This window comes from Pseudomonas sp. GW460-12-10-14-TSB1 (assembly GCF_017349775.1).
GTDB classification, from domain to species: Bacteria; Pseudomonadota; Gammaproteobacteria; order Pseudomonadales; family Pseudomonadaceae; genus Aquipseudomonas; species Aquipseudomonas piscium.
The window spans coordinates 1-93253 of record NZ_JACNAC010000020.1 but is presented as its reverse complement, the minus strand read 5'-3'; the positions used below and the strand labels follow the sequence as shown (position 1 = coordinate 93253).

Here is a 93253-nt window from a genome sequence, read left to right as displayed (position 1 = left end):
TCCGGCGGGAAGGGCGGGAAGGGTTTGTCCAGCAGCTCGGTCTCGAACTCGGCGATCGGCAGGAACAGCGGCTCCGGCGGGCGGATCTCGGTGTCCTGGACGTCGCAATGGCGCTGGGTAACGATTTGCGTCAGCAGGTCGCTGCCGCCATGGGGTTCGGTCGGGCCGTTCACGGCCACCAGAGAGCTGTCGTCAGTGACCTTCGTGCCATCGCCGCGCTGCTCGGCCAGCGCCTGGGCAAAAAAATCCTGCCACAGATGGCTGACGCCGCTCAGTGCCTGGGAATTTTTGAGGCCGTAATCGCCGTGGGGCGATATGACGCCAATGGATAGGCTTCGAATGTCTGACATTTCTCTCGGGTCGACGCTCAGCTCTGGCAAAATGCCGGATAGTTCTTTTATCGGCAGTTTTTGCCGATCATTAATTTTTTGAGCGTGTTTTCAGATGAGTGAGCAACCAGCGGCCTGCCGCATCAAAGTCGAGGCCTTGGCCGATGCATTCCAGCCGCAGGCGGCGCACTGGGCCGAGCGACTGGGGCTACCGTTGCAGATCGACGAGGCGGAGTTCGCCCTGCAGGTCGGCGAGCAGGGCTTGCAGTTGCAGCAGCTCGGGGCCGATGCGCCAGGACCGGTGCGGGTGGACTTTGTCGAGGGCGGCGCGGCGCACCGGCGGCTATACGGCGGCGGTAGCGGGCAGATGATCGCCAAGGCGGTGGGTATCGCCCAGGGCGTGCGTCCGCGGATTCTGGATGCCACGGCGGGGCTGGGCAAGGATGCGTTCGTCCTGGCCAGCCTGGGCTGCGAGATGAGCCTGATCGAGCGCCAGCCATTGATCGGCGCCTTGCTGGAAGACGGCCTGGCCCGGGCTGGCGAGGATTTCGAGGTGGCGCCGATCGTGGCGCGCATGCGTCTGCTCAAGGGCAACTCGATCGAGGTGATGCGCAACTGGGAGGGCGAGCCGCCCCAGGTGATCTACCTGGACCCGATGTTCCCGCATCGGGAAAAGACCGCGCTGGTGAAAAAGGAAATGCGCCTGTTTCGCCCGCTGGTCGGGGACGACCCGGATGCTCCGGCGCTGCTGGAGGCCGCCCTGGCCCTGGCCAGCCACCGGGTGGTGGTCAAGCGCCCGCGCAAGGCGCCGTGCATCGCAGGCCCCAAGCCGAGCCATGCGCTGGACGGCAAATCCAGCCGCTACGATATCTATCCGAAGAAGGCGCTCAAGGCCTGAACTTCATCGGTTTTTTCGCGAGCAAACTCGCTCCTACAGAGACTTGACCTGTAGGAGCGAGCTTGCTCGCGATAGGGCTTTCAGGCTCGATACGCCCGCATGAACAACCCCACCACCTCCCGCACATGCTCCTCGGCGGCTTCGTCGCTCAACGGCGCGCCGCAGCCGTAGAGCAGGCGAAAGTTCGCCGCGCCCTTGAGCAGGCAGAAGAAATGCTCGGCGGCGTTGCGCGGTTTGTCGATGCTCAGGGCGCCGCTCTGGTCGATCCTGGTCAACAGCCGTTCCATGCCTTGCAGCATGCGCTGCGGTCCGGCCTCGAAGAAGATCTGCGAGAGCTTCGGGTCCTGGCTGCCCAGGGCCATGATCAGGCGATGCAGGTTCAAGGATTCTTCGCTGTTGATCAGCAGGTGAAAGCCCCGGGCGATATTCAGCAGCACGTTTTCGATCGGCATGCCGGCAGGCAATTCGAAGAACAGCGTTGGCAACTGCTCCTCGCACTTGGCCATCACCGCGGCGGAGAACAGGGTCTCCTTGTCGTTGAAATGGCTGTACACCGTCAGTTTGGAAACACCCGCTTCGCCAGCCACCGCGTCCATGCTGGTATTGGCGTAGCCATTGCTGATGAACAGCGTTTTCGCGGCTTCGAGAATGGCCTGGCGTTTTGCCGGGTCCTTGGGGCGGCCGGGGCCGTTTGAGGTAGAAAGATTGTCGGACATTCTTCGCTTTAATACTGGACTGGTGAGTTTGCTATTAATAACATACCCGCCAGTATAATTATTCGAAGCACCCTTAGCGAAAGGTCCCTCACCATGTTCCGCTATGCCTTACCCCTCGCGTTGCCAGTCAGCCTGGCCGTTCTGCTGTCCGCGTGCGGCCATGAAGAAACGGCGCAGACCACCGTTCGCCCGGCCATGGTGGTGCAGCCAGAGCCCGCGGCGCAGGCAATGGACAGCTACCCTGGCGAGGTCCGCGCGCGTTACGAACCGGACTTGGCGTTCCGGATCGGGGGCAAGGTCAGCCGACGACTGGTCGATGAGGGGCAGCGGGTAAAGGCCGATCAGCCATTGGCCGAGCTCGATCCGCAGGACGTGCGGCTGCAACTGGAAGCCACCCGGGCCCAGGTGGCGGCGGCCGAAGCCAACTTGAACCTGGTGCGCTCCGAGCGTGATCGCTACAAGACCCTGATGGATCGGCAACTGGTCAGCCGTTCCCAGTACGACAACGCCGAGAATCTGTATCGCTCGGGCCTGGCCCGGCTCAAGCAGATCAAGGCCGAGTTCGACGTGGCCAGCAACCAGGCCGGCTACGCTGTGCTGCGCGCGCCCCAGGATGGTGTCGTGGCCCGGCGCACGGTCGAGGTCGGCCAGGTGGTTGCCGCCGGCCAGACCGTCTTCACCCTGGCCACCGACGGCGAGCGAGAAGTGCTGATCAGCCTGCCGGAGCAGGGTTTTGGCCGCTTCCGCATCGGCCAGCCGGTGTCGGTGGAGCTGTGGAGCCAGCCCGACCAACGTTTCGCCGGGCAGATCCGTGAGCTGTCGCCGGCCGCCGACCCACGCTCCCGCACCTTTGCCGCCCGCATTGCCTTTACCGCCGGCAAGGTCCCGGCCGAACTGGGGCAGAGTGCCCGAGTGTTCATTCAGACAGCGGGCAGTGTGCCGCTGTCGGTACCGCTGTCGGCGGTGACCGCGGAAAACGGTGCCGCCTATGTCTGGCGGGTAGACGCCAACAACACCCTGAAAAAGACCCCGGTGCGTCTCGGCGCCTTTGGCGAGAAGAGCGTACCGGTACTCGAAGGCCTCGGAGTCAGCGACTGGGTGGTGGCGGCGGGTGTGCATGTGCTCCATGAGGGGCAGCAGGTGCGCCCGGTGGATCGCTCCAACCGCGTAGTCAATCTGGCGGCCAAGGAGTAATCCCCGATGGGTTTCAATCTTTCCGAATGGGCGTTGCGCAACCGCCAGATCGTGCTGTTCCTGATGCTGTTGCTGGCCATAGTCGGGGCGTTGTCCTACACCAAGCTGGGCCAGAGCGAAGATCCGCCCTTCACCTTCAAGGCCATGGTGATCCGCACCAGCTGGCCGGGCGCCACGGCCCAGGAGGTTTCCCGGCAGGTCACCGAACGCATTGAAAAGAAGCTGATGGAAACCGGCGAGTACGAGCGCATCGTCTCGTTTTCCCGCCCGGGCGAGTCCCAGGTGACCTTCATGGCGCGCGACTCGATGCACTCGGCGCAGATCCCCGAGCTCTGGTATCAGGTGCGCAAGAAGATCAGCGATATCCGGTACACCTTGCCGCCAGGTATCCAGGGCCCGTTCTTCAACGACGAGTTTGGTGACACCTTCGGCAATATCTATGCACTGACCGGCGACGGTTTCGACTACGCAGTGCTCAAGGATTACTCCGACCGCATCCAGATCCAGCTGCAGCGGGTCAAGGACGTGGGCAAGGTCGAGCTGCTGGGCTTGCAGGACGAGAAGGTCTGGATCGAGTTGTCGAACGTCAAGCTGGCGACCCTGGGTTTGCCCCTGGCGGCGGTGCAGCAGGCCCTGGAAGAACAGAACGCGATGTCCACCGCCGGTTTCTTCGAGACCAGCAGCGAGCGCCTGCAATTGCGGGTGTCCGGTAATTTCCAGAGCGTCGAGCAGATCAGCAGTTTCCCGATCCGGGTGGCCGACCGCACCTTCCGCATCGGCGATGTGGCGGATGTGCGTCGTGGGTTCAACGATCCACCGGCGCCGCGCATGCGCTTCATGGGCCAGGACGCGATCGGCCTGGCGGTGGCGATGAAGGATGGCGGCGACATTCTGGTGCTGGGCAAGGCGCTGGAAGAGGAGTTCGCCCGGATCCAGAAAAACCTCCCCGCCGGCATGGAGCTGCGCAAGGTTTCCGACCAGCCGGCCGCGGTGAAGACCGGCGTCGGTGAATTCGTCCGGGTGTTGGTGGAGGCCCTGGCGATCGTGCTGCTGGTGAGCTTCTTTTCCCTGGGCGTGCGCACCGGCATGGTGGTGGCCCTGTCGATCCCGCTGGTACTGGCGATGACCTTCGCCACCATGTATTACCTGGGGATCGGCCTGCACAAGATCTCCCTCGGCGCGTTGGTGCTGGCCCTGGGCCTGCTGGTGGACGACGCGATCATCGCGGTGGAGATGATGGCGATCAAGATGGAGCAGGGCTATGACCGGCTCAAGGCTGCCAGCTACGCCTGGACCAGTACCGCGTTCCCGATGCTCACCGGTACCCTGATCACCGCCGCCGGCTTCCTGCCGATCGCCACGGCGCAGTCCGGCACTGGCGAATACACCCGCTCCATCTTCCAGGTGGTGACCATCGCCCTGCTGGCTTCGTGGATCGCCGCAGTGGTATTCGTGCCCTATCTGGGCGAGAAGCTGCTGCCGGACCTGGCCAAGCTGCACGCGGCCAAGCACGGTACCGCCGACGGCCAGCCCGATCCGTATGGCACGCCGTTCTATCAGCGGGTGCGGCGGATGGTGGAGTGGTGCGTGCGCCGGCGCAAAACCGTGATCGCCCTGACCGTGCTGTTGTTCATCGCCTCGGTGATGCTGTTCCGCTTCGTGCCGCAGCAGTTCTTCCCGGCTTCCGGGCGACTGGAGCTGATGGTCGACCTGAAACTGGCCGAGGGCGCGTCCCTGAGCAACACCGCCGATCAGGTCAAGCGCCTGGAGGCCATGCTCAAGGATCATGCCGGCATCGATAACTACGTGGCCTACGTCGGTATCGGTTCGCCGCGTTTCTACCTGCCCCTGGACCAGCAACTGCCGGCGGCGAGTTTTGCCCAGTTCGTGGTGCTGGCCAAGACCATCGAGGAGCGGGAAAGCCTGCGCAGCTGGCTGATCGAAACCCTCGACGAACAGTTCCCGGCCCTGCGTTCGCGGGTTACCCGCCTGGAAAACGGCCCGCCCGTGGGCTACCCGGTGCAGTTCCGCGTCACCGGCGAACACATCGAAGAAGTGCGGGCCCTGGCGCGCAAGGTGGCGGCCAAGGTGCGCGAGAACCCCCATGTGACCAACGTGCACCTGGATTGGGAAGAACCGAGCAAGGTGGTCTACCTCAATATCGATCAGGACCGTGCGCGGGCCCTGGGCGTGAGCACGGCCAACCTGGCGAAGTTCCTGCAAAGCTCGCTGACCGGCTCCAGCGTCAGCCAGTACCGCGAAGACAACGAGTTGATCGAGATCCTGCTGCGCGGGACCTTGCATGAACGCACCGAGTTGTCGCTGCTGTCGAGCCTGGCGGTGCCCACCGACAACGGCAAGAGCGTGGCGCTGTCGCAGGTCGCGACCCTGGAGTACGGCTTCGAGGAAGGCATCATCTGGCACCGCAACCGCCTGCCGAACGTCACCGTGCGGGCCGACATCTATGGCAAGGAACAACCGGCGACCCTGGTGCAGCAGATTCTGCCGACCCTGGAACCGATCCGCGCCGAACTGCCGGACGGTTACTTGCTGGACGTCGGCGGCACCGTGGAAGACTCGGCGCGCGGGCAGAACTCGGTGAAGGCCGGCGTACCGCTGTTCATCGTAGTGGTGCTGACCCTGCTGATGCTGCAACTGCGCAGCTTCTCGCGCACGGCGATGGTGTTCCTCACCGCGCCGTTGGGGCTGATTGGCGTGACCCTGTTCCTGATGGTGTTCCGCCAGCCGTTCGGCTTCGTGGCGATGCTCGGCACCATCGCGCTGTCGGGGATGATCATGCGCAACTCGGTGATCCTGGTGGATCAGATCGAGCAGGACATTGCTGCCGGGCTCAAGCCGTGGCAGGCGATCATCGAGGCGACGGTAAGGCGCTTCCGGCCGATCGTGCTGACCGCGCTGGCAGCGGTGCTGGCGATGATCCCGCTGTCACGCAGCGTGTTCTTCGGGCCGATGGCGGTGGCGATCATGGGCGGGCTGATTGTGGCGACGGCGCTGACCCTGCTGTTCTTGCCAGCGTTGTATGCGGCCTGGTTCCGGGTCAAGAAAACCTGATGCGTTTGTAGGAGCGAAGCTTGCTCGCGATTTAGACGCCGCGGTGTGTCAGGCACACCGCAGCGAGGCCATCGCGGGCAATCGAGCGTCGACCGGCCGCTCCTACAGGTAGGGGTTACAGGCTACCGAACACCTTCTTCGCCAGGCTGGTGGCCGCTGCCGCCGGGTTCTCGCGAATGGTCGCTTCCTGCTTGCCGATCATCTCGAACAGGCCGTTGAGCGCCTGTTCGGTCACGTAGCCTTCGATATTCGCGTTCTTCGCGTCCAGTACGCCCAGGGTGGCGGCCTGGCCGGCGAAGGCGTTGTACTGCTTGGCCAGGCCCACCTGGTCGGTGGCCTGCTTGACGATCGGCAGGAACTTCACGCGGATCTGCTCGCGGCTGGTCTTGCTCAGGTACTGGGTGGCGGAGTCCTTGCCACCGCTGAGAATGCCCTTGGCGTCTTCCACACTCATCTTCTTCACGGCATCCACCAGCAGCGCCTGGGCCTGCGGCACAGCGGCCTCTGCGGCCTTGTTCATGCTGGTCTCGAGTTCATCGACCTGGGCGCCCATGCCGAACTGCTTCATTTTCTTCGCCACTTTGCCGAGGTTGCCCGGCAGTTCGATGCGCACGTCCGGGTTGTTGCTGAAGCCGCCGGCGGTGCCCAACTGTTTGACCGCGACCTGGGCACCCTGGGTCAGGGCATCCTTGAGGCCGCCAGTGGCGTCTTGTTGCGACAGGTCGCCGAGGGACAGCGCCAGGGCGCTGGCGGAGATCAGCAGGCCGGCGCACAGGCTGGTGAAGCGAAGGGAAGAACGGAGCATGACAGCTTCCTTGTTCGAGAAAAGGGATTAACGAACCGCGTCGACGCGGATTTTCAGCGGTTGCGGATCGCTGCCGTCGAGTTTCACCCCGTTGTGCTCGGTGGTGATGAACAGCAGTTTGCCGGCCACTTCGATCCGCGCGCTGACCGAATAACGGTGCCCGGGTTTGACCTGGGCCGGGTCGTAGCTGAGGTGGAAGGGCAGCGGCACCTGGCCTTTGACCGGGCCTTTCTGTTCGGCCAGCAGTACCGCGGGGGCGTCGGCCAGCGACACGTCCTGCAGGCTGACGCTCAGGGTGGCGGCCGGCGGCAGGGCGATGCGTTGCAGGTAGAAGACTTCGCCATCGAGGCTGGCTTTGCTGGCAGGTTGCATGCTGTTACAGGCCCCGAGCAGGGTGGTAAGGGCGAGCAGGGTGGTAAGGGCGAGCAGGCTGAGCTTTTTCATGACGGATCTCCGTATCGGGGGGCGCCAGAAACCGCCTGGCGCCGATAAGAATCTAGTCGTTTTGCTGCGGAGCGGCGACCTGTTCGGCGGCATCTTCGCTGCGATGCAGGGCCACCTGGCGGATCGACAGGCGAATCTCCGCCGGCAGCACGCGCTTGGCCGCGCCTTCGGCCAGTTCGCCGAGCAGTTCGTGGTAGCTCAGCTTGCCGGCCTCGTCGCGGCGCAGCACGTCCTGCTCCAGCAAGGTCTGGATGAAATGGCGGAACAGGCTCTTGTCGAAGAACTCCGGGGCATTCAGGCCGTGCAGGATCGACAGGCGCTGGGCCATGACCGTGCACAGGTCCTCCAGCTCTTCGGCGCTGATGCTGCGCTGGCCGCTGTTGAGCAGCAGCGAGATGGCCATGTAGAAGCGTTGCAGGGTCTGGGCGATGCTCTTGGACAGCAAGGTCAGCAGCACGAAGTGCCGCGAACTCGGCGCCGGACGCAGGTACAGGTCCTTCTCGAAGCGCAGCAGGCCTTGCTCGACGAAGGCCTCCAGCCACTGGTCGATCACCCCGTCCAACTCGTCCAGGGACCAGCGGATGAACAGCTCCGACTGCAGGTAGGGGTAGAGCGCGCGGGTGTAGCGCAGGATCTGTTCGCGGCTCATGCGCGACGAGCTCTGGAAGAAGCTCGCCAGCAACGCCGGCAGGGCGAAGATGTGCAGCACGTTGTTGCGGTAGTAGGTCATCAGGACGGCGTTCTGCTCGTCCAGGTAGAGGATCTTGCCCAGGGCATCGCTCTGCTCGGACAGCAGGTCCATGTCCTTCACATGCTCGATCAAGGCCCGGCCATCGCCTTCCGGCAGGGTGGTGTGGGGCGAGTAGGGGACTTTGCGCAGCAGCGCCAGGTACAGGTCCAGGACCCGGGCCATGGCACGGTCGTCGAGGGCCAGGCGGCTGGTGGACAGCAGCGCCAGGGCCACCAGGTTGACCGGGTTGATCGCCGCCGCTTCGTTCAGGTGCTGGGCGACTTTTTCACCCAGGCGGTTGGTGGTTTCGTTGAGCCACGCCGGCTTGAACTGCGGGCCCAGCTCCTGGGCGCGCCAGCCCGGTTGTTCCTGATCGAGAAACTCGGCCAGCTTGATCGGCTCGCCGAAGTTCACCGCCACCTGGCCGAAGCGCTGCTTGAGGGCGCCGATGACCTTGAAGATGTCGAAGATCGACTCTTTCTTCTTGCTCGCGCCACGCAGTTCGCCCAGGTAGGTGCGGCCTTCCAGCACGCGCTCGTAGCCGATGTACACCGGCACGAAGACGATCGGCATGCGCGAGGAGCGCAGGAAGCTGCGCAGGGTGATGGCCAGCATCCCGGTTTTCGGTTGCAGCATGCGTCCGGTGCGCGAGCGCCCGCCTTCGACGAAGTATTCCACCGGGAAGCCCTTGGTGAACAGGGTGTGCAGGTATTCGTTGAACACCGAGGTGTAGAGCGGGTTGCCCTTGAAGGTGCGGCGCATGAAGAAGGCTCCACCCCTTCGCAGCAGGCTGCCGATCACTGGCATGTTCAGGTTGATCCCGGCGGCGATATGCGGCGGGGTCAGGCCGTTGCGGAACAGCAGGTAGGACAGCAGCAGGTAGTCGATGTGGCTGCGGTGGCAGGGCACGTAGATCACTTCGTGGCCCGGGGCGACTTTCTGCACGCTTTCGATGTGGTTGACCTTGATCCCGTCGTAGATCTTGTTCCAGAACCAGCTCAGTACCACTTCGAGGAAGCGGATCGCGGTGAAGGTGTAGTCCGAGGCGATCTCGTTGCCATAACGCAGGGCCACGGCCTTGGCTTTTTCCGGGGAGATCTTTTCCCGTTCGGCTTCGTCGAGGATCGCCTGCTTGACCAGCGGCTGGTTCAGCAGGCCCTTGACCAGGTTGCGCCGGTGGGAAATGTCCGGGCCGATCACCGCGGCCTTCAGGTTGCGAAAATGCACCCGCAGGATGCGCTGGGCCATGCGCACGGTGCGTTCGTGGCCCTTGTTGTGCTCGATCAGTTCGCGCAGGTGGATTGGCGCGGAGAATTGCACCCGGGTCTTGCGGCCCAGGATCATGATGCTCAGCAGCCGGCGCAGGCGCCCGGTGACTGCCCAGCTGTCGGCGAACAGCAGTTTCCACGGGCTCGATTCGCTGTCTGGCGACTGGCCCCAGAATACGCTGACCGGAATGATCTGCGCGTCTTCGGCGGCATTCTGGCTCAGGGCGCTGACCAGGCGGGTCAGGGGCGGTGGCGCGCCGCGCTTGTCCTGGCGACCGAGCCAGTCCGGGGCCGGGGTCAGGTAGAAGAACGCGGCGGGTTCCAGCAGGTTGCCCACGGAGACCGGCAGCACCGGGCGCGGCAACCCGGCCTTGGTGCACTCGGTATCGACCACGGCGAGGTCGGTGAGCGAAGGGTTTTGCAGGACGTAGAACACCGGACGACTGCGGTCGAGGTTGAGGGTGAAGGACGACTGGTTGATCGTCTCCGAGCGAACCCAGAGGTACAACAGTCGGCGCAAGGTGCCAAACACAAGACGGCGGAACGGGGAGCGGGTCATACGGCTTCTGCTTTAGTGGAAAAAACCGAGCAGTTGCTCGGGGCGGCTAGTGTGCCGGATTCACCGAAAATCGGCAAAAAAGCGGCAAACAAGATTGAGTTGAGAGTTTTTGTGCCTGTCATATACTCGCCCGACTGACGCCTGGGCATGTGGGGCCCATCAATAGAAACCCAGGTCCAGGCGAAAGTTCTCACGGCTTCGTTTCAGTAAGCCGACTGATAATAAAAAGACGGAGGATGGATTGATGGCAACTCGCGAGACCGGCAGCGTGAAGTGGTTCAACGACGCCAAGGGCTACGGCTTCATTCAGCGTGAAGGTGGTGCCGATGTATTTGTCCACTACCGTGCTATTCGTGGTGAAGGCCACCGCTCGCTGACCGAAGGGCAGCAGGTTGAATACGCCGTGGTAGAGGGGCAGAAGGGTTTGCAGGCTGAGGATGTAGTGGGCTTGTAAGCGCTGTGGCTTGTAGGAGCGAGGCTTGCCCGCGATAGCGTTGTGTCAGGTAAAACGCTATCGCGAGCAAGCTTCGCTCCTACAGTAAGCAGATTCAGGCGGTACGCCAGGTAATCTCTTCTTCCCCGTCGGCGCTGATGCGAATCCAGCGGTCGGCCGATTCCTCACCTTCTTCTTCGACCCAACTGCCTGGTGCGCAGCGCACTTCGACGTTCAGCGCGGCGAAGGCGGCGCGGGCGCAGGCGATGTCGTCGTCCCACGGCGTCTGGTCGCTTTCCAGGTACAGGCTGTTCCACTTGCCCACGGCTTTCGGCAGCCAGGTCACCGGCACGCTGCCGGCCTTGCATTTGTAGGTCTGGCCTTTCTGTACCCAGTCGCTGCACGGGCCCAGGGCCGCGCCGAGCCAGGCGGCGATGGCCTTGTGGTCGACGTCGGCGTCTTTCAGGTAAATCTCGATATCCGGTTGGCGCATGGATGTCCTCACTGCGGGTCTGAAAAATCCATTCGCGGATTTATTCGACCCCGAGTCGCTGCTCGAGGCCGTGGATTAATGGGTTACTGCAGAACGAAGTAATCGTAGCGCATCGACACGCTGACCTCGAAGGGCTCGGCCTGCTCGATCACACTGGCCCGGCGTTCGGCACTGGCGCGCCAGCCGTGGGGCGTCATGGCCAGCAGGTTGGCGCGATCCTGTGGATTGCTCAACGTCAGCTTGAAGTCCAGGGTTTCACTGTGTTGCAGCGCCATGCCCGCGGGCACCAGCGCCAGGTGTTTGTCGTCGGTGTATTCGCGGACCTCGTCGTACAGGCGCTCGCGCAATTCCATCAGGTGACCGCTGGTCGGCCCGACCTTCATCAGGCCGCCGCCAGGGCTGAGCAGGCGCTTGGCTTCCTGCCAGTCGAGCGGGCTGAAGACGCTGGCGAGGAACTGGCAGCTGGCGTCGGCCAGGGGCACCCGGGCCATGCTGGCGATCAACCAGGTCAGCTGCGGGGCACGGCGGCAGGCGCGCTTGACCGCTTCCCGGGAGATGTCCAGGGCATAACCGTCCGCCTGGGGCAGGGCTTGGGCGATCTGTGCGGTGTAGTAACCCTCGCCGCAACCGATATCGACCCAGCGCTGCGGGGCGCGCTCGGCGGCCAGTTCGGCCAGGCGCCTGGCCACTGGTGCGTAGTGGCCGGCATTGAGAAAGTCGCGGCGGGCTTCGACCATGGCCTGGTTGTCGCCCGGGTCGCGGCTGTTCTTGTGCTGCACCGGCAACAGGTTCAGGTAACCCTGGCGGGCGCGGTCGAAGCGGTGCCCGGCCGGGCACACGACACCGTTGTCGACGGCGCTCAGGGGCGCCGCGCAGATAGGGCAGGCAAGCATCAGGCGAGCAACTTGATCAGGGTCTGGTAGTAGATTTCGGTCAGCACGTCGAGGTCGCTGGCCAGCACCCGCTCGTTGACCTGGTGGATGGTGGCGTTGACCGGGCCCAGCTCGACCACCTGGGTGCCGAGGGTGGCGATGAAGCGCCCGTCGGAGGTGCCGCCGCTGGTGGAAGCTTTGGTCTCGCGGCCGGTGACGTCCTTGATGCTGGCCGACACCGCGTCGAGCAGGGCGCCCGGCTCGGTGAGGAACGGCAGGCCCGACAACGCCCACTCCACATGCCAGTCCAGGCCGTGCTTGTCGAGGATGGTGGCGACGCGCTGTTGCAGGCCTTCAACCGTGGATTCGGTGGAGAAGCGGAAGTTGAACACCGCCACCAGCTCGCCGGGGATCACGTTGGTCGCGCCGGTGCCGGAATTCAGGTTGGAAATCTGGAAGCTGGTCGGCGGGAAGAAGGCATTGCCGTCGTCCCAATGTTCCGCGGCCAGTTCGGCCAGGGCCGGGGCGGCCAGGTGGATCGGGTTCTTGGCCAGGTGCGGGTAGGCCACGTGGCCCTGTACGCCGCGCACCGTGAGCTTGGCGCCGAGGGAGCCGCGACGGCCGTTCTTGACCACGTCACCGACCAGGCTGGTGCTCGACGGCTCGCCGACGATGCACCAGTCCAGGCGCTCCTTGCGCGCCGCCAGGCGTTCGACCACGGCCTTGGTGCCGTGGTGGGCCGGGCCTTCTTCGTCGCTGGTGATCAGGAAGGCCACCGAGCCTTTGTGGTCCGGGTAGTCGGCGACGAAACGCTCGGCCGCTACCAGCATCGCCGCCAGGCTGCCTTTCATGTCCGCCGCGCCGCGCCCGCAGAGCATGCCGTGCTCGTCGATCAGCGCGTCGAACGGGTCGTTCTGCCAGGCCTGGACCGGGCCGGTCGGCACCACGTCGGTATGGCCGGCGAAACACAGCACCGGGCCTTCGTGCTTGCCGTGGGTGGCCCAGAAGTTATCCACATCCTCGATGCGCATCGGCTCCAGCTTGAAGCCGGCATCGCCCAGGCGCTGCATCATCAGCTTCTGGCAGTCGGCGTCGACCGGCGTCACCGACGGGCGGCGGATCAGGTCACAGGCGAGTTGCAGGGTCGGCGAAAGGTCGGCGTGGGCCGTCATGGGGAAACTCCGGTGCAAGGCGTTATGTGTGGGAGCGAGGCTTGTCGCGATGACCGCGACGCGGTTTGCTGAGGCACCGCAGGGTTCTCATCGCGGGCAAGCCTCGCTCCTACGGTAATGGGGCAAGGCGCGCAAAATGGCGGATATCTTAAAGCAAAACGGCGGCCAGAGGCCGCCGTTTAGTGCTTTGCCGCGATTTATGCAGCCGCCACCGGTTCGCTTTCGGCAAGCGGTTTTGGCAGCGACGACAGGAAGGCCATGACCAGCGCCGCCACATATGGCAGCGACTGCACCAGGAGCATGGTCACCCAGAAGCGCATGTCGTTGCTCGGCAGGCCGCCCTGCACCAGATAGATGCCCAGCGCTGCGCCCCACAACAGCAGCATGATGAACAGCTCTTCCCGGGCTTCCGAGATCGCCACCCAGAAGCCGTGGTTGTCGGCATTCTTCGGCGTGCGGAAGAACGGAATGCTGCTGGTGAAGAAACCGTACAGCACCGCCTTGGCGATGGTGTGGGACAACGCCAGGCCCGCCACGGCCGCGCAGAACGCATCCTTGAGGTTGACCCCGACCGCCCGGCGGTAGAGGAAGATGATCTTGCCGACCTTGAACACGAACAGCGCCAGGGGCGGGATCGCGAAGATCAGCAACGGCGGATCGACGCGCTGCGGCACGATGATCATCGCCGCCGACCAGAGCAGGGCGCCGAGGGTGAAGAAGATGTTCATGCCGTCCGCCACCCACGGCAGCCAGCCCGCGAGGAAGTGGTAGCGCTGGCCACGGGTCAGCTCGGTGTCCTTGCCGCGCAGCAGGCTGGCGGTGTGGCGCTTGATGATCTGGATCGCCCCATAGGCCCAGCGGAAACGCTGTTTCTTGAAGTCGATGAAGGTATCCGGCATCAGGCCCTTGCCGTAGCTGGTGTGGTAGTACGCCGCCGACAGGCCTTTCTCGAACACCCGCAGGCCCAGCTCGGCGTCTTCGCAGATGCACCAGTCGGCCCAGCCCAGTTCTTCCAGGACCGAACGCCGGGTCATGGTCATGGTGCCGTGCTGGATGATCGCGTCACGGTCGTTGCGGGTGACCATGCCGATATGGAAGAAGCCTTTGTATTCCGCGTAGCAGAGCTTCTTGAAGGTGCTTTCGTTCTGGTCGCGGTAATCCTGCGGCGATTGCACCACGGCGATTTTCGGGTCGGCGAAGTGCGGCACCATGTGCTTGAGCCAGTTGCGGTCGACGCAGTAGTCCGAGTCGATCACCGCGATCACTTCGGCGTCCTTGGCGGTGTGCGGGATCAGGTAGTTCAGCGCGCCGCCCTTGAAACCGGCCAGGGGCGCGACGTGGAAGAACTTGAAGCGCGGGCCGAGGGTTTCGCAATAGGCCTGCACCGGTTCCCAGACCGCCGGGTCCTTGGTGTTGTTGTCGATGATCAGGACTTCGAAGTCCGGATAGTCGAGGTTGGCCAGGGCATTGAGGGTCTGTTTGACCATCTCCGGCGGCTCGTTGTAGCACGGCACGTGGATCGAGACTTTCGGCCGGTAACTGGAGTCGCCTTCGACCGGCAGGAACTCGCGCCGGCGCTTGTGCACCCAGACTGCCTCGGCCAGTTCATGGGCCTCGGTGAGCAACACGATGAACACCCCGAGCGCGCCCAGGGCGAGTAGGAAGCCCACCGTCAGGCTGAACCAGGTGCTGTATTGCTGGCTGTAGTCGTAGCCGATCCACACCAGCACCGAGCCGCAGAGGAAGGCGATGAAGGTCAGGAAGGTCCGGCCGCGCTGGCGCAGGGCCGAGCCGTCGATCATCAGCAGGGTCAGGGACAGCAGCGCCAGGACCACCGAACCGATGGCCAGCACGCGCCATTGCGGGATCGCCACCACCGGGCCTTCGAAGTTGAATTTCTGCTGGCGCGCGGCGTTGAACACGCCCCAGTAGGCGCCCACCGAGCCTTCGTCGCTGGCCTTCCACGGCTGGTCGAAGGCTTCGATCACGAAGTAGTTGTAGCCCTGGCGGTTGAGCTTGTTGACCAGGTTACGCAGGTAGATCGCCTGATCCGCCGGGCTGGCGTCGGCGCCGCCACGCATGCGGCCGTTGCTCGGCCAGCCCACCTCGGACAGCAGCAGCGGTTTTTTCGGGAACATCTTCTTCAGGTCGCGGGCACGGTCGAGGACGAACTGCCCGGCCTTGTCCATCGGGATGAATTCCCAGTAAGGCAGGACGTGGGCGGCGATCAAGTCGACGTGCTGGGCCAGTTCCGGGTGTTCTTCCCAGACGTGCCACTGCTCGGAGGTAGTGACCGGTACCTTGACCGCGGCGCGCACGCGATCGAGCAGCACGCTCAACTGGTCGGCGGTGATTTCCTTGCGGAAGATCGCTTCGTTACCGACCACCACGCGCACCACACTGCGCGAGTTGTTGGCGATGTCGATGGCGCGGGTGATTTCACGCTCGTTGCGCTCCAGGTCCGGGCTGATCCAGATCCCCAGGGTCACGCGCAGGCCGAACTCTTCCGCCAGCTTGGGGATGTTCTCCAGCGTGCCGTCGACCGAGTAGGTCCGAATGTTGTCGGTCAGCTTGCTCATGATCTCCAGGTCGCGACGCATTTCATCGTCGGTCGGGAACTGGTCTTTCTGCGGGAACTGGCCCAGCTGGAAAGGCGAGTAGGAAAAGCCGGAGATTTGGGCAGGCCAATTGGGGGCGGAGACCGGGCGGTTGACCAGTGCCCAGAAGCCGGTGAACAGGGCGGCGATTGCCAGAACCACCACCAGGTTGAGTCCAAATTTACGCGATGACATAGCTATTTCGGGTTCCAAAGGGTGTGGAACGGGGGGACGGTCGGCATGCGCCAAGCGGCGCGCATCCTACACTGGCCTTCGACTGAGCGTACAGCGCACAGGGGAAAGCCGCAGGTTGGGCAATCCAACTCGATTTAAGTTCTCGGCGACGGAATTTTCAGATTGTTCCACTTATTAAAGCAGCCCCGGCTGCCATTCATAGGGCAAAGATGCTCTTGGCGGGCATCGGCCCTATAATGCGCGCCGGTTTTTGGGGTAATGGTCATGAGTACAGAAGATCCGCGGTTTGCTGGCGTCGCCCGTTTGTATGGCATCGAGGGGCTGGAACGCTTGCGCGCCGCCCATGTGGCGATCGTCGGTGTCGGCGGTGTCGGCTCCTGGGCGGCGGAAGCCATTGCCCGTTGCGGCGTGGGCGAGATCTCGCTGTTCGACCTGGACGACGTCTGCGTCAGCAACAGCAATCGGCAGCTGCACGCCCTCGACAGTACGGTCGGCAAGGCCAAGGTCGAGGTCATGGCCGAGCGCCTGCACGGGATCAATCCGGCTTGCACCGTGCATGCGGTGGCGGACTTCGTCACCCGCGAGACCATGGCCGAGTACATCACGCCGAACATCGACTGCGTGATCGACTGCATTGACAGCGTCAACGCCAAGGCGGCGCTGATCGCTTGGTGCAAGCGACGCAAGATCCAGATCATCACCACCGGCGGCGCGGGCGGGCAGATCGACCCGACGCTGATCCAGGTCTGTGACCTGAACCGGACCTTCAACGACCCGCTGGCCTCGAAAGTGCGCTCGACCCTGCGTCGCGACTACGGTTTTTCCCGCACCGTGACCCGTCACTACAGCGTGCCTTGCGTGTTTTCCACCGAGCAACTGCGCTACCCGAAACCGGACGGCAGCATCTGCCTGCAGAAGAGCTTTGTCGGCGATGGCGTGAAACTCGACTGCGCCGGCGGTTTTGGCGCGGTGATGATGGTGACCGCGACCTTCGGCATGGTTGCGGCGACCAAGGCGGTGGACAAGCTGGTGGCTGGCGTGCGGCGCCCGGCGGATCGGGTCAAGCCCGCAGCCGTTTGACTCTGTAGGAGCGGCCGGTCGACGCTCGATTGCCCGCGAAATGCGGTGTGTCAGATAGACCGCTATCGCGGGCAAGCCTCGCTCCTACAGGGATGGGCGTCAGGCTGAGAGTTCGCGCATCCGCTGCAATACCGCATTCAGCCCATTGCTGCGCGACGGTGACAGCTGGCGCGACAGGCCCAGCTGATTGAACCAGTCCGGCAAATCCACCCGTTGCAGCTCCTCGGCGGACAAACCGTTGACCCGCGCCAGCAGCAGGGCCACCAGGCCGCGGATCAGGCGCGCATCGCTGCTGGCGGCGAACTGCCAGTGACCGTTCTGCAAGGTGCCTACCAGCCAGACCTGGCTTTCACAGCCATGCACCCGATTGGCCTCGACCTTGTCGGCTTCAGCCAGCGGCGCCAGGCGTTCGCCCCATTGCATCAGCAAGCGGGCGCGCTGTTCCCAGCCGGGGGCGCCCTGGAAACTGTCGAGGGCGGCCAGGGCTTCGGCGGGCAGGCTCATCGCAACAGCTCCAGGGCCTGATCGAGGGCCTCGAAGAAGCGCTCCAGGTCCTCGGAGTCGTTGTACAGCGCCAAGGACACGCGGATTGCCCCGGCCAGGCCGAAGCTTTTCAGCAGCGGCATGGCGCAGTGATGCCCGGCGCGCACGGCGATGCCCTGTTCGGTCAGCAGGTGAGCCAGGTCGGCGTTGTGCACACCATCGACCACGAAGCTGACCAGCGCCAGCTGCGGCTTGCCCAGCAGGCGCAGACCTTTGCGGGCCAGCAGGCCGTGCAACAGGTAGTCGTGCAGCGCGGCTTCATGGGCACTGACGGCGTCCTGATCCAGGCCGCTGAGGTAGTCCAGGGTTGCGCCGAGGCCGATCACGCTGGCGATCGGCGGCGTACCGGCTTCGAAACCCAGTGGGGCGGGGCGGAAGCTGGCGTGCTGGTATTCGGCCTGCTGGACCATCTCGCCACCAAACTGCCAGTGGCGCAGGCCTTTTAGCGCCTCGTTGCGCCCGTAGAGCACGCCGACGCCGTCCGGGCCGTAGAGCTTGTGGCTGGAGAACACATAAAAATCGCAGCCCAGCGCCTGCACATCGTGGCGGCCATGGACCACGCCCTGGGCGCCGTCGACCACGGTCAGGGCATTGTTTGCCTTGGCCAGGGCCAGCAGCTGCGGCAGGGGTTGCCAGGCACCGAGCACATTGGACAGCTGGCTGACGGCCAGCAGCCGGGTGCGCGGGCCGATCAGGCGGGCCGCGGCGTCGAGATCGATCAGGCCGTCGTCGTCCAGTGGCAGGACCACCAGGTCGAGGCCGCGACGGTGTGCCAGTTGCTGCCAGGGCAGCAGGTTGGCGTGATGCTCCAGGGCGCTGATGACGATTTCATCGCCCGGGTTGAATTGGTGTTCCAGGCCATAGGCCAGGAGGTTCAGCGCGGAGGTCGCGCCGTGGGTAAAGATGATCTGCCCGCTGTCACCGGCATTCAGCCACTGCGCCACCTTGTGCCGGCTGTTCTCGAACGCCTGGGTGGCATGAGCGCCGGGCAGGTGCTGCGCGCGATGCACGTTGGCCGCGCCATTGGCGTAGTAGTGTGCCAGGGCGTCCAGCAGGGCTTGGGGTTTTTGCGTGGTGGCGGCGTTGTCCAGGTAGGTCTGGTCCTGCCGTTGCAGGGCGGCGATGGCCGGGAAGTCGGCGCGCCAGGGGGAGGCTACAAGCATGGTGGCAGAACTCGTTTGAACGGGCCGGGCGCCGATGATAAGCGCCCGGCCGGTCGCAGTGGAACCGAATCGCTGCTTAGTTGTGAGCGTGCAGCGCTTCGTTCAGCTCGATGGCCGATTTGTGGGTCTTGCACTCCACGGCACCGGTCTCCGAATTGCGGCGGAACAGCAGGTCCGGCTGGCCGGCCAGTTCGCGGGCCTTGAGCACCTTGACCAGTTGGTTGTTCTCGTCCAGCAGCGCCACCTTGGTCCCGGCGGTCACGTACAGGCCCGATTCCACGGTGTTGCGGTCGCCCAGCGGGATACCGATACCGGCGTTGGCGCCGATCAGGCAGCCTTCGCCGACCTTGATCACGATGTTGCCGCCGCCCGACAGGGTGCCCATGGTCGAGCAGCCGCCGCCCAGGTCGGAACCCTTGCCGACGAATACGCCCGCGGAAACCCGGCCTTCGATCATGCCCGGGCCTTCGGTGCCGGCGTTGAAGTTGACGAAACCTTCGTGCATCACCGTGGTGCCTTCGCCGATGTAGGCGCCCAGGCGAATACGCGCGCTGTCAGCGATACGCACGCCGCTCGGTACCACGTAGTCGGTCATTTTCGGGAACTTGTCCACCGAGAACACTTCCAGCAGCTCGCCGCGCAGGCGGGCTTCCAGTTGACGCTCGGCCAGCTCGCCGAGGTCGACCGCGCCCTGGTTGGTCCAGGCCACGTTCGGCAGCAGCGGGAAGATCCCGGCCAGGTTCAGGCCGTGGGGCTTGACCAGGCGGTGGGACAGCAGGTGCAGCTTCAGGTAGGCCTCCGGGGTGGAGGTCAGCTGGGCGTCTTCGGCCAGCAGGGTGGCGACCAGCGGCTTGTGGCTCTCGGCCAGGCGGGTCAGCAGCGCGGCCTGGGTGGCGTCGATGCTTTTCAGCGCCTCGGCCAGTTGCGCGGCCTGGGCGGTGGTGAAGGTGATGGCCTGGTTGCCTTCGCTGTAGCCCAGTACCGGGGCGATGGCGGCAACGATTTCCGCGGATGGCTTGACCAGGGGCGCGGCGTAGAACACTTCCAGCCACGCGCCTTGACGGTTTTGAGTGCCGACACCAAAGGCCAGGCTGAACAGGGTAGTGGACATGCTGTTACCTCTTACAAAATTGAACGGGCAGGCGTTATTTGATTTCTGCCGCGTAGATATCGGGCTTGAAGCCAATCAGGGTTCGGTCACCGAGATCGAGCACCGGGCGCTTGATCATCGAGGGTTGTGCGAGCATCAGTTCGATCGCTTTCGCCTGGTCGAGATCGGCTTTGCGTTCGTCGTCGAGTTTGCGAAAGGTCGTGCCCGCACGGTTCAGCACCACCTGCCAGCCGTGCTCGTTGCACCACTGGGTCAGGTGTTCACGGTCGATTCCGACCGCTTTGTAGTCATGGAAGTCATAGCTGGCAGCGTGTTCATCGAGCCAGGTGCGCGCCTTTTTCATGGTGTCGCAGGCTTTGATGCCGAAAAGGTGCAACGTTTTGCTTGAAGCGGTCAAGGAATTGCCCCCTTTTGAGATGCTGGAGTTAAAGGTCACGGATTATGCCATGCCCGCGCCGGTTCGGCGTCGGCGAAGGCCCGGCTTTGTAGCTTTGTGTGACAGCAGCATGGACCGCTTGCGACTTTTGTGCAGCGGCGAGGCCCGAGCTTAAGCGGCTAATATGGCACTTCGACGGTAACCTGTTGCCTGAAGTCTGCTGCTGATCGATTGGGAAACCGCTTTATGCAAACCGCTTATACCGTCCTTATCCTGCTGATGCTGGTGAGCCTCTCGCGGCTGGTCGGACGGGTGATTCCGTTGCCGTTGCCGCTGGTGCAGATCGCCGCCGGGGCCTTGCTGGCCTGGCCCACCCTGGGGCTGCACGTGGCCCTGGACCCTGAATTGTTTCTATTCCTGTTCTTGCCGCCGCTGCTGTTTTCCGATGGCTGGCGCATGCCCAAACGTGACCTGTGGCGCCTGCGCGGGCCGATCCTGACCTTGGCCGTGGGCCTGGTGCTGTTCACAGTGGTGGGCGCCGGTTATTTCATTCACTGGTTGCTGCCGACCATCCCCTTGCCGGTGGCCTTTGCCCTGGCGGCTGTCTTGTCGCCCACCGACGCGGTGGCGGTGTCGGCGATTTCCCAGAATCGCCTGCCGACGCCCTTGATGCACATGCTCCAGGGCGAGGCGCTGATGAACGATGCTTCCGGCCTGGTGACCTTCAAGTTCGCCCTGGCCGCGGCCGTGACCGGGGTGTTTTCCCTGGCCAATGCCAGCCTGACCTTTGTCCTGGTGGCAGTGGGTGGCCTGGCAGTCGGCGTGGCCCTGAGCTGGCTGGTGGGGCGCTTGCGTGCCTGGATGATCGCCCGCGGCTGGGATGACCCGGCGACCCACGTGGTGTTCATGCTGTTGCTGCCGTTCGCCGCCTACGTGCTGGCCGAGCGCCTGGGGGCCTCGGGCATCCTCTCGGCGGTGGCGGCGGGAATGATGCAGAGCTGGCTCGATCTGTTGCCACGGCAGACCAGCACGCGCTTGCTCAACCGCAGTGTCTGGTCGTTGCTGGAGTTCGCCTTCAATGGCCTGATCTTTCTACTGTTGGGCCTGCAACTGCCCGACATCATCAAGGCCGTGGTCAGCCACGAAACCACCTTGTGGCCGACCCTGTTCTATCGCTGCCTGGATGTCGGGGCGATCTTCCTGGTGCTGCTGGTGCTGCGGTTTATCTGGGTGCAAAGCATCTGGCGGCTGTCCGGCCTATTGCGCCGCTGGCGTGGCAAGGGAGAGTTGACGCTGGTGCCGACCGCGCGTTCCTGCTGGTTGCTGACGCTGGGCGGGGTGCGCGGGGCGGTGACCCTGGCGGGCGTCATGTCGGTGCCGCTGTTGCTGGGGGCGGGCGAAGCCTTTCCCGAGCGTGACCTGCTGATCTTCATTGCCGCGGGGGTGATCCTGTTGTCGCTGGTGGCCGCCTGTATCGCCTTGCCGCTGTTGCTGCGGGGCATCCAGAAGAGCCCCGACGAGAAGCGTCATGCCGAAGTGCGTGACGCCTGGCGCAAAACCGCCGAGGCGGCGATCCATGCCCTGGAGGCCGAGGAAGTGGCTGACGCAGCGAATTCGCCGGATGCGGCCCAGTCGGCGCTGGCCACCGAGCTCAAGGGGCGGATGATGTCGGAGTATCGCCATCAACTGGAGGTGTTCAACGATTCCGCCGAAGCCCAGGCGCTGGCGTTTCAGATGGACTTGCTGGAGCGCAAGTTGCGCTTGAAGGCGCTGCGGGCGCAGCGGCTGGAGTTGTATCGGTTGAGCCGCCAGCACCAGATCGGCGACGACGTGTTGCGCGAGGTCTTGGGCGAACTGGACCTCAGCGAGGCCAATCTGGGGCAGGTGAAATAACGCCTCTGTTCCTGTAGGAGCGAAGCTTGCTCGCGATGAAGGATAACGCGGTGTATCAGGTGTACGGCGTCGTCTCTATCGCGGGCAAGCCTCGCTCCTACAGGGGCGTGAGTTATTTACGGCGCTGAACGAAATCCCGGATCCGCTCGGCCGCTTCCACGCATTCGGCCAATGGCGCCACCAGGGCCATGCGCACCCGACCGGCTCCCGGGTTACTGCCGTCGACGTCGCGCGAAAGATAAGAGCCCGGCACCACGGTCACGTGCTCCTGTTCGAACAGATCGCGGCAGAACGCCGTATCGTCGCCTGCCACGTTCGGCCACAGGTAGAAGCTGCCGTCCGGGCGCTGCACGTCGAGCACCGGCGCCAGAATCTCCAGCACCGCATCGAACTTCTCGCGATACAGCGCGCGGTTGGCGCGCACATGCACTTCGTCGTTCCAGGCGGCAATGCTGGCCAGCTGGGTCTGAACCGGCATGGCGCAGCCATGGTAGGTGCGGTACAGCAGGAAGCCCTTGAGGATATCCGCGTCGCCCGCGACGAAACCGGAGCGCAGGCCCGGCAGGTTGGAGCGCTTGGACAGGCTGTGGAACACCACGCAACGCTTGAAGTCCTGGCGTCCCAGCTCGGCACAGGCACTGAGCAGGCCGGGGGGCGGGGTCTGCTCGTCGAAGTACAGCTCGCTGTAGCACTCGTCGGCGGCGATCACGAAGTCGTACTGGTCGGCCAGGGCAATGAGTTTCTTCAGGGTGTCGATCGGGATCAGCGCGCCGGTCGGGTTGCCTGGCGAGCACAGGAACAGGATCTGGCATCGCTGCCAGATCTCGGCCGGTACCGCGTCGAAGTCCGGGTTGAAGCCGTTTTCATCCAGGCATGGCAGGTAGTGCGGCTTGGCCCCGGCGAGAAAGGCCGCGCCTTCGTAGATCTGATAGAAGGGGTTCGGGCTGACCACCAGCGCGTCGTCGCCACGGTTGACCACGGTCTGGGTGAAGGCGAACAGCGCCTCGCGGGTGCCGTTGACCGGCAGCACATTGCGCGCCGGGTCGATCCAGCCGCCAGGCACGCCAAAGCGCCGTTCACACCAGCTGGCGATGGCTTCGCGCAGGGCCGGAAGGCCCAGGGTCGTCGGATACACCGCCATCTGGTCGAGGTTGTTGGCCAGGGCTTCGGCGACAAAGCTCGGCGAGCGGTGCTTGGGCTCGCCGATGGACAGCGCGATAGGGCGCTTGGCCGGGTTGGGCTGGACGCCGCCGAGCAGGGCGCGGAGTTTCTCGAACGGGTAGGGCTGCAGCTGGTTCAGAGCGTTGTTCATCGGTGCGGTGTCTCACTCAAAGCGGGTCGTGGCGCGTGGTCAGATGCTCAGGCGCGTCAAGGCGGTAGACGGTTCGTGGCTGACGCTCAGCTGTTCGACGATGGCGTCCTGCAGTCGGCTGCACAGCTGGGGATCGGACAGTTGCTGGTTGTGCGCGTCGGTAATGAAGAATACGTCTTCCACGCGCTCGCCCAGGGTGGCGATCTTGGCGTTTTGCAGCGACAGGTCGAACTCCAGGAAGATCTTGCCGATGCGCGCCAGCAGGCCGGGGCGATCGGGAGCGCTCAGTTCGAGCACGGTGACCGGGCGCTGGGCGTCGTTGTGGATAGTCACTTGCGGCGGGAAGGCGAAGTGCTTGAGCTGACGCGGTACCCGACGCTGGATGATGGTCGGGTAGTCGTCAGGGTTGCGCAGGGCCTCGGTAAGGCCGTCGCGGATCTGTTTGACGCGTTGCGGGTTGTTGCCGATCGAGCCGCCGTCGTTGTCGAGCACGATATAGGTGTCGAGGGTGAACTGGCTGCTCGAGGTGATGATCCGGGCGTCGTGGATGTTCAGGTTCAACTGGTCCATCGCGGCCACGGTCACGGCGAAGAAGTCGTGCTGGTCCGGGGCGTAGATGAAGATCTGCGTGCCACCCTCGAATTCGCGCTGGGTGGTTTCCTTGATCAGCACCAGCGGGCCGCCGTCGGCCGGCTGCTGGAGGATCGCGTCGCTGTGCCAGGCCACGTCGCCGGCGGTATGGCGCAGGAAGTAGTCGTCCCCCAGTTGCGCCCAGAGCTGCTCGACGTCGTCCGGATCGGTGCCAGCGCGGACCAGGATGTCCAGGGCCGCGCTTTGCGTCTGGCGGATCTGCTCTTCGCGGTCCACCGGGTTTTCCAGGCCGCGGCGCAGGGCGCGCTTGGTCTCGGTGTATAGCTGGCGCAACAGGCTGGCGCGCCAGGAGTTCCACAACGTCGGGTTGGTCGCGTTGATATCGGAAACCGTCAGCACGTAGAGATAGTCCAGGCGGGTCTGGTCGACCACGACCTGGGCGAAGTCATGGATGACTTGCGGGTCGGACAGGTCCTTGCGCTGGGCGGTGGTGGACATCACCAGGTGGTTCTGCACCAGCCAGACGATCAGGCGGGTGTCCCACAGCGGCAACTGGTGGCGGATGCAGAAGGCTTCCGCGTCCACGGCGCCGATTTCCGAGTGGTCGCCGTGCCGGCCCTTGCCGATGTCATGGTAGAGCCCGGCCAGGTAGATCAACTCGGGCTTGGGCAGCTTGGCCATGAGCTTGCTGGCCAGCGGGAATTTCTCCGAAACCTGGGTGTACTGCAGTTTGCGCAGGTGCTTGATCAGGTTCAGGGTGTGGGCGTCGACCGTATAGATGTGGAACAGGTCGTGCTGCATCTGCCCGACGATATGGCCGAACTCCGGCAGGTAACGCCCGAGAATGCCGTAACGATTCATCCGCCGCAGGTTGCGGTGAATGCCGATCTCGCACTTGAACAGCTCGATGAACAGGCTGGTATTGCGGATGTCATGGCGGAAATCGTCGTCGATCAGGTGGCGATTCTCGCGCAACAGGCGAATAGTGTCGGCGCGTACGCCCTTGATCTCCGGGTGCTGGGCCATGAGCACGAAGATTTCCAGCATGGCGAACGGCGTGCGGTGGAACACGTTGGCGTTGATCGCCTCGATGTAGCCATCGTGCAGCTGGAAACGCGAGTTGATCGGCTGCGGCGGCGCTTCGTCTTCCGGGGCGAGGATGACTTCCTCGAAGTGCTGGATGATCAGATCGCTGAGCTGGGCAATGCTCATCACCACCCGGTAGTACTGCTGCATGAAGCTTTCGATGGCCTGCTTGGCATCGTTGCCTTCGAATCCCAGCAGCTTGGCGATCGAGCGCTGGTGATCGAACAACAGGCGGTCTTCGGCGCGCCCGGCGAGCATGTGCAGGGCGTAGCGGACTTTCCACAGGAACTCCTGGGACGAGGCCAGCAGCGCGTTCTCGCTTTCCACCAGGAAACCTTCGCCGGCCAGGGCCCGCAGATTCAGCGTGCCGTACTGGCGACGGGCGACCCAGAGGATGGTCTGGATATCCCGCAGGCCGCCGGGCGAGCCTTTGACGTTGGGTTCCAGGTTGTATTCGGTGTCGTTGTACTTGTGGTGCCGCGCCTTCTGCTCGGCGCGCTTGGCCAGGAAGAAATCCTTGCTCGGCCACATGTGCGCGGTGCTGGTGACGTCGAGCATGCGCTGGCGTAGGCGCTCGGGGCCGCAGATGGTGCGGCTTTCCATCAGGTTGGTAACCACCGTCAGGTCGGCGCGGGCCTCTTCGGCGCATTCCTCCACCGAGCGCACGCTTTGCCCGACTTCCAGGCCGATGTCCCAGAGCAGGGTCAGGAAGCGTTCGATGGAGTCGCGGAAAATCTCGTGGTCGGCGCTGTCCAGCAGGATCAGCAGGTCGATGTCCGAGTAGGGGTGCAGCTCGCCGCGACCGTAGCCGCCGACCGCCACCAGGGCGATGTCAGCGTCTTCGCTCCAGTCGAACTGGTCCCAGGCCTTTTGCAGGATGTTATCGACGAACCAGGCGCGATCCTCGATGAGCCGGCGGATATCCCGTCCGCTGCGAAAGCGCTCGTCGAGCACTTCGCGTGCCTGACGAATGGCTTTCTTGAAGGCGGCGATAGGGCTTGCCTTCAGGGCCAGTTCCGCCTGGAACTGGCCGCGGTCGAACAATTCGGGATCCACCTGCGGCATCGATTGGCTTTCCTTTCTATCTAATAGGTAGGGCGCATTTGCGTGGATCAGGCCGAGACGCGGGGGATGGTGTCATCGCTGCGCAGGGTGAAGATCTCGTAGCCGGTCTCGGTCACCAGCAGGGTGTGTTCCCACTGTGCGGAGAGCTTGCGGTCCTTGGTGATCGCGGTCCAGCCGTCGCCCAGCACCTTGGTGTCGGCCTTGCCCTGGTTGATCATCGGCTCGATGGTGAAGGTCATGCCGGCTTTCAGTTCCATACCGGTGCCGGCACGGCCGTAATGCAGGATCTGCGGCTCTTCGTGGAATACCTTGCCGATGCCGTGGCCGCAGAACTCGCGAACCACTGAGAAGCCATTCTTCTCGGCGTGCTTCTGGATGACTTCGCCGATATCGCCCAGGCGGCAGCCCGGCTTGACCAGTTCGATGGCCTTGTACATGCATTCCTGGGTGATCTGCGACAGGCGCTCGGCCCAGACCGGCACGGTGCCGACGTGGAACATGCGGCTGGTGTCGCCGTGGTAACCGTCCTTGATGACGGTGACGTCGATGTTCAGGGTGTCGCCATCCTTCAGCGGCTTCTCGTTCGGGATGCCGTGGCACACCACGTGGTTGATCGAGGTGCAGATGGACTTGGGGAAACCCTTGTAATTCAATGGCGCGGGAATCGCCTGCTGCACATTGACGATGTAGTCGTGGCAGATGCGGTCCAGCTCTTCGGTGGTCACACCGGGTTTGACATGCTCGGCAATCATTTCCAGCACTTCGGCGGCCAGTTTGCCGGCGACACGCATTTTTGCGATGTCCTCGGGAGTTTTGAGGGTGACGGTCATACAGGCTCTCTTGACGCTCAGTGGCGCGGATAAATACGGAATGGCTTGAAAACGGTGTATCGAAGGCTGAACCCGCTGTGGGGTCGCCGCGCTTTCAAAAGCCTCAAAGGTGCGATTCTAACAGAGCCCCGGGGCAAATCTGAGGCTCTGTGCGTCGCTTCTTTCTATAACAGTGGAGCATTCTGGCCCGATTCCAAGGGGGGAGCAAAAAAGCGCTCTGAGGGAAATGAGAATCCGGGTTCCGTTTTTACCCTTCTTGTGGTATAAAATGCGCCGCTTTCCGGGGATGCCCCGAAAAGCCTAAACCCACACACGTGTCGACACGATGACCTGGGTGCCCTCAGCAAAAGCTGTTGGTTGGTCATTGGGATACGTGGAGGCCTAACCCGACTTATTAAGGAACTATCATGTCCCAAGTCAACATGCGCGATATGCTGAAGGCCGGTGTGCACTTCGGTCACCAAACCCGTTACTGGAATCCGAAAATGGGCAAGTACATTTTCGGCGCGCGTAACAAGATTCACATCATCAACCTTGAAAAAACCCTGCCAATGTTCAACGAAGCTCTGACTTTCGTAGAGCGTCTGGCCCAGGGCAAAAACAAGATTCTGTTCGTCGGCACCAAGCGTTCCGCTGGCAAGATCGTTGCTGAAGAAGCAGCACGTTGCGGTTCGCCGTACGTCGATCACCGCTGGTTGGGCGGCATGCTGACCAACTACAAAACCATCCGTGCTTCCATCAAGCGTCTGCGTGACCTGGAAGTTCAGTCGGAAGACGGCACCTTCGCCAAGCTGACCAAGAAAGAGGCGCTGATGCGCACTCGCGATCTGGAAAAGCTGGATCGTAGCCTGGGTGGTATCAAGGACATGGGCGGTCTGCCTGACGCACTGTTCGTGATCGACGTTGACCACGAGCGCATCGCGATCACCGAAGCCAACAAACTGGGCATCCCGGTCATCGGCGTTGTCGATACCAACAGCAGCCCGGAAGGCGTTGACTACATCATCCCAGGCAACGATGACGCCATTCGCGCCATCCAGCTGTACATGGGTTCGATGGCTGACGCCGTGATCCGTGGCCGCAACAACGTTGCTGGCGGCACCGAAGTATTCGCTGAAGACGCTCCAGCGCCGGCAGCTGAAGCCTGAGTAACTGACGCTTAGCGTTTACTCAGTACGCAAAAAGGGGGCTAGGCCCCCTTTTTGCCACCTCGAAAATCATTTACCGATGGCGCCCCTGCAGTTCTTGTCATGTGTGGCGGCTATCAAGGGTTTTCGAGAGCGCAGCTCAAGAATTGATCGCCCGTTGAGTCGGGTGGAATGGTTGAAAACCTATCCAAGAGGAATTTGAAAATGGCAGAGATTACTGCAGCGTTGGTTAAAGAACTGCGCGAGCGTACCGGCGAAGGCATGATGGACTGCAAGAAAGCCTTGACCAAGGCTGGCGGCGACATCGAGAAAGCCATTGATGACATGCGTGCTTCGGGCGCCATCAAGGCTGCCAAGAAAGCAGGCAACATCGCTGCTGAAGGCGCCATCGCCATCAAGGACGACGGTAAAGCCGCCGTTCTGCTGGAAGTCAACTCGCAGACCGACTTCCTGGCTCTGCAGGACGATTTCAAGGCATTCGTTGCTGCCAGCGTAGAAAAAGCTTTCGCTGACAAGCTGACCGACGCCGCTCCGCTGATCGAAGCTCAAGAAGCTGATCGTCTGGTTCTGGTTGGTAAAACTGGCGAGAACGTCAACATCCGTCGTCTGGCTCGCGTTGAAGGTGACGTGGTCGGTACTTACCTGCACGGTAACAAGATTGGTGTTGCGGTTGTCCTGAAAGGCGGTTCCGTAGAACTGGCCAAGGACATCGCCATGCACGTGGCTGCAAGCAACCCTGAGTTCCTGCTGCCATCGCAAGTTTCCGCTGAAGCCATCGAGCGCGAGAAAGCCGTGTTCCTGCAGCTGAACGAAGACAAGATGAAAGGCAAGCCAGCCGAAATCGTTGAAAAAATGATCGCTGGCCGTATCAGCAAGTTCCTGGCCGAAGCCAGCCTGGTTGAGCAAGCTTTCGTCAAGGATCCAGAAGTCACCGTAGGTGCCCTGGCCAAGAAAGGCGGCGCTGAAATCGTTTCGTTCACCCGCTTCGCGGTAGGTGAAGGCATCGAGAAGAAAGAAGACAACTTCGCTGAAGAAGTTGCCGCACAACTGGCTGCTGCCAAGCAACAGTAAGACGGTTTTTCAACTGTCGCCCGAAAGAGGCTGCCCGCTCACGCGCGCAGCCTCTTTTCAAATGCGGTAACCAATTTAATTGGTTGCCTTCGGAACCGGCTTACAAAGTCGTGTTCTGATGGCGCTGTGACAGCGTCAAGCTAGAGTGAACGCAGGCTGCAAACAGCTTGCAGAGAATTTTTAAAATACGCCGCAGGAGAGATTCGCAATGGCTCAGCAGGGCAGTGGTTATCAAGCTCGCTATAAACGCATTCTACTCAAGCTTAGCGGCGAGGCCCTGATGGGCTCGGAAGAGTTCGGGATCGACCCTAAGGTGCTGGATCGCATGGCGCTGGAAGTCGGCCAGCTGGTTGGCATCGGTGTTCAGGTCGGCCTGGTCATCGGCGGTGGCAACCTGTTCCGCGGTGCGGCGCTCAGCGCGGCCGGCATGGATCGGGTGACAGGCGACCACATGGGCATGCTGGCCACTGTGATGAACGGCCTGGCCATGCGTGACGCGCTGGAACGTGCGAATATCTCGGCTATCGTCATGTCGGCCATTTCCATGGTGGGCGTGACCGATCACTATGACCGTCGCAAGGCGATGCGTCATCTGAACTCCAAGGAAGTGGTGATCTTCGCTGCCGGTACTGGCAACCCGTTCTTCACCACCGACTCCGCAGCATGCTTGCGGGCGATCGAGATCGATGCCGACGTAGTGCTCAAGGCAACCAAGGTTGACGGTGTGTACACCGCAGACCCATTCAAAGACCCGCATGCCGAGAAGTTCGATCATCTGACCTACGATGAAGTGCTGGATCGCAAGCTGGGTGTCATGGATCTGACGGCGATCTGCCTGTGCCGCGACCATAAGATGCCGTTGCGCGTATTCAATATGAACAAGCCCGGCGCCCTGCTGAACATCGTGCACGGCGGCGCTGAAGGAACCCTGATCGAGGAAGGCGAACAATGATCAACGAAATCAAGAAAGACGCTCAAGAGCGCATGAAGAAGTCCCTGGAATCGCTGGTTCATGCGTTCGGCCAGATCCGTACCGGCAAGGCGCACCCAAGCATCCTGGGCAGTGTGATGGTGCCTTACTACGGCTCCGACACTCCGTTGAGCGGTGTCGCCAACGTGACTGTAAAAGACTCCCAGACCCTGCAAGTCGTGCCGTTCGAGCGCAACATGCTGGCGGCAATCGACAAGGCCATTGGCAGTGCCGGCTTGAACCTCAATCCGACCAACCTGGGCGAGCTGCTGCTGATCAAAATGGCGCCGCTGACTGAAGAGACCCGCAAAGGCTTCACCAAGCAGGCGCGTGCAGCTGCTGAAGATGCCCGCGTTGCGGTGCGCAATATTCGTCGCGATGCTTTGGGTGATCTGAAGAAACTGTCCAAGGATAAGGAAATCAGTGAAGACGAAGAGCGTCGTGCCGGTGCCGAGATCGAAAAGCTGATCAAAGAGTTCGAGGCTCAGATTGCCAAGGCAACTGAAGAAAAAGAAAAGGACCTGATGGCCGTATAAGGGTCAGGACGTTTTCATGGACAAGACCAAGCAGCCTGTACCGTCTTCGGTGCCGCGCCATGTCGCGATCATCATGGATGGCAACAATCGCTGGGCAAAAAAACGCTTTATGCCAGGTGTCGCCGGGCATAAAGCGGGTGTCGATGCTGTTCGTGCGGTGATCGAGGTGTGCGCCGAGGCCAAGGTCGAGGTGCTGACGCTGTTCGCCTTCTCCAGTGAAAACTGGCAGCGGCCGGCCGATGAAGTCAGTGCCTTGATGGATCTGTTCTTCAAGGCGTTGCGCCGCGAGGCCAAGCGCCTCAACGAAAACAACATCAGCCTGCGCATCATCGGCGATCGCTCGCGCTTCCATCCCGAGTTGCAGGCGGCGATGCGCGAGGCGGAAGCGATGACCGCGGGTAGCGACCGCTTCATTCTGCAGATCGCCGCCAACTATGGCGGTCAGTGGGATATCGCCCAGGCCGCTCAGCGCCTGGCGCGGGAAGTTCAGGCAGGGCACCTGCGTCCTGACGACATTACCCCCGAGTTGTTGCAAACCTGCCTGGCAACTGGCGACCTGCCATTGCCGGACCTGTGCATCCGTACGGGTGGCGAGCACCGCATCAGCAATTTCCTGCTCTGGCAGCTGGCTTATGCCGAGCTGTACTTCTCCGACCTGTTCTGGCCGGACTTCAAACACGATGCCATGCGCGCTGCGCTGGCCGATTACGCTTCTCGCCAGCGCCGCTTCGGTAAAACGAGCGAGCAGGTCGAGGCTGGAGCCCGGGTTTAATGCTCAAACAACGAATCATCACTGCGCTGATCCTGCTGCCGATCGCCTTGTGCGGTTTTTTCCTGCTTGAAGGTTCCGCCTTCGCCCTGTTTATCGGGCTGGTGGTGACCCTCGGGGCCTGGGAGTGGGCGCGCCTGGCGGGTTTCGAGGCTCAGCCGACCCGTATTGCCTATGCAGTAGTGGTCGCTGGGCTGTTGTTCCTGATGCAGCTGTTGCCAGGTATCGCGCCTTGGGTGCTCGGTGCAGCGGTGCTCTGGTGGGGGCTGGCGACTTTCCTGGTGCTCACCTATCCGCGTACCAGCGAGCATTGGGCCGGCGCCGCGGCCAAGCTGGTGATCGGTCTGCTGATTCTGCTGCCGGCCTGGCAAGGCCTGGTTTTCATCAAGCAGCAGCCTTTGGGTAACTGGTTGATCATGGCGGTGATGGTGCTGGTCTGGGGTGCTGATATCGGCGCCTACTTCTCCGGCAAGGCATTTGGCAAGCGCAAGCTGGCGCCTCAGGTCAGCCCGGGCAAGAGCTGGGAAGGGGTGTATGGCGGGCTGCTGCTGAGCCTGGTGATCGCTGCGGTGGTGGGTCTGGTTGCAGGCTGGTCCATCGGGCAGATCATCCTTGGCTTGCTGGGCGCGGCTGTCGTGGTGTTCATCTCGGTGGTCGGCGACCTGACCGAAAGCATGTTCAAGCGCCAGGCCGGGATCAAGGACAGCAGTAACCTGCTGCCGGGTCATGGTGGCGTGCTCGACCGTATCGACAGCCTGACTGCGGCCATTCCGGTATTCGCGGTGCTGTTGTGGATGGCTGCATTGTGAGTCGCCCACAGCAGATTACGGTTCTCGGGGCCACCGGCTCTATCGGCCTCAGCACCCTGGACGTCATTGCCCGTCATCCCGAGCGTTATCAGGTCTTCGCCCTGAGCGGCTTCAGTCGTCTGGCTGAGTTACTGGCGTTGTGCATCCGTCACGCCCCGCGTTTTGCTGTCGTCCCGCATATCGCTGCTGCGCGCAGCCTTCAGGAAGATTTGCGCAATGCCGGCTCGCGCACCCGTGTGCTGGTGGGCGAGGAGGGCTTGTGTGAAGTGGCGTCCGACCCTGAAGTTGATGCGGTCATGGCGGCTATCGTCGGTGCCGCGGGCTTGCGTCCGACCCTGGCTGCCGTCGAGGCCGGCAAGAAAATCCTCCTGGCTAATAAAGAAGCACTGGTCATGTCCGGCGCGCTGTTCATGCAGGCGGTGGGCAAGAGCGGTTCGGTGCTGCTGCCCATCGACAGTGAGCACAACGCCATCTTCCAGTGCATGCCCGCGGACTTTTCCCGCGGGTTGAGCAATGTGGGGGTGCGACGCATTTTGCTGACCGCCTCCGGTGGTCCGTTTCGGCAAACTCCGCTGTCCGAGTTGGAGCAGGTAACGCCCGAGCAGGCGTGTGCCCACCCCAACTGGTCCATGGGGCGCAAGATTTCCGTCGATTCGGCCAGCATGATGAATAAAGGCCTCGAGTTGATCGAGGCGTGTTGGCTGTTCGATGCCAAGCCTGCCCAGGTCGAGGTGGTGATTCATCCGCAAAGCGTGATTCATTCGCTGGTCGACTATGTGGATGGCTCGGTGCTGGCCCAGTTGGGCAACCCGGATATGCGCACGCCGATCGCCAATGCCCTGGCTTGGCCGGAGCGGATCGACTCCGGCGTGCCGCCGCTGGATCTGTTCGCCGTGGCGCGCCTGGATTTCCAGGCGCCTGATGAAGAGCGTTTCCCGTGCTTGCGCCTGGCGCGCCAGGCCGCCGAGGCTGGCAACAGCGCGCCGGCCATGCTGAACGCCGCCAACGAGGTGGCTGTTGCCGCGTTTCTCGAACGGCGCATCCGCTACCCCGAGATCGCGAGTATCATCGAGGAAGTATTAAGCCTTGAACCGGTTGTTGCAGTCGATGAGCTGAGCGCCGTGTTCGCGGCGGACGCCAAAGCCCGTGCCCTGGCTGAGCAGTGGCTGGGTCGCAACGGCCGGTAAGGTTGCGACAAGCCCGAGCGTATCGGTACTGGATAGGATTGCGGAGAAAGTAGATGAGCGCGCTCTATATGATTGTCGGCACCCTGATTGCCCTGGGTGTGCTGGTCACCTTCCATGAATTCGGTCACTTCTGGGTGGCGCGTCGTTGCGGCGTCAAGGTTCTGCGTTTCTCCGTGGGCTTCGGTATGCCGCTGCTGCGTTGGTATGACCGGCAAGGTACCGAATTCGTGATTGCCGCCATTCCGCTGGGCGGCTACGTGAAGATGCTCGACGAGCGCGAAGGCGAAGTACCTGTCGACCAGCTCGATCAGTCGTTCAATCGCAAGTCGGTGCGCCAGCGTATCGCCATCGTTGCGGCCGGTCCTGTCGCCAACTTCCTGCTGGCGCTGGTGTTCTTCTGGGGGCTGGCGATGCTCGGTACCGAGCAGGTGCGCCCGGTCATCGGCAGTGTCGAGGTTGGAAGCATTGCCGCCAAGGCGGGCCTGAGTTCCGGCCAGGAAATCGTTGCAATCGATGGCGAGCCCACCGTGGGCTGGTCGGCGGTCAACCTGCAGCTGATTCGGCGTCTGGGCGAAAGCGGTACCTTGCAGTTGCTGGTGCGTGAGCAGGGTTCGACCGCCGATTCGCCACGCGAGCTGGTACTCGATAACTGGCTCAAGGGGACCGATGAGCCTGATCCTATTCGTTCCCTGGGCATTCGCCCCTGGCGCCCGGCGCTTGCCCCCGTTCTGGCCGAGCTTGACCCGAAAGGCCCGGCCCAGGCGGCTGGTCTGAAAACCGGCGATCGCTTGCTGGCTCTGGATGGTCAGGCGCTGACCGATTGGCAGCAGGTCGTCGACTGGGTGCGTGTACGTCCTGATACCAAAATTGTGCTGCGCGTCGAGCGTGATGGTGCTCAAATCGACGTCCCGGTGACCCTGGCCGCGCGTGGTAAAGAGAAGGTTGCCAGTGGTTATCTGGGGGCTGGGGTGAAGGCGGTCGATTGGCCGCCGGAAATGCTTCGCGAGGTCAGTTATGGTCCGCTGGCCGCCATTGGCGAAGGTGCCCGGCGTACTTGGACCATGAGCGTGCTGACCCTCGATTCACTGAAGAAAATGTTGTTCGGCGAGCTCTCGGTAAAAAACTTGAGTGGACCGATAACCATTGCTAAAGTGGCGGGCGCTTCTGCCCAGTCGGGCGTTGCTGATTTCTTGAATTTCCTTGCTTATCTGAGTATTAGCCTAGGGGTTCTGAACTTGCTGCCCATTCCTGTACTGGATGGGGGGCATCTGTTGTTTTATCTGATCGAGTGGGCGCGTGGTCGTCCCTTGTCGGATCGGGTGCAAGGTTGGGGGATACAGATCGGTATCAGCTTGGTGGTCGGGGTGATGTTGCTTGCCCTGGTCAACGATCTGGGTCGTCTGTAACGCTTCGCTGAATTGCGAATCTGCCGCATTTTGCGGCAGTTTCTTTATTGCCAGTTGGAATAAGAAAGGACTTCATGAAACGTCTGCTGCTAACTGCGGTTCTCTCCGTATTGATGATCGCCGAAGTTCACGCCGAGTCCTTCACTATCTCCGATATCCGCGTCAATGGCCTCCAGCGGGTCTCCGCGGGTAGCGTCTTTGGTGCCTTGCCGTTGAACGTCGGTGAGCAGGCGGATGATCGTCGCCTGGTGGAATCCACTCGTGCGCTGTTCAAAACCGGCTTCTTTCAAGATATCCAGCTGGGCCGCGATGGCAATGTCCTGGTCATCACGGTAGTCGAGCGTCCATCCGTCGCCAGTATCGAAATCGAAGGCAACAAGGCGATTTCCACTGAAGACCTGATGAAAGGCCTCAAGCAATCCGGTCTCGCAGAAGGCGAAATCTTCCAGCGTGCGACCCTTGAAGGTGTTCGTAACGAACTGCAGCGCCAATATGTCGCTCAGGGCCGCTACTCGGCCACCGTCGATACCGAAGTGGTTCCGCAGCCGCGCAACCGTGTGGCGTTGAAGGTCAATATCAACGAAGGCACCGTAGCTGCCATCCAGCACATCAACGTCGTGGGCAACACCGTATTCCCGGACGAAGACCTGGTCGAACTGTTCGAACTCAAAACCACCAACTGGCTGTCGTTCTTCAAGAACGACGACAAGTATGCCCGTGAGAAACTCTCCGGTGACTTGGAGCGCCTGCGTTCTTACTACCTGGACCGTGGCTATATCAACATGGATATCGCTTCGACCCAGGTTTCGATCACCCCGGACAAGAAACACGTCTACATCACTGTGAACGTCAACGAAGGCGAGAAGTACAGCGTTCGTGACGTGAAGCTCAGCGGTGACCTGAAAGTGCCTGAAGACCAGGTCAAGTCGCTGCTGCTGGTCGAGAAGGGCCAGGTGTTCTCGCGTAAATTGATGACCACCACTTCCGAGTTGATCACCCGCCGCCTGGGCAACGAGGGTTATACCTTCGCCAACGTCAACGGCGTTCCGCAGCCCCACGACGAAGATCACACGGTCGATATCACTTTCGTGGTCGATCCCGGCAAGCGTGCCTATGTGAACCGCATCAACTTCCGCGGCAACACCAAGTCCGAAGACGAAGTGCTGCGTCGCGAAATGCGTCAGATGGAAGGTGGCTGGGCTTCGACCTACCTGATCGACCAGTCCAAGACCCGTCTGGAGCGTCTGGGTTTCTTCAAGGAAGTCAACGTCGAAACCCCGGCCGTGCCAGGTGTCGACGACCAGGTAGACGTCAACTACGCGGTTGAAGAGCAGGCTTCCGGTTCGATTACCGCCAGCGTCGGTTTCGCCCAGAGCGCCGGCCTGATCCTCGGTGGTTCGATCACCCAGAACAACTTCCTGGGTACCGGTAACAAGGTCAGCATCGGCCTGACCCGCAGCGAATACCAAAGCCGTTACAACTTCGGTTATGTCGACCCCTACTGGACTGCCGATGGCGTGAGCCTGGGTTACAACGCGTTCTATCGCACCACTGACTACGACGACCTCGATGTCGACGTGGCGAGCTATGCGGTAGACAGCCTGGGTGCTGGCGTCAGCGTTGGCTACCCGATCAGCGAGACTTCGCGTCTGACCTTCGGCCTGACCGCGCAACAAGACAAGATCAAGACCGGTCGTTATACCGTCGACGAGATCTTCGACTTCGTTAACCGCGAAGGCGACAACTACCTGAACTTCAAGGCTTCGGCCGGCTGGTCCGAGTCCACCCTGAACAAAGGTGTCCTGGCGACCCGTGGTCACTCCCAAAGCCTGGTCCTGGAAGCCACTACTCCAGGTAGTGACCTGTCGTTCTTCAAGCTCGACTACCGTGGCCAGTTGTTCCAGCCGCTGACCGACACCTACACCATGCGCCTGCACACCGAGCTGGGTTATGGCGACGGTTATGGTTCGACCGACGGCTTGCCGTTCTATGAAAACTACTATGCTGGTGGTTTCAACTCGGTTCGTGGTTTCAAGGACAGCACCTTGGGCCCTCGCAGTACTCCGAGCCGTGGTGTAGGTGTGACGGGCAACGCCGGTACCTCGCTTGACCCTGACCAGGATGCCTTGCCATTCGGTGGCAACGTGCTGATCCAGGGTGGTGTCGAGGTGTTGTTCCCGATGCCGTTCGTCAAGGATCAACGTTCGCTGCGGACTTCCGTGTTCTGGGACGTGGGTAACGTATTCGACTCCAAGTGCGAGAAGACCACCAACACCAACGGCACGTCGTCCAATACACAATGTAACGACATCAGCCTGAGCAATCTGGCCAGTTCCGTGGGTGTCGGCGTGACATGGGTAACCGCTCTGGGCCCGCTGAGCTTTGCTCTGGCGATGCCGATCAAGAAACCTGACGACGCTGAAACCCAGGTGTTCCAATTCTCCCTCGGTCAGACTTTCTAAGAGCTTGACCCAAGATAACGACAATGGATTTTGTAGGAGTGCATCGTGCGTAAGTTGACTCAATTGGTTCTCCTGGCGACTGTCCTGGTAGCAGGCCCGGCCTTCGCCGACATGAAAATCGCCGTACTGAACTATCAGATGGCTCTGCTGGAATCCGATGCTGCGAAGAAGTACGCAGTGGATGCCGAGAAGAAGTTCGGCCCGCAGTTGAACAAGCTGAAAACCCTGGAAAGCAGCGCCAAGGGTATCCAGGATCGCCTGGTTGCCGGTGGCGACAAGATGCAGCAAGGCGAGCGTGAGCGCCTGGAGCTCGAATTCAAGCAGAAAGCCCGCGACTTCCAGTTCCAGTCCAAGGAACTGAACGAAGCCAAGGCCGTTGCCGATCGTGAAATGCTCAAGCAGCTGAAACCGAAACTCGACAGCGCCGTGGAAGAAGTCATCAAGAAAGGTGGTTTTGACCTGGTGTTCGAGCGTGGTGCAGTGATTGATGTCAAACCTCAGTACGACATCACTCGCCAGGTTATCGAGCGCATGAATCAGCTGAAGTAACCCATGACAGCGACTATAAAGCTCGGCCAGCTGGCCGAGTTCCTCGGAGCCACCTTGCGTGGCTCCGCAGAGAAAGAAATCACTGGGCTAGCCACCTTGCAGGAGGCTGGCCCAGCTCAGTTGAGCTTTTTGGCAAATCCCCAATACCGTAAGTATCTGGCTGACAGTCAGGCAGGAGCCGTGCTGCTGAAGGCGGCGGATGCCGAAGGTTATGCCGGTGATGCCTTGGTAGTGGCTGATCCCTACCTGTCGTACGCACGGATTTCCCACCTGTTCGATCCCAAGCCCAAGGCGCCAGCCGGTATTCATCCGACTGCGGTCATTGCCGAGGATGCTGTGGTCGACGCGGCTGCCTGTATTGGCGCGTTTGCGGTCATCGAGAGCGGTGCGCAAATCGCCGCGGGTGTCACGATCGGAGCCCATTGTTTTATCGGTGCTCGTTGCCAGATTGGCGAGGGCGGCTGGTTGGCTCCACGCGTGACGCTTTACCACGATGTGCGTATCGGCAAGCGCGTGGTCATTCAGTCCGGTGCGGTGCTCGGCGGCGAAGGTTTCGGTTTCGCCAACGAGAAAGGCATCTGGCAGAAGATCGCGCAGATTGGTGGCGTCACCATTGGCGATGATGTCGAGATCGGCGTGAATACCGCTATCGATCGCGGTGCGCTGGCCGATACCGTCATTGGCAATGGCGTGAAGCTGGATAACCAGATTCAGATCGCTCACAACGTCCAGGTCGGTGATCACACCGCCATGGCGGCCTGTGTCGGTATTTCCGGCAGCACCCGGATCGGCAAGCATTGCATGCTCGCCGGCGGTGTCGGGCTGGTCGGCCACATCGATATTTGCGACAACGTTTTCCTGACCGGGATGACCATGGTGACTCACTCGATTACCGAGCCGGGCTCCTACTCTTCCGGTACAGCCATGCAGCCTGCTGCCGAGTGGCGCAAAAGCGCGGCACGCATCCGTCAGCTCGATGATCTCGCGCGACGCTTGCGACAACTGGAAAAGCGCGTAGGGGACGTGACCCCCGACGGTAAAGCTTCATCAGATGGCTGATACCATTTCCATATCAAGTGTGCACAGCCGTTAGACTGCCTCCTTGATTTGCTAGAGGAGTGTGCGTTAGTCGCGCGCTCCCAATCTTTACTACAGGCTTCCCCCCGAAATGATGGACATCAACGAGATTCGCGAATACCTGCCTCACCGTTACCCGTTCCTGTTGGTGGACCGGGTGGTGGACCTGGATGTTGAAGGCAAGTGCATTCGTGCCTACAAGAATGTCAGCATCAACGAACCCTTCTTCAATGGTCACTTCCCCGCGCATCCAATCATGCCGGGCGTGCTGATCATCGAAGCTATGGCTCAGGCTGCGGGCATCCTTGGTTTCAAGATGCTGGACGTGAAGCCGGCCGATGGCACCCTCTATTACTTCGTCGGTTCCGACAAGCTGCGCTTCCGCCAGCCGGTACTGCCGGGCGACCAGTTGATCCTGGAAGCCAAGTTCATCAGCTGCAAGCGCCAGATCTGGAAATTCGAATGCCAGGCCTCGGTCGACGGCAAACCAGTCTGCTCCGCTGAAATCATCTGTGCGGAACGCAAACTATGAGTTTGATTGACCCTCGCGCAATCATCGATCCGACGGCCATTCTGGCCGACGACGTTGAGGTTGGCCCGTGGTCGATCGTTGGCGCCGGTGTGGAAATCGGCGAGGGTACGGTGATCGGGCCGCATGTGGTGCTCAAAGGCCCGACCCGGATCGGTAAGCACAATCGTATCTACCAGTTCTCCTCGGTAGGCGAAGACACTCCCGATCTTAAGTACAAGGGCGAGGAAACCCGCCTGGTAATTGGTGACCACAACGTCATTCGAGAAGGCGTGACCATTCACCGTGGCACTGTCCAGGATCGTTCCGAGACCACCCTCGGCGATCACAACCTGGTCATGGCGTACGCCCATATCGGTCACGACAGCGTGATCGGCAACCATTGCATCCTGGTCAACAACACAGCGTTGGCCGGCCATGTGCATGTGGACGACTGGGCCATCCTGTCCGGCTTCACCCTGGTTCACCAGTATTGCCATATCGGCGCCCACAGCTTTTCCGGCATGGGGACGGCGATCGGCAAGGATGTTCCGGCCTTTGTCACAGTATTTGGCAACCCGGCCGAGGCCCGCAGCATGAACTTCGAGGGCATGCGCCGTCGTGGTTTCAGCGAAGACGCGATTCACGCCCTGCGTCGAGCCTATAAGGTGGTTTATCGCCAGGGTTTGACTGTCGATCAGGCGCTCGCCGAGCTGGCAGAGGCCGCTGCACAATTTCCCGAAGTCGCGGTATTTCGTGACTCGATCCAGTCTTCGACTCGCGGCATCACCCGTTAATCATGAGCAAACTGCGTATTGCGCTGGTGGCTGGCGAAGCTTCCGGCGACATTCTTGGCGCCGGTTTGATGCGCGCGCTCAAGGCCCGGCATCCCACCGTTGAATTTATCGGTGTCGGTGGCCCGCTGATGCAGGCCGAAGGGCTGACTTCCTATTTCCCGATGGAGCGCCTAGCGGTCATGGGGCTGGTGGAAGTCCTGGGGCGCTTGCGCGAACTGCTGGCCCGGCGCAAGAAGCTGGTTCAGACCCTGATCGCCGAGAAACCGGACGTGTTCATCGGCATCGACGCCCCCGATTTCAACCTGAATATCGAACTCCAGTTGCGTCAGGCCGGCATCAAGACCGTGCACTACGTCAGCCCTTCGGTCTGGGCCTGGCGGCAAAAGCGCGTGCTGAAGATCCGCGAAGGTTGCGACCTGATGCTGACGCTGTTCCCGTTCGAAGCCAAATTCTATGAAGAGAAGGGCGTGCCGGTGCGATTCGTCGGGCACTCCCTGGCTGACGCCATTCCGCTGGAGGCTGACCGGGCCGCGGCTCGCGCTGAACTGGGCTTGCCCGAGGGGCCACTGGTGGCCCTGATGCCGGGCAGCCGTGGCGGCGAAGTCGGGCGCCTCGGGGCTTTGTTCCTCGACGCAGCACAACGCCTGCGTGCCTTGCGTCCAGGCGTGCGTTTCGTCATGCCCTGTGCAAGTCCCGAGCGACGCGTTCAGCTGGAAGAGCTTTTGGCCGGTCGCGACCTGCCGTTGACCCTGCTCAACGGCCAGTCGCATCAGGCGCTGGCGGCTTGCGACGCGGTATTGATCGCCTCCGGCACCGCGACCCTTGAGGCGCTGCTGTACAAGCGCCCGATGGTCGTCGCCTACCGCCTGGCGCCGCTGACCTTCTGGATTCTCAAGCGCATGGTCAAGAGTCCATATATTTCCCTGCCGAACCTGCTGGCCCAGCGCCTGCTGGTTCCCGAGTTGCTGCAGGACGACGCCACTGCAGAGGCCCTGGCCCAGACCCTGTCGCCCTTGATCGAAGACGGCCAGGAGCAGACCCGCGGGTTTGACGAGATCCATCGCACCCTGCGCCGGGATGCCTCGAACCAGGCGGCTGAAGCGGTGTTGAACCTGATTGGCAAACCGGCATGAGTAACGAAAAGATGCAGATGGGACTGGATTTCTCGCTGGTGGCCGATGCTGAAGACCTGGTGGCCGGTGTTGACGAAGTAGGGCGTGGCCCCTTGTGCGGCGCGGTGGTCACGGCTGCGGTCATTCTCGATCCGAACCGGCCGATTCTCGGCCTGAACGACTCGAAGAAGCTCACCGAGGCCCGTCGCGAAAAGCTCTACGACGAGATTTGTGAGAAAGCCCTGAGCTGGTGCATTGCCCGCGCCGAAGTCGAGGAAATCGACGAGCTGAATATCCTGCATGCCACCATGCTGGCCATGCAGCGCGCGGTAGAAGGGCTGAGCGTGACCCCGAAACTGGCGATGATCGACGGTAATCGTTGCCCGAAACTGTCGATGCCTGCCGAAGCCGTGGTCCAGGGCGATAGCAAGGTGCCGGCGATCGCCGCGGCGTCGATTCTGGCCAAGGTCAGCCGGGATCGCGAGATGGCGGCGTTCGAGCTGATTTACCCCGGTTATGGCATCGGCGGGCACAAGGGCTATCCGACGCCCGTTCATCTGGAAGCGCTGGCCCGCCTGGGGCCGACGCCGATTCACCGGCGCTCGTTCGCACCGGTGCGCCAAGCCTATGAAGCCCGTGAGAACGCGGGCGAGATTCAGTCCTGAGGCTGATGTTTTAGCCAAGGCCCGGTACAATCCGGGCCTTGTTGTTTTTGCGCTCATTACAGGATCACTATGCCGGCTTCATTCGTTCATCTACGCCTGCACACTGAATATTCCCTGGTTGACGGTCTGGTGCGGATCAAACCGCTGGTCAAGACGTTGGCCGGCATGGGCATGCCCGCGGTGGCGGTTACCGACCAGAACAACATGTGTTCCCTGGTCAAGTTCTACAAGGCATCCATGGGCACCGGGATCAAGCCGATCTGTGGCGCCGACCTGTGGCTGTCGAACAAGGACCCCGAGAATCCACTGAGCCGCATCAGCCTGCTGGTGATGAATGCCATGGGCTATCGCAATCTGACCGAGCTGATTTCCCGCGGCTTCATCGACGGCCAGCGTAACGGCCAGATCATCATCGAGCGCGAGTGGGTGGCCGAGGCCGCCGAAGGCCTGATCATGCTCTCGGCCGCGAAAGAGGGCGAGATCGGTATCGCCTTGCTCTCTGGCGACCTGCAAGAAGCGGAAACCCTGGCCCGCGAGTGGATGGCGGTGTTCCCGGACCGTTTCTATCTGGAAGTGCAGCGTACCAACCGTCCCAACGACGAAGAGCAGCTGCACGCAGCCGTGGCCCTGGCGGACAAGATCGGCGCGCCGCTGGTGGCGACCAACGATGTGCGCTTCATCAAGCGCGAAGACTTCGAGGCCCATGAAACCCGGGTCTGCATCGGTGAAGGCCGCGCCCTCGACGACCCGCGCCGCTCGAAGAACTACAGCGATCAGCAGTACCTGAAAAGCGCCGAGGAAATGGCCGAGCTGTTCAGCGACCTGCCCGAGGCGCTGGAAAACACGGTCGAGATCGCCAAGCGCTGCAATATCGAAGTGAAGCTGGGCAAGCACTTCTTGCCTGACTATCCGATTCCCGATGGCATGACCATCGATGAATATTTCCGCAAGGTTTCCTTCGATGGGCTGGACGAGCGCCTCAGCGTGCTGCTGCCCAGGGACACCACCGAGGACTATGAAGCCAAGCGCCAGGTGTATGTCGACCGGCTGAATTTCGAGCTGGATATCATCATCCAGATGGGATTCCCCGGTTACTTCCTGATCGTTATGGACTTTATCCAGTGGGCCAAGAGCAACGGGGTGCCGGTAGGGCCTGGCCGGGGGTCGGGTGCCGGCTCCCTGGTGGCCTACGTGCAGAAGATCACCGACCTCGACCCGCTGGCCTACGACCTGCTGTTCGAACGTTTCCTCAACCCGGAACGGGTTTCCATGCCCGACTTCGACGTCGACTTCTGCATGGACGGTCGTGACCGGGTTATCGACTATGTGGCCGAGAAATATGGCCGTAACGCGGTAAGCCAGATCATCACCTTCGGTTCCATGGCCGCGAAGGCTGTGGTGCGTGACGTGGCGCGGGTTCAGGGCAAGTCTTACGGCCTGGCTGACCGTTTGTCGAAGATGATTCCCTTCGAAGTCGGCATGACCCTGGAAAAAGCCTACGAGCAGGAAGAAATCCTGCGCGACTTCATCAAGGTCGATGAAGAAGCGGCGGAAATCTGGGAGATGGCGCGCAAGCTCGAGGGCGTGGTGCGTAACGTCGGCAAGCACGCCGGTGGCGTGGTTATCGCCCCGACCAAGCTGACCGACTTCTCGCCGATCTACTGCGACGAAGCCGGCGACGGCCTGGTAACCCAGTTCGACAAGGACGACGTCGAGGCCGCCGGCCTGGTGAAGTTCGACTTCCTCGGCCTGCGGACCCTGACCATCATCAAGTGGGCGATGGAGACCATCAACCGCGAGCAGGTGAAAAAGAACCTGCCCGACGTCAACATCGACTTCATCCCGCTGGACGACAAGAAGACGTACGAGCTGCTGCAGAAGGCCGAGACCACCGCAGTGTTCCAGCTCGAATCCCGAGGCATGAAGGAGCTGATCAAGAAGCTCAAGCCTGACTGCCTGGAAGATCTGATCGCACTGGTAGCGTTGTTCCGTCCCGGTCCGTTGCAATCGGGCATGGTGGACGACTTCATCAACCGTAAGCACGGTCGCGCCGAACTGGCCTATCCGCATCCGGACTACCAGTACGAGGGCTTGCGGCCGGTACTGGCGCCGACCTACGGCATCATCCTGTATCAGGAACAGGTGATGCAGATTGCCCAGGTGATGGCTGGCTATACCCTTGGCGGGGCCGACATGCTGCGTCGTGCCATGGGTAAGAAGAAACCCGAGGAGATGGCCAAGCAGCGCGGCGGCTTCATCGAAGGTTGCGCCAACAACAGTATCGATGCCGACCTGGCGGGCAACATCTTCGACCTGGTGGAAAAATTCGCCGGCTACGGTTTCAACAAGTCCCACTCGGCCGCCTACGGGCTGGTGTCCTACCAGACTGCATGGCTCAAGACGCATCACCCGGCGCCTTTCATGGCGGCGGTACTGTCCGCGGATATGCACAACACCGACAAGGTGGTGGTGCTGATCGAAGAAGTGCGCAGCATGAAGCTGCGCCTCGATGCGCCGGATGTGAACAGTTCCGACTTCAAGTTCACCGTCAACAACGACGGCCGCATCGTCTATGGCCTGGGAGCGATCAAGGGCGTGGGCGAGGGGCCGGTTGAGGCGATCGTCGAGGCCCGTGCCGAAGGTGGTCCGTTCAAGGACCTGTTCGACTTCTGCAGCCGGGTCGATCTCAAGCGCATCAACAAGCGTACCCTCGATGCGTTGATCCGCAGTGGTGCCCTGGACCGCCTGGGGCCGCACTTCCACGATGAAATCAAAGCCTACCAAGCCAATATCGACCGCAACCGCGCGGTGCTGTTGTCGGCCCTGGAGGAAGCGGTCAAGGCGGCCGAGCAGACCGCGCGAACCGCCGACAGTGGCCACGCCGACCTGTTCGGCGGGGTCTTCGTCGAAGAGGACGCGGATGTCTACGCCAATCATCGCAAGGCCAAGGAACTGACCCTCAAGGAACGCCTGAAAGGGGAGAAAGATACCCTCGGGCTGTACCTGACCGGACACCCGATCGACGAATACGAAGGTGAGATCCGGCGTTTCGCCCGCCAGCGCATCGTCGACCTGAAGCCGGCGCGCGATACCCAGACCGTCGCGGGCATGATCATTGCCCTGCGGGTCATGAAGAACAAAAAGGGCGACAAGATGGGGTTCATCACCCTTGACGATCGTTCCGGGCGGATCGAGGCTTCGCTGTTCGCCGATGCCTTCCATTCGGCCCAGTCCCTGCTTCAGACCGACGCAATGGTGGTGGTCGAGGGCGAGGTCAGCAACGACGACTTCTCCGGCGGCCTGCGCCTGCGGGTCAAACGGGTGATGAGCATGGAAGATGCCCGCACCAACCTGGCGGAAAGCCTGCGCCTGAAGGTGCATACCGAAGCCCTCAAGGGCGATCAGCTACGCTGGCTGGGGGAACTGTGCAAACGCCATCGCGGCGCTTGCCCGATCTCCATGGAGTACACCAAGGAGGACGCCAAGGCCTTGCTGCAGTTCGGCGAAGCCTGGCGGATCGATCCGGCGGATGCCTTGATTCAAGCCCTGCGTGACCAGTTCGGGCGAGACAACGTCTTCCTCCAATACCGTTGACGGTCAGGCGCCATAAAAGTGCGCCGATCTCGACCCGAATTTTTAATCTCGACCTGAACGCGCCTCTCCCTTAAGGTAGGGCGCGAATAGACAACCGGCCGGCCCAAGCTCTCTTGGACGTCGACCCAAGACGGACGCCTATGAACCCGAATTTTCTTGATTTCGAACAGCCGATCGCCGACCTGCAAGCCAAGATCGAAGAGTTGCGCTTGGTCGGTAATGACAATTCGCTGAATATCGGCGATGAGATCTCCCGCCTGCAAGACAAGAGCAGCACCCTGACCGAAGACATCTTCGGCAAGCTGACCAGCTGGCAGATCGCACGCCTGGCGCGTCACCCGCGTCGTCCGTACACCCTGGACTACATCGAGCACATCTTCACCGAGTTCGACGAACTGCATGGCGACCGTCACTTCTCCGACGACGCCGCAATCGTCGGCGGTGTTGCCCGTCTGGACGACCAGCCGGTAATGATCATCGGTCACCAGAAAGGCCGTGAAGTGCGCGAGAAAGTCCGTCGCAACTTCGGCATGCCGCGTCCTGAAGGCTATCGCAAGGCCTGCCGCCTGATGGAAATGGCCGAGCGCTTCAAGATGCCGATCCTGACCTTCATCGACACCCCGGGCGCCTACCCGGGCATCGACGCCGAAGAGCGCAACCAGAGCGAGGCTATCGCCTGGAACCTACGGGTCATGGCGCGCCTGAAAACCCCGATCATCGCCACCGTGATTGGTGAAGGTGGTTCCGGCGGTGCGCTGGCCATTGGTGTCTGCGATCAACTGAACATGCTGCAGTACTCCACTTATGCGGTGATCTCGCCGGAAGGCTGCGCCTCGATCCTGTGGAAAACCGCCGAGAAAGCGCCGGATGCCGCCGAAGCCATGGGCATCACCGCCGAGCGCCTGAAAGGCCTGGGCATTGTCGACAAGGTCATCAGCGAGCCGCTGGGTGGCGCGCACCGTGATCCGGCTGCCGCTGCCGCACTGATCCGCGCCGAGCTGACTTCCCAGCTGGCGATGCTCAAGAAGATGGATAACGACACCCTGCTGGCGCGTCGTTACGATCGCCTGATGAGCTACGGTCTCTGACAGATCGACGCTCCTTGTAGGGGCGGGCTTGCTCGCGAAATGGGCGCCTCGGCCATTCAGGTCGAGGCTTTTCAGGTACTGCGAGCAAGCTCGGTCTCTACTCAGGATCCGGTCCATTCATGAGCCCATTCGATACAGTCCTTACGCAAAAACTGCTGCAGCGCCTCCTGCCTTGGCTGGATCGATCGGTCTGGCGCATCGCGTTCTCTGGTGGCCTCGACTCCACCGTCCTGCTTCACCTGCTTGCCGAACTCAGGCAGCGACACACACTTCCCCCTTTGACCGCCATACACGTGCATCACGGCCTTCAGGCTGCGGCTGACGCCTGGCCGGAGCATTGTCGAGCCCAGTGCGAGGCTCTGGGGGTGTCGTTGCAAATAGTGGCGGTACAGGTACAACCGGGGGCCAGTCTCGAACGCGCGGCGCGGGAAGCGCGTTATGCCGCGTTCGAAGAGGTCATCGGCGGTAATGAGCTGTTGCTGACCGCCCAGCACCGTGACGATCAGGCGGAAACCCTGTTGTTTCGTCTGCTGCGCGGGGCCGGGGTCAGGGGGCTGTCCGCCATGCCGGCGTCGCGTGTGCTGGGGCAGGGGCACTTGCTGCGGCCCTTGCTCGATGTCTCCCGCGACGAGCTGGAGCGTTACGCTCGTGATCACCAGCTGCGCTGGATCGACGATCCCTCCAACCAGGATTGGCAGTTCTCCCGCAACTACCTGCGCCATCAGGTGTTCCCATTGCTGACCGCTCGCTGGCCACAGGCTGCCAGCAGCATGGCACGCAGCGCGGCGCATTTGCGCGAGGCCCGGGAGTTACTGGATGAGCTGGCGATCATTGATCTGCAAGAGGCGGCTTTGGGCGCTGAATTCGAGTGGCTGGGGTTACCGTCCCTGGCGCTGGCGCCTTTGGTCGGTTTGTCGGAGGCGCGCCAGCGCAATGCCCTGAGCCACTGGTTGAGTCGGTTCACGTCGTTGCCGGACAGTGACCACTGGGCAGGCTGGCAGACGCTGCGCGATGCCGCAGGCGACAGCCGTCCGGTATGGCGGCTGGGGCGGGGCGAGTTGCAGCGGGCGGCAGGGCGCGTCTGGTGGTTGTCGGATAGCTGGTTGCAACCCGTGCTGTCTGCACCGAGTTGGGTCGATACCGCTGCGCCTCTGCCGTTGCCGGGTAATGGTCAATTGCAGTTCACCGGGGGAGCGCCGCAAGGGCCCTTGCAGGTGCGTTACCGTCAAGGGGGCGAGGTGATGCAACTGTCCGGGCGCGGCCACCGCGACCTCAAGCGCCTGCTCAACGAGGCGGGTCTGCCAGCCTTCGCCCGTGGCAGATTGCCGCTGCTGTATCGAGGCGAAGAATTACTCGCGGTGGCGAACCTGCCAGGTCTTGACGCAAATGCCCATGAAGGCTGGCAATTGCATTGGCAGCCGCCTTCGAGCGATCAAGGTTTGAGCTGAAAGTCCCTTTCCGGTAGACTACGCTCCCTTCTTGATACAACTTCTGTGGATTCGCCTGAATTGCAGGAGTTGCCGATTACCAAGCAGTCTTTGCTGGGCGATTCCAAAAAATGTGTAGCGAGCAACGTACCGGTGTTTTCTCTTCCGGTCTGTCCCAACGCGGCGGTTTTTTTGAAAGGTGCACTGTGATTAATGCAGGTGATCGGGGGCTTCGGCCTTCCTTCGCTTTCCCCGGCGGCTCGGACCGCTTTAACGCAGACTTCTAGGGTTTTTCATGACGCGCTACATATTCGTCACGGGCGGTGTTGTTTCTTCATTGGGGAAAGGCATTGCCTCGGCTTCATTGGCGGCCATCCTGGAGGCGCGGGGACTTAAGGTCACCATGCTGAAGCTGGACCCGTACATCAACGTCGACCCGGGCACCATGAGCCCGTTCCAGCACGGTGAAGTGTTCGTCACCCACGACGGCGCCGAGACCGACCTGGACCTGGGCCACTACGAGCGGTTCATCCGCACGACCATGACCCAGAACAACAACTTCACCACCGGTCGTGTCTACGAGCACGTGCTGCGCAAAGAGCGCCGTGGTGATTACCTGGGCGCCACCATCCAGGTGATTCCGCACATCACCGACGAGATCAAGCGTCGCATCATCAAGGGCGCCGGCGATGCCGACGTGGCCCTGGTGGAGATCGGCGGCACCGTGGGTGACATCGAGTCGCAACCCTTCCTCGAGGCTATCCGCCAGCTGCGCGTCGAAGTCGGTTCCAAGCGCGCGATGCTGATGCACCTGACCCTGGTTCCGTACATCGCCACTGCTGGCGAGACCAAGACCAAGCCGACCCAGCACTCGGTGAAAGAACTGCGCTCCATCGGCCTGCAGCCTGACGTGCTGATCTGCCGCTCCGACCACCCGGTGGACGTGTCCTCGCGTCGCAAGATCGCGTTGTTCACCAACGTTGAAGAGCGTGCGGTGATTTCCCTGGAAGACGTCGACACCATCTACAAGATCCCGGCAGTGCTGCACGCCCAGGGTCTGGACGATTTCGTCGTCGAGCGTTTCGGCCTGCAATGCAACGGTGCCGATCTGTCCGAGTGGGAAAAAGTGGTCGACGCCAAGCTCAACCCCGAGCACGAAGTCACCATCGCCATGGTCGGCAAGTACATGGAGCTGCTGGACGCCTACAAGTCGCTGATTGAAGCGATGAGTCACGCCGGCATCACCAACCGCACCAAGGTCAACCTGCGTTACATCGACTCCGAAGACATCGAGAACCAGGGCACCGCGCTGCTCGAAGGCGTCGATGCAATCCTGGTTCCAGGCGGTTTCGGCCTGCGTGGCGTGGAAGGCAAGATCACCGCCGTCCAGTACGCTCGCGAAAACAAGGTGCCTTACCTGGGTATCTGCCTGGGCATGCAAGTGGCCGTGATCGAGTTCGCTCGTAACGTCATGGGCTGGAAAGACGCCAACTCCACCGAGTTCGATCGCGCCAGCGGTCACCCGGTCGTCGGCCTGATCACCGAGTGGGCTGATGCCACCGGTGCCGTCGAAACCCGTACCGAAGCTTCCGACCTGGGCGGCACCATGCGTCTCGGCGCTCAGGAATGCCTGCTCGAAGCCGGCTCCAAGGTGCACGATTGCTACGCCAAGGACGTGATCGTCGAGCGTCACCGTCACCGTTACGAAGTGAACAACAACCTGTTGCCACAGCTGATCGACGCCGGCCTGAAGATTTCCGGTCGTTCCGGCGATGGCGCGCTGGTTGAAGTGGTCGAGGCGCAGGACCATCCATGGTTCGTCGCCTGCCAGTTCCACCCTGAGTTCACCTCGACTCCACGTGACGGCCATCCGCTGTTCAGTGGCTTCGTCAAGGCGGCTTTGGCTCAACACCAGAAGAAGGCGTAACCCCGATGGCACAGAAGATCATCCGCGTCGGCGACATCGAGATTGCCAACGACAAGCCCATGGTGCTGTTCGGCGGCATGAACGTGCTGGAAAGCCGTGACATGGCCATGCAGGTCTGCGAAGAGTACGTGAAGGTCACCGAAAAGCTCGGTATCCCTTACGTGTTCAAGGCCAGTTTCGACAAGGCCAACCGGTCTTCTGTGACCTCTTATCGTGGTCCTGGCCTGGAAGAGGGCATGCGCATCTTCCAGGACATCAAGCAAGCCTTCGGCGTGCCGATCATCACCGACGTCCACGAGCCGCATCAGGCTGCGGTCGTCGCTGAGGTCTGCGACATCATTCAACTGCCGGCCTTCCTGTCGCGCCAGACCGACCTGGTGGTCGCGATGGCCAAGACCGGTGCGGTGATCAACATCAAGAAAGCCCAGTTCCTCGCGCCCCAGGAAATGAAACACATCCTGAGCAAATGCGAAGAAGCGGGTAACGATCAGTTGATCCTCTGCGAGCGTGGTTCGAGCTTCGGTTACAACAACCTGGTCGTGGACATGCTCGGCTTCGGCATCATGAAGCAGTTCGAATACCCGGTGTTCTTCGACGTGACCCACGCGCTGCAAATGCCCGGCGGTCGTGCCGACTCGGCCGGCGGTCGCCGCGCCCAGGTCACCGACCTGGCCAAGGCCGGCATGAGCCAGTCCCTGGCTGGCCTGTTCCTGGAAGCCCATCCGGATCCGGACAACGCCAAATGCGACGGTCCATGCGCCCTGCGTCTGGACAAGCTCGAACCTTTCCTGGCCCAGCTCAAGGCCCTGGACGAACTGGTTAAGAGTTTTCCGACGGTAGAGACCGCGTAAAGCCGATTTCTCCGGTAAAGTACCGCACGATTAATTGCTCAGGCCCTCTGGCCTGAGCCTTATCGTCCGCAAGTCTGCCCCTTGTTCCCTGCTTGCCGGCGGTAAAGAGATTCCCTTCAGCTGCGTCGTTTTCGTCAACTTTGGAGTGTTTACAACAATGGCAAAAATCGTCGACATCAAAGGTCGTGAAGTTCTCGACTCCCGTGGCAACCCCACCGTCGAAGCGGACGTGCTTCTCGATAACGGCATCATCGGCAGCGCCTGCGCGCCGTCCGGTGCTTCCACCGGCTCGCGTGAAGCACTGGAGCTGCGTGATGGCGACAAGAGCCGTTACCTGGGCAAGGGCGTACTGAAGGCCGTAGCCAACATCAACGGTCCGATCCGTGACCTGCTGCTGGGTAAAGACCCAAGCGACCAGAAGGCCCTCGATCAGGCGATGATCAAGCTGGACGGTACTGAAAACAAGGCAACCCTGGGCGCCAACGCGATCCTCGCCGTTTCCCTGGCCGCGGCCAAGGCAGCAGCACAGGACCAGGACCTGCCGCTGTACGCGCACATCGCCAACCTGAACGGTACTCCGGGCGTCTACTCGATGCCGGTGCCGATGATGAACATCATCAACGGTGGCGAGCACGCCGATAACAACGTCGACATCCAGGAATTCATGGTGCAGCCGGTTGGCGCCAAGTCCTTCTCCGAAGGCCTGCGCATGGGCACCGAGATTTTCCATCACCTCAAAGCCGTGCTGAAGGCCCGTGGCCTGAGCACCGCCGTGGGTGACGAAGGTGGTTTCGCGCCGAACCTGGCTTCCAACGAAGACGCCCTGAAAGTGATCTCCGAAGCCGTGGCCAACGCCGGTTACAAGCTGGGCACCGACGTGACCCTGGCTCTGGACTGCGCGGCCAGCGAGTTCTTCGAAGACGGCAAGTACAACCTGTCCGGCGAAGGCCAGGTGTTCACCGCTGAAGGTTTCGCCGACTACCTCAAAGGCCTGACCGAGCGTTACCCGATCATCTCCATCGAAGACGGTCTGGACGAGTCCGACTGGGCTGGCTGGAAGATCCTCACCGACAAGATCGGCGAGAAGACCCAACTGGTAGGCGACGACCTGTTCGTGACCAACACCAAGATCCTGAAAGAAGGCATCGACAAGAAGATCGCCAACTCGATCCTGATCAAGTTCAACCAGATCGGCACCCTGACCGAAACCCTGGAAGCCATCCAGATGGCCAAGGCTGCCGGTTACACCGCAGTGATTTCGCACCGTTCCGGCGAAACCGAAGATTCGACCATTGCCGACCTGGCCGTTGGCACCTCGGCTGGCCAGATCAAGACCGGTTCGCTGTGCCGTTCCGACCGCGTGTCCAAGTACAACCAATTGCTGCGTATCGAAGAGCAATTGAATGGCAAGGCCAAGTACAACGGCCGCAGCGAGTTTCGCGGTTAAGCGGTAGATGGTACAAAGACACCGGATTGGGTCAGAAAAATCGCATCAGCGAGGTTTTTGCCACTAATCTGATGCCTTAAGAGCACAAGCCTGGTTCTTCCAGGCTTCGTGCTGTCAGTAGGTTCGAAGTTGTTGGCATGGCTGTCTTTTTTCACTGGATACCCGATATTCGATGCGCAGTCCCAATTGGTTGTTCCTCGTCTTGCTCTTGCTGCTGGCTGGCCTGCAGTACCGCCTGTGGGTGGGGAATGGCAGCTTGGCGCAGGTAACCGACCTGACTCAGCAAATTGCCGATCAGCGCGCTGAAAACGAGCGCCTGCTGGAGCGCAATCGTGTACTCGACGCGGAAGTCATGGAATTGAAGAAAGGCATGGAGACCGTGGAAGAGCGGGCTCGTCATGAACTGGGCATGGTCAAGGAGGGCGAAACCCTCTACCAGTTGGCCCAATGATCCAGTCGTTACCGGCCTTCTGGGCCGTGATTCCTGCCGCGGGCGTCGGTGCCCGTATGGCCGCGGACCGTCCCAAGCAATACTTGCAGCTGGGCGGGCGCACTATTCTCGAACACAGCCTCGGCTGTTTCCTCGATCATCCTTCCCTGAAGGGGCTGGTGGTCAGCCTGGCGCTTGACGATCCTTACTGGCCGACCCTGGCTTGTGCCCACGACCCGCGGATCCAGCGGGTCGAAGGTGGCGCGGAGCGTTCCGGATCGGTCCTCAATGCCTTGCTCCATCTGCACGCCCAGGGCGCTGCGGATGAAGACTGGGTGCTGGTCCACGATGCCGCACGGCCGAACCTGTCCCGGGATGACCTGGACAAGTTGCTGAGCGAGCTGGCGGATGACCCTGTGGGTGGTCTGCTCGCGGTGCCGGCCCGTGACACCCTGAAGCGCATCGACAAGCACGGCCGAGTGCTGGAAACCGTGGATCGCAGCCTGATCTGGCAAGCCTATACGCCACAGATGTTCCGCCTTGGCGCCTTGCATCGCGCCTTGGCCGACAGCCTGGTGGCGGATGTGGCGATTACCGATGAGGCGTCGGCGATGGAGTGGGCCGGCCAGGCGCCGCGGCTGATCGAAGGACGTTCGGACAACCTCAAGGTAACCCGCCCGGAAGACCTGGAGTGGTTGCGCCAGCGTTGGGCCAATCGCCGCTGAGCGTAGCTTTTCGCGGCCCCTGTAGCCGCTGTCGCAGGCTGCGAACGGCCCGGAACGGGACGCGCTTTTTTGCAGTCGTCTGTACTTCAAGCCGATCGACCGCGTTGTCCGCTACGACGGCTACTGCGTAGCCGATCGCAGCCTGCGGCAGCGGCTACGGATCAATCCTTGTACTCCGGCCGCTTGGCCAATCCTTCCTTGAGATAATCCACCAGCTTGCGCACCTTGGGCGACAGATGCCGTTGTTGCGGGTACAGCGCCCACACCGCGGTATTTGGCGGCTGATGGGCTTCGAGCAGGGAAATCAGGCTGCCCTGATGCAGATGCTCCAGCACGTAATAGTCCGGTAGCTGACAGAGGCCAACCCCCTGTAGCGCCGCATCCAGCACGGCTTGTCCGCTGTTGCAGCGCCAGTTGCCTTGCACCCGCTGGGAAAACTCGCGGCCGTCCTGCTCCAGTTGCCAGATGTCCGAGCTGCCGATCAGGCAGTTGTGGCGGCTCAGTTCCGAAAGGCTGTGAGGGCGACCGTAACGCTCCAGGTAGGACGGCGAGGCGCAGAGGTACATGCGGCGTGGCGCCAGGCGGGTCGCCACCAGCCGTGAATCCTGCAGGCGGCCGAGGCGGATCGCCAGGTCCAGGCCTTCATGCACCAGGTCCAGGGGGCGGTTGCTCAGTTCGATATCCACCCGCAGTTGCGGATAAAGCCCCATGAAACTGGTGACCAGCGGCACGATAAACCGCTCGCCGTAGGCCACCGCGCAGGTCATGCGCAGCATGCCCTTGGGCTCGCTGGTCAGGTCGCCGACGGCGCGCAAGGCCTCTTCGCGCCCGTCCTGCAGACGCTGGCAATGCTGCAAGAAAGTCTGCCCGGCTTCGGTCAGGGTCACCCGGCGGGTACTGCGATACAGCAGGCGGGTCTGCAGCCGTTCTTCCAGGCGGACGATCTGCCGGCTGATATGGGAAGACGACACCCCAAGGCGTTCCGCGGCGGCGGTGAACTGGCTGCACTCGGCCACGGCGACAAACTCATCGATGCCTTCCCAGCGGTTCTCGTTCATGGTGATTATCCCTGTACAGCAATAATGTTTTGCTTTTGTCCGGATTATTCATCGCCAGGCGCTGTTTTACACTCCCTGTCTCGTTTTTATTCGCTGGAGACCCAGGATGATCAAGTCGCGCGCTGCCGTTGCCTTCGAGGCCAAGAAACCCCTTGAGATCGTTGAAGTCGATGTCGCCATGCCCAAGGCCGGCGAAGTGTTATTGCGGGTTGTCGCTTCCGGCGTTTGCCACACCGACGCCTACACCCTGTCCGGCGCCGACCCGGAAGGCATCTTCCCGTCGATCCTCGGTCATGAAGGCGGTGCCGTGGTCGAGGCCATCGGCGAGGGCGTGACCTCGGTGGCCGTGGGCGATCATGTGATCCCGCTGTACACCCCGGAATGCGGCAAGTGCAAATTCTGCCTGTCGGGCAAGACCAACCTGTGCCAGGCGATTCGCGCCACCCAGGGCAAGGGCCTGATGCCGGACGGCACCACCCGTTTCTCCTATAAAGGCCAGCCGATTTTCCACTACATGGGCACCTCGACCTTTTCCGAGTACACCGTGTTGCCGGAAATCTCGGTGGCCAAGATTCCTAAAGAAGCGCCTCTGGAAAAAGTCTGCCTGCTGGGTTGCGGCGTCACCACCGGGATCGGCGCGGTGATCAACACCGCCAAGGTCAAGGCTGGCGACACCGTGGCGATCTTCGGCCTGGGCGGCATCGGCCTGTCGGCGGTGATCGGCGCCGTGAAAGCCAAGGCGGGCCGGATCATCGCCATCGACATCAACCCGGCCAAGTTCGAAATCGCCAAGCAGCTGGGGGCCACAGATTGCGTGAACCCGAAAGACTTCGACCGGCCGATCCAGGAGGTCATCGTCGACATGACCGACGGCGGCGTGGATTTCTCCTTCGAATGCATCGGCAACGTGCAGCTGATGCGTGCCGCGCTGGAGTGCTGCCACAAGGGCTGGGGCGAGTCGGTGATCATCGGCGTGGCCGGTGCCGGCCAGGAAATCTCCACCCGTCCGTTCCAGCTGGTGACCGGTCGCGTCTGGCGCGGTTCGGCATTCGGCGGCGTGCGTGGTCGTTCCGAGTTGCCAAGCTATGTGGAAATGGCCCAGACCGGCGAAATCCCCCTGGACACCTTCATCACCCACACCATGGGGCTGGAGGACATCAACAAGGCCTTCGACCTGATGCACGAAGGCAAGAGCATCCGTACCGTCATTCATTTCTAAGGAGCAGTGGCAAGCTGCAAGCCAGAAGCTGCAAGAGCGATTACCGCCAACTTGCAGCTTGAAGCTTGAAGCGTGCGGCTGAAATGCCCATGAGTCTGGAAAACCTGTCCTGCCAGAAAAGCTTCGGCGGCTGGCACAAACGCTACAAGCATCATTCCGAGGTGCTGGGCTGCGACATGGTGTTTGCCGTATACCTGCCACCGCAGGCGGAGCAGGGCGGCAAGCTGCCGGTGCTGTACTGGTTGTCCGGCCTGACCTGCACCGACGAAAACTTCATGCAAAAGGCCGGCGCCCAGCGCCTGGCCGCCGAGCTGGGGTTGATCATCGTCGCGCCGGATACCAGCCCGCGCGGCCCTGGTGTGCCGGGCGATCCGGATGGCGCCTGGGACTTCGGCCTGGGCGCCGGCTTCTACCTGAATGCCACCCAGCAGCCCTGGGCCGAGCATTACCGCATGCATGACTATGTGGTGCAGGAGCTGCCGGCATTGGTCGAGGCGCATTTCCCGGCCTCGGACAAGCGCGGCATCAGCGGGCACTCCATGGGCGGCCACGGTGCTCTGGTCTGCGCGTTGCGCAACCCGGGGCGCTACCAGTCGGTATCGGCCTTCGCACCGATCAGCAACCCGATGGATTGCCCGTGGGGGCAGAAAGCCTTTTCCCGCTACCTGGGCGAAGAGCGTTCCCGTTGGCGCGAATGGGATGCCAGCGTGCTGATCCAGGAGGCCAGCGAAAAGCTGCCGTTGCTGGTGGATCAGGGCGATCGTGACGATTTCCTGGCCAATCAGCTCAAGCCCGAAGTGCTACAACAGGCGGCGAAAGCCGCGGGTCATCCGCTGACATTGCGCCTGCAACCCGGCTACGACCACAGCTATTTCTTCATCGCCAGCTTCATTGGCGACCACCTGCAGCATCATGCGCGCGTGCTGAGCGCCTAATGTCCGCCAAAGCAGGTAGAATCACGCCCTGACTCAATCAGGGCGTTTTTTTATGCGTATTGGCCACGGCTACGATGTGCACCGTTTCGCTGAAGGCGATTTCATCACTCTGGGCGGTGTGCGGATTGCACACAGCTTCGGGCTGCTCGCCCACTCCGACGGCGACGTGCTGTTGCATGCTCTGAGCGATGCCTTGCTGGGTGCGGCCGCGCTGGGCGACATCGGCAAACATTTTCCGGACACCGATCCGCAGTTCAAGGGCGCCGACAGTCGTGTGCTGTTGCGTCATGTCGTCGCACTGATCCATGCCAAGGGCTGGAAGGTCGGCAACGTCGATAACACCATCGTGGCCCAGGCGCCGAAGATGGCTCCCCATATTGAGACGATGCGCGCGCTGATCGCCGCGGATCTGCAAGTCGAGTTGGATCAAGTGAACGTCAAGGCCACCACCACCGAAAAGCTCGGCTTCGTCGGGCGCGAAGAAGGCATCGCCGTACATTCCGTTGCCTTGTTGCTGCGCGCATGAACGAACTGCAACTGTTGGGCCCGCGGGCCTATGGCGAAGCCCTGGGCAGCGCGGTACTGAAGGCCAGCGCCGAAGACTTCCAGGTCGACGAAGTCCTCGACATTCCACTGACCGGCGAAGGCGAACACCTGTGGTTGTGGGTGGAAAAGCGCGGCCTGAACACCGAAGAAGCAGCACGGCGGATTGCCAAGGCCGCGGGTGTGCCGTTGCGCACTGTCAGCTATGCCGGCTTGAAGGATCGCCAGGCGCTGACCCGGCAGTGGTTCAGCGTGCAGTTACCCGGCAAGGCCGACCCCGATCTGTCGGCCGCTGAAAACGCCACGCTGAAGATCCTCAAGCTGACCCGCCACAAGCGCAAGCTGCAACGCGGCGCCCACGCGGCCAACGGTTTTACCTTGCGCCTGACCGAATTGAAGGCAGACAAGGCGGGGATCGAAGAGCGCCTGCAATCGATCGCCAAACAGGGCATTCCCAACTACTTCGGCGCCCAGCGTTTTGGCCATAACGGCGGCAACCTGGTCGATGCCCGCGATTGGGCCGCCCGCAAGGCCTTGCCGGAACAGCGCAACGTGCGTTCGCGACTGCTTTCCACCGCGCGCAGTTACCTGTTCAACCGGGTGCTGGCGGCGCGAGTGGCCGATGGCAGCTGGCAGCGGGCCCAGGTCGGCGACCTGCTGGCCTTCACCGACAGCCGCAGCTTTTTCCCGGCCGGCGAAGCCGAATGCAGCGATCCGCGCCTGGCTATCCTCGACTTGCACCCGACCGGCCCGCAGTGGGGCGAAGGCGAGTCGCCTGCCGCCGGGGCGACTCATCTGCTGGAACAGCAGGTGGCTGGCGACGAAGCGGATCTGCGCGATTGGTTGATTAAAGCCGGAATGAGCCACGAACGTCGCATCCTGCGGCTGCCCATTGGCGGGTTGACGTGGCATTATCCCGAGCCTGACATTCTGCAACTGGAATTCGTCCTGCCGGCCGGATGCTTCGCCACCGTATTGGTGCGTGAACTCGTCGATCTGGTGCCGGTGGGGCAGACGGACAGCCCATGCGTATTCTGATTTCTAACGACGATGGTGTAACAGCACCCGGTCTCGCCGCGCTTCATGCTGCGCTGGCGGATTACGCCGAGTGTGTGGTGATCGCCCCGGACCAGGACAAAAGCGGCGCCAGCAGCTCGCTGACGCTCGACCGGCCGTTGCACCCGCACACCTTGAGCAACGGTTTCATCAGTATCAATGGCACCCCCACCGACTGCGTGCACCTGGGCCTCAACGGGCTGCTGGAGCGCGATCCGGACATGGTCGTGTCCGGAATCAACCTCGGGGCGAACCTGGGTGACGACGTGCTGTATTCCGGCACTGTCGCCGCGGCCCTGGAAGGGCGTTTTCTGGGGCTTCCAGCATTTGCCTTTTCGTTTGTCTCGCGTCAGGTGGATAATCTGCCGACGGCTGCCTATTTCGCTCGCAAACTGGTCGAGGCCCATGGGCAGCTGGATCTTCCACCACGTACCGTACTGAACGTGAACATTCCCAATCTGCCCCTCGATCACATTCGCGGCATTCAGCTGACCCGCCTGGGTCACCGCGCCCGGGCGGCGGCGCCGATGAAGACGGTCGACCCGCGCGGCAAGGCCGGTTATTGGATCGCCGCGGCGGGGGACGCCGAGGACGGCGGCCCGGGGACTGACTTCCACGCCATCATGCAGGGCTATGTCTCGGTCACGCCGTTGCAGCTCGATCGCACCTTCAATGATGCTTTCAGAAGTCTTGATAGCTGGCTGGAGGGGCTGCGCTGATGGCTCGCGAACAGGACGATTTGCTGCGTCGCGGTATCGGGATGACTTCCCAGCGTACCCGCGAACGCTTGATCCAGCGTCTTTACGATGAGGGCCTGTCCAACACCCAGGTGCTGGAAGTCATTCGGCGTACGCCGCGGCATCTGTTCGTCGACGAGGCCCTGGCCCATCGGGCCTATGAAGACACGGCCTTGCCGATCGGACACAACCAGACGATCTCGCAGCCTTATATGGTGGCGCGCATGAGCGAGCTGCTGCTGGCGGCCGGCCCGTTGGACAAGGTGCTGGAGATCGGCACCGGCTCGGGTTACCAGACGGCGGTGTTGTCGCAGCTGGTGGAGCGGGTGTTCTCGGTCGAGCGCATCAAGGTGTTGCAGGACCGGGCCAAGGAACGTCTGGTCGAGCTGAACCTGCGCAACGTGGTATTCCGCTGGGGCGACGGCTGGGAAGGCTGGCCGGCGCTGGCGCCGTACAACGGGATCATCGTGACGGCGGTCGCCACCGACATCCCTCAGGCCCTGCTGGACCAATTGGCGCCGGGTGGCCGGATGGTGATTCCGGTCGGTGCCGGCGAAGTGCAGCAACTGATGCTGGTCATTCGTGAAGAGCAGGGGTTTTCGCGGCAGGTTCTCGGCGCGGTTCGCTTCGTTCCCTTGCTCAACGGGCCGTTGGCCTGAGCATTTGTTTGGAACGGGTGAATTCTGTTTGATCGGCTTGGTCTTACAGCTTGATCAATCGGTTAAGTAACGCTGAACCCTGATCGATAAGCCGGTACCTGCCGATTTCGCTTTGCCGGGAGTAAAGCGTGGATGGCCGGTTATACTTGCGACATTTTATGCCTTAGCCAGGCACTATTTATCTTCAACCACCACAAAGGGAGCGGCGGGTGAGTCTCACAGTCATTGCGCAGCGTATGGGTACAACAAGCTTTCAGCGACTGGTGATTGGCCTTGTCTTGAGTTCTCTGTTGGTCGGGTGTTCGAGCAATAAGTCGAGCAGCGCCCGGGTCGTCGATCGCACCAGTGCGGTACCGCAGCGCCCGACGGTGACCACCGGGCAATACACGGTTCGTCGCGGCGACACCCTGTTCTCGATCGCCTTCCGTTATGGCTGGGACTACAAGGCCCTGGCCGCGCGCAACAATATTGCCGAGCCGTACACCATTCACCCGGGGCAGACTATCCGCTTCGACGGTCGCTCGGGTTCGGCACCGACAGCGGTGGTTACAAAGTCGGCTTCCAGTGCATCTTCTTCAAGTAAAACCACGGTAATTCGTCGTCCGGCAGGGGCCGCGCCAACGATTGCGAGCCAGCCCGCGCCGGCTCCATTACCGCCTGCAGGCCCCGCGCCAAAGGGCTGGGGCTGGCCTGCGAACGGTATTCTGATTGGAAAATTCTCTTCAAACGGTAGTTTGAATAAAGGCATTGATATCGCCGGGGATTTGGGACAGCCTGTTTTAGCTGCGTCTGATGGGACGGTGGTTTACGCCGGGAGTGGCTTAAGGGGCTACGGCGAACTGGTCATCATCAAACACAGCGATACCTACGTCAGTGCTTACGGCCACAACCGTAGGCTGTTGGTTCGGGAGGGGCAGCAGGTCAAAGTCGGACAGACAATTGCCGAAATGGGATCAACTGGTACAGACCGGGTGAAACTGCACTTTGAGATTCGCCGACAAGGTAAACCTGTGGATCCGCTGCAATTCCTGCCACGTCGTTGATCCGTTACCAAGCCTGTTCCGTCACGTAGAGGGAACAGGTTCCAGCGTTGCCAAGGATAAAGGCGTCGCTTGAGCCTGAGGTCGAACTCACCAAAGGACTATAACAATGGCTCTCAGTAAAGAAGTGCCGGAGTTTGACATCGACGATGAAGTTCTCCTTATGGAGACGGATATCGCCACTGATTCGATGTCGAATGAGGGATCTGCTGTACCTTCAGTTCGTGCCAAATCCAAACACTCCGCTTCACTGAAACAACACAAATACATTGATTACACGCGAGCGCTCGACGCAACGCAGCTGTACCTCAATGAAATCGGCTTTTCCCCATTGCTCTCTCCGGAAGAAGAAGTTCATTTTGCGCGCCTGTCGCAAAGTGGTGATCCGGCCGGGCGCAAGCGCATGATTGAAAGCAACCTGCGTCTGGTGGTGAAAATCGCCCGACGTTATGTCAATCGTGGGCTTTCGCTGCTGGACCTGATCGAAGAGGGCAACCTCGGTTTGATCCGGGCGGTGGAGAAGTTCGATCCGGAGCGCGGTTTCCGCTTCTCGACCTATGCCACCTGGTGGATCCGTCAAACCATCGAACGGGCAATCATGAACCAGACCCGGACTATCCGGCTGCCGATTCATGTGGTCAAAGAGCTCAACGTCTACCTGCGGGCAGCACGGGAGCTGACACAGAAACTCGACCATGAACCCTCCCCTGAAGAGATCGCCAACCTGCTGGAGAAACCGGTAGGTGAGGTCAAGCGCATGCTGGGCTTGAACGAGCGGGTTTCTTCAGTCGACGTCTCGCTGGGTCCGGATTCGGATAAAACCCTGCTGGACACCCTCACCGACGATCGTCCTACCGATCCGTGCGAGCTGCTGCAGGATGACGACCTGTCGCAAAGCATCGATCAGTGGCTTTCCGAATTGACCGACAAGCAGCGTGAGGTGGTAGTTCGCCGCTTCGGCTTGCGCGGCCACGAGAGCAGCACCCTGGAAGATGTGGGCCTGGAGATCGGGCTTACCCGAGAGCGGGTACGCCAGATCCAGGTCGAAGGTCTCAAGCGTCTGCGTGAGATCCTCGAGAAGAATGGCCTGTCCAGCGAGTCGCTGTTCCAGTAACGGTACGAGCAATCCTGCCGTGAAAAGCCCCGACAGGTTCGGGGCTTTTTATTGGGGGATCGATAGGCATCAGATGAAATTCGCAGGCGGGCGTTCAATAGCTGAAAGAGCATGTAAGCAAAGGCTTACTCTTTCGTAAGTGTTCGGTTTTTATGCGGTATGAAAGTTGTCTGTTTAGCCTGAGGTTTTTAGTTATCTAATTGATTAATAAGAACTTATTCTAGTTTTTAGAGCTGTGTTCGACACTTTTTCTGCCTGTCAGTGCCATTGCTCTGTCATGGAAACTCTCTAATATCAGCCCTGTGTCGACGGATAGACACAGCCATCAAGGATGATGGTCAGGACATCGCAGGACGCGATTCATCAGGACGATGAAAAGGAACACAGGGACTAGGGAAAAAAGGTGGGCGGGTCATACCGCCCCTTTTTTTTGCCTGCTTAAAAGTGAATCCGGAACAGCAAAAAGGCCCACAAGGGGCCTTTTTGGGGAACGCGAGGTAATCAGCGTTCGAGATCTTTGATCTTGCCTTTGACGCCATCCCACTCTTCGGCATCGGGCAGGGAATCTTTCTTTTCAGTGATATTGGGCCAGATCTCGGCCAGCTCAACGTTCAACTGAATGAATTCCTGCATCTCTTCCGGAACTTCGTCCTCGGAGAAGATCGCTACAGCGGGGCATTCAGGCTCGCACAGCGCGCAGTCAATGCACTCATCCGGGTGAATCACCAGGAAGTTCGGGCCTTCGTAAAAGCAGTCCACCGGACAGACTTCTACGCAGTCGGTGTACTTGCACTTGATGCAGTTGTCGGTGACGACGAAGGTCATTTCTAATTCTCTCCTCAGGCGGCGGCAGCGGAGCCCCTTCAGGACGGGGTCGCCAGGTTCGGGAGCGATAGTCTGCGGACCAGGCTAATAGTCCGCAGCATCCCAAACCGCGCGAGATTCTAACAGCTTGAAAGCATCAGCGTTAGATGCGTGTCTTCAATGTATAGAGCATTTCCAGTGCCTTGCGCGGGGTCATGTCATCCAGATCGAGCTTGGCCAGGTCATCGAGGACCGGGTGCGGCAGGCTGGCGAACATGTCGCTTTGCTGCGGGACCGAAGCCTTGCCCGGTACCGGAGACGGCGCTTCATGGGGCAGGCTGGTGGTCTCCAGGCGACTCAGGTGCTCGCGGGCACGGACGATCACATCGCTCGGAACCCCTGCTAGCTGGGCCACGGCCAGGCCATAGCTCTGGCTGGCAGGGCCTGGCAGAACATGGTGCAGGAACACGATGCGCTCGTTGTGCTCGGTGGCATTGAGGTGCACGTTGGCGACCAGAGGTTCGCTTTCCGGCAGGACAGTGAGTTCGAAGTAGTGGGTGGCGAACAGGGTGTACGCCCGCAGCTGGGCGAGACGTTCTGCCGCAGCCCAGGCCAGGGACAGGCCATCGAAGGTACTGGTGCCGCGGCCCACTTCGTCCATCAGCACCAGGCTGCGTTCGGTAGCGTTGTGCAGGATGTTGGCGGTTTCGCTCATTTCTACCATGAAGGTGGAACGACCACCGGCCAGGTCATCGCTGGAGCCGATCCGGGTGAAGATCCGGTCCACCAGCGACAGCTCGCAGCTCGCCGCCGGCACGAAGCTGCCGATATGGGCCAGCAGCACGATCAGCGCGGTTTGCCGCATATAAGTGGATTTACCACCCATGTTCGGACCAGTGATCACCAGCATCCGGGTCTGATCGTCCAGGCTCAGGTCGTTGGCCACGAACGGCGTGGTCAGGACCTGCTCGACCACCGGGTGGCGACCCTGGGTGATGCGCATGCAGGGCTCGCTGACGAAACGCGGGCAATTGAGGTCGAGATTCAGCGCTCGCTCGGCCAGGTTGCTCAGCACGTCCAGCTCGGCCAGGGCACCGGCAGTGTCCTGTAGGGGCGGCAGGTGACCGATCAGGGTTTCCAGCAAGGCTTCGTAGAGCATCTTCTCGCGAGCCAGTGCGCGGCTCTTGGCGGATAGCGCCTTATCCTCGAAAGCCTTGAGCTCCGGGGTGATGAAGCGTTCGGCGCCCTTGAGGGTCTGACGACGGATGTAGTCCGCCGGAGCCTGTTCCGCCTGTTTGCTCGGCAACTCGATGAAGTAGCCGTGAATCCGGTTGTAGCCGACTTTCAGGTTGGCCAGGCCGGTGCGGGCCTTTTCCCGGGCTTCCAGGTCGATAAGGAACTGGCCGGCGTTTTCGCTCAGCGATTGCAGCTCGTCCAGCTCGGCGTCGTAACCGGTCTTCAACACGCCGCCATCGCGGATCACCGCTGGCGGGTTGTCGATGATGGCTTTCTCCAGTAGCGCCGCCAGTTCCGGGTAGGTGCTGGTGGTCACGGCCAGTTGGCTCAGGTGCTCGGCTTCCAGCTCAGTCATCGCCACTTGCAGTTCCGGCAGCGCCGCCAGGGCATCGCGCAGGCGCGCCAGGTCGCGGGGACGGGCGTTGCGCAGGCCGATACGGGCGAGGATCCGCTCGATGTCGCCGATCTCCTTGAGCTGCGGTTGCAGCCTTTCGAAGCGGTAACCATCCAGCAGGCAGCCGATCGAGGTCTGCCGCGCCTGCAGGACTTTCAAGTCACGCAGCGGGCGGTTCAGCCAGCGGGTCAGCAGGCGGCTGCCCATGGCGGTCTGGCAACGGTCGACCACCGATTGCAGGGTGTTGTCGCGGCCACCGGCGAGGTTGGTGTCCAGCTCCAGGTTGCGCCGGCTGGCGCCGTCGAGCACCACGGTGTCGTCCAGGCGTTCGTGGCGCAGGCTGCGCAGGTGGGGCAGGGCGGTGCGCTGGGTTTCCTTGGCATAGCTCAGCAGGCAGCCCGCGGCGCCGATGGCCAGGGTCAGGTTCTCGCAGCCGAAGCCCTTGAGGTCCTGGGTGGAGAACTGCTGGCACAGGCTCTTGTGGGCCGAGTCGCGCTCGAAGTCCCAGGGCGCGCGACGGCGCACGCCACGGCGTTTTTCCGCCGGCAGGCCTTGCGGCCAATCGTCCGGGATCAGCAGTTCCACCGGGTTGATGCGTTCCAGTTCGGCCAGCAGGTTTTCCCAGCCCTTGATTTCCAGGACCGTGAAGTTGCCGCTGGTGATGTCCAGCACTGCGAGGCCGAACAGGCGCTCGTCGCCCAGCACCGCCGCGATCAGGTTATCCCGGCGCTCGTCGAGCAGGGCCTCGTCGCTGACGGTCCCCGGGGTGATGATGCGCACCACCTGGCGCTCCACCGGGCCCTTGCTGGTGGCCGGATCGCCGACCTGCTCACAGATCACCACCGACTCGCCCAGCTTCACCAGCTTGGCCAGGTAACCTTCGGCGGCGTGATAAGGAATCCCGCACATCGGAATCGCCTGGCCAGCCGACTGCCCGCGCGCGGTCAGGGTGATGTCCAGCAACTTGGCGGCCTTCTTTGCGTCTTCATAGAAGATTTCGTAGAAGTCGCCCATGCGATAGAACATCAGCTGATCGGGGTGCTGGTTCTTGAGGCGCCAGTACTGCTGCATCATCGGCGTGTGGGAGGACAGATCGGTGAGCGCTTTATTCATCGGGTCGTCAGGTTGATTCGTTGAAAGGGTGGGCAAAAGCAGAGGGCATGGGCCCGGCTTTTTCGCGATGGGCGCAAGGTTACCATGGGCGGTCCGACCTTCGCAGGGATGAACCCGGCTGGATTTCGGGTGTTTTATGCATGAATATGCATTTTAGCATTTGTCATCGGCGAAAATAACCCGCAATATGCGCGTTATGCAAAAGCGCAACGTTTCTACCGTCTTAAGAGAGCTGCTCGATCGCGATGGCATTTCCCCCACGGAACTCCATCGGCGTACCGGCGTGCCTCAATCCACCCTTTCGCGGATCCTCAGCGGCAAGATTGTCGATCCTTCGGACAAACACATCTCGCGGATCGCCGAGTACTTCCAGGTGAGCACCGATCAACTGCGCGGGCGCGCGGCTGTCGCCTCTGCCCGGTCGGCCGATCCGCATTCGGAACTCAAGGACATAAGTCTGTGGGACGACGATACCCCCGTCGATGACGACGAGGTGTCGGTCCCCTTTCTTCGCGAGGTTGAATTGGCTGCGGGATCAGGAAGATTCGTCATCGAGGAAAGCGAGCGCTCCAGTCTGCGCTTCGGCAAGCGCAGCCTGCGGCACAATGGCGTGCAGTTCGATCAGGCCAAGTGCGTGACGGTACGCGGCAACAGCATGTTGCCGGTGCTGCGCGACGGCGCCACGGTGGGGGTCAATGCCGGCAAGTGCGGTATCGGCGACATCATCGATGGCGACCTGTATGCCATCAACCACAATGGCCAACTGCGAGTGAAGCAGCTCTATCGCCTGCCTTCCGGTATTCGCCTGCGTAGCTTCAACCGCGACGAACACCCGGATGAGGACTACAGCTTCCAGGAAATGCAGGAAGAGCAGATCGTCATCCTCGGTCACGTCTTCTGGTGGGGCATGTACGCCCGTTAACCGCAGCCCATAACGCCAAAGCCCGCCATCGAGCGGGCTTTTTTTGTGCCCGCGGAAAACCCTCCACGCCTTTATTTATGCGGCTTTCATGCGTGCATGCATTTATTGTGCATAAATAAATGCATTTGTGCATTGACTGTATATGCATCCATGCATATTATTCGTTCCAAGCCGCCCGACAGCGGCGAGCAACACCGCTCTTTAGTGGCAAAAGCAAAGGCAGCGATGAACCGGCCTCGACGGTTCAGAGGGTTGGCAACTGACCCGGGTGTGCAGCGTAAAGCACCAAGAGCAGTTATCCGGCGGGCAGGGACCGCGGTCGGAAAAACAATTTGAATAGACTCGTACCGCGCCAGTAGCGCCGAAAAGTCAGCTTCCTTTTGTTCACAGGATGAAAGGAAGGCGAAGGATCGCATTACTGAAAAGCCCGGCGGATTGCCGGGCTTTTTGGAATGCCTACCTGAAGCGTACAGGCATATCAGGCTTCATCTCTGGATGGCCAATGCACAAGGAAGGATCCGATGAACATCACAAGGCACTGCAGATGTTGAAAGATTGCCGATGTGGACATTGCAAAAGACTGCTCGCCCGGATCGGCGAGTATGCAGAGCTCCAGATCAAATGTTCCCGATGCGGAACGCTGAATCATGTGAGGGCCGCGAGCCCCGAGCGATCGCCTGTGAGCGACATGAGTGCTGCTTCGGCAGCACGACCCAATCAATCACAGCCATAGGTGAACACATGAAAGTCTTGAAAAAATACGTTGCTCCCATTCTGGCCGCCGCTGTGCTGCTGGGCTCCGCAGCCAATGCTGTTGCGGCCAACCTGCTGGTCAACGGCAGCTTCGAACAGCCCGGTTGCGGTAGTAACTGTGTTCTGGATACCCCGGCAAAAACCAACTTCATTACCGGTTGGACGACATTCCTGTCCGGTGCCGAGTACTTCAACGTGCCGGCTTCGATTGGCGGCTCCGTAGCCGCGGACGGTCTGGTGATTGTTGACCTGGCGAACTATGTCTATGGCAACGGCGGGGGCATTCAACAGAACTTTGCCACTGTCGTTGGCGCCAAATACCGACTGACGTTCAGCGCCGGCAATTCGAAGTTCGCCGGTCGTTCGGGCGACGGTGTGGTACAGGTCAAAGTGGCTGGCCAAACCGCCACTTTCAATACGCCGACCGCCAAAGGCGTTGCGATCGAGTGGAGCACCCTGACCTACGACTTCACCGCCACTACCACGCAAACGACTCTGGCGTTCTCCAACGAGCAGAATCCGTACGCCAACTTTGCCTTTATCGACAACGTCATTGTTGAACGCCTGTAACTCCCGTTCAGCGGACTTTTCCAGGGTTGAAGACAGTGCCGGTGACCCGGTGCTGTCTTGCACTCAATCCCTGCACTCATCAACGCTCCCAGGAGGCGTGACATGACAAACGAGCAACAAGCGTTGCTGGACATGCCGATCTGGCTTGTCATCGTCCTCGCCCTGGTGGGCGGGGTGTCCGGCGAAATGTGGCGCGCCGACAAAGAGGGCGCTCGCGGCTGGTTGCTGCTGCGGCGCCTGGCCTTGCGCTCCGGGGCCTGCGTGATCTGCGGGGTCTCGACCATCATGCTGCTGTACGCCGCCGGCGTATCGATCTGGACCGCTGGCGCCTTCGGGTGCCTGACCGCCATGGCGGGCGCCGACGTGGCCATCGGGCTCTACGAGCGCTGGGCGGCCAAGCGGCTGGGGGTGTGCGAAGTGCCGCCCAAGGATTCCCGCTCGGACTCCTGAATAACGACCAAAACAGATCGTCGATTCATTGAGTCGACGCTGCCGTGATACCCGCCTGACGCAGGACGCGTACTCGTCTTGAACGAGCTCAATCAGCCCTCCCGGCAGGGAGGCGCCAGGTACGGCCCAGCGCCGTCCGTCCATCCGTTTCAAACAGAGGCAAACCATGATCCCAATCGACTACAACAGCTATCGCACCCTCGCGCCCTACAACAAGCGGGTTCGTTTCCTGGTGCTGCATTACACAGCCCTGAACTTCGAGACGTCGGTCAAGGCCCTGACCACAGGCGCGGCGAGCGCTCATTACCTGATTCCGGCGGTGCAGGATCCGACGTATCAGGCCGCGGGCTTCCAGGAGCAAAGGATTTTCAACCTGGTGGCCGAAGAAGACCGCGCCTGGCATGCCGGTGTCAGTGACTGGGCCGGTCGCAGCGGCTTGAACGACACCTCCATCGGCATCGAGATCGTTAACGAGGCCACCGACGTCAATGGCGTCTTCACCTTCCCGGATTACGAAGGCTCCCAGGTCGAGGCGCTCAAGCAGCTGGCCCTGAACATTCTCCAGCGTTATCCGGACATGTCGCCGAAAAACGTGGTGGGCCACTCCGATATCGCAGTGGGCCGCAAATCCGATCCGGGCCCCAAGCTGCCCTGGAAAGAACTCTACAAAGCCGGGATTGGCGCCTGGTACGACGAGCCGACCAAGAAGAAATACGTCCAGCAATTCCGCTCTGCTGGGTTGCCCGAGCGTGCCGAAGTGCTCAAGGCCTTCGCCACCTACGGCTATGGCGTGCCGGCGCAGGCGACGGATGACTTCTTCCAGTCGCTGGTGCGGGCATTCCAGATGCACTTCAGGCCGAAGAACTACGCCGGGAAACTGGATGTGGAAACCTGCGCGATTCTTTATGCGCTGAACGAGAAGTACGCCTGAGTTTTTATAGCTCGGTGTTCAGCTGTTACAGCGCGACACCAGACGAAAAGCCCGGCCACCGGGTCGGGCTTTTTGTGCCTGCAAGAATGCAAAAAGCCCCGACAAGTTCGAGGCTTTCGTTAGCGCGGGAAAGTAGAGAGGGCGACTCAATAGGGTATGAACACCCAAAGGAGACGCCATATCGCAGAGATAGCCTGCAAGCCTGGCAAGGTCCTCACTGCTCGCACGAGCGGGGTGGAACCTGGCAACAAATCAAATGGACTTGCAGATGTTAAAAGAATGCAGATGCGGTTATTGCAAACGACTTCTCGCCCGCGTGGGTGAGTTTACCGAGCTCCAGATCAAATGTTCCCGATGCGGGACGTTGAATCATGAGAAGGCCACGAGCCTCGAGCGATCGCCTTTGAGCGGCCTGTCTGCGGTTAACACTGCAGATCCCCTTTCGGCATAGGGCTGACTGGGACAACTCTAAGGAGATACACATGGATCGTTTCCCCAGCACCGTTAAGAACATCTTGGAAGGTTTCCGCACTGTCGCGCCAATCGGCGGTGTCGACGCGCTCGCGGTTTTCAAGAACAAATTTGGTCGCAACGGCAATGAAAGCGAGTACGCGCACCTGAAGCTGCTGCTTGATGCCGGCTATATCACGTACACCGGGTTTGGCGTCGATGGTGTGCAGCTTTATCAGCTGACCTGGTCGGGCTACGCCCTTTCGGATTCGTTGCGATAAGCGTCTAGCCCTCGAATCTCAGAGCCGAGAACTCAACTCCATCGCCTGTGAGCGACATGAGAGCGGAGTTCTCCGCAACCAATCATGCGATTCAGTAGGTGAATCAATATGAAGAAAATTGTCAGTGCCTCACTGCTCGGCTTGCTGGTGCTTTTGGGTACCGCCATGAACGCTTCGGCAGACACCGTCATGTCCTGGAACCTGGCAAGGGATGTAATCCTGGCGAAGGAGAGCTCTCCTCCAAACTCTACCTGGTCGTTCATGCAGAATTCTTCCGGGGTGAACAAGGCTGAAAACTACACCGCGCTACCCTACTTCAAGGCCGATACGTGCAGCGGCTTGCCTGCGACGTGCTGGCAAGATCCGGTATCTGGGGCTCATGTGTCGGTTCATTTCAAACCCTATACCTACACCGCGAACGGCATTTTTTCGATCGCGCCCGGTAACGTTGCTTTTCACCCTGGCCAGAACAGCCAGACAGTCATCCGCTGGGCGAGCCCCGTGGCTGGAGAGATAAACATCCTCGGGCGCGTCAACAGCATCCACGATTCCTGCGGTGATGGCGTGGCCTGGTCCCTGAATCTGGGCGACACAGTTCTTCAGTCTGGAAGCTTGGTCAGAGGCACCGGTGCTGTTTTTTCGGCGAGTAAAGTGCCTGTCACCCAGTCGTCTGCCATTTATTTGGTACTCGACAAGAAGGCTAACTACGTCTGCGATTCCAGCACCATCGACCTGCTTATCACCCACTGATCAAGGTCATGTTCCGTCGCATCAGGATGTAGTGCGCTCCAGGTGAAAGAGGGTGCGCCTGTCCATGCGGCTGAGAACGACGCTGTTTGAGCCCCCAGCGTAAGTCGCGGCACGTTTCTCGAGTCAATCAAGTCGTGTCGCGACACGCAGCAAACCGACGTTCGTCGCTCCTCCATATCACGCCACATTCGCAGCACCCCCACGCAATCTCAAACCCTGATATCTGAACAGGAAGCCCCCTATGCCCGCTGTCATCGACAAGCCGTCGCAGCTGTTTTTCGCCATTGCCGAGACCCTGCGAGGGGCGGGCCTTGGCCTCAAGGTTGGCAGTCACCAGGACTTCGATGCCGTGCTCGACCAGGCCTGGGTGCTGATTGCGATCGAACGCGATGCCCCGGGCATGCGCAGCCAGGAGGGGCGTATCGCTCATGCCCTGACGATCTCGCTGCAAGCCGTGGCAGCTGTAGGGGGCGAGCGGTCCGGGTTCGAGGCCTGCGATTTGGCCTGCGCGCTGAAGGGCATGGCCACGGATAACCGTTGGGGATTGTCGGCAGCGCAGTGCGACCTGCCCATGAACCTCGAGGGCCTGCCCTCGACACTGATTCGCGGCGAGCAGCAATACGCCGCCTGGACGCTGTCGTTCACCCAGACGCTGTACCTCGGGCAGCCATTGCTGGACGACCCGACCGGCATACCGAAGTTCGCCCACACCTGGGAAGTCTCGAATATCGATGACCCCGACCAATACCAAGCACTTGAGGGCTGAGCCATGTTTGACGAGCTGCTGCGCATGCAGCTGGGCCCGATCATCGAGCGACTGGCCGAAATGGAAACCGAACTCGATGACTTGCACCGGCGCGCGGAAAACCATTGCCGTATCGGTGTCTGCGAGTCGGTCGATGCGGCCAGCAACACCTGCCGGGTCAGCCATGGAGAGCTGCTGACGCCGGCGATCAGGTTCTTCAACCCCAGCGCCGGCGCGCAAAGCGAATCGCGCATTCCTTCGGTGGGCGAGCAGTGCCTGCTGCTCAACTACGGTGGCGGCGACGGCGGGGCTCAGTCGGTGGCGCTGTTCGGCCTCAACTGCGACCGCTTTCCACCGGTGTCGACCCAGGCCGAGCTGACCCGCCGCCAATATACCGATGGCACCCAAAGCAGTTATGACGATGCCGGCCATGTCTTGAGCTGGAGCAACGGCCCGACCGCGCTCACCGCCTCCCGCGAGGCGGTCGAGTTGAGCATCGGTCCCGCCCGGCTGGCGATGAGGCCCGAGGCCATCGAGCTGCAGCTGGGCGCGGTGGGCATCTTGCTCGACAGCGCCGGCATTCACTTCAGCGGCCCCCTGGTGGAACACCAGGGCCGCGTCATCAGCCCTTGATAAGAGGCTTCCCATGATTGGAGTCGATAGAAACACCGGCGCCGCGGTCGATGACTGGCTGCAGTTCGTGCAGCGCGCGACCCGTGCCCTGACCACGCCGTTGGGCACCCGGCAGAAGCGTCCTTTGTACGGTTCGCTGATTCCCGACCTGCTGGGCCAGAACCTCGGCGATGACTTGCTGATCCTGGCCCAGAGCTATGCCGCACAGGCGTTCTACAACGAACAGAACGGCATCGGCGATTTCGAGCCGCAGGTCATAGTCGCCAGCCGGCGCGGCGCCGGGCTGCTGTTGCGTTTCGCCGGCACCTGGAAAAACCGCCAACAGACGTTCGAGGTCGTGACATGAGCATGCTGATACCGGGGCAAAACCAGCTGGCCGAGCCGGCGATCGTCACTGTCGAGGCCTTCGAGGACCTGCTCGCGGAGTTCAAGAGTTTCGTCGTCGAATACGTCAGCGCCCGCTCGCCCGAAAGCGCGTCCAAGCTGAAGGTCAGCCTCGAGAATGAAAGCGAGTTGCTGAGCATGGCCCTCGAGGCGTTCTGCCTGCGCCTGCAAACCCATGAGCGCAAGTACAACGCCCGTATCAAACAGATGCTCGCCTGGTGGGCCACCGGCAGCAACCTCGATGCGCGCCTGGCGGACATGGGCCTGGAGCGGCAGTTGCTCGACCCGGGCGATCCGGCGGCCTTTCCGCCGGTCCCTGCGGTCTACGAAAGCGACGAAGATGCCCGACTGCGCTACTACCTGGCGCCCCACGCACCGGCCGCCGGTTCGCGGATGCAGTACCGGCGCGAGGTGTTCACCCTTGGCGAGCGACCGACAGTGAAGGTGGACTCCACCGATGCGGGCGTGGTGACCGTCACCTACACCTTCGATCCGGACGGCTTCGCCGCTCAGGTCAAGGATGGCAACGGCCGCCGTACCGCACCGGGAGAAGTGCAGGTCACCGTGCTCTCGCGGGAAGGCGACGGCACGCCGTCCGAGGAGCTGCTTGAAGGCGTGCGCCGACACTTTGCGCGACCGGACGTGAAGCCGGAAACGGATCGGGTGACGGTGCAGGCGGCACAAATCAAACCCTACAAGATCCGCGTGGTGGCCAAGATCAACCCGGGCCCCGATTCCGGGCTGACCCAGGTCGCCACGCAGCGGCAACTGCAGGCCTACGCGGACAGCTGTCATCGCCTGGAAGGGCGGGTGGATCCGAGCTGGATCGATTACACCCTGCATACGGCGGGTGCGGTGCAACTGGAGATTGTCGAGCCGTTGCAACCGATCGTGACCACGGCTTTCCAGGCCCCGTATTGCACGGGGGTTGAAGTGGAGGTGCGCATCTTATGAGTGACGACACTGCTCGCTTGAGCCTGCTGCCGGCCAACAGCTCGGCTCTGGAGAAGGCCCTCGATCTCGGTTTCGCCCGCTTGCTCGAACGTGTGGACCCACCCTTTCCCGAACTGATGAGTCCTACCCAGACCCCTGTGGACTTCTTGCCTTATCTGGCGGCAGATCGCGGGGTCAATGAGTGGGATGCGGGGGCCAGCGAAACCGAAAAACGCCTGACCGTCGCGCTGTCCTGGCAGATCCAGCGCCAGGCCGGGACCAACAAGGCCCTGAGCCACGCCGTCGAGTCCCTGGGTTTCATGCCCAACATCGCCGCCTGGTATGAGCAGCGACCGCAGGGCCATCCCTACACCTTCGATGTGCAGGCAATCATCGTCCGGGACTGGTCCAGCGGTGATCACAATCGCCTGATACGGCGTATCGACGCCGCTAAGAGCGAGCGCGACGACGGCACCATCACCATCGTCCACCAGACCACGGGTGGACTGCGACTGGCAGTAGGGGCCGATCCTGGCCTGAGCATTGGCGATGACAGCCAGCCTGGGGCCTTGCCCGAGGCCAAGCTGCGCGGATTGCTGACCGTGAACGGCGGCGCGACTACACCGCTGAGCGATGGCGAACTCTGTCTCGATGGAGCGCTGCCTGAATTCGGACCCAGCGCCCGGCTTAACAACGCTGGGGTTTCCCAGCACTACACCATCAACGACTACGACCTCAGGACGCAGCTATGACAGAAGACATTACGCGCTTGGTTCGCTTCACTTCCGCCGGTCTGGATGAAGTGTTGACGGCAAAGAACCAAGGCTTGAAAGGACAGATCACCCACATCGGCGCCGGTACCGGCCGCTACAACCCGGACGGCTCGGAAACCGCCCTGCGCAACGAGCGGCAGCGGGTGGCGATCGTGGATTACGAGGACCTGGGCGACCGGCAACTCAGAATGGCCGCGTTGTTTGATGGCGAGGATGAGTATGAAATTGGCGAGTTCGGCTTTTATCTCGCCAGTGGGACCTTGTTGGCAGTGTATTCCTCTGCCGGAAAGTTGCTGACTTACAAAGCGGCGGCGGCGCGGGTGCTGCAGAAGTTCACGCTGGATATTTCGCCGTTGCCGGCGGATAGCGTGACGATTGTTGTAGGTAATGAAAACCTCAACGTATTGTTGGCTGAAGAGATCGCCCTCTTGGCGGCAGCCTCCATCGACAATATGTCACGTCATGTGGATTTGATGTGGCGTGTGAGGTCTTTGGAAGCCAAATAACAATGACATGTTCAGTGTTCTTCGGTATTGCCAGGTCACCAATATCTTATCTGGTGTGTGTTTCATAAGTGCGCAGCGTGTTTTTGCGTGGGCGTTCTGAGTATAAATTAGGTTAATGGGGGATGTATGGGAATCGAAACAACTATCACGAAAGTAGTGGATGCATGCAACAAACTGACAGAAACGGTCACTAATCAAATCGGTAAGATTGATGTGCGCGTGGATACTGCATTAAATCAGTTCACCAGTTGGCGTAATAGTGTCCAGGCAAAGGATATCAATGGTCGGGCATCTTATACGCAAGTTATTGATCTGACGGGGCTGTCGACAAATATCTTTTATCCTGTCTGGTGGCGGATGCCGGGCAACGAGGAGGGGATATCCGAGATTGTGATTTCTCGTAACTACAGTCGAGACACCGAGAAAAACCCATTCAATAACAACTTCGAGTCTCATGTGGCGGGTTTGAACCTGCAAATGGAAGGATGTGGTATTCCTTGGAACGGTGATGCAAATTTCTTGACTATGAAGCGTATCTCGCAAACTTATCGAGAGACTGTTCGCCGTGTGGAGTTTGGCATGCTGAGTATCGCCAGACCCGTTACCGGGGTTAAGCCTATGTGGAACGGCATTGTCTCCGGGACCTTGACCAATTCTCCACAGGAGTCCGGATGCTATTTGCGTGGGGGGCTTTCTTATGCCATCACCAAGAGCTTTGCAAATCCTGTGAATCATAGCCGTGTTGAAACTGAAGTGAAGATCAGTGAGGCAGTCTTTCCAGAGCAGGAAATTTCCTGGTATGTAAAACCGTACGCAATCGGTGCTAAAGAGCTGAATGAAACCTACCCGGAAAACAGAATGGCTTACACCCTCGACAACGATAAACGTTACGCAGCCAAGAGCGCCTAAATATGACTGGTTATATCAATAAACTCGTAACCGTTTCGGGTGAAACACTGATCAATGTGCCGGCAGACCGGCCTACACTGGTTGCGCTTGGATTCAGTGATCTGCGTGCAGACGAAATCTGCCTGGAGGTGGAGCGCGCAACAATCCTGGAAAATGTGCTTGCTGCCCGACGCACCCTGTATATCACTGAAGCGGACCCGCTGTTCCTCGAGTGGCAATACGACGAAACCCCTGAAAAGGAAAAGGCCTGGCGCGACAAGGTTGCTCAAATCAAGGCGCTCTATCCACTGCCTGATCGTACTTAACCCCCCCACCGCGCAAGCGGTTTTTTTCTACCTGCGAAAGCCCCTTCAATGGGGCTTCGGCATTTTTGCGTCTGGAGAAATTCGTACATGTCCATCCGCCAGCAATACACCGTCCTGGTGCCGTTCCCCATCGGCGGCGGCCACTGGTCGAGCGTCGGCCAGCAACTGGAACTGCTCGATGTCGAGGCCAGTGCCTTGCGTGCCGCCGGCCGCCTGGAACTGACCCGCGTTCTTGAAACGCGCCAACAGGCCGAACCGGCCACCCCATCCACTGCGGCCAAAAAGGCCGCTGCCAAGAAGGCTGAATAACCATGGCTGAGGTTCTGAACTTCGAGCACAACGGCATTACCGTCAATGCCACCGAATCCCCCGAGGCCATGGGTGGCCTGGGTGACAACGTCATCGGTCTGGTCGGCACCGCGCCGAAGGCCGACCCGCTGATTCCGCGCAATGCGCCGTTCCGCATCAACAGCTTCACCACCCAGGCCCTGCTGGACCCGACCGGCGCCGAGGAAGGCACCCTGTATCACGCGGTGTACCAGATCCTCAAAGTGGTCAAGGTGCCGGTCTATGTGGTGATCGTCGAAGAGGGCGCGACCCCGGCCGACACCGTTAACAATGTGATCGGCGGCGTTGATGCCACCACTGGCCGCAAGCTCGGCCTGGCTGCCCTGGGCAGCGTCCCGGAAGACCTGACCATCATCGGCGCGCCGGGCTTCACCGGCACCAAGGCCGTGGCCGGCGAGTTCGCTTCCTTCGGCAAGCGCATCAAGGCCCGTGTGGTGCTGGACGGCAAGGACGCCTCGGTCGCCGACCAGGTGACTTACAGCAAGGAGCTGGGCGGCGCGGACCTGGGTTTCGACCGCTGCCTGGTGGTGCACAACATGCCGGCCGTGTACTCCAAGGCGGCGAAGAAGAACGTGTTCCTGGCGCCGTCGAGCCTGGCCATCGCCGCACTGGCCAAGGTCAAGCAGTGGGAAAGCCCGGGCAATCAGGTGACCTACGCCGAAGACGTGTCGCGCACCGTGGAATACAACATCCTCGACACCTCGACCGAAGGCGATCTGCTCAACCGCTACGGCGTCAGTTACTACGCCCGCACCGTGCTCGGCGGCTTCTCGCTGCTGGGTAACCGCTCCATCACCGGCAAGTTCATCAGCTATGTCGGCCTGGAGGATGCCATCAGCCGCAAGCTGGTCAAGGCCGGGCAGAAAGCCATGGCCAAGAACCTGACCAAGTCCTTCATGGACCAGGAGGTCAAGCGCATCAACGACTGGCTGCAGACCCTGGTCGCCGACGAAACCATCCCGGGCGGCAGCGTGTACCTGCACCCCGAGCTGAACAGCGTCGAGAAGTACAAAAACGGTACCTGGTACGTGGTCATCGACTACGGCCGCTACGCGCCGAACGAGCACATGGTGTATCAGCTCAACGCCCGCGATGAAATCATCGAGCAGTTCCTGGAGGATGTTCTCTAATGTTTACCAACCGCGTAAGACAGGCCATCGCGGCCACCCTGCAAGGCCTGCCGTTGTCGGCGACCGTGGAAGAGTTCACCCCGCCGAAGATCGAATTCGAAATGGAGGCGATGACCGGTGGACGCTTCATCGCCGAAGAAATGGCCAAGAGCGGCAAGGCGCTGACGGCCACCCTCAAGCTGCAGGGGCTGGGGCCGGAAATCATGCTGGCGCTGGGCGTGAAGCTGGGTGACGACATCCTGCTCAATGTCCGCGAGGCGGGCCAGGACCAGGATGGCAAAACCTGGTTCACCTACCACACCGTGGGCGGCAAGCTGAAATCCCTGGCCGAAACGGCCATGAAGATGAATGAAAAACCCACCACCACCCTGGAACTCTCCTGCCGTACCTACAACCGCATCGAGAACGGCGTGCCGGTGATCGACATCGACGTGCGCACCCAGAAGTTCGTGCTCAGCGGCGTCGACATTCTCGGCGACGCCCGTCGCGCCGTACTGATGCCGTAACCCGCGACACTTCCCTTCTGTAGGCGCGAGCGGCTCGCGATGACGGCCCGACAGCCCGCATCGCAAGCGCTGTTCATCTCCTATCGCGAGCCTGCTCGCTCCTACCTTTTACATAGGAATTCATTCATGTCCTGGACGCCTCCGATCCATGCTCTGCTGTGCCCGATCACTGCCGACGACGAGTCGCAGATCGCGCAGATTCAGCTCAAGCCATTGTTCTACGCCGCGCAGAAAGAAGCGCTGGCCCGCGCCGGCGACGATGAGGACGATCAGTTCTTCGAGCTGGCGAAACTGGCGACCGGTCTGTCGGCCAATGAGCTCGATCAGCTCAAGCGCCCGGACTACGTGAGCATCGCTCAATACGTCCATGACATGTCGACGCGCCCGGCTGCTTACTTTCTCCAGCAGGGCGTCGAGTCTGAAACGGCCAGCGATACCCTCGACGATGGGCCGGCGCAGGATGACCTGGACCAGGTGAACCTGCTGTTGCCACTCGATGTGGCGGGCCAGCGCCTGACTTCCCTGACCCTGGAAATGCCCGCGCTGCGAGCGACCAAGGTGATGAAGAAGCTCAAGACCACCAAGGAGCGCGCTGAATTCATCACCGCGCATTGCACCGGCCTGATGTTGCCCGACCTGGCGTTGCTCAGCGTGCCTGACTGGACGCAGTTGCAAGAGCGCATCGACGATTTTTTAAACAAACCGGCGGCCTTCTTTCGGAGCGCGACATCGAAGTGATTCTCGATGTGGTGCCGCTCATTTACTCGGTAAGTGAGGCGGAAATCCTGGAGTGGGACGCTGGCAAGGCCTTGCGCCGCTACGACATCGCGATTACTCGCCTTGGCGTGAAAGAGGAGTAGAGCGGGATGGCGAACAATCAGTTTTCGCTCAAGAACGCCAGCATGGAGCCGTCCTGGCTGGCGCCTGTCGGTACCGGCCAGCCAGATGACCGGAGCACAGCCGTGGCGGGCCAGGGAAATGCCGGCCTGTCATCCATCAGTTTCATCCTGGCCCTGAATACCGCCAGCGTGGACATTCGTCTGCTGACTAAGGCCATCGACTCGTTGAAATTGACGCTGTCGTCGCAACGCCCGTTGCAGCTGGCATCCTCCGGTAGCGCCAAGACCGAGGCGAGCGGCGCCAAAGCCACGGACAAGGCCGCCGGTGGGCTTCAAGCGCCTGACCTGTTCAAGCCGGCGATGGCGATGAATGCGGCGCTGGCCGATCTGGGGAGAGTGGTTTCTCTCCCCGGCAATGAACGCGAGGAACTCGCGAAAGACAACTACCGCATGGCCAGTTATCCAGGCATCGCCGCGGGTGGAACCACGGCGGTCGATCTGGCGAAGCTTGAATACGCCGCTGCCAAGGCCGGGATCGAGAACGATAAAGGCGTGTCTCGACGACAGACCCTGACGGCATTCGGCGGTGACGCCGCGCTCATGGCAACCGCGTTCAAGATGCCGGGCAAGGATGCCGGGGACATGCTGGCCGGTTGGCGCACCTCGATGAAGCTGGACCGCAACCAGGCCCTCGACCTGGCAGACGCGACCAACCACCTCGGCAAGCTTCCGGGCGATGCCGAGGCGGCCGACATCGGGGTGATCCTGCAACGGCATGGCGCTGCCGCCACGGCGGCGGGGCTGGCCCCGGAGCAGGCGGCGGCGCTGACGGCGGCATTGCTCAACACCGGCACGCAAAAGGCCGATGCCGGGGCCGCGCTGAAAGGCATCGCTGCCGTGCTGGGCAAGGGCGAACCCAAGTCCGAGGCGCAGCAAGTGGCCTTGCAACGGTTGCACATCGACCCGCTGAAGCTGGATGGGGCAGGTGGTCTGACCAAGGTGCTGGAGGCGCTGCAAGCGCCCGACGTGTCGAGCCGGGAGCGCTCCGCGTTGGCCGCTACCCTGTTCGGCAGCGCGAATGAAGCTGCGTTGCGCCTGGCACAACAACTGCCTGAAGTTCAAAAGGCCTTGGCGCAGGTCTCCGACAAGAAGCAGTACGCCACCTCCAAGCTGGGCGACCAGGGCTCGGTACGCCAGTCCGCATGGGCTCAGGCGAATACCTTCGACGCCCGCTTGAACCGGATGAATACCGCGTTCGGTTCCGCCCTCGCGCCAGTAGCGGAAGGGGCGATGGTGCCCATTGGTGGGGTGGTCGATGGCTTGGCCAGCCTGGCGACGGAGTTTCCGAAGATCGCTGCTGGCCTGGCCCTGGCCGGGGCCGCCATTGCACCGGTGGTGGGACGGCTGCTCAAGTCGGTGCTGGACGAAGTCTTTACCCAGGTGGCGAAGAAGCTCTTGAGTCTCGCGGCTCCGCGCCTGCCGTCGAGTATTGGCAAGCTGTTCAGCGAAGGCGGGGGCTGCTGTGGCGGTCCTCCGGGCGGTGGTGAAACCCGCGGCCCTAACAGACAAGAGCGAAGGCGGCGGGACAAGCTAGAAAGGAAAGAGAGGCAAAAGAATCAAGCCAATGCGGCAAAACCCGCCCCCAAAAACACCCCTGCCACTGCGCCACGCGCCGGGCTGATGTCGCGCATTGGCCGTGGGCTGCGTGGCAGTTTCGCCGGCCTGCGGGCAGTGACCGGTCGGGTGGCCAGTAAGCCGCTCAACCTGCTCAGGGCCGGTCTGAATGTGTTCAAGGGTGTGCGAAACCGCGACCCCAGGGCCATTGGTTCCGGCCTGGGGACCCTGGGTGGCGCCTGGGCCGGCAGCACATCCGGTGCCGCGCTCGGAGCGGCCCTGGGCAGCGTCGTGCCGATCCTCGGTACGGCTGTCGGCGGGCTGGTCGGCGGTGCTATCGGCGGCTGGCTTGGCAGCGAGGCGTTCAGTCGGCTGGGGGGCGAGGTTGGAGACCGCTTGAAGTCGCCGGATGAAGTGAGCAAGAACCTCGCAGCCAGCTCGACTTCCTGCCAGCAGGTTACCTTCGCCCCGGTCATCAATATCTACGGCCAGGATCAGGCCACCTCCAGGCAACTGGTGGACATGGTGATCCAGCAAATGCAGATGCAGGTCATGCCTCTGATGATGACCAACCCGCTCGCGGTACGGCGCGATGTGGCCCTGACCGATGGAGTGATGTGATGCGACAGCAGATGGCGTTGGGCAATTTCATTTTCGGCTTGTCCACCGGCTTCGCCTACGACCGGCTTGAACGCAAGACGGACGGTGGCTGGGCCAGTATCGACATCATCACCAGCAAGCCGAAATCGCAGCAGGCCGGGCAGAAGCTGGAAACGCTGCAGATCAGTGGCAAGTCGATGTACGCCACGGGCATGGCGCGCCTGGACCAGCTGCGCGAGTTGCAGGCCGCCCGTGTGCCCTTGCCGCTGGTGGATGGCATCGGCCGCAACTGGGGGCGCTGGCGCGTCAACCTGGTGACGGAGGTGCAGACCTCCATCATCGATGACGGCACGGCGCTAGTGATCAACTGGACCATCAACCTCGAGGAATTCGTCAATGCGTAGGGTTCGAAGTATTGCCGGCGATTCGGTCAACCTGCTGCTCTACCGCGAGGTGGGACGTTGCGACGATGCGGTCGAGGAGGCGCTCTGGCGCCTCAATCCACTGCTGGCCGAGAAGGGCCCGGTGCTGCCGGCGGGTGTCTGGGTGATAGTGCCCGAGATCGAGTCCCGGCCGGTTGCCGCGACCCCGGTCTCAGCCTGGGACTAAGGAGGGCATATGACCCTGGGATTCACCCCGAGCATTGAGCTCTACGGCGCCAATGCCGCGCGCCTCAACCAACGGCTGATCAGCTGGACGCACATCGATGCGGCGGGTATCGAGTCCGACCAGCTCACGCTGACCCTCGATATCGAAGGCCTGGAAGGGCTCCCCGAGCTGGGTGGGAAAGTCGGGCTGCGGGTGGGTTATCTGGAGTCGGGACTGGTGGATCGTGGCGAGTTCATCATCACCCGGCGCACGCCCAACCTGTTTCCGCCGCGCCTGACCCTGGTGGCCACGGCTGCCCCCTTCAAGGTGGCGGACGCGACCGGCTTCAAGCAGCGCCGCTCCGCCAGCCATGGCCCCACGACCCTCGGCGCGCTGTTTCGCCAGCTGACCTCCCGGCACGGTTTTTCCCCCCGGGTGGCGCCCGAACTGGACTCGATACCTGTCCCGCATGTCGATCAGTCCAACGAGACCGACATGAGTTTCTTGACGCGCATTGCGCGGCCGCACGATGCCGTCACCAAGCCGCTCAACGAGATGTATGTGCTGGCGCTGCGAGGGCAGGCGAAGTCGCTCTCGGGGAAAATCCTTTCACCGGTGCGCTTGAGCGTCACCCGGGATAACCGCCCGGGGGATCCGGCGTTCATCTCCGCCAGCATCGATGAGAACGGCCGGGCCAAGCACAAGGGCTGCCAGGCCACCTGGTGGGATTCGGCGGCCGGCAAGGAGCGTGTGGTCAAGTTGGGGCAGGCCCCCTTCCAGACCCTGCGCCAGCGTTACCCGGGGGAGGGCGAGGCCCGCAGCGCAGCCCAAGGGGCGATGCGCCGGATTGAGCGCGAAGCGATCAAGCTCAAGCTCGACTGTCCCGGCGACCCGTCCCTGTCGGCCGAGGGGTTGGTGTTGCTGGACAACAGCTGGCCAGCATTCATGCAGGGCACCTGGTCGATCGACAAGGTGACTGCCAGCGGCAGTCGCGAGAAAAACTATCGCTGCATGATCGAGGCAACCTGCCTGGAGCAGCAGCCTTAATTGTCGGGCCTTGCCCTGCATCCTGTCCTCCCGCGTCCTTCTTCTCTACGGCTCCATCCTGTTGCCCGGGCACCCGCTGCCTGGGCGATCCGTTGTGGCCGCGCCTGATGGTTTCCCATTCACTCAGTTTTGGAGCTTCTTCATGAAGATCACTCCGATCCTCACGCAACTGCGCGATCACTGCCCCGGCCTGGCCAATCAGGTGGCCGTCGGCGTCGATCTCGCGCTGCTGCAAAGCAATACCGCGTTGCCCACCCCCAGTGCCCACGTGACGCCGCTCGCCGATCTGGCCAGCCCGAGCACCGGGCAGAACGCTACCCGCCAGGCCATCCGTGACCGCTTTGTGATCACCCTGGTACTGGACGCCAGCGACGGCCGGCAGGCCCTGGAGCAACTCGAAAGCCTGCGTGCCGAGTTGTGGCGGGCGCTGGTGGGGTTCAAGCCGGGCGCGGACTACAACCCGATCGAATACGACGGTGGCGAGCTGGTTTCGCTCAGCGCCACGCGGTTGTTCTATCAACTGCGCTTTTTCGCCGAGTTCCAGCTGGGACGCAACCTGGCCAGCCAGCCGGCGGAAACCTGGCGTGAGCGTGAACTGGATGGCTTGCCGTCCTTTACCGGGGTCACGGTGCGGGTCGATGCCATCGATCCGGCGGACCCCAACCTGAAACACCCGGGGCCCGACGGGCGCCTGGAACTGACTTTCTCTGGAGACGTAACGCAATGAGCAACCGCATCACTGTGCTGCCGGCCGCGGGCCGCGCCGTGCCGGACCCCGAAGCCGGCGACCTGCTGCCCCTCGAAGGCCGTGAAGTCGACGACAACGCCTGGTGGCGCCGGCGTCTGGCCGATGGCGATATCACCCTCAAGGCTGCGAAGGCGGCCAAACCACAAGGAGCCAAATAATGGCGATCGGATTCAGCAATATTCCGGCGGACATTCGTGTGCCGCTGTTCTACGCCGAGATGGACAATTCGGCGGCCAATAGCGCTTCTTCGGCCATGCGCCGACTGATCGTGGCCCAGGTCAACGACAACATCGCGCCTGCCGAAACCGGCAAGCTGGTGCTGGTGTCCAGCGTCGCGCTGGCCAAGAGCATCGGCGGTCAGGGCTCGATGCTCGCCTCCATGTACGAGACCTGGCGCAAGACCGACCCGATCGGTGAGATCTGGTGCCTGCCGCTGCACAACGTCGAAGGCAGCGTGGCCAAGGCCGAGCTGAAGTTCACCGGTGCCGCCAGCGAAAGCGGCGTGCTCAACCTGTATATCGGTGGTGTGCGGGTTCAGGCCGCCATCGTCAATGCCGCCACCGCGGCTCAGGCAGCCAGCGCGCTGGCGCTGAAAATCAATGCCGCCGCCGACCTGCCGGTGAGCGCCGCCGCGGTCGAAGGCACCCTGACCCTGACCGCCAAATGGACCGGCGACAGCGCTAACGATATCAGCCTGCAGCTCAACCGCCTGGGCAAGAGCAACGGCGAAGAAACCCCGGCTGGCCTGAGCGTGACTGTCGGCAAAATGGCCGGCGGCGCTGGCGTGCCGGATCAGGTCGCGGCCCTGGCGGCCCTGGGCGATGAACCTTTCGAGTTCATCTGCATGCCGTGGACCGACACCGCGACCCTCAACGCCTGGCAAGCCGTCATGGACGACAGCACCGGTCGCTGGTCCTGGGCCAAGCAACTGTTCGGTCACGTCTACAGCGCCAAGCGCGGCACCGTCGGCACCCTGGTGGCGGCCGGCCAGGCACGCAACGACCAGCACATCACCATCCAGGCCCTGGAGCCCGGCGTACCGCAACCGTTCTGGGTGCAGGCCGCCGCGCTGGCCGCGCGCACCTCGGTGTTCATCTCCGCCGATGCCAGCCGTCCGACCCAGAGCGGCAGCCTGCCGGGTGTCGATCCGGCGCCGGCCAGCGAGCGTTTCACCCTGACCGAGCGTCAGTCGCTGCTCAGCTACGGCATCGCCACCGCCTACTACGAAGGCGGTTACGTGCGCATCCAGCGTTCGATCACCACCTACCAGAAGAACGCCTACGGCCAGGCCGACAACTCCTACCTGGACAGCGAAACCATGCACCAGTCGGCCTTTATCGTGCGCCGCCTGCAAAGCGTGATCACCAGCAAGTACGGGCGCCACAAACTGGCCGCCGACGGTACCCGTTTCGGTGCCGGCCAGCCGATCGTGACTCCGAGCACCATCCGCGGCGAGCTGATCGCCCAGTACGCCAAGCTGGAACTGGAAGGCCACGTGGAGAACGCCGAGCTGTTCGCCGAGCACCTGATCGTCGAGCGCGACAGCCAGGACCCGAGCCGGGTCAACGTGCTGTTCCCGCCGGACTACATCAACGGCCTGCGAGTGTTCGCGCTGCTCAACCAATTCCGTCTGCAGTACGACGCGGCGGCCTAAGCCGAGCCTCTTTCACTGCGCTTTTCCAGCCCGCCTCGTGCGGGCTCATTTTTTGGGAGAAACACCATGGGTCAACTGATTGCGGGCACCTGCTACGTCAAAGTGGACGGCGCTCAACTGACCATCAACGGCGGCTGCGAAGCACCGCTGATGTCCGTGAAACGGGAAACCATCGTGCCGGGTTTCTACAAGGAAACCGACATTGCCCCGTCCTTCAAGGTCACGGCGCTGCACACCCCGGACTTCCCGCTCAAGCAGCTGGTGGCCGGTTCCGACATGACCGTCACCTGCGAGTTCAGCAACGGCAAGGTCTACGTCCTGGCCGGCGCCTATCTGGTGGAAGAGCCGGTTTCCAAGGGTGACGACGCGAGCATCGAACTGAAGTTCGAAGGCATCAAGGGGACCTGGCAATGAGCGATAGCGTAAAGCTGCGTGTGGCCATCGAAGCCCACGGCGAACCGCTGACCGAACTGACCCTGCGCCGCCCGACGGTGCAGGAAGTGCGGGCGATCAAGGCGCTGCCGTACAAGATCGACAAGAGCGAAGAAGTCAGCCTCGACATGGACGTCGCGGCCAAGTACATCGCGGTCTGTGCCGGCATTCCTCCGTCCTCGGTCAACCAGCTGGACCTGGCTGACCTCAACGCCCTGAGCTGGGCGGTCGCGAGTTTTTTCATGAGTGCGGCATCGGAGCCATCAGCGACCTGATCGCGGTTGCCTATGACCTGGCCTGGTTCTGGAAGGTTGACCCCGAACAGATGATGGCCAGGCCACTGGATGTGCTCCGGGAGTCCCTGGAGCACGCGCAACGGATCAATGCGATGCAGCAGGTGCAGTGATGGCGAACATCAATCAAAGCTTGAATCAGACGAGCATCAAACAGCGCCTGAGTGTGACCAATGTGCAGACCACGGTGAACATGCTGGTGGTCATGCAAGGCATGCAGAAGCTGGACGCTGAGCTGGGCGAGGTTCGTTCGAAAGTCAGCAACTTCAAGAAAAGCATCGAAGACAGCGGCCTGGGCGGGCTGGATTTTTCCGGCCTGATCAAGGGCGGTGGCCTGGCCGCGCCCTTCGTGGCGGGGGTCAATTCCGCCATCGAATTCGAGAACCAGGCGGCGCGGGCCAAGCTGGTGGCGCAGGGCATCGAACCGCCCAAGGATGTGCTGGGCGAGACGGGCACCAACCTGAAGGCGTTCAGCGACAGCGTCGACGATATTTCGCAGAAGTTCGGCAGCGCGCTGCTGCCGGCGGTCAACTCGGTAGTGACCGCCGTGCAGCCGCTGCTGGGCTTTGTGGCGAAGGTCATTGAAAGCAACCCGCAACTGGTCCAGGGCCTCGCCGCCGGCGCCTTGGCCTTTACCGCGATCCGCGGCGCCATGACCCTGGCCTCGTCCGCCGTGACCCTGTTCAGCAGCGGCCTGCTGGCCTCGCCCATCGGCTTGATCGCCCTGGGGATCGCGGTGGCGGCGGGCCTGATCGTGACCAACTGGGAGCCGCTGTCGGCGTTTTTTGTCACCCTCTGGGCGGGCATCAAGGACGCCGCCACGCAACTGATGGCGGGGTTGAAGACGGTCTTCGGCTGGACCCCGCTGGGAATGGTGATCGCCAATTGGGGATCGATCACCGGCTTTTTTGCCGGTCTCTGGGAACAGCTCAAGACGATGGCCGCGTCAGTGGTCGACTTCTTCAAGCAAGTGTTTTCCTGGACACCGCTGGGGCTGGTGATTGAAAACTGGATACCCCTGACCGGGCTGTTTTCGGCGCTGTGGGAGTTGCTCAAGGCGTTGTCCGTTCCGGCTATGGATTTCCTCAAGGGCCTGTTCGACTGGACGCCGCTGGGGCTGGTGATCAACAACTGGGGAGCGATCAGCGGTTTCTTCGCCTCGCTCTGGGCTGATCTGCAAGGTCCGGCGCAACGGCTCAAGGCCTTCTTCATCGGGCTGTTCGACAGCTCGCCGCTGGGGATGGTGATCAATAACTGGGGCGCGATCAGCGCGTATTTCGCCTCGCTCTGGGCCGGCCTGCAAGGTCCGGCGCAACGGGTCAAGGCCTTCTTCATCGGGCTGTTCGACAGCTCGCCGCTGGGGATGGTGATCAACAACTGGGGCGCGATCAGCGCCTACTTCGCTTCGTTCTGGGCCGACCTGCAAGGTCCGGCGCAACAGGTGAAGGACTTCTTCGTCAGGTTGTTCGATACCTCGCCACTGGGGCTGGTGATCAACAACTGGGGCGCGATCGGCACCTACTTCGACTCCATCTGGGCCACCCTGAAAAGCGCGGCGCAGGTCATCAAGGACTTTTTTGTCACTCTGTTCGAGTGGTCGCCCGTGGGGCAGGTCATCGCCAACTGGCAGCCCATCAGCGATGTGTTCGCGGCCCTCTGGGAGGTGTTGAAAGCCCTGGCGGCGCCGGCCATCGAGTTTATGCGCGGCCTGTTCGAGTGGTCGCCCCTGGGGCAGATCATCAAGAACTGGGAGCCGATCACCGAGTGGTTCAGTGGACTGTGGCAACGGCTGCAGGCGGTGATCGCACCGATCAGGGAACTGTTCGACGGTGGTTTCGCCGGCTTCGTCGCCCGCGTCACCGGCAAGGTCGAAAACCTGACCGAGGCGCAGCGGCAAACCAATGCTGAAGGCAAGGGCGCGCTGGCGCCGGCGTTTTTCGGTGGCGGCCAGCCGGCGCCGGGTTCTTCGGCGCTTTCCGGCAGCCTGCCGCAAAGCTCCACCTCGCTGCTGCAACAGAGCGCGGCCAACAACCGCACGCAATTGCAGGGCGGGCTGACGGTGAGCTTCGAAAACGCCCCGGCGGGCCTGCGTACCAGCGCGCCGCAAATCAACCAACCCGGCGTGGCGCTGTCGTCGCGTGTCGGCTACCGCTCACTTTCGCTAGGAGGTTCCAATGAGCTGGCGTGATCGTTTGTTGCCGGCGTCGTTTCGTGGCGTCGGGTTCTGGGTCGACCAGGCGAAAACCCCGGTCGGCCACAAGGGCCAGTTGCATGAGTACCCGCAGCGTGACCTGCCGTTCTACGAGAGCCTGGGACGGCAGGCGCGGACCCACGACCTGACGGCGTTCATCGTCGGCGCCGATTGCCTGGAGCAGCGCGACAAGCTGCTCAAGGCGTTGGAGGAGGGCAGTGGTGAACTGGTGCATCCGTGGCTGGGGCGCCTGCAAGTCAAGGTCGGCGAATGCGAGATGACCCAGAGCCGTCAAGACGGCGGCCTGGTGACTTTCACCCTGAAGTTCTACCCCGACCAGCCATTGCAGTTCCCCAGCGCCACGGTCAACACCCGCCAGCTGTTGCTGGTGTCGGCCGACAGCCTTATCGGCTCGGCGGTGCGCCGCTTCGAGGAGGCCATGACCCTGGTCAAGGCCGCGCGCATCGGCATCGCCGATCTGCGCAACAGCCTCAAGGAGGTCTACCAGACCATCGAGCAGGAGCTCAAGCCGCTGATCGACACCTACCGCGATCTCAACCTGCTGGTGCGGGCGATCAAGGACCTGCCCAAGGAAGTGAGCGCCGAGTTCAAGGGTTTGCTGGGGGACATCAAGGACCTCAAGGACTATGCGCGCAACGGTTATCGCGGCGTGCTGGCCAACGTTTCGCAGCAGGTCGAGGCGGTGAAGAAGATCGACACGCCGAAACTCACCACCGGCAAGGACACCACCGCCGCGGCGCAAGCCATGGCGGACCTGGTGCAGGACGCCGTGCTGGTGCGGATCGCCCAGGCCGTGGCGTCGCTGCCGGTGGCGACCCCGGCGGTCAAGCTCAGCGGTACGCCGTCGCTGGCCAAGCAGGCGATCCAGCCGGTGACCCGTGCGGAAGTGCCGGTGGCCGATGAGGTGCTGGCGCTGCGCAACTCGATCAATGAGGCGATCTGGCAGGCGGCGGAAAAAGCCGACGCCCTGCACTACGAGGTGCTCAACGGCCTGCGCCAGCTGGTCTACGGCCACCTCACCGCGGTGGCTTCGTCCGGCGTGCGGCTGGTGGTCAAGAACCCGATGCAGAGCCTGCCGACGGTGGTGCTCGCCTATCGGCTGTTTGGCGATGCTACCCGGGCGGCCGAAGTGCAGCAGCGCAACGGCTTGGCCCATCCCGGTTTCCTGCCGCCGACCAACGTCAAAGTGGCGGGGGAGTGACCCATGAGCAACTTCGATAACCGGGTGCTGTTGACGGTGGACGGCCAGGATTACGGCGGCTGGAAAAGCGTCGAAATCAGTGCTGACCTGGAGCGGCAGTTTCGCACCTTCAAGCTCGACGTGACCTGGCAATGGCCCGGGCAGACCCTGGACCAGCGGATCCGTCCCGGCGCCAAGTGCCAGGTGCGGATCGGCGCCGACCTGTTGCTCAGCGGCCATGTATTCAAGGCACCGATCAGCTATGACGGTCGGCAGATCGGCCTGAGCATCGAGGGCAGCTCCCTGACCCAGGACCTGGTGGATTGCGCGGCGATCAACCAGCCCGGGCAATGGCGCGAACAGAGCCTGCTGAAAATCGTCCAGGCCCTGGCCGCGTCCTACGGCGTCGGGGTGGTCAGCGAGATCGCGGAAACCACGCGGCTGAGCAGCCACAGCATCGTGCCCGGGGAAACCGTGTTCCAGTCCATCGACCGCCTGCTGACGTTGTTCCGGGTGTTCTCCACCGACGACGCCGAAGGCCGGGTGCTGTTGGCCCGGCCGGGCAGCGGCGGGCGCGCGGTGGATGTGCTGGAGCTGGGCAAGAATATCCTCTCGGCCAGCGCACCAATGGACTTCAGCCAGGTGTTTTCCGAGTACCGGGTGATCGGCCAGCACAAGGGCAACGACCAGAAAAGCGGCGCCGCGGTCAGCGAAGTGTCGGGCGTGGCCCGCGACAGCACGGCCAGGCGCAAGCGAGTCACGGTGATCAATGAGCCGGCCCAGTTGACCCAGGAACTGGCCCAGCAACGGGCCGACTGGGAAAGCGCCATTCGCACCGGCAAGGCCCTGACCAGCACCTACAAGGTGCAGGGCTGGCGCCAGAGCAACGGTGACCTGTGGCGCCACAACACCCTGGTGCGGGTGATCGACCCGGTGCTGGGTTTCGACCAGGACCTGCTGATTTCCAAGGTCACCTATTCGCTCTCCGAGCAGGGCTCGATCACCACCCTGCAGGTGGCACCGCCCCATACCTTCGACGCCAGCCCCGTGCCACCCAAAACCTGATGCCGCCCTATCCGCAGGAGTTGCTCCTGCGGAAAGCGCAGGCTTCGCCGCCAAGGACATTTCCATGAGCCTACTGACACGCCTGTTGGCGCGCGGCACCGTCGTGCTCGCCAACTCGGCCAACAAACTGCAATCGCTGCAAATGCGCCTGACCGCCGGCGAAGTGAACGACGACATGGAGCACTTCGAACCCTACGGCTTCACCAGCAATCCGCTGGCCGGCGCCGAAGGCATCGCCACCTTTCTCGGCGGCGACCGATCCCATGCCGTCGTGCTGGTGGTCGCCGACCGCCGTTTTCGCCTCAAGGCCCTGGCCCCCGGCGAAGTGGCGATCTACACCGACGAAGGCGACAAGATTCATTTCAAGCGCGGGCGGATCATCGACATCGAGACCGCCACGCTCAATATCCGCGCCAGCAGCGCGGTGCACATCGACACCCCGACCCTGACCCAGACCGGCAAGATCGTCTCCCAGGGCGACCAGGTCGCTGGCGGCATCAGCCAGATCAAGCACGTGCATGGCGGCGTGCAGTCGGGTAGCGGGCAGACCGGCGCGCCGGCGGGAGGCCAATGATGTTTATCAGCCAAGACCTGCACCGCGCACTGACCCGTTCCGTGCTGATCAGCCTGTTCACCTGGCGCCGTGCGGCGGACGACGACCCGCTGGATGACGAGGAGCGCTTCGGCTGGTGGGGTGACAGTTTTCCCACCGTGGCCGACGACCGCATCGGCTCGCGGCTGTGGCTGCTGCGTCGGGTCAAGCTCACCCGCCAGACCCAGCTCGACGCCGAGTTCTATGCCCGCGAAGCCCTGCAATGGCTGATTGACGATGGCCATTGCAGCGCGGTCGAGATCATCAGCGAACGTCTCGACGACCAGCGCCTGAACCTGCGCACGACGCTGGTCCTGGCCAACGGTGAACGCCTGGACATCAACCCCGATAACAGTTGGCAGGTGACCTATGCCCTTTGATACCCCTTCGCTGCCGGTGCTGATCAAGCGCACCCAAAGCGACCTGGCCAGCGATGCGCTGCGCCAGTCCGATGCGCAAGTGCTGGCCCGCGCCCTCGGTGGCGCCGCCTATGGCCTCTACGGCTACCTGGACTGGATCGCCGATCAGATCCTGCCGGACAAGGCCGACGAGTCGACCCTGGAGCGCATCGCCGCGCTGCGCCTCAACCAGCCACGCAAGGCCGCCCAGGCGGCCAGCGGTTCGGTGAGCTTCAGCGCCGCCGCAGGCGCGGTGCTGGACGTCGATACCCTGCTGCAGGCCAGCGACGGCCGCACCTACAAAGTCACCGCCGCCCGCACCACCAGCGCCGGCAACAACAGCACCACCGTCCAGGCCCTCGACGCCGGCACCCTGGGCAATGCCGAGGCCGGCCTGGACCTGATCCCGGTGCAACCCATCCAGGGCATTGGCAACAGCTTCACCGTGCTCGCCCCCGGCCTGAGCGGCGGCGTCGCCGCGGAAAGCCTGGAATCGCTGCGCGCGCGGGTGATCCGCTCCTACCGCATCATCCCTCACGGCGGCTCGGCCCAGGACTATGAAACCTGGGCGCTGGAATGCCCGGGGATTACCCGCGCCTGGTGCCGTGGCAGCTATCTGGGGCCGGGCACCGTGGGGCTGTTCGTGATGCGCGACGACGATGCGCAACCTATCCCGAATGCCGAGCAACTGGCGGAGGTACAGGCCTACATCGAACCGCTGCGCCCGGTGACGGCCGAATTGCATGTGCTGGCGCCGCAGCAGTCGCCCGTGACCTACAGCCTGCGCTTGTCTCCGGACACCAGCGCGGTACGCGCGGCGGTCGAGGCGCAGTTGCGCGATCTGCACAACCGAGAGGCCGGCCTGGGCGACACCTTGCTGATCAGCCATATCCGCGAGGCCATCAGCAGTGCCGCCGGTGAGAACGATCACCGACTCAGCGCGCCGATCGCGGATGTCCCCGCTGCCAGTAACCAGTTGCTGACGTTCGGAGGTTGCGTATGGCAGGAGTAAGAACCGCCGCGCAGTACCAGAGCCAACTGCGCAGCCTGCTGCCCAGCGGCCCGGCCTGGGACCCGGAGCGGGTGCCGGAACTCGAGGAGGTGCTGGAAGGCGTCTCCCAGGAACTGGCCCGCCTCGACGCCCGTGCCGCCGACCTGCTCAACGAAATGGACCCCGCTGGCGCCAGCGAGCTGGTACCGGACTGGGAGCGGGTGATGAACCTGCCCGATCCCTGCCTGGGAGCGACCCCGCTGTTCGACGACCGCCGCCTGGCCGTGCGCCGGCGGCTGCTGGCTGTCGGCAGCCAGGCGCTCGCCTATTACGTCGAGATCGCCCGCAGCCAGGGTTATCCGAACGCCACCATCACCGAGCACGAAGCCCCGCGCATGGGCCGTGCACGGTTTGGCCAGGCGCATTTCGGCACCTGGCAGGCGCAATTCATGTGGACGCTCAACACCGGTGGACGCCTGCTCCTGGGCCGGCGTTTCAACGCCAGCTACTGGGGCGAACGTTTCGGCATGAACCCGGGCTCGGCCCTGGAATGCCAGATCCACCGCAGCGCACCGGCCCATACACGGGTGCACATCAATTATGACTAGGGGATAGACCGATGGATTATCCGAAAAGTGTGCCCAGCGCCGGGTTGGTGAATGGGCAGTTTGTCGATGAGAACCCGTTGACAGGAACACCGGGGTCGTTGATCCCGGCGGGATGGGGTAATGGTGTTACACAAGAGATCGTGAATGTCATCAAGGCAGCTGAGTTGACGCCGGACGAGGCGAAAAACGATCAACTGCTGCAGGCCATTCAGGTGGTCACTGCGAACGGCTGGAATGAAGATCTTGCGTTGCCGTTCCTGGCTCTACCCCTACCAACCGTAGCCACAAACGATGGTCGTCTACCTGTGACGTCCACCGCCGTTTCGACCAGTGGTGGCAAGGTGTCCATTTCGGCTGGTGCCTACATCAGCCTGGGGCAGGAGGTTGTGATCGGTCAGTTAGGCCGTTCGCGTACTTTCCTGACGACGGCATGGAGCAGTGCGGATCTATTGCCAAATTCTGGTTACTTTCTGAGAGCCCAGGTAGTGGGTGGGGCACTGACTTTTTACATGCAACGAGGAGCCCTCTATGACCTGTCGCCTGAGTCATTGAGAGGCACCATAAATGGCGCTTCGGGTGGGGGATTTCAGTCCACATCCCTGGACATGTGTCTGGCCTGGGTAGTGACTGCAGCACCGGGTACAGCTCCTATCGTTCGAGCAATCTATAACCGCAGCAAGCTGTCCTGGACTCAGACAGTCAATGGAAATGGCGTGGTTTATCTTCCACTTGATCCGCATGCCCGGGCAGCACGCCTCATGGTCGGCAATCCGGTACCTGCATCGACGGCATTAACCGATGTGAGTTTTGCACCAGGAGGGTG

At 61.9% G+C, this 93253-nt stretch carries 92 protein-coding genes and 1 pseudogene; 74 read left to right on the top strand and 19 right to left on the bottom strand.

Features of this window, described 5'->3' with window-relative positions:
• Positions 1 to 350: pseudogene (locus tag J4D52_RS14555) on the bottom strand (energy transducer TonB); the annotation flags it as partial.
• Positions 351 to 444: 94 nt separating this feature from the next.
• On the opposite strand from J4D52_RS14555, the gene J4D52_RS14550 reads away from it, so the two are divergent.
• Entirely contained in the window at positions 445 to 1227 is a 783-nt protein-coding gene (locus J4D52_RS14550; protein WP_009042366.1) for a class I SAM-dependent methyltransferase, read from the top strand.
• 80 nt (positions 1228 to 1307) lie between these two features.
• Here the strand turns inward: J4D52_RS14550 and J4D52_RS14545 are convergent, their stop codons facing one another.
• On the bottom strand, positions 1308 to 1943 hold the full coding sequence (locus J4D52_RS14545) for a TetR/AcrR family transcriptional regulator (RefSeq protein ID WP_025806605.1): 636 nt from the start codon (positions 1941 to 1943) through the stop codon (positions 1308 to 1310).
• 93 nt (positions 1944 to 2036) lie between these two features.
• Between J4D52_RS14545 and J4D52_RS14540 the strand changes: the two genes are divergently transcribed.
• Together J4D52_RS14540 and J4D52_RS14535 are read left to right on the top strand one after the other, a co-directional pair.
• On the top strand, positions 2037 to 3137 hold the full coding sequence (locus J4D52_RS14540; RefSeq protein WP_025806606.1) for an efflux RND transporter periplasmic adaptor subunit: 1101 nt from the start codon (positions 2037 to 2039) through the stop codon (positions 3135 to 3137).
• Positions 3138 to 3143: 6 nt separating this feature from the next.
• The gene (locus J4D52_RS14535; RefSeq protein ID WP_025806607.1) at positions 3144 to 6209 is read left to right on the top strand and encodes an efflux RND transporter permease subunit; all 3066 of its coding nucleotides are present in this window, start codon (positions 3144 to 3146) and stop codon (positions 6207 to 6209) included.
• A gap of 115 nt (positions 6210 to 6324) precedes the next feature.
• On the opposite strand, the gene J4D52_RS14530 is transcribed toward J4D52_RS14535, so the two are convergent.
• Genes J4D52_RS14530 through plsB form a run of 3 tightly spaced genes read right to left on the bottom strand, consistent with a single transcriptional unit; the run spans position 6325 to position 10015 of the window.
• A complete protein-coding gene (locus J4D52_RS14530; RefSeq protein WP_053277629.1) occupies positions 6325 to 7014 on the bottom strand; it encodes a DUF4197 domain-containing protein in 690 nt (229 codons plus the stop codon).
• A gap of 27 nt (positions 7015 to 7041) precedes the next feature.
• Positions 7042 to 7458, bottom strand: a complete 417-nt coding sequence (locus J4D52_RS14525) for a YbaY family lipoprotein (RefSeq protein WP_063428604.1) — start codon at positions 7456 to 7458, stop codon at positions 7042 to 7044.
• Between the two features lie 52 nt (positions 7459 to 7510).
• Positions 7511 to 10015 (bottom strand): glycerol-3-phosphate 1-O-acyltransferase PlsB, encoded by a 2505-nt coding sequence (gene plsB / locus J4D52_RS14520; protein WP_063428605.1) that lies wholly within the window; start codon positions 10013 to 10015, stop codon positions 7511 to 7513.
• A gap of 244 nt (positions 10016 to 10259) precedes the next feature.
• Between plsB and J4D52_RS14515 the strand changes: the two genes are divergently transcribed.
• Positions 10260 to 10469, top strand: a complete 210-nt coding sequence (locus J4D52_RS14515; RefSeq protein WP_007927922.1) for a cold-shock protein — start codon at positions 10260 to 10262, stop codon at positions 10467 to 10469.
• A 94-nt stretch (positions 10470 to 10563) separates the two neighbouring features.
• Here J4D52_RS14515 and J4D52_RS14510 read toward each other — a convergent pair whose 3' ends face one another.
• The 4 genes from J4D52_RS14510 to J4D52_RS14495 all read right to left on the bottom strand — a co-directional run bounded on the left by J4D52_RS14510 (position 10564) and on the right by J4D52_RS14495 (position 15777).
• A complete protein-coding gene (locus tag J4D52_RS14510; RefSeq protein WP_007927921.1) occupies positions 10564 to 10941 on the bottom strand; it encodes a hypothetical protein in 378 nt (125 codons plus the stop codon).
• An 83-nt stretch (positions 10942 to 11024) separates the two neighbouring features.
• Entirely contained in the window at positions 11025 to 11834 is an 810-nt protein-coding gene (locus tag J4D52_RS14505) for a putative RNA methyltransferase (RefSeq protein ID WP_009047200.1), read from the bottom strand.
• The gene (gene dapE, locus J4D52_RS14500; RefSeq protein WP_025806613.1) at positions 11834 to 12985 is read right to left on the bottom strand and encodes a succinyl-diaminopimelate desuccinylase; all 1152 of its coding nucleotides are present in this window, start codon (positions 12983 to 12985) and stop codon (positions 11834 to 11836) included. The genes J4D52_RS14505 and dapE overlap by 1 nt, the downstream gene beginning before the upstream one ends.
• Positions 12986 to 13182: 197 nt before the next feature.
• On the bottom strand, positions 13183 to 15777 hold the full coding sequence (locus J4D52_RS14495; RefSeq protein WP_063428607.1) for a glycosyltransferase: 2595 nt from the start codon (positions 15775 to 15777) through the stop codon (positions 13183 to 13185).
• Positions 15778 to 16041: 264 nt separating this feature from the next.
• On the opposite strand from J4D52_RS14495, the gene tcdA reads away from it, so the two are divergent.
• Complete coding sequence (tcdA, locus tag J4D52_RS14490; protein ID WP_164485748.1) at positions 16042 to 16857, top strand: tRNA cyclic N6-threonylcarbamoyladenosine(37) synthase TcdA; 816 nt, start codon at positions 16042 to 16044, stop codon at positions 16855 to 16857.
• A gap of 99 nt (positions 16858 to 16956) precedes the next feature.
• Here tcdA and J4D52_RS14485 read toward each other — a convergent pair whose 3' ends face one another.
• From J4D52_RS14485 to J4D52_RS14470, 4 genes are all read right to left on the bottom strand, one after another.
• A complete protein-coding gene (locus tag J4D52_RS14485) occupies positions 16957 to 17361 on the bottom strand; it encodes a SufE family protein (RefSeq protein WP_063428611.1) in 405 nt (134 codons plus the stop codon).
• Positions 17358 to 18563, bottom strand: a complete 1206-nt coding sequence (locus J4D52_RS14480; protein ID WP_025806616.1) for an aminotransferase class V-fold PLP-dependent enzyme — start codon at positions 18561 to 18563, stop codon at positions 17358 to 17360. Before J4D52_RS14480 ends, J4D52_RS14485 begins: the two co-directional genes overlap by 4 nt.
• Positions 18564 to 18639: 76 nt before the next feature.
• On the bottom strand, positions 18640 to 19674 hold the full coding sequence (dapD, locus tag J4D52_RS14475; protein ID WP_009047206.1) for a 2,3,4,5-tetrahydropyridine-2,6-dicarboxylate N-succinyltransferase: 1035 nt from the start codon (positions 19672 to 19674) through the stop codon (positions 18640 to 18642).
• 34 nt (positions 19675 to 19708) lie between these two features.
• Positions 19709 to 20017, bottom strand: coding sequence for an arsenate reductase (locus J4D52_RS14470; RefSeq protein ID WP_230589669.1), 309 nt, complete (start codon positions 20015 to 20017; stop codon positions 19709 to 19711).
• Between the two features lie 279 nt (positions 20018 to 20296).
• On the opposite strand from J4D52_RS14470, the gene J4D52_RS14465 reads away from it, so the two are divergent.
• Positions 20297 to 21943 (top strand): Na+/H+ antiporter, encoded by a 1647-nt coding sequence (locus J4D52_RS14465; RefSeq protein WP_063428613.1) that lies wholly within the window; start codon positions 20297 to 20299, stop codon positions 21941 to 21943.
• Between the two features lie 112 nt (positions 21944 to 22055).
• Here J4D52_RS14465 and dapC read toward each other — a convergent pair whose 3' ends face one another.
• From dapC to map, 3 genes are read right to left on the bottom strand one after another with little or no spacing between them, the layout of a single operon-like run.
• A complete protein-coding gene (gene dapC, locus J4D52_RS14460) occupies positions 22056 to 23255 on the bottom strand; it encodes a succinyldiaminopimelate transaminase (RefSeq protein ID WP_025806620.1) in 1200 nt (399 codons plus the stop codon).
• A gap of 39 nt (positions 23256 to 23294) precedes the next feature.
• The gene (locus tag J4D52_RS14455; RefSeq protein ID WP_063428615.1) at positions 23295 to 25997 is read right to left on the bottom strand and encodes a [protein-PII] uridylyltransferase; all 2703 of its coding nucleotides are present in this window, start codon (positions 25995 to 25997) and stop codon (positions 23295 to 23297) included.
• Between the two features lie 47 nt (positions 25998 to 26044).
• The gene (gene map, locus J4D52_RS14450) at positions 26045 to 26827 is read right to left on the bottom strand and encodes a type I methionyl aminopeptidase (protein WP_023969788.1); all 783 of its coding nucleotides are present in this window, start codon (positions 26825 to 26827) and stop codon (positions 26045 to 26047) included.
• 407 nt (positions 26828 to 27234) lie between these two features.
• On the opposite strand from map, the gene rpsB reads away from it, so the two are divergent.
• From rpsB to ispD, 23 genes are all read left to right on the top strand, one after another.
• Positions 27235 to 27975, top strand: a complete 741-nt coding sequence (rpsB, locus tag J4D52_RS14445; RefSeq protein ID WP_007924078.1) for a 30S ribosomal protein S2 — start codon at positions 27235 to 27237, stop codon at positions 27973 to 27975.
• Positions 27976 to 28179: 204 nt separating this feature from the next.
• Positions 28180 to 29046: a translation elongation factor Ts gene (gene tsf / locus J4D52_RS14440; protein WP_025806623.1), complete on the top strand. Its 867-nt coding sequence runs from the start codon at positions 28180 to 28182 to the stop codon at positions 29044 to 29046.
• A gap of 208 nt (positions 29047 to 29254) precedes the next feature.
• Complete coding sequence (gene pyrH, locus J4D52_RS14435) at positions 29255 to 29998, top strand: UMP kinase (RefSeq protein ID WP_007924076.1); 744 nt, start codon at positions 29255 to 29257, stop codon at positions 29996 to 29998.
• The gene (frr, locus tag J4D52_RS14430) at positions 29995 to 30552 is read left to right on the top strand and encodes a ribosome recycling factor (protein ID WP_025806624.1); all 558 of its coding nucleotides are present in this window, start codon (positions 29995 to 29997) and stop codon (positions 30550 to 30552) included. The genes pyrH and frr overlap by 4 nt, the downstream gene beginning before the upstream one ends.
• 16 nt (positions 30553 to 30568) lie before the next feature.
• Positions 30569 to 31324, top strand: a complete 756-nt coding sequence (uppS, locus tag J4D52_RS14425; protein WP_025806625.1) for a polyprenyl diphosphate synthase — start codon at positions 30569 to 30571, stop codon at positions 31322 to 31324.
• The gene (locus J4D52_RS14420; protein ID WP_063428617.1) at positions 31324 to 32130 is read left to right on the top strand and encodes a phosphatidate cytidylyltransferase; all 807 of its coding nucleotides are present in this window, start codon (positions 31324 to 31326) and stop codon (positions 32128 to 32130) included. Before uppS ends, J4D52_RS14420 begins: the two co-directional genes overlap by 1 nt.
• The gene (gene ispC, locus J4D52_RS14415) at positions 32127 to 33317 is read left to right on the top strand and encodes a 1-deoxy-D-xylulose-5-phosphate reductoisomerase (protein WP_063428618.1); all 1191 of its coding nucleotides are present in this window, start codon (positions 32127 to 32129) and stop codon (positions 33315 to 33317) included. Before J4D52_RS14420 ends, ispC begins: the two co-directional genes overlap by 4 nt.
• Before the next feature lie 53 nt (positions 33318 to 33370).
• Positions 33371 to 34723: a sigma E protease regulator RseP gene (gene rseP / locus J4D52_RS14410; protein ID WP_063428620.1), complete on the top strand. Its 1353-nt coding sequence runs from the start codon at positions 33371 to 33373 to the stop codon at positions 34721 to 34723.
• A gap of 74 nt (positions 34724 to 34797) precedes the next feature.
• The gene (bamA, locus tag J4D52_RS14405) at positions 34798 to 37185 is read left to right on the top strand and encodes an outer membrane protein assembly factor BamA (protein ID WP_025806629.1); all 2388 of its coding nucleotides are present in this window, start codon (positions 34798 to 34800) and stop codon (positions 37183 to 37185) included.
• Positions 37186 to 37230: 45 nt separating this feature from the next.
• Entirely contained in the window at positions 37231 to 37734 is a 504-nt protein-coding gene (locus tag J4D52_RS14400) for an OmpH family outer membrane protein (protein ID WP_007924063.1), read from the top strand.
• 3 nt (positions 37735 to 37737) lie between these two features.
• Positions 37738 to 38793, top strand: a complete 1056-nt coding sequence (gene lpxD / locus J4D52_RS14395; RefSeq protein WP_063428622.1) for a UDP-3-O-(3-hydroxymyristoyl)glucosamine N-acyltransferase — start codon at positions 37738 to 37740, stop codon at positions 38791 to 38793.
• A gap of 109 nt (positions 38794 to 38902) precedes the next feature.
• Positions 38903 to 39343 (top strand): 3-hydroxyacyl-ACP dehydratase FabZ, encoded by a 441-nt coding sequence (gene fabZ / locus J4D52_RS14390; RefSeq protein WP_007924058.1) that lies wholly within the window; start codon positions 38903 to 38905, stop codon positions 39341 to 39343.
• Positions 39340 to 40116: an acyl-ACP--UDP-N-acetylglucosamine O-acyltransferase gene (lpxA, locus tag J4D52_RS14385; protein ID WP_025806631.1), complete on the top strand. Its 777-nt coding sequence runs from the start codon at positions 39340 to 39342 to the stop codon at positions 40114 to 40116. The genes fabZ and lpxA overlap by 4 nt, the downstream gene beginning before the upstream one ends.
• A 2-nt stretch (positions 40117 to 40118) precedes the next feature.
• Positions 40119 to 41249 carry a lipid-A-disaccharide synthase gene (gene lpxB, locus J4D52_RS14380; protein ID WP_063428624.1) on the top strand — a complete coding sequence of 377 codons (1131 nt, stop codon included), beginning with the start codon at positions 40119 to 40121 and terminating at the stop codon, positions 41247 to 41249.
• A gap of 11 nt (positions 41250 to 41260) precedes the next feature.
• Positions 41261 to 41893: a ribonuclease HII gene (gene rnhB, locus J4D52_RS14375; protein WP_081251597.1), complete on the top strand. Its 633-nt coding sequence runs from the start codon at positions 41261 to 41263 to the stop codon at positions 41891 to 41893.
• Between the two features lie 69 nt (positions 41894 to 41962).
• The gene (gene dnaE, locus J4D52_RS14370) at positions 41963 to 45487 is read left to right on the top strand and encodes a DNA polymerase III subunit alpha (protein WP_102677787.1); all 3525 of its coding nucleotides are present in this window, start codon (positions 41963 to 41965) and stop codon (positions 45485 to 45487) included.
• Between the two features lie 140 nt (positions 45488 to 45627).
• Positions 45628 to 46575 carry an acetyl-CoA carboxylase carboxyltransferase subunit alpha gene (locus tag J4D52_RS14365; protein ID WP_016705313.1) on the top strand — a complete coding sequence of 316 codons (948 nt, stop codon included), beginning with the start codon at positions 45628 to 45630 and terminating at the stop codon, positions 46573 to 46575.
• 119 nt (positions 46576 to 46694) lie between these two features.
• Entirely contained in the window at positions 46695 to 48023 is a 1329-nt protein-coding gene (gene tilS, locus J4D52_RS14360; RefSeq protein ID WP_102677786.1) for a tRNA lysidine(34) synthetase TilS, read from the top strand.
• A gap of 274 nt (positions 48024 to 48297) precedes the next feature.
• Positions 48298 to 49929, top strand: a complete 1632-nt coding sequence (locus J4D52_RS14355) for a CTP synthase (RefSeq protein ID WP_007924045.1) — start codon at positions 48298 to 48300, stop codon at positions 49927 to 49929.
• Positions 49930 to 49934: 5 nt separating this feature from the next.
• The gene (gene kdsA / locus J4D52_RS14350) at positions 49935 to 50780 is read left to right on the top strand and encodes a 3-deoxy-8-phosphooctulonate synthase (protein WP_007924043.1); all 846 of its coding nucleotides are present in this window, start codon (positions 49935 to 49937) and stop codon (positions 50778 to 50780) included.
• Positions 50781 to 50937: 157 nt separating this feature from the next.
• Complete coding sequence (gene eno, locus J4D52_RS14345) at positions 50938 to 52227, top strand: phosphopyruvate hydratase (protein ID WP_009047225.1); 1290 nt, start codon at positions 50938 to 50940, stop codon at positions 52225 to 52227.
• A gap of 172 nt (positions 52228 to 52399) precedes the next feature.
• Positions 52400 to 52678 carry a cell division protein FtsB gene (ftsB, locus tag J4D52_RS14340; RefSeq protein WP_007924039.1) on the top strand — a complete coding sequence of 93 codons (279 nt, stop codon included), beginning with the start codon at positions 52400 to 52402 and terminating at the stop codon, positions 52676 to 52678.
• On the top strand, positions 52675 to 53382 hold the full coding sequence (ispD, locus tag J4D52_RS14335; RefSeq protein WP_023969802.1) for a 2-C-methyl-D-erythritol 4-phosphate cytidylyltransferase: 708 nt from the start codon (positions 52675 to 52677) through the stop codon (positions 53380 to 53382). The genes ftsB and ispD overlap by 4 nt, the downstream gene beginning before the upstream one ends.
• A 161-nt stretch (positions 53383 to 53543) precedes the next feature.
• On the opposite strand, the gene J4D52_RS14330 is transcribed toward ispD, so the two are convergent.
• The gene (locus J4D52_RS14330; RefSeq protein ID WP_007924036.1) at positions 53544 to 54440 is read right to left on the bottom strand and encodes a LysR substrate-binding domain-containing protein; all 897 of its coding nucleotides are present in this window, start codon (positions 54438 to 54440) and stop codon (positions 53544 to 53546) included.
• 106 nt (positions 54441 to 54546) lie between these two features.
• On the opposite strand from J4D52_RS14330, the gene J4D52_RS14325 reads away from it, so the two are divergent.
• The 8 genes from J4D52_RS14325 (at position 54547) to rpoS (ending at position 61743) form a co-directional block, all read left to right on the top strand.
• Positions 54547 to 55659, top strand: coding sequence for an S-(hydroxymethyl)glutathione dehydrogenase/class III alcohol dehydrogenase (locus J4D52_RS14325; protein ID WP_016705316.1), 1113 nt, complete (start codon positions 54547 to 54549; stop codon positions 55657 to 55659).
• 83 nt (positions 55660 to 55742) lie between these two features.
• Positions 55743 to 56594, top strand: a complete 852-nt coding sequence (gene fghA / locus J4D52_RS14320; RefSeq protein WP_173678563.1) for an S-formylglutathione hydrolase — start codon at positions 55743 to 55745, stop codon at positions 56592 to 56594.
• Between the two features lie 52 nt (positions 56595 to 56646).
• On the top strand, positions 56647 to 57120 hold the full coding sequence (ispF, locus tag J4D52_RS14315; RefSeq protein ID WP_063428632.1) for a 2-C-methyl-D-erythritol 2,4-cyclodiphosphate synthase: 474 nt from the start codon (positions 56647 to 56649) through the stop codon (positions 57118 to 57120).
• A complete protein-coding gene (gene truD / locus J4D52_RS14310) occupies positions 57117 to 58175 on the top strand; it encodes a tRNA pseudouridine(13) synthase TruD (protein ID WP_102677784.1) in 1059 nt (352 codons plus the stop codon). The genes ispF and truD overlap by 4 nt, the downstream gene beginning before the upstream one ends.
• Entirely contained in the window at positions 58163 to 58912 is a 750-nt protein-coding gene (surE, locus tag J4D52_RS14305) for a 5'/3'-nucleotidase SurE (RefSeq protein ID WP_063428636.1), read from the top strand. Before truD ends, surE begins: the two co-directional genes overlap by 13 nt.
• Positions 58913 to 58953: 41 nt before the next feature.
• Complete coding sequence (locus J4D52_RS14300; protein ID WP_169916052.1) at positions 58954 to 59589, top strand: protein-L-isoaspartate(D-aspartate) O-methyltransferase; 636 nt, start codon at positions 58954 to 58956, stop codon at positions 59587 to 59589.
• Positions 59590 to 59798: 209 nt separating this feature from the next.
• Positions 59799 to 60632 carry a peptidoglycan DD-metalloendopeptidase family protein gene (locus J4D52_RS14295; protein WP_025806643.1) on the top strand — a complete coding sequence of 278 codons (834 nt, stop codon included), beginning with the start codon at positions 59799 to 59801 and terminating at the stop codon, positions 60630 to 60632.
• A 106-nt stretch (positions 60633 to 60738) separates the two neighbouring features.
• Complete coding sequence (gene rpoS / locus J4D52_RS14290; protein ID WP_007924026.1) at positions 60739 to 61743, top strand: RNA polymerase sigma factor RpoS; 1005 nt, start codon at positions 60739 to 60741, stop codon at positions 61741 to 61743.
• A 501-nt stretch (positions 61744 to 62244) separates the two neighbouring features.
• Here the strand turns inward: rpoS and fdxA are convergent.
• Positions 62245 to 62568: a ferredoxin FdxA gene (gene fdxA, locus J4D52_RS14285; RefSeq protein WP_007924025.1), complete on the bottom strand. Its 324-nt coding sequence runs from the start codon at positions 62566 to 62568 to the stop codon at positions 62245 to 62247.
• A gap of 142 nt (positions 62569 to 62710) precedes the next feature.
• Positions 62711 to 65290: a DNA mismatch repair protein MutS gene (gene mutS / locus J4D52_RS14280; RefSeq protein ID WP_102677783.1), complete on the bottom strand. Its 2580-nt coding sequence runs from the start codon at positions 65288 to 65290 to the stop codon at positions 62711 to 62713.
• 187 nt (positions 65291 to 65477) lie between these two features.
• On the opposite strand from mutS, the gene J4D52_RS14275 reads away from it, so the two are divergent.
• The 37 genes from J4D52_RS14275 to J4D52_RS14095 all read left to right on the top strand — a co-directional run.
• Entirely contained in the window at positions 65478 to 66212 is a 735-nt protein-coding gene (locus J4D52_RS14275; protein ID WP_028681850.1) for an XRE family transcriptional regulator, read from the top strand.
• A gap of 544 nt (positions 66213 to 66756) precedes the next feature.
• The gene (locus J4D52_RS14270) at positions 66757 to 66945 is read left to right on the top strand and encodes a Com family DNA-binding transcriptional regulator (protein ID WP_080693483.1); all 189 of its coding nucleotides are present in this window, start codon (positions 66757 to 66759) and stop codon (positions 66943 to 66945) included.
• Positions 66946 to 66953: 8 nt separating this feature from the next.
• Positions 66954 to 67535, top strand: a complete 582-nt coding sequence (locus J4D52_RS14265) for a DUF642 domain-containing protein (RefSeq protein WP_102677782.1) — start codon at positions 66954 to 66956, stop codon at positions 67533 to 67535.
• A gap of 102 nt (positions 67536 to 67637) precedes the next feature.
• Positions 67638 to 67985, top strand: coding sequence for a phage holin family protein (locus tag J4D52_RS14260; RefSeq protein WP_053277657.1), 348 nt, complete (start codon positions 67638 to 67640; stop codon positions 67983 to 67985).
• Between the two features lie 166 nt (positions 67986 to 68151).
• Entirely contained in the window at positions 68152 to 68916 is a 765-nt protein-coding gene (locus J4D52_RS14255; RefSeq protein WP_102677781.1) for an N-acetylmuramoyl-L-alanine amidase, read from the top strand.
• A 268-nt stretch (positions 68917 to 69184) separates the two neighbouring features.
• Positions 69185 to 69367 carry a Com family DNA-binding transcriptional regulator gene (locus J4D52_RS14250; protein WP_080693486.1) on the top strand — a complete coding sequence of 61 codons (183 nt, stop codon included), beginning with the start codon at positions 69185 to 69187 and terminating at the stop codon, positions 69365 to 69367.
• 31 nt (positions 69368 to 69398) lie between these two features.
• Positions 69399 to 69647 carry a hypothetical protein gene (locus J4D52_RS14245; protein ID WP_025806648.1) on the top strand — a complete coding sequence of 83 codons (249 nt, stop codon included), beginning with the start codon at positions 69399 to 69401 and terminating at the stop codon, positions 69645 to 69647.
• A gap of 108 nt (positions 69648 to 69755) precedes the next feature.
• Entirely contained in the window at positions 69756 to 70397 is a 642-nt protein-coding gene (locus J4D52_RS14240; protein ID WP_025806649.1) for a hypothetical protein, read from the top strand.
• A 241-nt stretch (positions 70398 to 70638) separates the two neighbouring features.
• On the top strand, positions 70639 to 71163 hold the full coding sequence (locus tag J4D52_RS14235) for a hypothetical protein (RefSeq protein ID WP_102677780.1): 525 nt from the start codon (positions 70639 to 70641) through the stop codon (positions 71161 to 71163).
• Positions 71164 to 71166: 3 nt separating this feature from the next.
• Entirely contained in the window at positions 71167 to 71775 is a 609-nt protein-coding gene (locus tag J4D52_RS14230) for a phage baseplate assembly protein V (protein WP_102677779.1), read from the top strand.
• Between the two features lie 13 nt (positions 71776 to 71788).
• Positions 71789 to 72121 (top strand): phage baseplate protein, encoded by a 333-nt coding sequence (locus tag J4D52_RS14225; RefSeq protein ID WP_025806652.1) that lies wholly within the window; start codon positions 71789 to 71791, stop codon positions 72119 to 72121.
• Complete coding sequence (locus J4D52_RS14220; protein ID WP_063428649.1) at positions 72118 to 73113, top strand: baseplate J/gp47 family protein; 996 nt, start codon at positions 72118 to 72120, stop codon at positions 73111 to 73113. The genes J4D52_RS14225 and J4D52_RS14220 overlap by 4 nt, the downstream gene beginning before the upstream one ends.
• Positions 73110 to 73844 carry a phage tail protein I gene (locus J4D52_RS14215; RefSeq protein WP_063428650.1) on the top strand — a complete coding sequence of 245 codons (735 nt, stop codon included), beginning with the start codon at positions 73110 to 73112 and terminating at the stop codon, positions 73842 to 73844. The genes J4D52_RS14220 and J4D52_RS14215 overlap by 4 nt, the downstream gene beginning before the upstream one ends.
• Entirely contained in the window at positions 73841 to 74371 is a 531-nt protein-coding gene (locus tag J4D52_RS14210; RefSeq protein ID WP_025806655.1) for a hypothetical protein, read from the top strand. Before J4D52_RS14215 ends, J4D52_RS14210 begins: the two co-directional genes overlap by 4 nt.
• Before the next feature lie 126 nt (positions 74372 to 74497).
• The gene (locus J4D52_RS14205; RefSeq protein ID WP_025806656.1) at positions 74498 to 75280 is read left to right on the top strand and encodes a hypothetical protein; all 783 of its coding nucleotides are present in this window, start codon (positions 74498 to 74500) and stop codon (positions 75278 to 75280) included.
• A 2-nt stretch (positions 75281 to 75282) separates the two neighbouring features.
• Entirely contained in the window at positions 75283 to 75585 is a 303-nt protein-coding gene (locus J4D52_RS14200; RefSeq protein ID WP_025806657.1) for a hypothetical protein, read from the top strand.
• Positions 75586 to 75672: 87 nt separating this feature from the next.
• Positions 75673 to 75894, top strand: coding sequence for a hypothetical protein (locus J4D52_RS14195; RefSeq protein WP_063428654.1), 222 nt, complete (start codon positions 75673 to 75675; stop codon positions 75892 to 75894).
• A gap of 2 nt (positions 75895 to 75896) precedes the next feature.
• Complete coding sequence (locus J4D52_RS14190; RefSeq protein WP_025806659.1) at positions 75897 to 77063, top strand: tail protein; 1167 nt, start codon at positions 75897 to 75899, stop codon at positions 77061 to 77063.
• Positions 77063 to 77569 (top strand): phage major tail tube protein, encoded by a 507-nt coding sequence (locus tag J4D52_RS14185; protein WP_038581734.1) that lies wholly within the window; start codon positions 77063 to 77065, stop codon positions 77567 to 77569. Before J4D52_RS14190 ends, J4D52_RS14185 begins: the two co-directional genes overlap by 1 nt.
• A gap of 126 nt (positions 77570 to 77695) precedes the next feature.
• Positions 77696 to 78307: a phage tail assembly protein gene (locus J4D52_RS14180; RefSeq protein ID WP_016701995.1), complete on the top strand. Its 612-nt coding sequence runs from the start codon at positions 77696 to 77698 to the stop codon at positions 78305 to 78307.
• Positions 78308 to 78435: 128 nt separating this feature from the next.
• Positions 78436 to 80643 carry a phage tail tape measure protein gene (locus J4D52_RS14175; protein WP_063428655.1) on the top strand — a complete coding sequence of 736 codons (2208 nt, stop codon included), beginning with the start codon at positions 78436 to 78438 and terminating at the stop codon, positions 80641 to 80643.
• A complete protein-coding gene (locus J4D52_RS14170; protein WP_016702001.1) occupies positions 80643 to 81026 on the top strand; it encodes a phage tail protein in 384 nt (127 codons plus the stop codon). The genes J4D52_RS14175 and J4D52_RS14170 overlap by 1 nt, the downstream gene beginning before the upstream one ends.
• Positions 81019 to 81231, top strand: coding sequence for a tail protein X (locus J4D52_RS14165; RefSeq protein WP_009042420.1), 213 nt, complete (start codon positions 81019 to 81021; stop codon positions 81229 to 81231). The genes J4D52_RS14170 and J4D52_RS14165 overlap by 8 nt, the downstream gene beginning before the upstream one ends.
• Before the next feature lie 9 nt (positions 81232 to 81240).
• Positions 81241 to 82257: a phage tail protein gene (locus J4D52_RS14160; protein WP_063428660.1), complete on the top strand. Its 1017-nt coding sequence runs from the start codon at positions 81241 to 81243 to the stop codon at positions 82255 to 82257.
• 142 nt (positions 82258 to 82399) lie between these two features.
• Positions 82400 to 82984, top strand: a complete 585-nt coding sequence (locus J4D52_RS14155) for a hypothetical protein (RefSeq protein ID WP_063428662.1) — start codon at positions 82400 to 82402, stop codon at positions 82982 to 82984.
• Positions 82981 to 83163 (top strand): DUF2635 domain-containing protein, encoded by a 183-nt coding sequence (locus J4D52_RS14150; RefSeq protein WP_025806664.1) that lies wholly within the window; start codon positions 82981 to 82983, stop codon positions 83161 to 83163. The genes J4D52_RS14155 and J4D52_RS14150 overlap by 4 nt, the downstream gene beginning before the upstream one ends.
• Complete coding sequence (locus J4D52_RS14145) at positions 83163 to 84659, top strand: phage tail sheath subtilisin-like domain-containing protein (RefSeq protein ID WP_063428664.1); 1497 nt, start codon at positions 83163 to 83165, stop codon at positions 84657 to 84659. The genes J4D52_RS14150 and J4D52_RS14145 overlap by 1 nt, the downstream gene beginning before the upstream one ends.
• A gap of 66 nt (positions 84660 to 84725) precedes the next feature.
• The gene (locus J4D52_RS14140; protein ID WP_007923973.1) at positions 84726 to 85073 is read left to right on the top strand and encodes a phage tail tube protein; all 348 of its coding nucleotides are present in this window, start codon (positions 84726 to 84728) and stop codon (positions 85071 to 85073) included.
• A complete protein-coding gene (locus tag J4D52_RS14135) occupies positions 85070 to 85366 on the top strand; it encodes a phage tail assembly protein (protein WP_007923972.1) in 297 nt (98 codons plus the stop codon). The genes J4D52_RS14140 and J4D52_RS14135 overlap by 4 nt, the downstream gene beginning before the upstream one ends.
• Before the next feature lie 130 nt (positions 85367 to 85496).
• The gene (locus J4D52_RS14130) at positions 85497 to 87572 is read left to right on the top strand and encodes a hypothetical protein (RefSeq protein ID WP_063428666.1); all 2076 of its coding nucleotides are present in this window, start codon (positions 85497 to 85499) and stop codon (positions 87570 to 87572) included.
• Positions 87559 to 88797 carry a DNA circularization protein gene (locus J4D52_RS14125; RefSeq protein WP_063428668.1) on the top strand — a complete coding sequence of 413 codons (1239 nt, stop codon included), beginning with the start codon at positions 87559 to 87561 and terminating at the stop codon, positions 88795 to 88797. Before J4D52_RS14130 ends, J4D52_RS14125 begins: the two co-directional genes overlap by 14 nt.
• A 3-nt stretch (positions 88798 to 88800) precedes the next feature.
• Positions 88801 to 89841, top strand: a complete 1041-nt coding sequence (locus J4D52_RS14120; protein WP_063428669.1) for a phage baseplate assembly protein — start codon at positions 88801 to 88803, stop codon at positions 89839 to 89841.
• A gap of 64 nt (positions 89842 to 89905) precedes the next feature.
• Positions 89906 to 90415, top strand: coding sequence for a phage baseplate assembly protein V (locus J4D52_RS14115; RefSeq protein WP_025806669.1), 510 nt, complete (start codon positions 89906 to 89908; stop codon positions 90413 to 90415).
• Positions 90415 to 90813 (top strand): phage GP46 family protein, encoded by a 399-nt coding sequence (locus J4D52_RS14110; RefSeq protein WP_007923962.1) that lies wholly within the window; start codon positions 90415 to 90417, stop codon positions 90811 to 90813. Before J4D52_RS14115 ends, J4D52_RS14110 begins: the two co-directional genes overlap by 1 nt.
• Positions 90803 to 91843 carry a baseplate J/gp47 family protein gene (locus tag J4D52_RS14105; RefSeq protein WP_063428671.1) on the top strand — a complete coding sequence of 347 codons (1041 nt, stop codon included), beginning with the start codon at positions 90803 to 90805 and terminating at the stop codon, positions 91841 to 91843. The genes J4D52_RS14110 and J4D52_RS14105 overlap by 11 nt, the downstream gene beginning before the upstream one ends.
• The gene (locus J4D52_RS14100; RefSeq protein ID WP_025806671.1) at positions 91831 to 92430 is read left to right on the top strand and encodes a YmfQ family protein; all 600 of its coding nucleotides are present in this window, start codon (positions 91831 to 91833) and stop codon (positions 92428 to 92430) included. The genes J4D52_RS14105 and J4D52_RS14100 overlap by 13 nt, the downstream gene beginning before the upstream one ends.
• 11 nt (positions 92431 to 92441) lie before the next feature.
• A partial coding sequence (locus J4D52_RS14095) for a phage tail protein (RefSeq protein WP_207272133.1) occupies positions 92442 to 93253 on the top strand: 812 nt, incomplete at its 3' end.

What these genes read in the sequence shown, in the direction of transcription:
- J4D52_RS14540 (WP_025806606.1), top strand. Translation starts at nt 2,037, where the DNA reads ATGTTCCGCTATGCCTTACCCCTCGCGTTGCCAGTCAGCCTGGCCGTT.
- J4D52_RS14140 (WP_007923973.1), top strand. Translation starts at nt 84,726, where the DNA reads ATGGGTCAACTGATTGCGGGCACCTGCTACGTCAAAGTGGACGGCGCT.
- rnhB (WP_081251597.1), top strand. Translation starts at nt 41,261, where the DNA reads ATGCAGATGGGACTGGATTTCTCGCTGGTGGCCGATGCTGAAGACCTG.
- ispD (WP_023969802.1), top strand. Translation starts at nt 52,675, where the DNA reads ATGATCCAGTCGTTACCGGCCTTCTGGGCCGTGATTCCTGCCGCGGGC.
- J4D52_RS14515 (WP_007927922.1), top strand. Translation starts at nt 10,260, where the DNA reads ATGGCAACTCGCGAGACCGGCAGCGTGAAGTGGTTCAACGACGCCAAG.
- ispF (WP_063428632.1), top strand. Translation starts at nt 56,647, where the DNA reads ATGCGTATTGGCCACGGCTACGATGTGCACCGTTTCGCTGAAGGCGAT.
- J4D52_RS14480 (WP_025806616.1), bottom strand. Translation starts at nt 18,563, where the DNA reads ATGCTTGTAGCCTCCCCCTGGCGCGCCGACTTCCCGGCCATCGCCGCC.
- rpoS (WP_007924026.1), top strand. Translation starts at nt 60,739, where the DNA reads ATGGCTCTCAGTAAAGAAGTGCCGGAGTTTGACATCGACGATGAAGTT.
- J4D52_RS14155 (WP_063428662.1), top strand. Translation starts at nt 82,400, where the DNA reads ATGAAGATCACTCCGATCCTCACGCAACTGCGCGATCACTGCCCCGGC.
- dnaE (WP_102677787.1), top strand. Translation starts at nt 41,963, where the DNA reads ATGCCGGCTTCATTCGTTCATCTACGCCTGCACACTGAATATTCCCTG.
- J4D52_RS14270 (WP_080693483.1), top strand. Translation starts at nt 66,757, where the DNA reads ATGTTGAAAGATTGCCGATGTGGACATTGCAAAAGACTGCTCGCCCGG.
- J4D52_RS14240 (WP_025806649.1), top strand. Translation starts at nt 69,756, where the DNA reads ATGAAGAAAATTGTCAGTGCCTCACTGCTCGGCTTGCTGGTGCTTTTG.
- J4D52_RS14465 (WP_063428613.1), top strand. Translation starts at nt 20,297, where the DNA reads ATGCAAACCGCTTATACCGTCCTTATCCTGCTGATGCTGGTGAGCCTC.
- dapD (WP_009047206.1), bottom strand. Translation starts at nt 19,674, where the DNA reads ATGTCCACTACCCTGTTCAGCCTGGCCTTTGGTGTCGGCACTCAAAAC.
- J4D52_RS14255 (WP_102677781.1), top strand. Translation starts at nt 68,152, where the DNA reads ATGATCCCAATCGACTACAACAGCTATCGCACCCTCGCGCCCTACAAC.
- J4D52_RS14530 (WP_053277629.1), bottom strand. Translation starts at nt 7,014, where the DNA reads ATGCTCCGTTCTTCCCTTCGCTTCACCAGCCTGTGCGCCGGCCTGCTG.
- J4D52_RS14525 (WP_063428604.1), bottom strand. Translation starts at nt 7,458, where the DNA reads ATGAAAAAGCTCAGCCTGCTCGCCCTTACCACCCTGCTCGCCCTTACC.
- bamA (WP_025806629.1), top strand. Translation starts at nt 34,798, where the DNA reads ATGAAACGTCTGCTGCTAACTGCGGTTCTCTCCGTATTGATGATCGCC.
- J4D52_RS14495 (WP_063428607.1), bottom strand. Translation starts at nt 15,777, where the DNA reads ATGTCATCGCGTAAATTTGGACTCAACCTGGTGGTGGTTCTGGCAATC.
- tsf (WP_025806623.1), top strand. Translation starts at nt 28,180, where the DNA reads ATGGCAGAGATTACTGCAGCGTTGGTTAAAGAACTGCGCGAGCGTACC.
- J4D52_RS14190 (WP_025806659.1), top strand. Translation starts at nt 75,897, where the DNA reads ATGGCTGAGGTTCTGAACTTCGAGCACAACGGCATTACCGTCAATGCC.
- J4D52_RS14470 (WP_230589669.1), bottom strand. Translation starts at nt 20,017, where the DNA reads ATGAAAAAGGCGCGCACCTGGCTCGATGAACACGCTGCCAGCTATGAC.
- J4D52_RS14105 (WP_063428671.1), top strand. Translation starts at nt 90,803, where the DNA reads ATGCCCTTTGATACCCCTTCGCTGCCGGTGCTGATCAAGCGCACCCAA.
- J4D52_RS14210 (WP_025806655.1), top strand. Translation starts at nt 73,841, where the DNA reads ATGACAGAAGACATTACGCGCTTGGTTCGCTTCACTTCCGCCGGTCTG.
- pyrH (WP_007924076.1), top strand. Translation starts at nt 29,255, where the DNA reads ATGGCTCAGCAGGGCAGTGGTTATCAAGCTCGCTATAAACGCATTCTA.
- truD (WP_102677784.1), top strand. Translation starts at nt 57,117, where the DNA reads ATGAACGAACTGCAACTGTTGGGCCCGCGGGCCTATGGCGAAGCCCTG.
- tilS (WP_102677786.1), top strand. Translation starts at nt 46,695, where the DNA reads ATGAGCCCATTCGATACAGTCCTTACGCAAAAACTGCTGCAGCGCCTC.
- J4D52_RS14165 (WP_009042420.1), top strand. Translation starts at nt 81,019, where the DNA reads ATGCGTAGGGTTCGAAGTATTGCCGGCGATTCGGTCAACCTGCTGCTC.
- J4D52_RS14330 (WP_007924036.1), bottom strand. Translation starts at nt 54,440, where the DNA reads ATGAACGAGAACCGCTGGGAAGGCATCGATGAGTTTGTCGCCGTGGCC.
- J4D52_RS14115 (WP_025806669.1), top strand. Translation starts at nt 89,906, where the DNA reads ATGAGCCTACTGACACGCCTGTTGGCGCGCGGCACCGTCGTGCTCGCC.
- J4D52_RS14225 (WP_025806652.1), top strand. Translation starts at nt 71,789, where the DNA reads ATGATTGGAGTCGATAGAAACACCGGCGCCGCGGTCGATGACTGGCTG.
- fabZ (WP_007924058.1), top strand. Translation starts at nt 38,903, where the DNA reads ATGATGGACATCAACGAGATTCGCGAATACCTGCCTCACCGTTACCCG.
- surE (WP_063428636.1), top strand. Translation starts at nt 58,163, where the DNA reads ATGCGTATTCTGATTTCTAACGACGATGGTGTAACAGCACCCGGTCTC.
- J4D52_RS14325 (WP_016705316.1), top strand. Translation starts at nt 54,547, where the DNA reads ATGATCAAGTCGCGCGCTGCCGTTGCCTTCGAGGCCAAGAAACCCCTT.
- J4D52_RS14220 (WP_063428649.1), top strand. Translation starts at nt 72,118, where the DNA reads ATGAGCATGCTGATACCGGGGCAAAACCAGCTGGCCGAGCCGGCGATC.
- J4D52_RS14110 (WP_007923962.1), top strand. Translation starts at nt 90,415, where the DNA reads ATGTTTATCAGCCAAGACCTGCACCGCGCACTGACCCGTTCCGTGCTG.
- J4D52_RS14250 (WP_080693486.1), top strand. Translation starts at nt 69,185, where the DNA reads ATGTTAAAAGAATGCAGATGCGGTTATTGCAAACGACTTCTCGCCCGC.
- J4D52_RS14135 (WP_007923972.1), top strand. Translation starts at nt 85,070, where the DNA reads ATGAGCGATAGCGTAAAGCTGCGTGTGGCCATCGAAGCCCACGGCGAA.
- J4D52_RS14265 (WP_102677782.1), top strand. Translation starts at nt 66,954, where the DNA reads ATGAAAGTCTTGAAAAAATACGTTGCTCCCATTCTGGCCGCCGCTGTG.
- J4D52_RS14185 (WP_038581734.1), top strand. Translation starts at nt 77,063, where the DNA reads ATGTTTACCAACCGCGTAAGACAGGCCATCGCGGCCACCCTGCAAGGC.
- J4D52_RS14275 (WP_028681850.1), top strand. Translation starts at nt 65,478, where the DNA reads ATGCGCGTTATGCAAAAGCGCAACGTTTCTACCGTCTTAAGAGAGCTG.
- J4D52_RS14485 (WP_063428611.1), bottom strand. Translation starts at nt 17,361, where the DNA reads ATGAGCCTGCCCGCCGAAGCCCTGGCCGCCCTCGACAGTTTCCAGGGC.
- fghA (WP_173678563.1), top strand. Translation starts at nt 55,743, where the DNA reads ATGCCCATGAGTCTGGAAAACCTGTCCTGCCAGAAAAGCTTCGGCGGC.
- J4D52_RS14535 (WP_025806607.1), top strand. Translation starts at nt 3,144, where the DNA reads ATGGGTTTCAATCTTTCCGAATGGGCGTTGCGCAACCGCCAGATCGTG.
- J4D52_RS14545 (WP_025806605.1), bottom strand. Translation starts at nt 1,943, where the DNA reads ATGTCCGACAATCTTTCTACCTCAAACGGCCCCGGCCGCCCCAAGGAC.
- map (WP_023969788.1), bottom strand. Translation starts at nt 26,827, where the DNA reads ATGACCGTCACCCTCAAAACTCCCGAGGACATCGCAAAAATGCGTGTC.
- tcdA (WP_164485748.1), top strand. Translation starts at nt 16,042, where the DNA reads ATGAGTACAGAAGATCCGCGGTTTGCTGGCGTCGCCCGTTTGTATGGC.
- J4D52_RS14175 (WP_063428655.1), top strand. Translation starts at nt 78,436, where the DNA reads ATGGCGAACAATCAGTTTTCGCTCAAGAACGCCAGCATGGAGCCGTCC.
- J4D52_RS14365 (WP_016705313.1), top strand. Translation starts at nt 45,628, where the DNA reads ATGAACCCGAATTTTCTTGATTTCGAACAGCCGATCGCCGACCTGCAA.
- J4D52_RS14300 (WP_169916052.1), top strand. Translation starts at nt 58,954, where the DNA reads ATGACTTCCCAGCGTACCCGCGAACGCTTGATCCAGCGTCTTTACGAT.
- J4D52_RS14550 (WP_009042366.1), top strand. Translation starts at nt 445, where the DNA reads ATGAGTGAGCAACCAGCGGCCTGCCGCATCAAAGTCGAGGCCTTGGCC.
- dapE (WP_025806613.1), bottom strand. Translation starts at nt 12,985, where the DNA reads ATGACGGCCCACGCCGACCTTTCGCCGACCCTGCAACTCGCCTGTGAC.
- fdxA (WP_007924025.1), bottom strand. Translation starts at nt 62,568, where the DNA reads ATGACCTTCGTCGTCACCGACAACTGCATCAAGTGCAAGTACACCGAC.
- J4D52_RS14245 (WP_025806648.1), top strand. Translation starts at nt 69,399, where the DNA reads ATGGATCGTTTCCCCAGCACCGTTAAGAACATCTTGGAAGGTTTCCGC.
- J4D52_RS14235 (WP_102677780.1), top strand. Translation starts at nt 70,639, where the DNA reads ATGCCCGCTGTCATCGACAAGCCGTCGCAGCTGTTTTTCGCCATTGCC.
- J4D52_RS14355 (WP_007924045.1), top strand. Translation starts at nt 48,298, where the DNA reads ATGACGCGCTACATATTCGTCACGGGCGGTGTTGTTTCTTCATTGGGG.
- lpxD (WP_063428622.1), top strand. Translation starts at nt 37,738, where the DNA reads ATGACAGCGACTATAAAGCTCGGCCAGCTGGCCGAGTTCCTCGGAGCC.
- J4D52_RS14150 (WP_025806664.1), top strand. Translation starts at nt 82,981, where the DNA reads ATGAGCAACCGCATCACTGTGCTGCCGGCCGCGGGCCGCGCCGTGCCG.
- J4D52_RS14510 (WP_007927921.1), bottom strand. Translation starts at nt 10,941, where the DNA reads ATGCGCCAACCGGATATCGAGATTTACCTGAAAGACGCCGACGTCGAC.
- J4D52_RS14200 (WP_025806657.1), top strand. Translation starts at nt 75,283, where the DNA reads ATGACTGGTTATATCAATAAACTCGTAACCGTTTCGGGTGAAACACTG.
- J4D52_RS14100 (WP_025806671.1), top strand. Translation starts at nt 91,831, where the DNA reads ATGGCAGGAGTAAGAACCGCCGCGCAGTACCAGAGCCAACTGCGCAGC.
- lpxA (WP_025806631.1), top strand. Translation starts at nt 39,340, where the DNA reads ATGAGTTTGATTGACCCTCGCGCAATCATCGATCCGACGGCCATTCTG.
- J4D52_RS14505 (WP_009047200.1), bottom strand. Translation starts at nt 11,834, where the DNA reads ATGCTTGCCTGCCCTATCTGCGCGGCGCCCCTGAGCGCCGTCGACAAC.
- plsB (WP_063428605.1), bottom strand. Translation starts at nt 10,015, where the DNA reads ATGACCCGCTCCCCGTTCCGCCGTCTTGTGTTTGGCACCTTGCGCCGA.
- J4D52_RS14205 (WP_025806656.1), top strand. Translation starts at nt 74,498, where the DNA reads ATGGGAATCGAAACAACTATCACGAAAGTAGTGGATGCATGCAACAAA.
- frr (WP_025806624.1), top strand. Translation starts at nt 29,995, where the DNA reads ATGATCAACGAAATCAAGAAAGACGCTCAAGAGCGCATGAAGAAGTCC.
- lpxB (WP_063428624.1), top strand. Translation starts at nt 40,119, where the DNA reads ATGAGCAAACTGCGTATTGCGCTGGTGGCTGGCGAAGCTTCCGGCGAC.
- J4D52_RS14145 (WP_063428664.1), top strand. Translation starts at nt 83,163, where the DNA reads ATGGCGATCGGATTCAGCAATATTCCGGCGGACATTCGTGTGCCGCTG.
- J4D52_RS14455 (WP_063428615.1), bottom strand. Translation starts at nt 25,997, where the DNA reads ATGCCGCAGGTGGATCCCGAATTGTTCGACCGCGGCCAGTTCCAGGCG.
- J4D52_RS14160 (WP_063428660.1), top strand. Translation starts at nt 81,241, where the DNA reads ATGACCCTGGGATTCACCCCGAGCATTGAGCTCTACGGCGCCAATGCC.
- J4D52_RS14260 (WP_053277657.1), top strand. Translation starts at nt 67,638, where the DNA reads ATGACAAACGAGCAACAAGCGTTGCTGGACATGCCGATCTGGCTTGTC.
- J4D52_RS14130 (WP_063428666.1), top strand. Translation starts at nt 85,497, where the DNA reads ATGGCGAACATCAATCAAAGCTTGAATCAGACGAGCATCAAACAGCGC.
- J4D52_RS14125 (WP_063428668.1), top strand. Translation starts at nt 87,559, where the DNA reads ATGAGCTGGCGTGATCGTTTGTTGCCGGCGTCGTTTCGTGGCGTCGGG.
- J4D52_RS14230 (WP_102677779.1), top strand. Translation starts at nt 71,167, where the DNA reads ATGTTTGACGAGCTGCTGCGCATGCAGCTGGGCCCGATCATCGAGCGA.
- J4D52_RS14195 (WP_063428654.1), top strand. Translation starts at nt 75,673, where the DNA reads ATGTCCATCCGCCAGCAATACACCGTCCTGGTGCCGTTCCCCATCGGC.
- rpsB (WP_007924078.1), top strand. Translation starts at nt 27,235, where the DNA reads ATGTCCCAAGTCAACATGCGCGATATGCTGAAGGCCGGTGTGCACTTC.
- uppS (WP_025806625.1), top strand. Translation starts at nt 30,569, where the DNA reads ATGGACAAGACCAAGCAGCCTGTACCGTCTTCGGTGCCGCGCCATGTC.
- J4D52_RS14180 (WP_016701995.1), top strand. Translation starts at nt 77,696, where the DNA reads ATGTCCTGGACGCCTCCGATCCATGCTCTGCTGTGCCCGATCACTGCC.
- J4D52_RS14215 (WP_063428650.1), top strand. Translation starts at nt 73,110, where the DNA reads ATGAGTGACGACACTGCTCGCTTGAGCCTGCTGCCGGCCAACAGCTCG.
- J4D52_RS14120 (WP_063428669.1), top strand. Translation starts at nt 88,801, where the DNA reads ATGAGCAACTTCGATAACCGGGTGCTGTTGACGGTGGACGGCCAGGAT.
- J4D52_RS14170 (WP_016702001.1), top strand. Translation starts at nt 80,643, where the DNA reads ATGCGACAGCAGATGGCGTTGGGCAATTTCATTTTCGGCTTGTCCACC.
- dapC (WP_025806620.1), bottom strand. Translation starts at nt 23,255, where the DNA reads ATGAACAACGCTCTGAACCAGCTGCAGCCCTACCCGTTCGAGAAACTC.
- ftsB (WP_007924039.1), top strand. Translation starts at nt 52,400, where the DNA reads ATGCGCAGTCCCAATTGGTTGTTCCTCGTCTTGCTCTTGCTGCTGGCT.
- mutS (WP_102677783.1), bottom strand. Translation starts at nt 65,290, where the DNA reads ATGAATAAAGCGCTCACCGATCTGTCCTCCCACACGCCGATGATGCAG.
- kdsA (WP_007924043.1), top strand. Translation starts at nt 49,935, where the DNA reads ATGGCACAGAAGATCATCCGCGTCGGCGACATCGAGATTGCCAACGAC.
- eno (WP_009047225.1), top strand. Translation starts at nt 50,938, where the DNA reads ATGGCAAAAATCGTCGACATCAAAGGTCGTGAAGTTCTCGACTCCCGT.
- rseP (WP_063428620.1), top strand. Translation starts at nt 33,371, where the DNA reads ATGAGCGCGCTCTATATGATTGTCGGCACCCTGATTGCCCTGGGTGTG.
- J4D52_RS14420 (WP_063428617.1), top strand. Translation starts at nt 31,324, where the DNA reads ATGCTCAAACAACGAATCATCACTGCGCTGATCCTGCTGCCGATCGCC.